The 115,343-nt window shown below is 57.5% G+C and carries 101 protein-coding genes, 2 tRNA genes, 3 rRNA genes and 1 pseudogene (2 of these 107 cut by a window edge); 46 read left to right on the forward strand and 61 right to left on the reverse strand.

The genetic code is table 11. The annotated features are described in order from the left end of the window. Positions 1-835, reverse strand: the beginning of a protein-coding gene (ggt, locus tag ACQG0T_RS21660; protein WP_072134592.1) for a gamma-glutamyltransferase. The gene continues 911 nt to the left of window position 1, outside the view; only the first 835 of its 1,746 coding nucleotides appear in the window; its start codon is at positions 833-835; its stop codon lies off the left edge, out of view. Between the two features lie 122 nt (positions 836-957). On the opposite strand from ggt, the gene ACQG0T_RS21665 reads away from it, so the two are divergent. Continuing rightward, positions 958-1,329, forward strand: a complete 372-nt coding sequence (locus ACQG0T_RS21665) for a DUF2756 family protein (protein WP_017384131.1) — start codon at positions 958-960, stop codon at positions 1,327-1,329. Here the strand turns inward: ACQG0T_RS21665 and ugpQ are convergent. The 10 genes from ugpQ to livK form a co-directional block, all read right to left on the reverse strand. Continuing rightward, positions 1,319-2,059 (reverse strand): glycerophosphodiester phosphodiesterase, encoded by a 741-nt coding sequence (gene ugpQ / locus ACQG0T_RS21670; protein WP_047736907.1) that lies wholly within the window; start codon positions 2,057-2,059, stop codon positions 1,319-1,321. The genes ACQG0T_RS21665 and ugpQ overlap by 11 nt on opposite strands. Next, positions 2,056-3,126 carry a sn-glycerol-3-phosphate import ATP-binding protein UgpC gene (locus ACQG0T_RS21675; protein WP_047716452.1) on the reverse strand — a complete coding sequence of 357 codons (1,071 nt, stop codon included), beginning with the start codon at positions 3,124-3,126 and terminating at the stop codon, positions 2,056-2,058. The genes ugpQ and ACQG0T_RS21675 overlap by 4 nt, the downstream gene beginning before the upstream one ends. A gap of 1 nt (position 3,127) precedes the next feature. Then, a complete protein-coding gene (gene ugpE / locus ACQG0T_RS21680) occupies positions 3,128-3,973 on the reverse strand; it encodes a sn-glycerol-3-phosphate ABC transporter permease UgpE (RefSeq protein ID WP_015571468.1) in 846 nt (281 codons plus the stop codon). Next, complete coding sequence (gene ugpA / locus ACQG0T_RS21685) at positions 3,970-4,857, reverse strand: sn-glycerol-3-phosphate ABC transporter permease UgpA (RefSeq protein WP_003861551.1); 888 nt, start codon at positions 4,855-4,857, stop codon at positions 3,970-3,972. Before ugpA ends, ugpE begins: the two co-directional genes overlap by 4 nt. A 102-nt stretch (positions 4,858-4,959) precedes the next feature. Further along, positions 4,960-6,276 (reverse strand): sn-glycerol-3-phosphate ABC transporter substrate-binding protein UgpB, encoded by a 1,317-nt coding sequence (gene ugpB / locus ACQG0T_RS21690; RefSeq protein WP_045348717.1) that lies wholly within the window; start codon positions 6,274-6,276, stop codon positions 4,960-4,962. A gap of 247 nt (positions 6,277-6,523) precedes the next feature. Further along, complete coding sequence (livF, locus tag ACQG0T_RS21695; protein WP_015571469.1) at positions 6,524-7,237, reverse strand: high-affinity branched-chain amino acid ABC transporter ATP-binding protein LivF; 714 nt, start codon at positions 7,235-7,237, stop codon at positions 6,524-6,526. A gap of 1 nt (position 7,238) precedes the next feature. Beyond that, positions 7,239-8,003, reverse strand: a complete 765-nt coding sequence (gene livG / locus ACQG0T_RS21700; RefSeq protein WP_003861544.1) for a high-affinity branched-chain amino acid ABC transporter ATP-binding protein LivG — start codon at positions 8,001-8,003, stop codon at positions 7,239-7,241. After that, positions 8,000-9,277 carry a high-affinity branched-chain amino acid ABC transporter permease LivM gene (locus tag ACQG0T_RS21705; RefSeq protein ID WP_003861542.1) on the reverse strand — a complete coding sequence of 426 codons (1,278 nt, stop codon included), beginning with the start codon at positions 9,275-9,277 and terminating at the stop codon, positions 8,000-8,002. Before ACQG0T_RS21705 ends, livG begins: the two co-directional genes overlap by 4 nt. Then, a complete protein-coding gene (gene livH / locus ACQG0T_RS21710) occupies positions 9,274-10,200 on the reverse strand; it encodes a high-affinity branched-chain amino acid ABC transporter permease LivH (protein ID WP_003861540.1) in 927 nt (308 codons plus the stop codon). Before livH ends, ACQG0T_RS21705 begins: the two co-directional genes overlap by 4 nt. A 46-nt stretch (positions 10,201-10,246) precedes the next feature. Beyond that, positions 10,247-11,356 carry a high-affinity branched-chain amino acid ABC transporter substrate-binding protein LivK gene (livK, locus tag ACQG0T_RS21715; protein ID WP_023295547.1) on the reverse strand — a complete coding sequence of 370 codons (1,110 nt, stop codon included), beginning with the start codon at positions 11,354-11,356 and terminating at the stop codon, positions 10,247-10,249. A gap of 424 nt (positions 11,357-11,780) precedes the next feature. Here livK and panM point away from each other — a divergent pair, with 424 nt between their 5' ends. Next, positions 11,781-12,164: an aspartate 1-decarboxylase autocleavage activator PanM gene (gene panM / locus ACQG0T_RS21720; protein WP_015571473.1), complete on the forward strand. Its 384-nt coding sequence runs from the start codon at positions 11,781-11,783 to the stop codon at positions 12,162-12,164. A 162-nt stretch (positions 12,165-12,326) separates the two neighbouring features. Here the strand turns inward: panM and livJ are convergent, their stop codons facing one another. The 6 genes from livJ to ftsY form a co-directional block, all read right to left on the reverse strand. Next, complete coding sequence (gene livJ / locus ACQG0T_RS21725; protein ID WP_015571474.1) at positions 12,327-13,427, reverse strand: branched chain amino acid ABC transporter substrate-binding protein LivJ; 1,101 nt, start codon at positions 13,425-13,427, stop codon at positions 12,327-12,329. 197 nt (positions 13,428-13,624) lie between these two features. Then, positions 13,625-14,890 carry a 4-aminobutyrate--2-oxoglutarate transaminase gene (locus ACQG0T_RS21730; RefSeq protein WP_047062431.1) on the reverse strand — a complete coding sequence of 422 codons (1,266 nt, stop codon included), beginning with the start codon at positions 14,888-14,890 and terminating at the stop codon, positions 13,625-13,627. A gap of 136 nt (positions 14,891-15,026) precedes the next feature. Beyond that, positions 15,027-15,884, reverse strand: coding sequence for an RNA polymerase sigma factor RpoH (rpoH, locus tag ACQG0T_RS21735; RefSeq protein WP_000159624.1), 858 nt, complete (start codon positions 15,882-15,884; stop codon positions 15,027-15,029). A 250-nt stretch (positions 15,885-16,134) separates the two neighbouring features. Then, entirely contained in the window at positions 16,135-17,190 is a 1,056-nt protein-coding gene (gene ftsX / locus ACQG0T_RS21740) for a permease-like cell division protein FtsX (RefSeq protein WP_017384126.1), read from the reverse strand. Then, the gene (ftsE, locus tag ACQG0T_RS21745) at positions 17,183-17,848 is read right to left on the reverse strand and encodes a cell division ATP-binding protein FtsE (protein WP_006812284.1); all 666 of its coding nucleotides are present in this window, start codon (positions 17,846-17,848) and stop codon (positions 17,183-17,185) included. Before ftsE ends, ftsX begins: the two co-directional genes overlap by 8 nt. 2 nt (positions 17,849-17,850) lie before the next feature. Further along, positions 17,851-19,311 (reverse strand): signal recognition particle-docking protein FtsY, encoded by a 1,461-nt coding sequence (ftsY, locus tag ACQG0T_RS21750; protein ID WP_058686432.1) that lies wholly within the window; start codon positions 19,309-19,311, stop codon positions 17,851-17,853. A gap of 127 nt (positions 19,312-19,438) precedes the next feature. Between ftsY and rsmD the strand changes: the two genes are divergently transcribed. Together rsmD and ACQG0T_RS21760 are read left to right on the forward strand one after the other, a co-directional pair. Beyond that, positions 19,439-20,041 carry a 16S rRNA (guanine(966)-N(2))-methyltransferase gene (gene rsmD, locus ACQG0T_RS21755; RefSeq protein ID WP_015571477.1) on the forward strand — a complete coding sequence of 201 codons (603 nt, stop codon included), beginning with the start codon at positions 19,439-19,441 and terminating at the stop codon, positions 20,039-20,041. Next, positions 20,025-20,306 (forward strand): DUF1145 family protein, encoded by a 282-nt coding sequence (locus ACQG0T_RS21760; protein ID WP_426723871.1) that lies wholly within the window; start codon positions 20,025-20,027, stop codon positions 20,304-20,306. Before rsmD ends, ACQG0T_RS21760 begins: the two co-directional genes overlap by 17 nt. An 83-nt stretch (positions 20,307-20,389) precedes the next feature. Here the strand turns inward: ACQG0T_RS21760 and ACQG0T_RS21765 are convergent, their stop codons facing one another. Then, complete coding sequence (locus ACQG0T_RS21765) at positions 20,390-20,749, reverse strand: DUF2500 domain-containing protein (RefSeq protein WP_017384123.1); 360 nt, start codon at positions 20,747-20,749, stop codon at positions 20,390-20,392. A 129-nt stretch (positions 20,750-20,878) separates the two neighbouring features. Between ACQG0T_RS21765 and ACQG0T_RS21770 the strand changes: the two genes are divergently transcribed. Further along, entirely contained in the window at positions 20,879-21,505 is a 627-nt protein-coding gene (locus ACQG0T_RS21770; protein ID WP_003861515.1) for a lysoplasmalogenase, read from the forward strand. Between the two features lie 76 nt (positions 21,506-21,581). After that, complete coding sequence (zntA, locus tag ACQG0T_RS21775; RefSeq protein WP_063624171.1) at positions 21,582-23,753, forward strand: Zn(II)/Cd(II)/Pb(II) translocating P-type ATPase ZntA; 2,172 nt, start codon at positions 21,582-21,584, stop codon at positions 23,751-23,753. Between the two features lie 99 nt (positions 23,754-23,852). Here the strand turns inward: zntA and ACQG0T_RS21780 are convergent, their stop codons facing one another. The 4 genes from ACQG0T_RS21780 to tusA all read right to left on the reverse strand — a co-directional run bounded on the left by ACQG0T_RS21780 (position 23,853) and on the right by tusA (position 27,119). Then, positions 23,853-25,139, reverse strand: coding sequence for a TRAP transporter large permease (locus ACQG0T_RS21780; protein ID WP_015571481.1), 1,287 nt, complete (start codon positions 25,137-25,139; stop codon positions 23,853-23,855). Between the two features lie 10 nt (positions 25,140-25,149). Beyond that, a complete protein-coding gene (locus tag ACQG0T_RS21785) occupies positions 25,150-25,659 on the reverse strand; it encodes a TRAP transporter small permease (RefSeq protein ID WP_015571482.1) in 510 nt (169 codons plus the stop codon). Positions 25,660-25,671: 12 nt separating this feature from the next. Continuing rightward, positions 25,672-26,643, reverse strand: a complete 972-nt coding sequence (locus ACQG0T_RS21790; RefSeq protein ID WP_045333892.1) for a TRAP transporter substrate-binding protein — start codon at positions 26,641-26,643, stop codon at positions 25,672-25,674. 233 nt (positions 26,644-26,876) lie between these two features. Then, the gene (gene tusA, locus ACQG0T_RS21795) at positions 26,877-27,119 is read right to left on the reverse strand and encodes a sulfurtransferase TusA (RefSeq protein WP_000130627.1); all 243 of its coding nucleotides are present in this window, start codon (positions 27,117-27,119) and stop codon (positions 26,877-26,879) included. 169 nt (positions 27,120-27,288) lie between these two features. Here tusA and ACQG0T_RS21800 point away from each other — a divergent pair, with 169 nt between their 5' ends. The 20 genes from ACQG0T_RS21800 to acpT all read left to right on the forward strand — a co-directional run bounded on the left by ACQG0T_RS21800 (position 27,289) and on the right by acpT (position 43,940). Continuing rightward, on the forward strand, positions 27,289-27,954 hold the full coding sequence (locus tag ACQG0T_RS21800) for a 7-cyano-7-deazaguanine/7-aminomethyl-7-deazaguanine transporter (RefSeq protein ID WP_252051777.1): 666 nt from the start codon (positions 27,289-27,291) through the stop codon (positions 27,952-27,954). Positions 27,955-28,026: 72 nt separating this feature from the next. Continuing rightward, the gene (locus ACQG0T_RS21805) at positions 28,027-28,584 is read left to right on the forward strand and encodes a DcrB family lipoprotein (RefSeq protein WP_003861272.1); all 558 of its coding nucleotides are present in this window, start codon (positions 28,027-28,029) and stop codon (positions 28,582-28,584) included. Between the two features lie 135 nt (positions 28,585-28,719). Continuing rightward, positions 28,720-29,769 carry an AI-2E family transporter gene (locus ACQG0T_RS21810; protein ID WP_271040480.1) on the forward strand — a complete coding sequence of 350 codons (1,050 nt, stop codon included), beginning with the start codon at positions 28,720-28,722 and terminating at the stop codon, positions 29,767-29,769. 125 nt (positions 29,770-29,894) lie between these two features. Continuing rightward, entirely contained in the window at positions 29,895-30,617 is a 723-nt protein-coding gene (locus ACQG0T_RS21815) for a beta-ketoacyl synthase chain length factor (protein ID WP_045328565.1), read from the forward strand. Then, a complete protein-coding gene (locus tag ACQG0T_RS21820) occupies positions 30,614-31,429 on the forward strand; it encodes a lysophospholipid acyltransferase family protein (protein WP_252051773.1) in 816 nt (271 codons plus the stop codon). The genes ACQG0T_RS21815 and ACQG0T_RS21820 overlap by 4 nt, the downstream gene beginning before the upstream one ends. Beyond that, complete coding sequence (locus ACQG0T_RS21825; protein WP_003861263.1) at positions 31,410-31,667, forward strand: phosphopantetheine-binding protein; 258 nt, start codon at positions 31,410-31,412, stop codon at positions 31,665-31,667. The genes ACQG0T_RS21820 and ACQG0T_RS21825 overlap by 20 nt, the downstream gene beginning before the upstream one ends. Positions 31,668-31,678: 11 nt before the next feature. Continuing rightward, complete coding sequence (locus tag ACQG0T_RS21830) at positions 31,679-31,930, forward strand: acyl carrier protein (protein ID WP_003861262.1); 252 nt, start codon at positions 31,679-31,681, stop codon at positions 31,928-31,930. Beyond that, on the forward strand, positions 31,902-32,501 hold the full coding sequence (locus ACQG0T_RS21835) for a hypothetical protein (RefSeq protein ID WP_023304569.1): 600 nt from the start codon (positions 31,902-31,904) through the stop codon (positions 32,499-32,501). The genes ACQG0T_RS21830 and ACQG0T_RS21835 overlap by 29 nt, the downstream gene beginning before the upstream one ends. Further along, positions 32,494-33,840 (forward strand): AMP-binding protein, encoded by a 1,347-nt coding sequence (locus tag ACQG0T_RS21840; protein WP_271040481.1) that lies wholly within the window; start codon positions 32,494-32,496, stop codon positions 33,838-33,840. Before ACQG0T_RS21835 ends, ACQG0T_RS21840 begins: the two co-directional genes overlap by 8 nt. Further along, a complete protein-coding gene (locus tag ACQG0T_RS21845) occupies positions 33,827-34,177 on the forward strand; it encodes a hydroxymyristoyl-ACP dehydratase (protein ID WP_017693835.1) in 351 nt (116 codons plus the stop codon). Before ACQG0T_RS21840 ends, ACQG0T_RS21845 begins: the two co-directional genes overlap by 14 nt. After that, positions 34,168-35,859 carry a glycosyltransferase family 2 protein gene (locus ACQG0T_RS21850; RefSeq protein ID WP_271040482.1) on the forward strand — a complete coding sequence of 564 codons (1,692 nt, stop codon included), beginning with the start codon at positions 34,168-34,170 and terminating at the stop codon, positions 35,857-35,859. Before ACQG0T_RS21845 ends, ACQG0T_RS21850 begins: the two co-directional genes overlap by 10 nt. Positions 35,860-35,862: 3 nt before the next feature. Continuing rightward, complete coding sequence (locus ACQG0T_RS21855; protein ID WP_006812302.1) at positions 35,863-36,285, forward strand: acyl-CoA thioesterase; 423 nt, start codon at positions 35,863-35,865, stop codon at positions 36,283-36,285. Next, the gene (locus ACQG0T_RS21860) at positions 36,282-36,887 is read left to right on the forward strand and encodes an outer membrane lipoprotein carrier protein LolA (protein ID WP_063859736.1); all 606 of its coding nucleotides are present in this window, start codon (positions 36,282-36,284) and stop codon (positions 36,885-36,887) included. Before ACQG0T_RS21855 ends, ACQG0T_RS21860 begins: the two co-directional genes overlap by 4 nt. After that, on the forward strand, positions 36,856-39,177 hold the full coding sequence (locus ACQG0T_RS21865; RefSeq protein WP_252012451.1) for an MMPL family transporter: 2,322 nt from the start codon (positions 36,856-36,858) through the stop codon (positions 39,175-39,177). The genes ACQG0T_RS21860 and ACQG0T_RS21865 overlap by 32 nt, the downstream gene beginning before the upstream one ends. After that, complete coding sequence (locus ACQG0T_RS21870; protein WP_252012450.1) at positions 39,174-39,752, forward strand: DUF3261 domain-containing protein; 579 nt, start codon at positions 39,174-39,176, stop codon at positions 39,750-39,752. The genes ACQG0T_RS21865 and ACQG0T_RS21870 overlap by 4 nt, the downstream gene beginning before the upstream one ends. Before the next feature lies 1 nt (position 39,753). After that, positions 39,754-40,920, forward strand: a complete 1,167-nt coding sequence (locus ACQG0T_RS21875; protein WP_017384110.1) for a beta-ketoacyl-[acyl-carrier-protein] synthase family protein — start codon at positions 39,754-39,756, stop codon at positions 40,918-40,920. Then, positions 40,917-41,393: a 3-hydroxy-fatty acyl-ACP dehydratase gene (locus tag ACQG0T_RS21880; RefSeq protein WP_252012449.1), complete on the forward strand. Its 477-nt coding sequence runs from the start codon at positions 40,917-40,919 to the stop codon at positions 41,391-41,393. The genes ACQG0T_RS21875 and ACQG0T_RS21880 overlap by 4 nt, the downstream gene beginning before the upstream one ends. Beyond that, positions 41,387-42,118, forward strand: a complete 732-nt coding sequence (locus ACQG0T_RS21885) for a 3-ketoacyl-ACP reductase FabG2 (protein WP_126297159.1) — start codon at positions 41,387-41,389, stop codon at positions 42,116-42,118. Before ACQG0T_RS21880 ends, ACQG0T_RS21885 begins: the two co-directional genes overlap by 7 nt. Then, positions 42,115-43,344 (forward strand): beta-ketoacyl-ACP synthase, encoded by a 1,230-nt coding sequence (locus ACQG0T_RS21890; RefSeq protein WP_271040483.1) that lies wholly within the window; start codon positions 42,115-42,117, stop codon positions 43,342-43,344. The genes ACQG0T_RS21885 and ACQG0T_RS21890 overlap by 4 nt, the downstream gene beginning before the upstream one ends. 2 nt (positions 43,345-43,346) lie before the next feature. After that, positions 43,347-43,940 carry a 4'-phosphopantetheinyl transferase AcpT gene (gene acpT, locus ACQG0T_RS21895; RefSeq protein ID WP_015571496.1) on the forward strand — a complete coding sequence of 198 codons (594 nt, stop codon included), beginning with the start codon at positions 43,347-43,349 and terminating at the stop codon, positions 43,938-43,940. Here acpT and arnF read toward each other — a convergent pair. The 8 genes from arnF to ACQG0T_RS21935 form a co-directional block, all read right to left on the reverse strand. Then, positions 43,912-44,295: a 4-amino-4-deoxy-L-arabinose-phosphoundecaprenol flippase subunit ArnF gene (gene arnF / locus ACQG0T_RS21900; protein WP_017693827.1), complete on the reverse strand. Its 384-nt coding sequence runs from the start codon at positions 44,293-44,295 to the stop codon at positions 43,912-43,914. The two genes, acpT and arnF, sit on opposite strands and share 29 nt — an antisense overlap. Beyond that, the gene (gene arnE / locus ACQG0T_RS21905) at positions 44,292-44,615 is read right to left on the reverse strand and encodes a 4-amino-4-deoxy-L-arabinose-phosphoundecaprenol flippase subunit ArnE (protein WP_015571497.1); all 324 of its coding nucleotides are present in this window, start codon (positions 44,613-44,615) and stop codon (positions 44,292-44,294) included. Before arnE ends, arnF begins: the two co-directional genes overlap by 4 nt. Continuing rightward, positions 44,615-46,258, reverse strand: coding sequence for a lipid IV(A) 4-amino-4-deoxy-L-arabinosyltransferase (gene arnT, locus ACQG0T_RS21910; RefSeq protein WP_252012447.1), 1,644 nt, complete (start codon positions 46,256-46,258; stop codon positions 44,615-44,617). Before arnT ends, arnE begins: the two co-directional genes overlap by 1 nt. Next, a complete protein-coding gene (gene arnD, locus ACQG0T_RS21915; protein WP_032104187.1) occupies positions 46,255-47,157 on the reverse strand; it encodes a 4-deoxy-4-formamido-L-arabinose-phosphoundecaprenol deformylase in 903 nt (300 codons plus the stop codon). The genes arnT and arnD overlap by 4 nt, the downstream gene beginning before the upstream one ends. Beyond that, a complete protein-coding gene (arnA, locus tag ACQG0T_RS21920; protein WP_015571500.1) occupies positions 47,154-49,136 on the reverse strand; it encodes a bifunctional UDP-4-amino-4-deoxy-L-arabinose formyltransferase/UDP-glucuronic acid oxidase ArnA in 1,983 nt (660 codons plus the stop codon). The genes arnD and arnA overlap by 4 nt, the downstream gene beginning before the upstream one ends. Further along, positions 49,133-50,116 (reverse strand): undecaprenyl-phosphate 4-deoxy-4-formamido-L-arabinose transferase, encoded by a 984-nt coding sequence (gene arnC / locus ACQG0T_RS21925; protein WP_017693824.1) that lies wholly within the window; start codon positions 50,114-50,116, stop codon positions 49,133-49,135. Before arnC ends, arnA begins: the two co-directional genes overlap by 4 nt. Position 50,117: 1 nt before the next feature. After that, a complete protein-coding gene (arnB, locus tag ACQG0T_RS21930; protein ID WP_271040484.1) occupies positions 50,118-51,257 on the reverse strand; it encodes a UDP-4-amino-4-deoxy-L-arabinose aminotransferase in 1,140 nt (379 codons plus the stop codon). Between the two features lie 324 nt (positions 51,258-51,581). Continuing rightward, a complete protein-coding gene (locus ACQG0T_RS21935; RefSeq protein WP_017384099.1) occupies positions 51,582-52,088 on the reverse strand; it encodes a phenolic acid decarboxylase in 507 nt (168 codons plus the stop codon). Positions 52,089-52,187: 99 nt separating this feature from the next. On the opposite strand from ACQG0T_RS21935, the gene ACQG0T_RS21940 reads away from it, so the two are divergent. The 3 genes from ACQG0T_RS21940 to ACQG0T_RS21950 all read left to right on the forward strand — a co-directional run bounded on the left by ACQG0T_RS21940 (position 52,188) and on the right by ACQG0T_RS21950 (position 54,665). Continuing rightward, the gene (locus tag ACQG0T_RS21940; RefSeq protein WP_023304577.1) at positions 52,188-53,069 is read left to right on the forward strand and encodes a LysR family transcriptional regulator; all 882 of its coding nucleotides are present in this window, start codon (positions 52,188-52,190) and stop codon (positions 53,067-53,069) included. A gap of 32 nt (positions 53,070-53,101) precedes the next feature. Beyond that, a complete protein-coding gene (locus ACQG0T_RS21945) occupies positions 53,102-53,896 on the forward strand; it encodes an SDR family NAD(P)-dependent oxidoreductase (protein ID WP_017384097.1) in 795 nt (264 codons plus the stop codon). Between the two features lie 106 nt (positions 53,897-54,002). After that, on the forward strand, positions 54,003-54,665 hold the full coding sequence (locus tag ACQG0T_RS21950) for an HAD family hydrolase (RefSeq protein WP_003861228.1): 663 nt from the start codon (positions 54,003-54,005) through the stop codon (positions 54,663-54,665). A gap of 60 nt (positions 54,666-54,725) precedes the next feature. On the opposite strand, the gene ACQG0T_RS21955 is transcribed toward ACQG0T_RS21950, so the two are convergent. Continuing rightward, positions 54,726-55,751, reverse strand: a complete 1,026-nt coding sequence (locus ACQG0T_RS21955; RefSeq protein WP_015571505.1) for a TerC/Alx family metal homeostasis membrane protein — start codon at positions 55,749-55,751, stop codon at positions 54,726-54,728. 87 nt (positions 55,752-55,838) lie between these two features. Then, positions 55,839-57,038 carry an NAD(P)/FAD-dependent oxidoreductase gene (locus ACQG0T_RS21960; RefSeq protein WP_063405297.1) on the reverse strand — a complete coding sequence of 400 codons (1,200 nt, stop codon included), beginning with the start codon at positions 57,036-57,038 and terminating at the stop codon, positions 55,839-55,841. Between the two features lie 228 nt (positions 57,039-57,266). On the opposite strand from ACQG0T_RS21960, the gene pitA reads away from it, so the two are divergent. After that, positions 57,267-58,766: an inorganic phosphate transporter PitA gene (pitA, locus tag ACQG0T_RS21965; protein ID WP_003861225.1), complete on the forward strand. Its 1,500-nt coding sequence runs from the start codon at positions 57,267-57,269 to the stop codon at positions 58,764-58,766. Positions 58,767-58,820: 54 nt separating this feature from the next. On the opposite strand, the gene uspB is transcribed toward pitA, so the two are convergent. Further along, a complete protein-coding gene (gene uspB / locus ACQG0T_RS21970) occupies positions 58,821-59,156 on the reverse strand; it encodes a universal stress protein UspB (protein WP_003861224.1) in 336 nt (111 codons plus the stop codon). A gap of 283 nt (positions 59,157-59,439) precedes the next feature. On the opposite strand from uspB, the gene uspA reads away from it, so the two are divergent. Further along, entirely contained in the window at positions 59,440-59,877 is a 438-nt protein-coding gene (gene uspA / locus ACQG0T_RS21975; protein WP_003861223.1) for a universal stress protein UspA, read from the forward strand. A 91-nt stretch (positions 59,878-59,968) separates the two neighbouring features. Here uspA and rsmJ read toward each other — a convergent pair whose 3' ends face one another. Both rsmJ and prlC read right to left on the reverse strand, forming a co-directional pair. Further along, positions 59,969-60,721, reverse strand: coding sequence for a 16S rRNA (guanine(1516)-N(2))-methyltransferase RsmJ (gene rsmJ / locus ACQG0T_RS21980; RefSeq protein WP_032104623.1), 753 nt, complete (start codon positions 60,719-60,721; stop codon positions 59,969-59,971). Between the two features lie 7 nt (positions 60,722-60,728). Beyond that, a complete protein-coding gene (gene prlC / locus ACQG0T_RS21985; RefSeq protein WP_023295568.1) occupies positions 60,729-62,771 on the reverse strand; it encodes an oligopeptidase A in 2,043 nt (680 codons plus the stop codon). Between the two features lie 177 nt (positions 62,772-62,948). On the opposite strand from prlC, the gene ACQG0T_RS21990 reads away from it, so the two are divergent. From ACQG0T_RS21990 to ACQG0T_RS22005, 4 genes are all read left to right on the forward strand, one after another. Further along, positions 62,949-63,791, forward strand: a complete 843-nt coding sequence (locus tag ACQG0T_RS21990; protein WP_023295569.1) for a 23S rRNA (adenine(2030)-N(6))-methyltransferase RlmJ — start codon at positions 62,949-62,951, stop codon at positions 63,789-63,791. 70 nt (positions 63,792-63,861) lie between these two features. After that, entirely contained in the window at positions 63,862-65,214 is a 1,353-nt protein-coding gene (gorA, locus tag ACQG0T_RS21995) for a glutathione-disulfide reductase (RefSeq protein WP_039269542.1), read from the forward strand. A 171-nt stretch (positions 65,215-65,385) separates the two neighbouring features. Then, entirely contained in the window at positions 65,386-65,673 is a 288-nt protein-coding gene (locus ACQG0T_RS22000) for a hypothetical protein (RefSeq protein WP_064489874.1), read from the forward strand. Between the two features lie 241 nt (positions 65,674-65,914). Continuing rightward, positions 65,915-67,564, forward strand: a complete 1,650-nt coding sequence (locus ACQG0T_RS22005) for an alpha,alpha-trehalase (protein WP_015571511.1) — start codon at positions 65,915-65,917, stop codon at positions 67,562-67,564. Between the two features lie 57 nt (positions 67,565-67,621). Here the strand turns inward: ACQG0T_RS22005 and ACQG0T_RS22010 are convergent, their stop codons facing one another. After that, positions 67,622-69,208, reverse strand: coding sequence for an STY4199 family HEPN domain-containing protein (locus ACQG0T_RS22010; protein ID WP_271040485.1), 1,587 nt, complete (start codon positions 69,206-69,208; stop codon positions 67,622-67,624). 146 nt (positions 69,209-69,354) lie between these two features. On the opposite strand from ACQG0T_RS22010, the gene ACQG0T_RS22015 reads away from it, so the two are divergent. Both ACQG0T_RS22015 and ACQG0T_RS22020 read left to right on the forward strand, forming a co-directional pair. Further along, positions 69,355-69,888, forward strand: coding sequence for a GNAT family N-acetyltransferase (locus tag ACQG0T_RS22015; protein ID WP_017693814.1), 534 nt, complete (start codon positions 69,355-69,357; stop codon positions 69,886-69,888). Between the two features lie 77 nt (positions 69,889-69,965). After that, on the forward strand, positions 69,966-70,304 hold the full coding sequence (locus ACQG0T_RS22020) for a lysozyme (RefSeq protein ID WP_039269540.1): 339 nt from the start codon (positions 69,966-69,968) through the stop codon (positions 70,302-70,304). Here ACQG0T_RS22020 and ACQG0T_RS22025 read toward each other — a convergent pair. After that, positions 70,283-70,885 (reverse strand): response regulator transcription factor, encoded by a 603-nt coding sequence (locus ACQG0T_RS22025; RefSeq protein ID WP_032104620.1) that lies wholly within the window; start codon positions 70,883-70,885, stop codon positions 70,283-70,285. The genes ACQG0T_RS22020 and ACQG0T_RS22025 overlap by 22 nt on opposite strands. Before the next feature lie 174 nt (positions 70,886-71,059). After that, complete coding sequence (locus ACQG0T_RS22030; protein WP_017693813.1) at positions 71,060-71,818, reverse strand: SDR family NAD(P)-dependent oxidoreductase; 759 nt, start codon at positions 71,816-71,818, stop codon at positions 71,060-71,062. A gap of 119 nt (positions 71,819-71,937) precedes the next feature. Between ACQG0T_RS22030 and ACQG0T_RS22035 the strand changes: the two genes are divergently transcribed. The 3 genes from ACQG0T_RS22035 to ACQG0T_RS22045 all read left to right on the forward strand — a co-directional run bounded on the left by ACQG0T_RS22035 (position 71,938) and on the right by ACQG0T_RS22045 (position 75,496). Beyond that, positions 71,938-72,837: a LysR family transcriptional regulator gene (locus tag ACQG0T_RS22035; protein WP_017384184.1), complete on the forward strand. Its 900-nt coding sequence runs from the start codon at positions 71,938-71,940 to the stop codon at positions 72,835-72,837. Between the two features lie 50 nt (positions 72,838-72,887). Further along, positions 72,888-73,913, forward strand: coding sequence for an inner membrane protein YhjD (yhjD, locus tag ACQG0T_RS22040; RefSeq protein WP_023295574.1), 1,026 nt, complete (start codon positions 72,888-72,890; stop codon positions 73,911-73,913). Between the two features lie 260 nt (positions 73,914-74,173). Then, the gene (locus ACQG0T_RS22045) at positions 74,174-75,496 is read left to right on the forward strand and encodes an MFS transporter (RefSeq protein WP_015571519.1); all 1,323 of its coding nucleotides are present in this window, start codon (positions 74,174-74,176) and stop codon (positions 75,494-75,496) included. A gap of 510 nt (positions 75,497-76,006) precedes the next feature. On the opposite strand, the gene ACQG0T_RS22050 is transcribed toward ACQG0T_RS22045, so the two are convergent. Together ACQG0T_RS22050 and pdeH are read right to left on the reverse strand one after the other, a co-directional pair. After that, entirely contained in the window at positions 76,007-78,049 is a 2,043-nt protein-coding gene (locus ACQG0T_RS22050) for an AsmA family protein (RefSeq protein WP_023295575.1), read from the reverse strand. A 65-nt stretch (positions 78,050-78,114) separates the two neighbouring features. Beyond that, complete coding sequence (pdeH, locus tag ACQG0T_RS22055; protein WP_015571521.1) at positions 78,115-78,888, reverse strand: cyclic-guanylate-specific phosphodiesterase; 774 nt, start codon at positions 78,886-78,888, stop codon at positions 78,115-78,117. A gap of 230 nt (positions 78,889-79,118) precedes the next feature. On the opposite strand from pdeH, the gene ACQG0T_RS22060 reads away from it, so the two are divergent. Then, positions 79,119-80,048 carry a sugar kinase gene (locus tag ACQG0T_RS22060; protein WP_039269534.1) on the forward strand — a complete coding sequence of 310 codons (930 nt, stop codon included), beginning with the start codon at positions 79,119-79,121 and terminating at the stop codon, positions 80,046-80,048. Positions 80,049-80,110: 62 nt separating this feature from the next. On the opposite strand, the gene ACQG0T_RS22065 is transcribed toward ACQG0T_RS22060, so the two are convergent. The 9 genes from ACQG0T_RS22065 to bcsR form a co-directional block, all read right to left on the reverse strand. Then, positions 80,111-81,601 (reverse strand): M16 family metallopeptidase, encoded by a 1,491-nt coding sequence (locus ACQG0T_RS22065; RefSeq protein WP_023295577.1) that lies wholly within the window; start codon positions 81,599-81,601, stop codon positions 80,111-80,113. Between the two features lie 222 nt (positions 81,602-81,823). Then, on the reverse strand, positions 81,824-83,110 hold the full coding sequence (dctA, locus tag ACQG0T_RS22070; RefSeq protein ID WP_015571524.1) for a C4-dicarboxylate transporter DctC: 1,287 nt from the start codon (positions 83,108-83,110) through the stop codon (positions 81,824-81,826). A 159-nt stretch (positions 83,111-83,269) separates the two neighbouring features. Beyond that, on the reverse strand, positions 83,270-85,276 hold the full coding sequence (hmsP, locus tag ACQG0T_RS22075) for a biofilm formation regulator HmsP (RefSeq protein WP_045338529.1): 2,007 nt from the start codon (positions 85,274-85,276) through the stop codon (positions 83,270-83,272). Between the two features lie 120 nt (positions 85,277-85,396). Continuing rightward, on the reverse strand, positions 85,397-88,879 hold the full coding sequence (gene bcsC / locus ACQG0T_RS22080) for a cellulose synthase complex outer membrane protein BcsC (RefSeq protein WP_271040486.1): 3,483 nt from the start codon (positions 88,877-88,879) through the stop codon (positions 85,397-85,399). Then, positions 88,861-89,967 carry a cellulose synthase complex periplasmic endoglucanase BcsZ gene (gene bcsZ, locus ACQG0T_RS22085; RefSeq protein WP_017384189.1) on the reverse strand — a complete coding sequence of 369 codons (1,107 nt, stop codon included), beginning with the start codon at positions 89,965-89,967 and terminating at the stop codon, positions 88,861-88,863. The genes bcsC and bcsZ overlap by 19 nt, the downstream gene beginning before the upstream one ends. A 6-nt stretch (positions 89,968-89,973) precedes the next feature. Beyond that, positions 89,974-92,397, reverse strand: a complete 2,424-nt coding sequence (gene bcsB / locus ACQG0T_RS22090) for a cellulose biosynthesis cyclic di-GMP-binding regulatory protein BcsB (RefSeq protein WP_071788666.1) — start codon at positions 92,395-92,397, stop codon at positions 89,974-89,976. Positions 92,398-92,407: 10 nt separating this feature from the next. Further along, positions 92,408-95,023 (reverse strand): UDP-forming cellulose synthase catalytic subunit, encoded by a 2,616-nt coding sequence (gene bcsA / locus ACQG0T_RS22095; protein ID WP_023295581.1) that lies wholly within the window; start codon positions 95,021-95,023, stop codon positions 92,408-92,410. After that, complete coding sequence (bcsQ, locus tag ACQG0T_RS22100) at positions 95,020-95,772, reverse strand: cellulose biosynthesis protein BcsQ (RefSeq protein ID WP_003861177.1); 753 nt, start codon at positions 95,770-95,772, stop codon at positions 95,020-95,022. The genes bcsA and bcsQ overlap by 4 nt, the downstream gene beginning before the upstream one ends. An 11-nt stretch (positions 95,773-95,783) precedes the next feature. Next, positions 95,784-95,972: a cellulose biosynthesis protein BcsR gene (bcsR, locus tag ACQG0T_RS22105; RefSeq protein ID WP_003861175.1), complete on the reverse strand. Its 189-nt coding sequence runs from the start codon at positions 95,970-95,972 to the stop codon at positions 95,784-95,786. A gap of 174 nt (positions 95,973-96,146) precedes the next feature. On the opposite strand from bcsR, the gene bcsE reads away from it, so the two are divergent. From bcsE to bcsG, 3 genes and pseudogenes are all read left to right on the forward strand, one after another. Beyond that, entirely contained in the window at positions 96,147-97,709 is a 1,563-nt protein-coding gene (gene bcsE, locus ACQG0T_RS22110) for a cellulose biosynthesis c-di-GMP-binding protein BcsE (RefSeq protein WP_023295582.1), read from the forward strand. Further along, a complete protein-coding gene (gene bcsF / locus ACQG0T_RS22115) occupies positions 97,706-97,900 on the forward strand; it encodes a cellulose biosynthesis protein BcsF (protein WP_006808586.1) in 195 nt (64 codons plus the stop codon). Before bcsE ends, bcsF begins: the two co-directional genes overlap by 4 nt. Continuing rightward, positions 97,893-99,572, forward strand: a pseudogene (bcsG, locus tag ACQG0T_RS22120) (cellulose biosynthesis protein BcsG). The gene bcsF and the pseudogene bcsG overlap by 8 nt, the downstream one beginning before the upstream one ends. A gap of 35 nt (positions 99,573-99,607) precedes the next feature. Here the strand turns inward: bcsG and birA are convergent. From birA to pepQ, 11 genes are all read right to left on the reverse strand, one after another. After that, the gene (gene birA, locus ACQG0T_RS22125; protein WP_023295584.1) at positions 99,608-100,570 is read right to left on the reverse strand and encodes a bifunctional biotin--[acetyl-CoA-carboxylase] ligase/biotin operon repressor BirA; all 963 of its coding nucleotides are present in this window, start codon (positions 100,568-100,570) and stop codon (positions 99,608-99,610) included. Next, positions 100,567-101,595 carry a UDP-N-acetylmuramate dehydrogenase gene (gene murB / locus ACQG0T_RS22130; RefSeq protein ID WP_023295585.1) on the reverse strand — a complete coding sequence of 343 codons (1,029 nt, stop codon included), beginning with the start codon at positions 101,593-101,595 and terminating at the stop codon, positions 100,567-100,569. The genes birA and murB overlap by 4 nt, the downstream gene beginning before the upstream one ends. Positions 101,596-101,729: 134 nt before the next feature. Then, positions 101,730-101,845, reverse strand: a 5S ribosomal RNA gene (gene rrf, locus ACQG0T_RS22135). A 69-nt stretch (positions 101,846-101,914) separates the two neighbouring features. Then, positions 101,915-104,819: ribosomal RNA gene (locus ACQG0T_RS22140) — 23S ribosomal RNA — on the reverse strand. A gap of 180 nt (positions 104,820-104,999) precedes the next feature. Beyond that, positions 105,000-105,075, reverse strand: a tRNA-Ala gene (locus ACQG0T_RS22145). Between the two features lie 36 nt (positions 105,076-105,111). Next, positions 105,112-105,188: transfer RNA gene (locus ACQG0T_RS22150), tRNA-Ile, on the reverse strand. A gap of 70 nt (positions 105,189-105,258) precedes the next feature. Further along, positions 105,259-106,800 (reverse strand): 16S ribosomal RNA (locus ACQG0T_RS22155). Together the 16S, 23S and 5S rRNA genes with 2 tRNA genes alongside form the textbook arrangement of a ribosomal RNA operon. Before the next feature lie 355 nt (positions 106,801-107,155). Further along, positions 107,156-107,701, reverse strand: coding sequence for a menaquinone-dependent protoporphyrinogen IX dehydrogenase (gene hemG, locus ACQG0T_RS22160; RefSeq protein WP_023295586.1), 546 nt, complete (start codon positions 107,699-107,701; stop codon positions 107,156-107,158). 10 nt (positions 107,702-107,711) lie between these two features. Beyond that, positions 107,712-109,163 carry a Trk system potassium transporter TrkH gene (gene trkH / locus ACQG0T_RS22165; protein ID WP_426723872.1) on the reverse strand — a complete coding sequence of 484 codons (1,452 nt, stop codon included), beginning with the start codon at positions 109,161-109,163 and terminating at the stop codon, positions 107,712-107,714. A gap of 41 nt (positions 109,164-109,204) precedes the next feature. Then, on the reverse strand, positions 109,205-109,819 hold the full coding sequence (locus ACQG0T_RS22170; RefSeq protein WP_023295587.1) for an IMPACT family protein: 615 nt from the start codon (positions 109,817-109,819) through the stop codon (positions 109,205-109,207). Then, positions 109,819-111,150 carry a Xaa-Pro dipeptidase gene (gene pepQ, locus ACQG0T_RS22175; RefSeq protein WP_017382602.1) on the reverse strand — a complete coding sequence of 444 codons (1,332 nt, stop codon included), beginning with the start codon at positions 111,148-111,150 and terminating at the stop codon, positions 109,819-109,821. Before pepQ ends, ACQG0T_RS22170 begins: the two co-directional genes overlap by 1 nt. Positions 111,151-111,340: 190 nt before the next feature. Here pepQ and fadB point away from each other — a divergent pair, with 190 nt between their 5' ends. After that, entirely contained in the window at positions 111,341-113,530 is a 2,190-nt protein-coding gene (gene fadB, locus ACQG0T_RS22180; RefSeq protein ID WP_023295588.1) for a fatty acid oxidation complex subunit alpha FadB, read from the forward strand. A 9-nt stretch (positions 113,531-113,539) separates the two neighbouring features. Next, positions 113,540-114,703: an acetyl-CoA C-acyltransferase FadA gene (gene fadA / locus ACQG0T_RS22185; protein ID WP_023295589.1), complete on the forward strand. Its 1,164-nt coding sequence runs from the start codon at positions 113,540-113,542 to the stop codon at positions 114,701-114,703. A gap of 145 nt (positions 114,704-114,848) precedes the next feature. Here fadA and glyS read toward each other — a convergent pair whose 3' ends face one another. Further along, positions 114,849-115,343, reverse strand: the 3' portion of a protein-coding gene (gene glyS, locus ACQG0T_RS22190) for a glycine--tRNA ligase subunit beta (protein ID WP_015572740.1). The gene runs 1,575 nt beyond the window's last position; 495 of the gene's 2,070 nt are visible here — the last part of the coding sequence; its start codon lies off the right edge, out of view — the gene reads right to left on this strand; it ends in the stop codon at positions 114,849-114,851.

The following is a 115,343-nucleotide window of genomic DNA, read 5'->3' on the forward strand; positions in this document are numbered from 1 at the left end:
TCGGCTCGCGCTCCACCGCCTTATATTCCGCCAGATCCGCTTTGGTGATCAGCCCGCCGTTCTTCTGCATCTCATCGGCAATCTGATCGGCAATCGGCCCCTTATAGAAGGCGTCCGGACCGTTTTCGGCAATCAGTTCGAGACTTTTTGCGAGGTTCTTCTGCACTAGCTTATCGCCCTTTTTCAGCGGCTCGCCGTCTTTCCAGAAGATAGCCTTGCTGTTCTCATGATTGGGAATAACTTCGCTGCCGTAGGTTTTGAGGTCGTCCGCCAGCGCGTCGTTGACGACGAAGCCGTCGCGCGCCAGCTTGATGGCAGGCTGCACCACTTTATTCAGCGGCAGCGTGCCGTATTTTTCCAGCGCCAGCGAGAAGCCCGCAACGGTGCCCGGCGTGCCGGAGGCAAGGTGCGAGGTCAGAGATTTTTTACTGTCCGGATTGCCCTGATCGTCGAGGAACATATCGCGGGAGGCCTGGTTCGGCGCCATCTCACGGAAGTCGATGGCCGTGGTTTTACCGTCTTTGGTGCGCAGCATCATAAACCCGCCGCCGCCCAGGTTCCCCGCCTGTGGATGCGTCACCGCCAGCGCATATCCCACCGCGACCGCCGCATCCACCGCGTTACCGCCCTGCTTAAGAATATCGACGCCCACCTGCGTTGCCAGCGCGTCAACCGAGGCCACCATGCCGTGCGTCGCCCGCACGGGGTGAAAAACATCCTCCTCCACGCCGTAAGAGACCGGAGGAGCGGCGGGCGGGTTGGCCGCCACGGTAAATGTGCCGCCTGCCATCAGCGCAGCGATGGCGACCCAGCGCAAAAAGGTTGGTTTCATCATTATTGTTCTCCAGGTGAAGGGGCCCATATTCCCCGCTTAAGCCTGGTTCACAACTCTTAAAAAATCATCGTTATGCCGGAATCAGGGTAAACTTAAGAGAAGCCTCAAAGGAGGAGATAACCATGAAACGATTACTGATCCTGACCGCGCTGCTTCCGTTCGCCGCGCTCGCACAGCCAATCAACACCCTGAACAACCCGAACCAGCCGGGCTACGTCATTCCGAGCCAGCAGCGTATGCAGACGGAGATGATGAGCCAGCAACAGCAGCAGAAAGGGATGCTCAATCAGCAGTTAAAAACGCAGACCCAGGTGCAGCAGCAGCACCTGCAAAACCAGATGAATACCAACACCCAGCGCGTGCAGCAGGGCCAGATGCGGGAGCAGCCGCTGCCAAACTCAAACGGTGGGATGTTAGGGGGCGGGGTGTCGCAAAGCAGCGGTCAGCAGCACATGCTGCCGACCCAGCAGAACGGCAGTATGCTTAATAAATAAAGTTCGGCCCGATCTGGTCAATCGCATCGGTACAGATGCTGTCCACGCCCCAGCGCAGCAGCTCGGCTGCACGCTGGGGTTTATTGACGGTATACACCAGGATATGCAGACCGGCCTCCTTCAACAGCGTCACGCGCACTTCATCCAGCAGCTTATGGTTGAGGTGGATCGACACGCAGCCTAAGCCAGTCGTCAGCGCGCGCCAGTCTTCTCGCCACTCATCCAGCAGCAGCCCGCGCGGCAACTCCGGTACGGCAGCCTGTGCGGCTTCCAGCGCGTCGATGTCAAACGACGACAACAGCGGCGGGGTCATCCCTTCCCACAGCTCGCGCGCGGCGAGGGCAATCACTTTACCCGTCAGCGGCCCGGTGCCGGTGGTCGGTTTGATTTCGATGTTGGCCATCATGCCGTGTTGACGACAGCGGTCCGCCACTTCCGCCAGCAGCGGCAGCGGTTCGCCTTTAAATTCGCCGCTGTACCAGCTGCCGGCGTCCACCTTCAGCAGGTCACGCCACGGCAGTTCACCTGCCACGCCCCAGCCGTTGCTGGTGCGTTCGAGGTTGTCGTCGTGCAGCAGGAAAATTTCGCCGTCCTTCGACAGCTTGGCGTCGAATTCGATCATCGTGTGGCCGTAGCGCGCGCCAACGTCAATTGCCGCCAGGGTGTTTTCCGGCGCCAGTTTACCGCCGCCCCGGTGGGCGACGATGTGGGGGTAAGGCCAGTTGCTCATACTCGTTGTCCTGTTTCACCGTCAAATAAGTGCAGGTGATTTTCCGGCATATGCAGCCACAGCGTGCTGCCTGCCATCGGGCGCTCCTGATGCGGCAGGCGCACCACCAGCTTTTGCTCGCCCCAGCGCCCGTGCGCCAGGTTGTCTGCTCCCAGCATCTCCAGCGTATCCATCACCAGCGGCACGCCGCCGTCCGCCTGAGACGTCAAACCAATATGCTCCGGGCGGATACCGAGCGTCATCTTACGCCCGGCGTAGCCACGATAGTACCAGTTGATCGGCAACGCCATCCCGCTTTCCAGCTCGAAGTGGGTTCCCGCCGCATTGATCCGCCCGTCCAGCAGGTTCATCGCCGGGCTGCCGATAAAGCTCGCCACAAAACGGCTGGCCGGTTTTTCGTAGACCTCCACCGGGGTGCCAATCTGCTCGGCGATGCCTTTGTTCATCACCATCACGCGCTGGGCGAGGGTCATGGCTTCAACCTGATCGTGAGTCACATAGAGGGACGTGGTTTTCAGGCGGCGATGCAGCTGCTGTAGCTCAAGGCGCATCTGCACGCGCAGTTTGGCGTCGAGGTTTGACAGCGGTTCGTCGAACAGGAATACCGCCGGGTCGCGCACGATGGCGCGCCCCATCGCCACGCGCTGACGCTGGCCGCCGGAGAGCTCGCGCGGGCGGCGCTTAAGCAGGCCGTCAAGTTCCAGAATGCGCGCGGCTTCTTTTACGCGCTCGTCGATATGACCTTTGCCCATACCGCGAATTTTCAGCCCCCAGGCCATGTTCTCTTCCACGCTCATGTGCGGATAGAGGGCATAGTTCTGGAACACCATCGCGATGCCGCGATCTTTGGGCTCCATCTCGGTGACGCGCTGGCGGTCAATCCAGATATCCCCGGACGTTACGCGCTCCAGCCCGGCCACCATACGCAGCAGGGTGGATTTTCCGCAGCCGGACGGGCCGACCATCACGATAAATTCCCCGTCCGCCACGTCGAGCGTCAGCGGCTGAATGACCTGGGTTTTACCGTCCCAGCTTTTGGTAACTGCCTGTAATTTTAAACCTGCCATCTTATTTCTCGCTATCGACCAGGCCGCGGACAAACGCGCGCTGCATGGCTAAAACAATGACTACGGGTGGGATAAGGGTGAGCAGCATCGCCGCCATCACCTGGTTCCAGAGGGTGGTGCCTTCGCCGGTGGCGATCATGCCTTTGATGCCTGCCACGGCGGTGCCGAGGTTGACGTCCTGAACGATCAGCAACGGCCACAGATACTGGTTCCAGCCGTAGATAAAGGTGATCACAAACAGCGCCGCGAGGTTGGTTTTCGACAGCGGCAGCACGATGTCGCGGAAGAAGCGCATCGGCGAGGCCCCGTCGATGCGCGCGGCTTCAATCAGCTCGTCCGGCAGAGTCATAAAGAACTGGCGGAACAGGAAGGTGGCGGTCGCCGAGGCCATCAGCGGCAGGGTTAAGCCCGCGTAGCTATCGAGCATCTTCAGGTTGGCGATCACTTCCACCGTCGGGAAGATACGCACCTCTACCGGCAGCATCAGGGTGATGAAAATCATCCAGAAAAACAGGTTACGCAGCGGAAAGCGGAACCAGACGATGGCGAACGCTGAGAGCATCGACACCGTAATTTTGCCGACGGTGATGCCAAACGCCATGATGAAGCTGTTGAGCATCATCAGCCAGAACGGCGCGCTGTTGGCGCCCACGCCCTGGGTCCAGATGGTCTTCATGTTCTCGAAAAGATGCCCGCCTGGGATCAGCGTCATCGGCGTGTCGAACACCGCTTTGGTGTCCAGCGTGGCGGCGACGAAGGCCACGTACAGTGGGAACAGGATGACGATAATCCCTAAAATCAGCATGGTATGGCTGAAAATCGTCAGCCCGCGACGGTTCTCAATCATTGGTAGCGCACCTTACTTTCGACATAGCGGAACTGCACCACCGTGAGGATGATGACGAGGAACATCAGCACCACCGACTGCGCGGCAGAAGCGGAGAGATCCAACCCCGCAAAGCCTTCGCGGTAGATCTTGTAGATCAGCGTCGTTGTCGCCTGCACCGGACCGCCTGCGGTCGCCGCGTCGATCACCGGGAAGGTATCGAAGAAGGCGTACACGAGGTTAACCACCAGCAGGAAGAAACTCACCGGGGCGATCAGCGGCAGCGACAGGCGGAAGAAGCGGCGCACCGGCCCTGCGCCGTCGATGGCGGCGGCCTCCACCAGCGAACGCGGGATAGACTGTAGCGCGGCAAAGAAAAACAGGAAGTTATAGCTGATCTGCTTCCACACCGAGGCGAACACCACCAGGAACATCGCCTGACCGCTGTTCTGAGCGTGGTTCCAGTCGTAGCCAAACTCGCCCAGGAAGTGGGTAATCAGCCCGCGCCCTGGGTTAAACAGGAAGATCCACAGCACGGCGGCCACGGCAGGAGCCACGGCGTAGGGCAGCAGCATCAGGGTCTGATACAGACGGCTGCCGCGCACCACGTAATCCACCAGCGCGGCGAAAAACAGCGACGCGACAAGACCGCTCACGGTGACCAGCGCACTGAATTTGATCGTCGTCCAGAAGGAGTCCAGGTAGTAGCTGTCGTGGAACAGCGCGGTAAAGTTGTCCAGCCCGACAAACTGGCTGGAAAGCCCGAACGGATCCACGCTTTGTACCGAGTACCACAGCGCTTCGCCCGCAGGCCAGATAAAGAAGATAACGGTGATGACCAGCTGCGGTGCGACCAACAGGTACGGCAGCCAGCGGGAACGGAACACCGGACGGGATGAGGACATTGAGATTAGGTTCCTGAACAATGCCGGGTGGCGGCTACGCCTTACCCGGCCTACATGGGGCACGTCGTAGGCCCGGTAAGCGCAGCGCCACCGGGCATTTTTTTACGATTTGGTCGACTGCTCAAAGCGGCGCAGCAGCTGATTCCCGCGCTCTACCGCAGCGTCCAGCGCCTGCTGTGGCGTTTTCTTACCGGTCCACACGCTTTCCAGCTCTTCATCCACGATGGTGCGGATCTGCGGCATGTTGCCCAGACGCAGGCCTTTGGTGAACGGCAACGGCGGCTTGTTCAGCATCTGGCGCGTCGCGATGTCCGCCCCTGGGTTTTTGCTATAGAAGCCCTGCTCGCGGGTCAGGTCGTACGCGGCTTTGGTGATCGGCAGATAGCCGGTCTTCTGGTGCCACTCGGCGGCGTTTTCCGGCTTCGCCAGGAAGTCGAGGAACTCGGCCACGCCTTTGTAGGTGCCGTTGTCTTTACCCTGCATCACCCACAGGCTCGCCCCGCCGATGATGGCGTTTTGCGGCGCGCCCTTCACGTCAGCGTCGTACGGCATCATGCCCACGCCGTAGTTGAATTTGGCATAGTGACGTATATCCGCCAGCGAGCCGGACGAGGCGGTGGTAATGGCACAGTCGCCGTTGTAGAACTTCTCGGTGGATTCGTCTTTACGCCCGAAGTAGCTGAAGTCGCCCTTCTTGTTGAGATCGGCAAGCAGCGCGATGTGCTTCACCTGCTCCGGCTTGTTGAACTCCAGCACCGCGTCGGTACCGTCGAAGCCGTTATTTTGGGTGGCAACCGGCAGCCCGTGCCAGGCGCTGAAGTTTTCAATCTGGATCCAGCCCTGCCAGCCGCTGGCGTAGCCGCACTTCATCCCCGCCGCTTTCAGCTTCGCGGTGTACTCAGCCAGCTCCTGCCAGGTTTTTGGCGGCTGCTCCGGATCTAAACCGGCTTTTTTGAAGGCGTCTTTGTTGTAATACAGCACCGGCGTGGAGCTGTTAAACGGCTGGGACAGCAGGTGGCCGGTTCTGGAATCGGTGTAGTAACCCGCTACGGTCGGTACGAACTGGGATTCGTCAAAGTTAATGCCCGCCTCTTTGAACACCTCGTACACCGGCTTGATGGCTTTGGAGGCCATCATTGTCGCGGTGCCCACTTCATAAACCTGTAACAGCGCAGGCGCGTTACCGGTACGGAAGGCGGCGATGCCCGCGCTCAGGCTCTGCTCGTAGTTGCCTTTGTACACCGGCACAATTTTGTAATCCGGGTGGGTGTCGTTGAAACGCTGCGCCAGGGAGTCAACCTCTTTACCCAACTCCCCTTCCATGGAATGCCAGAACGGAATGGTGGTCACAGCCATTGCGTTCGTCGCAAAAGCCAGACCCAGTGCCAGACCCAAAGCTGTGTGTCGTAACGATGTCATTGTCATCTCTCTTATTGTGCCGGATGCGCGATATCACGCGTTTTATGCTCGCGAGGTAACATGACATGCTCGAATGACAGAAAAATAACTGTTTGTTTACAGATAAGTGACAGCCAGGCGTCAGGGGGATGATGGTTGTGTGAAGGGGTTTAGTGGTTAAAAAAGCCGGGTGGCGGCTACGCCTTACCCGGCCTGGTCGATCCCTGTAGGCCCGGTAAGCGCAGCGCCACCGGGCAACACAGACGGCTTAGCCTCCGAGGTACGCGCTCCGCACCGCCTCGTTCGCCAGCAGCGCGTCACCGGTATCGGAGAGCACCACGCGCCCGTTCTCCAGCACGTAGCCACGGTCGGCGAGCTTCAGCGCCTGGTTGGCGTTCTGCTCGACGAGGAAGATGGTCATCCCCTCTTTACGCAACTGCTCGATGGTGTCGAAGATCTGCTGGATAATAATCGGCGCCAGACCGAGCGACGGTTCGTCCAGCAGCAGCAGGCGCGGCTGGCTCATCAGCGCGCGGCCAATCGCCAGCATCTGCTGCTCGCCGCCGGACATGGTGCCCGCTCGCTGAATACGACGCTCCCACAGGCGCGGGAAGAGTTCGTACACCCACTTGATGCGGGTCTGGAATTCATCCCGATGGGCGAAGAAACCGCCCATCGCCAGGTTCTCTTCCACCGTCATGCGGGAGAATACGCGGCGCCCTTCCGGGACAATCGCCACCGCTTCACGCATGATCTTAGCCGTCTGCCAGTCGGTAATATCTTTGCCGTCAAACACAATCCGCCCGCTGGTGGCGCGCGGGTCGCCGCACAGGGTGCCGAGCAGCGTGGTTTTACCCGCGCCGTTGGCGCCAATCAGGGTGACGATTTCGCCCTGATTGATGTGCAGGCTGACGTCGTGCAGCGCCTGGATCTTGCCGTAGTGCGCGTTGACCTTGTCGAACGTTAACATCGCTTTTTCCATCTTATGCCTCACCAAGGTATGCGCGGATCACGTCCGGGTTGTTGCGGATCTCTTCCGGCGTGCCGTTTGCCAGCGGCGTGCCCTGGTTTACCACGTAGATACGGTCCGAAATGCCCATCACCAGCTTCATGTCATGCTCAATCAGCAGGATGGTGGTGTCGTGATGGTCGCGCAGCTCGGCAATCAGCTCGTCCAGCTCTTTGGTCTCTTTCGGATTGAGACCTGCCGCTGGTTCGTCGAGCATCAGGATCTCCGGCTGGGTCACCATGCAGCGCACGATCTCAAGGCGACGCTGATCCCCGTAAGCGAGGTTGCTCGCCTGACGGTTAGCGTGCTGGAGCAGGCCGATACGGTCGAGCCAGGTCGCGGCGCGGTCGAGCGCCTCCTCCTGCGTGCGGCGAAAGGCCGGGGTTTTCAGCAGGCCGGAGAAGAGGCCGGTTTTCAGCTGCTGATGCTGTGCCACCAGCAGGTTCTCAATCACCGTCATCTCGCGGAACAGACGCACGTGCTGGAAGGTACGCACCACGCCCATGCGGGCAATCTGCTGGCCCGGCAGCCCTTCAAGGTGCTGGTCGCGCAGCATGATGGTGCCGCCCGTCGGCTTGTAGAAGCCGGTCAAACAGTTAAAGACCGTGGTTTTTCCCGCGCCGTTCGGGCCAATCAGGGAGACAATCTCTTTCTTGTGCAGATCCAGATTCACATTGTTGACCGCCAGCAGGCCGCCAAAACGCATCATCAGGCCGTTAACGGATAATAAAGGCTTCATGCCTGCTCTCCTTTCGCCTGTGTGCGTTTCAACTTCAGCTGTGGACGGGTCATCGGCAGCAGACCCTGCGGACGCCAGATCATCATCAGCACCATCAAACCACCCAGCATTAACATGCTGTATTCGTTAAAGTCGCGCATCAGCTCGCGGGAGACCACCAGCAGGATAGCCGCGAGGATCACGGCGAACTGCGAGCCCATTCCACCGAGCACCACAATCGCCAGCACAAAGGCGGATTCGGCAAAGGTGAACGATTCCGGGCTGACGAAGCCCTGACGTGCGGCAAACAGCGTCCCGGCGAAACCGGCAAACGCGGCGCTGATGGTAAATGCGGTCAGCTTGATGCGGGTCGGGTTCAGGCCCAGGGAGCGGCAGGCGATCTCATCTTCGCGCAGCGCTTCCCACGCGCGGCCCAGCGGCATGCGCAGCAGACGGTTGATCACGAACAGGGTAATCACCACCAGCAGCAGCGCCACCAGATAGAGCCAGATCACGCGGTCGGACGGATCGTACTTGATGCCAAAGAAATTGCTGAAGGTATCCCAGCCGCCTTCACGGGCGGTACGGCTGAACTCCAGGCCGAAGAAGGTCGGTTTCGGGATCTGGCTGATGCCGTTCGGACCGCCGGTCACTTCGGTATTGTTGAGCAGCAGAATACGGACGATTTCGCCGAAGCCTAAGGTCACAATCGCCAGATAGTCACCGCGCAGGCGCAGCACCGGGAAGCCGAGCAGGAAGCCCGCCGCGGCAGAGACCAGCCCCGCCAGCGGCAGACAGGTCCAGAAGCCGAGGCCGTAATAGTGGTTCAGCAGCGCGAAGGTGTACGCGCCGATGGCGTAGAACCCGCCGTAGCCCAGCACCAGCAGGCCAGACAGCCCCACCACCACGTTCAGACCGAGCCCCAGAATCACGTAGATCATGGTCAGGGTGGCAATATCCACCGTCCCGCGCGAGACCATAAACGGCCACGCCACGGCAGCCACCAGCAGCGCCACAAGGAACAGCTTCTGTTTCACCGTTGTACCGTCGATCGCCGGCAGGACGAATTTCGGCCCGGAGACGTTTTTCAGCGTCTTCTGGAACAGCGGACGCAACAGCTGGAACAGGAACACCACAGCGGTGCCGATAAACACCCACTGCCAGCGGATGTCGGGAGCGGTATCCACCACCAGCTTCGTGCCGTCCAGTCCTAACTGGACGCCCATAAAGACGCCCGCCAGGACGAAGAACATGGCGGCAGAGAGCAGCGCCATCGCAAAATGCATCGGTTTCATACTTTCTCTACCTCCGGACGGCCCAGAATACCGGTAGGCATGACCAGCAGAACCAGAATCAGCAGGGCAAACGACACCACATCTTTATATTCGGTGCTCAGGTACGCCGAGGAGAGCGCTTCGGCCACGCCCAGGATCAGGCCGCCGATCATCGCGCCCGGAATGCTGCCGATGCCGCCCAGTACCGCCGCGGTGAAGGCTTTCATCCCGGCCATAAAGCCGATGTACGGGTTGATTACGCCGTAGAACTGGCCGAGCAACACGCCAGCCACCGCCGCCATCGCTGCGCCGATCACGAAGGTCAGGGCAATCACGCGGTCGGTGTTAATCCCGAGCAGGCTCGCCATCTTCAGATCTTCCGCGCAGGCGCGGCAGGCGCGTCCCATGCGGGAGTAGCGGATGAACAGGGTCAGGGCCAGCATGGCAATAAAGGTCACAACCCAGATCACCAGCTGCATGGTGGTGACAGAGGCGGAGAAGTTTTCGCTGGCCCCCACAATCCACTGGCCGTTAAACAGGCTAGGCAGCGCCACGTCGCGTGAACCTTCGGTCAGGCTGACGTAGTTTTGCAGGAAAATGGACATACCGATGGCGGAGATCAGCGCGATCAGGCGTTTGGAGCTGCGCACCGGCCGGTAGGCCACCCGTTCAATACTCCAGCCGTAGGCGCTGGCGATCACAATCGCGCCGACAAACCCGGCGGCCACCAGCAGCCAGCTGCTGTCGATGCCCATCATCATCAGCGCGGCGATAATCATAAAGGAGACATAGCTACCGATCATGTACACCTCGCCGTGGGCGAAGTTGATCATGCCGATAATGCCGTAAACCATCGTGTAGCCGATGGCGATCAGCGCGTAGGTGCTACCCAGCGTGACGCCGTTAAACATCTGCTGCAAGAAGTAGAGAAACTGCTCGGACATAAGAAAACCTTTTTATATCCGCCCGGTGAGCCGGGCGGTGGGATGATTATTTGGCGACCGAGGAAGACCCGTCGGCGTGCCACTTAAAGACACCAAACTCAAATCCCTTCAGATCGCCTTTCTCATCCCAGTTCAGCGGCCCAATCACGGTGTTCGCCCCGTGTGCTTTTAAATCTTTCACCAGATCCAGCGGCTCTTTACTGCCGGTACGGTCCAGCGCGGTGGCCAGAGACTGCACGGCCGCGTAGGTGATCCAGACGTACGGACCGCTCGGATCTTTCTTCTGCGCCTTGAGCGCATCCACGATAGCCTTATTCGCCGGATCCTGGTCATAGCGTTTTGGCATCGTCACCAGCATGCCTTCGGCAGAATCGCCCGCGATGTTGGACAGGGAGGCATTACCGACGCCCTCTGGCCCCATAAACTGGGTTTTCAGGCCGGTGGCGCGCGCCTGGCGCAGCATCTGCCCCATTTCCGGGTAGTAGCCGCCGTAGTAAACGAAGTCGATATTCTCTTTTTGCAGGCGGGCGATCAGCGCGGAGAAGTCTTTCTCACCAGCGGTAATGCCGTCGAAGAAGACGATGTTTGCGCCGCCTTTTTTCAGGCCGTCCTGTACGGAACGCGCCAGGCCTTCGCCGTACTGCTGTTTATCATGAATGATGGCGATACGCTGCGGCTTAACGGTTTCGAGGATGTATTTGGCGGCGGTTGGCCCCTGAGAGGAGTCCAGACCGGCGGTACGCATGATGTGCTGGTAGCCGCGCTGGGTCAGTTCCGGGTTGGTGGCACCCGGGGTGATCATCAGAATGCCTTCGTCTTCGTAGATATCAGACGCAGGCTGCGTGGAGGAAGAACACAGGTGCCCGATGACGTACTGGATACCGTCGTTAACGATTTTGTTGGCGACCGCGACGGCCTGTTTAGGATCGCAGGCGTCGTCATACTCCACGCCTACCAGCTTGTCGCCTTTGATGCCGCCTTTGGCGTTGATATCTTTGATGGCCTGACGCGCGCCGTTGAACTCCATGTCACCCCACTGGGCAACAGGGCCGGACATCGCCCCCACTACCGCAACTTTAATGTCGTCTGCCATAGCGGCATGCGAGATCGACAGTGCGACCATCCCCGCGATTAACGTCTTCGCGTTCCTTTTCATCTCTGAATCCCCATTCGTGATGTCATGTTTATATTTTGTTTTATTATGGTTAAAAAGCATTCTGTACTTTTTATGAACAACGCTATTTTTACCAGTGCCTTTAATGGTTTAGCGCAGTTTTTTGTCAAAAACCAGACTAAAATCTCTATTTTTCAGGCGATTAAGCAAAGATAATATTCTGAAATCAGGCGGAGATAAACAAATAAAAGCGCGGTTTGCAGCATAAAATAACGGTACAAAGCGCCGAATAAATCACTGCCCTTCAGGTTAAAATTCTGCTTATTTTTCGATCCATGTGTTTTCAAACTGCCCATCGCGCTGCCAAAAAACTAATCACCTGGTAAATGGGAAGAAAAAGAGAAAGCGCCTGAGCAAATAAATTGAGTACACTGGCCCTACTCTTTTTGATTTGGACAAGCAGCTAATGAAACTGACTATCGTGCGTCTGGTGACCTTTAGCGACCAGGATCGTATCGACCTGGGCAAGATCTGGCCGGAATATTCCCCTTCATCGCTGGCCGTCGATGAAAACCACCGCATCTATGCCGCGCGTTTTAATGAACGTCTGCTGGCCGCCGTTCGCGTAACGCTGAGCGGCACGGAAGGGGCGCTGGATTCCCTGCGCGTGCGCGACGTGACCCGTCGTCGCGGGGTCGGGCAGTATTTGATTGAAGAGGTGATCCGCGAAAACCCGAGCGTAACCTCCTGGTGGATGGCCGACGTGGGCGTGGAGGATCGCGGCGTGATGGCGGCGTTTATGCAGGCGTTAGGGTTTACGGCGCAGGCGAACGGGTGGGAGAAGCGCTAAAAGAAAGCCGGGTGGCGGCTGCGAGGTGCTTATTGTAGGCCCGGTAAGCGAAGCGCCACCGGGCAAAAGAGGGCTGAGCGGCCTGATGCCCTCACCCCGGCCCTCTCCCACGGGGAGAGGGAGAAAACATTAAAAAAGGCAACTTGCGTTGCCTTTTTGCGTTTATTTTGCGTCTGTCGCCGTGCCGTTGGCATGCCAGTCAAACACGCCGAACTCGAAGCCCTTCAAATCGCCCTTCTCATCCCAGGACAGCGGCCCCATCACGGTTTCCACCGAGTTCGCTTTCAGCCAGGTGGCAATCTCCGCCGGATCGGCTGACTGGTTCAGGCCCGCTTGCAGAGACTGCAACGCTGCGTAGGTGGTCCAGACGAACGCACCACTTGGATCCTGTTTCTTCGCCTTGATGGCATCGACAACAGGTTTGTTCGCAGGCACCTGGTCGTAGTTCTTCGGTTTGGTCACCAGCAGCCCTTCAGCGGATTCACCCGCGATATTAGACAGGGAAACGTTCGCGACACCTTCTGGCCCCATGAACTGCGTCTTCAGACCCGCCGCACGCGCCTGGCGCAGGATCTGCCCCATTTCCGGGTGGTAGCCGCCGTAGTAAACGAAATCGATATTTTCTTTCTTCAGACGCGCGACCAGGGTCGAGAAGTCTTTCTCACCGGCGGTAATACCGTCAAAGAACACCACGTTGGCGTTCGCTTTTTTCAGGTTATCCTGCACCGCACGGGCCAGGCCTTCGCCGTACTGCTGTTTGTCATGAACAATCGCGATGCGCTGCGGCTTCACTTTTTCCACGATGTATTTCGCGGCGGTTGGCCCCTGATCGGAGTCCAGACCGGTGGTACGCAGGATCAGCTTATAGCCGCGCGCGGTCAGCTCTGGCGCCGTCGCGGCCGGCGTGATCATCAGAATGCCTTCGTCTTCGTAGATGTCAGACGCGGGCTGGGTGGAAGAGGAGCACAGGTGACCAATAACGTATTTGATCCCGTCGTTTACCACTTTGTTCGCCACCGCGACCGCCTGTTTCGGGTCACAGGCATCGTCATATTTTACGATTTGCAGCTTTTCGCCCTTGATGCCGCCCTTAGCATTAATGTCTGCAACCGCCTGTTCCGCGCCGGTAAATTCCTGGTCGCCGTACTGTGCTACCGGACCGGACATCGCGCCCACCACAGCCACTTTAATATCGGCCTGGGCCATAGTGCTGAATGCCAACGCGATACATCCTGCCAGTAACGCTTTACCCTTCATGTTCATCCTGAGATTCCCCATTATTATGGTTATAACGATTGTTGTGATGTTGTTGTGTAGCGCTTTATTTCAGTTATAGGCGTGCTGTTCGCGCTTTTTCAGCATACTCTGCTAAAACATACCCCATTTTTATGATTTTGGAATAGCTAATTTGAAATGAAAATATGATAAGCCCGACCGTCATTTCAGCCGGGCTTTTGGCTTTATCGTGTCAGCGAGGCGGAAATAATATCCAGCGCTTTACGGAACTGCGCTTCGGGGATGGTGAGCGGGTAGAGGAAGCGAATAACGTTGCCGTAAACGCCGCAGCTCAGGAGCAGCAGCCCTTCGTTCAACGCGCGCTCCTGAACCTGACGGGTAAATTCCGGCGACGGCTGTCCGGTTTGCGGATCGGTAAATTCCACCGCCACCATCGAGCCCTGCCCACGGATATCGGCGATATACGGACAACCATCCTTCGCTTTATTCAGCACCTCGACCAGATGATGCCCGAGATGAGACGCGCGGGTGCAGAGATCGTCCTCGTCAATCACATCCAGCACCGCATGGGCCGCCGCAATCGCCAGCGGGTTACCCGCGTAGGTGCCGCCCAACCCACCCGGCGCGGGCGCATCCATCACCTCCGCCCGGCCAGAGACGGCAGAGAGCGGCATCCCGCCCGCCAGGCTTTTCGCCATGGTGATCAGATCGGGCTTCACGCAGTGATTTTCCATGGAGAACAGCTTGCCGGTACGCGCGAAGCCGGTTTGCACTTCGTCGGCAATCAGTAAAATCCCGTGGGTATCACACAGGGCACGCAGCGCCTGCATAAAATCAGCGGGCGCGACGTTGAACCCGCCCTCGCCCTGAACCGGTTCAATAATGATTGCCGCCACCTGTTCGGGCGCGATATCGGCTTTGAAGATGCGCTCCAGGCTTTTTAACGCTTCGGCGGTACTGATGCCGTGCAGGCTGTTGGGGAATTGCGCGTGGTACACCGAGCCGGGGAACGGGCCGAAGCCGAGCTTATAGGGCGCCACTTTGCCGGTCAGCGCCATGGTCATAAAGGTACGGCCGTGGAACGCGCCGCCGAAGGTGATAAGGCCGGGACGTCTGGTGTACGCGCGGGCGATTTTCACCGCGTTTTCGACCGCTTCCGCCCCCGTTGAGAAGAAGGCGGTTTTGGCTGGCCCCTCTATGGGTACGCGCTGGTTGATGCGCTCGGCAAGCGCCACATAGCCTTCATAGGGGACGATTTGATAAGCGGTATGGGTAAAGGCGTGAAGCTGTTTTTCGATGGCGGCGATAACTTTAGGATGGCGATGCCCGGTATTCAGCACGGCGATCCCGGCGGCAAAATCAATATACTCATTACCTTCCACGTCCCACACCGTGGCGTTTTCGGCTTTATCGGCATAGAAGTTACACATGACGCCGATACCGCGCGGCGTCGCCTGTAAACGCCGGTCGTTCAGTTCGTTATTTTTCACCCTGTCACCCTCTGAAAGTCGCCTGCTTAGCGCATCAGTAAGTGTTTGCCAGGGGGAAGAAATTCGCCAGAGCGGGCGCTAAAAAAACAAAACCCCCGAATTTGCATTCGAGGGTTCTCGGTGTACTTCGCGGAAATTACGCTTCGATAGCGGCGCGAAGTTTTTTCATGGCGTTTTTCTCAAGCTGACGCACACGTTCAGCGGAGACGCCGTAGCGGTCGGCCAGTTCCTGCAACGTGGACTTGTTATCTTCGTCCAGCCAGCGGGCACGAATGATATCCTGGCTACGCTCGTCGAGGCCTTCCATCGCGAAGGTCAGCTTGTTCGCCGCCTGGTCTTCCCAGTTATCCTCTTCAATGCCGTCAGCAAAGTTAGAGGTTTTATCCTGTAGATACAGAACCGGGGCCATCGGCTGGCTGTCGGACGCGTCATCGTCGGCAGACATATCAAACGTCATGTCCTGGGCGGCCATACGGGATTCCATCTCGCGGACGTCTTTGCTGGAAACGCCCAGCTCGCGCGCCACCATTTCCACTTCATCCTGATTGAACCAGCCCAGACGCTGCTTGGTTTTACGCAGGTTGAAGAACAGTTTGCGCTGCGCTTTCGTCGTGGCGACTTTCACAATACGCCAGTTACGCAGGACGTATTCGTGAATTTCCGCTTTGATCCAGTGCACGGCGAAGGAGACGAGTCGCACACCCACTTCCGGGTTAAAGCGACGTACCGCCTTCATCAGGCCAATGTTACCTTCCTGAATCAGGTCCGCCTGCGGCAGGCCGTAGCCCGCATAATTACGAGCAACGTGAACAACAAAGCGCAGGTGAGACAGGATCAGCGTTTTAGCTGCTTCCAGATCGCCCTGGTAATGCAGCTTTTCAGCAAGCTCCTTTTCTTCCTCAGCCGTTAACATCGGCCAGGTGTTCGCAGCCCGGATGTAAGATTCCAGGTTACCAACAGGGGCTAAAGCTAAAGTTTGCATTTCTTTGGTCATTCATTCCTCTCAATGTTTCTTCTGGTCCAGGTTGTCCCCGTCAGGCAACAACCATGCCAAAGCGTTTGAGCAACGAGATTAGCATTCACTCTTTTATCAGACAGTGATTTTATCCACAAGTTCCAGGTGCAACAGTGAATAAATTACGCACAAAATGTGACATGAAGATGATTACAGGGGAAGAGACAACAGGGACGCTTTCCCTGCAAGCGAACATCTCGGTGCAGGGAAAGATTATATCACGCTTTTATTAGTCGGGAGTAAAGTGGCGTAAATGTTGAACCGTTGCCAGCCATGCCGCCACCCAGCCGATCATGGAGCACACCAGCAGCAACAGCAGGCACTCATCGAACCCTAAGCCACTGATATCAAACTTAGTTCCGAAAACCTGCGCCACTTCAGTCACGGCAGACGACAGCCGCATCACCAAAATTTCTGACAATATCAATGAAAGAAATGCACCAGAAAAACCTAATAACGCGCCGCCGTAAAGGAACGGGCGGAGGATGAAACCATCCGTTGCGCCAATCAGTTTCTGCACGTTGATGGTATCGCGACGGGCGAAGATGCTCAGGCGCACGCTATTACCGATGACGAGGAACACCGCCGCCACCATCAGCACGCCGATCATCGCCGACACGCGTCCTACCAGCCCGGTCAGGGCGGCAAGACGGGCAAACCAGCTGTCGTCCATGCGCACTTCATCAATCCCGTTAATGCGGGTAATGCGGTCGCGCAGGGTGTTGAGCGAATCCGTGCCCTGGAAATCGAGTTTCGGGATCACCACCGCCACGGCGGGCAGCGGGTTCTCTTCAAGCATATCCAGCGCGCCGCCGAATCCGGACCAGTTGCGGAACTCACCCAGCGCTTCATCGCGGGAAAGATAGTTCACCTTCTCCACGCCCTGCTCGGCCTGAATCTGCCCCACCACCTGAGCCGCCGCGTTATCGTCGAGGGCTTTATCCAGATAAACGGTGATCTGCGGCGACGGATAGTACTGTGACGCCGCCTGGTTTACGTTTTTGTAAACCATGTAGCAGACGCTGGGCAGCGTCAGGGAGATGGCAATCACCATCACCGTCAGGAACGTCGCCAGCGGTTTGCTTTTCAGATCCTGCAACGCGCCCTGGAAGGCGTACCGCACCTGCTCGTTAAAGACGTTGGTTTTGCGGGAGTTCGGTTTCGGTGCCGCTTTGGCACGCTTAGGCGCATTGCGATTGCCGTCCCCGCCGCCCTGAGGCTTGCGGAAACGGTCAAACCGGTTGCTGAACTGCCGAATCTGGTTCATTGCATCACGCTTATTCACCGTGGCCTCCGTGCAAATGCCCGTCGCTCAGGGTCAGCATGCGGTACGAACGGCGGGAGATCAGCCCCATGTCGTGCGTCGCCATCAGTACCGTGACCCCCACGCGGTTAAATTCCTCAAACAGACGCAGGATCCCTTCAGAGAGGGCATCGTCCAGGTTACCGGTCGGTTCATCCGCCAGCAAAACGGCAGGCTTGTTCACTACCGCGCGGGCGATACCCACGCGCTGCTGCTCACCGCCGGAGAGCTGGATCGGGAAGTTCTTCGCTTTGTCCAGCAGCCCGACCTTATCCAGCGCCGCCGAAACGCGACGGCGGATATCATCGTAACTGGCGCCAGCAATAATCAGCGGGATCGCGACGTTATCGAAAACCGTGCGATCCATCAGCAGGTGGTGATCCTGGAAAATCATGCCAATCTGACGACGCAGGAACGGCACTTCACGGTTCTTAAGACGGCTAATTTCATGGCCGCTGAACCAGATTTTCCCGGCGCTTGGCCGCTCGATCCCACAGATCAGCTTGAGCAGGGTACTTTTCCCCGCGCCGGAATGGCCGGTCAGGAATGCCATCTCGCCTGGCTGGAGGTGGAATGTCACCCCCTGTAGCGCTTGTCTCCCGCCGAGATAGGCCTTGCTGACGTGTTCAAAGCGAATCATTGTTAGTCCTCTCGGGCAAATAGTGCCTCAATAAAGTCGTCCGCTTTAAACGGACGTAAATCCTCAATACGCTCGCCCACACCGATGTAACGGATAGGAATGCCGAACTGGTCGGCCACGGAGAAGATCACCCCGCCTTTCGCGGTACCGTCCAGCTTGGTCAGCGCGATCCCGGTCAGTCCTACCGCTTCATGGAACAGTTTCGCCTGGCTGATGGCGTTCTGTCCGGTGCTGGCGTCGATAGTCAGCATAATTTCATGCGGTGCATCTTCGTCCAGCTTCTTCATGACGCGAACGATTTTCTTCAGCTCTTCCATCAGGTGCGATTTGTTCTGCAAACGCCCTGCGGTATCCGCAATCAGCACGTCCACGTTACGCGACTTCGCCGCCTGGATGGCATCGAAAATCACGGACGCGGAATCCGCGCCGGTGTGCTGAGCAATAACCGGAATATTGTTGCGCTGGCCCCACACCTGAAGCTGTTCCACCGCTGCCGCACGGAAGGTATCGCCCGCCGCCAGCATCACCGATTTGCCCTGCTGCTCAAACTGGCGCGCCAGCTTGCCGATGGTGGTGGTTTTGCCCACGCCGTTGACGCCAACCATCAGGATAACAAACGGCATTTTGCCTTCAATATTAAGCGGTTCGTCAACTTTTGCGAGAATTTCACCCATCTCGTCTTTCAGCAGGCCGTACAGCGCCTCGGCGTCACGCAGCTGTTTGCGGCTCGCCCCTTCGGTCAGGTTGGCGATGATCTTCCGGGTGGTTTCCACGCCCACGTCCGCAATCAGCAGCTGCTCTTCCAGCTCCTCAAACAGATCGTCGTCGATCTTTTTGCCGCGGAACAGACTGATAAATCCGGAACCTAAGTTTTCTTTGGTTTTGAGCAGGCTGCGCTTCAGGCGCGCGAAGAAACCTTCTTTGGTCGGTTTTTCCTGCTCCTGAACGATCTCTTCTTCGGCCTGCCCTTCCACCGGCACGACGATGACCGCTTCTTCAGCCGCTTCCGCCGCCAGCGCCTGGGCTTCCAGCTCTTCGTCGGTCAGCTCTGGCTCAAGGGCCGCTTCTTCTTCCACCGCCTCAACAATTTCAACGGTTTCCGCTTCGGCCTGCCACTCTTCGGCAGAAACCTCTTCAGCTTTCACCTCTTCCGGCAGCGGCAGTTCTTCGTGTTCGATAGCGGCCTGCGGCGCTTCGTTAAGGGTTTCAACGATAACCGGCTCTGGTTTTTCGCTCTCCTGAACCTGTTCAGTAACCTCAACCACCTCTTCGGCAAAGGATTCAATCTCTTCTTTGCTGTGGGCTGGCTCTTCCGCTTCGACAACCGCAGCGGTTTCGACAGGCGTTTCAGGCTGTGACGGCTCTTCTACAACCTGCTGTTCTTCGGTTTTCTGTTCTGTTTCTTGCTCTTTTTCACCGAAACCCAACCAGGAAAAGAAGCCACGTTTTTTTTGTTTTGCCATCTGCGACTACACTCCTCGCGGCGCTATATACAGGGAAGCTAAAAAAATGATGAAATAGTCTAACACTTTACTTAATTGACATCACCGCCCGCAATCGCAGGGCAATGGTTAACAGAGCTTTCCTGAGATGAAGAAACCCACCCGCGCCCCGGCCGGTCAAATTCGCATTATCGGCGGTCAGTGGCGAGGCCGGAAATTACCGGTGCCGGACAGCCCCGGTTTACGCCCCACCACGGACCGCGTTCGCGAGACGCTGTTTAACTGGCTCGCCCCGTCTATGGTAGACGCCAACTGCCTGGACTGCTTCGCCGGAAGCGGTGCATTGGGGCTGGAAGCGCTGTCGCGTTATGCCGCCAGCGCCACGCTGCTGGAGATGGAGCGCGGCGTCGCGCAGACATTGCAGCAAAATCTGGCTACGCTGAAGGCAACCAACGCGAAAGTGGTGAATACCAACACGCTGAGCTTCCTCGCCCAACAGGGGACGCCGTTCAACGTGGTGTTTGTTGACCCGCCGTTCCGTAAAGGGCTGCTGGAAGAGACATTATCGTTGCTGGAAAAAAATGGCTGGCTGGCAGACGACGCGCTGATTTACGTTGAAAGCGAAGTGGAAAATGGCCTGCCGCCCGTTCCCGTTCACTGGGATCTGCACCGCGAGAAGGTCGCCGGCCAGGTGGCTTATCGTCTGTATCACCGTCAGGCACAAGGAGGATCCGATGCCAGTACTGATTAACGTAGGGCGCGTGCTGATGCTGGGCGTCTGGGCATTTTTGATTTTGAATCTGGTGTACCCGTTCCCGCGTCCGCTGAATATCTTTATTAACGTGGCGCTGATTTTTACCGCGTTCATGCATGCCTTGCAGATGGTGATGCTGAAAAACGGTCTGCCGAAAGATGGCCCACCGATGACCGGCTGGCAGCAGCTGCGGGTGTTTATTTTCGGCGTGTTTGAGCTGCTGGTGTGGATGAAGAAGTTTAAGGCGCAGGTGAAGAAGTAGGCCCCTCACCCTAACCCTCTCCCTAGGGGAGAGGGGACGATTACACCCTCTCCCCTAGGGAGAGGGCCGGGGTGAGGGGAAAATTACAGCTCCGGTTCAAATCCTTCAAACCGCGACCCTTTGTAACTCAGCGTGCCTTTCTCCCCCACCGTCAGCTGGTGGTACTGCTGCGCCTCCAGGCGGAAGGTCATCTCCAGCCCGCCGGTTTCCGGCTTAAAGCTCGCTTCATAGCGCATCGTTGTGCCCGCTGGCGTCACCTGCTGCTGGCGGGAGCGGCGGTCGTTAAGCGGCTTCTCACGCTTGTTCGTCACCACCACGCGCTTTTGCATCAGCGGCGCGGCGTCATTGTCGGCCTTCTCACGGCGCTGCTGCACGAAGCGAAACGAGGCGGCAATGACGATAATCGCCACCACGATAATGAAAAACAGCGGCATCTTGCTCATTGAAAAATCCCATCAGATTATGCGGAATTCAGGATACCTCGCCTGCCCCGGCATTGCCAAACGCCCGCTCGCGTCACTACACTGGATCAGGAACTGATCATTCAGCCTCAACAGTTACAGGGAGTTAATATGCTTTGGTCATTTATCGCTGTCTGTTTTTCCGCATGGCTTTACGTCGATGCGTCTTACCGTGGCCCAGCCTGGCAGCGCTGGTTGTTTAAACCCGTCACGCTATTACTCCTGCTGTTGCTTGCCTGGCAGGCCCCGATGTTTAACGCCGTTAGCTATCTTGTCCTCGCGGGGCTGTGTGCTTCCCTGATTGGCGATGCCTTAACCCTGCTGCCACGCCAGCGCCTGCTGTACGCCGTGGGGGCATTCTTCCTGTCGCATCTGCTCTATACCATCTACTTTGCCAGCCAGATGACGCTCTCCTTCTTCTGGCCGCTGCCGCTGGTGCTGCTGGTGATTGGCGCCCTGCTGATCGCGGTGATCTGGTCGCGTCTGGAAGAGATGCGTCTCCCGGTCTGTACGTTTATCGCCATGACGCTGGTGATGGTGTGGCTGGCGGGCGAGCTGTGGTTCTTCCGTCCGACCGCTCCGGCAATGTCTGCGTTCTTCGGTGCCGCACTGTTGCTGTTGGGTAATATCGTCTGGCTGGGCAGCCACTATCGCCGCCGCTTCCGTGCGGATAATGCGATTTCCGCCGCCTGTTACTTTGCCGGACACTTCCTGATTGTGCGTTCGCTGTATATCTAAATAACGCTTGACTCTGGAGTCGACTCCAGAGTGTATGCTGCGGTTAATGAGAAAATTATCATTACCGGAGACTGCCATGTCGACTCCAGAAATACCTAAAAAAGTTCCCCAATTCTCGGCACTTAAGCTCAGCCCGGTTCCGCCAAAAGAGGACTGCTGCTGCGAGGGCGCGTGCGAAACCCGGACCGAAGCGCTGCCTGAAAACGGCAATCACTACAGCTGGGTGGTCAACGGCATGGACTGCGCGGCCTGCGCCCGCAAAGTGGAAAATGCAGTGAAGCAGGTGCCGGGTGTGAACCACGTTCAGGTGCTGTTCGCTACCGAAAAGCTGCTGGTCAGCGCCGAAAACGACGTCAGCAGACAGGTTGAAGCCGCCGTCAGCAAAGCGGGTTATACCCTGCGCAGCGAAACGGCGCCCGCAGAAAAAACGTCCCCGCTAAAAGAAAATCTGCCCCTTATGACCCTCATCATCATGATGGCCCTGAGCTGGGGGCTGGAGCAAATCAACCACCCGCTCGGCAGCCTGGCGTTTATCGCCACCACGCTGGTTGGCCTGTTCCCGATTGCGCGTCAGGCGCTGCGTCTGATGAGAAGCGGCAGCTGGTTTGCCATCGAAACGCTGATGAGCGTGGCGGCTATCGGGGCGCTATTTATTGGCGCGACGGCGGAAGCGGCGATGGTGCTGCTGCTGTTCTTAATTGGCGAACGCCTTGAGGGCTGGGCGGCGAGCCGGGCGCGTAAAGGGGTGAGCGCGCTGATGGCGCTGAAGCCGGAAACCGCCACTCGCGTGATAAACGGTACTCGTGAAACGGTCGCCATCAACACCCTGCGCCCGGGCGACGTGATTGAAGTGCCCGCAGGCGGACGTCTGCCAGCCGATGGGACCCTCATTACCGCCACCGCGAGCTTTGACGAAAGCGCCCTGACCGGGGAATCCATCCCGGTAGCGCGCGCGGCAGGTGAAAAGGTGCCTGCGGGCGCCACCAGCGTCGACCGACTGGTGCTGCTGACGGTCCTTTCCGAACCGGGCGACAGCGCCATCGACCGCATCCTCAGGCTGATAGAAGAAGCCGAGGAGCGCCGCGCGCCGGTAGAACGCTTTATCGATCGCTTCAGCCGGATTTACACCCCCGCCATCATGCTGGTGGCGCTGCTGGTCACCGTCGTCCCGCCGCTGTTCTTCGGCGCGCCGTGGGAGGGCTGGATTTACAAAGGGCTGACGCTGCTGCTGATCGGCTGTCCGTGTGCGCTGGTGATCTCCACCCCGGCGGCGATTACCTCAGGGCTGGCGGCGGCGGCACGTCGCGGGGCGCTGATTAAGGGCGGCGCGGCGCTGGAACAGCTGAGCCAGGTTCAGCACATCGCCTTCGATAAAACCGGCACGCTGACCGTCGGCAAGCCGCAGGTGACCGGCGTGTATCCGCAGGACATCAGTGAAGACGCCCTGCTGACGCTGGCCGCTGCCGTGGAGCAGGGCTCCACCCACCCGCTGGCGCAGGCGATTGTGCGTGAAGCGAAGGGGCGCGGGCTGACCATCCCTCCGGCAACCGCCCAGCGAGCGCTGGTCGGGTCAGGGATTGAGGCTGTGGTCGAAGGCAAAAAAGTGCTAATCGCCGCGGCAGGCGCGTTCCCTAATCCACAGGTTGAGGCATTAGAGCAGGCCGGGCAGACGGTCGTTGCCGTGATGCAGGACGGTGTACCGATGGGCATGCTGGCGCTGCGCGACACCCTGCGTGACGATGCGAAAGACGCCGTCGACGCGCTGCACAGGCTGGGGGTACAGGGCGTGATCCTGACCGGTGATAACCCGCGCGCGGCGGCGGCGATTGCCGGCGAGCTGGGGCTGGAGTTTAAGGCCGGATTGTTGCCTGCGGATAAAGTCAGCGCGGTAACCGAGCTGAACGGTCATGCCCCGCTGGCGATGGTCGGGGACGGGATAAACGACGCCCCGGCAATGAAGGCTTCCACCATCGGCATTGCGATGGGCAGCGGCACCGACGTGGCGCTGGAGACCGCCGACGCGGCGCTGACGCACAACCGCCTGACCGGGCTGGCGCAGATGATAGATCTTGCGCGGGCGACGCGGGCTAATATTCGGCAGAACATCGGCATTGCGCTGGGTCTGAAGGGGATTTTCCTGGTCACCACGCTGCTCGGCATGACCGGACTGTGGCTGGCGGTACTGGCGGATACGGGGGCGACGGTGCTGGTTACGGCGAACGCGTTGCGGCTGTTGCGCCGTCGGTAAAAATGCCCGGTGGCGGCTACGCCTTACCGGGCCTACAACATCTCTGAACCGTAACCGTAGGCCGGGTAAGGCGTAGCCGCCACCCGGCATAAAACGGCGTCACTGCATCCCTAGCACCCCCGGCAACCACAATGATATCGCCGGGATGTATGTCACCATCCCCAGCACTACCAGCAACATACCGTAAAACGGCAGCATCGCCCGCACCACGTGCTCGATCTTCTGCTTACTCACCGCGCTCGCCACGAACAGCACCGACCCGACCGGCGGCGTGATCAGCCCAATCCCCAGGTTCACCATCATGATCATTCCGAAATGCACCGGATCGATCCCCAGCGAGTTGGTCACCGGCAGCAGTACCGGGGTCAGGATCAGGATGATCGGCGCCATGTCCATTAGCGTGCCAATCAACAGCAGCATGATATTGAGGTACATGAGGATCACGTATTTGTTATCGGAGAGCGACGTGAAGAATTCGGTGATGCGCATCGGCAGCTGCATGTAGGTCATTACCGCGCCAAACGCCGCGGCAAAGCCAATCAAAATCATCACGATGGTGACGGTTTTCACCGTGCGACACATCAGCTTCGGCAGTTCATTCCACTTGTAATCGCGGTAAATGAACATGGTGACGAAGAACGCCCACAGGCAGGCCACGGCGGCAGATTCGGTCGCCGTGAATATCCCGGACAAGATCCCGCCGAGGATAATCACCACCGTCATCAGCCCCCACAGGGCATCGAGCATGATTTTCAGCGCCTGCCTGAACGGGATTTTGTCCCCCTTCGGATAGCCGCGCTTGCGGGCGAAGCACAGGCAGAGCACCATCAGGCTCACGCCCAGCAGCAGGCCCGGCAGCACGCCCGCGATAAACAGCGTGGCGATGGAAACCGTTCCCCCTGCCGCCAGGGAATAAATCACCGAGTTGTGGCTGGGCGGGATCAGGATCGCCTGCACCGACCCGCTGGCCGTCACCGCCGCCGCGTATTCGCGCGGATAGCCCTTCTTCTCCATCTCCGGGATCATCACGCTGCCGATAGACGCCGTATCCGCCACCGACGAGCCGGAAATCGCGCCGAAGAACGTTGATGCCACGATGTTCACCAGCGACAGCCCGCCGCGAATAAAGCCGACAAAAACGTACGCGAAGTTGACCAGCCGTCGGGCAATGCCCCCTTCCGCCATGATCGCCCCGGCAAGAATGAAGAACGGGATCGCCAGCAGGGTAAATTTATTCACCCCGCTGGTGATCTGGATCATCAGCGCCTCCAGCGGCAGGTCAATCCACAGCGCGCCCGCCACGGCGCTTAAGCCGACGGCGAAGGCCACCGGCATCCCCAGCGCCAGCAAAATGGCGAGGGTGAATAACAAAACAAACGCATCCATTGTTCACCCCTTAACTGTGATTGCCGATCAGCACGACCGGACGGTTTTCCTGCGAGCCAAACAGCAGGCGTTCAAGCACAAACAGGATCAAAATGGCCGACCCGACAGGTAGCGGCAGATAGCTTTCGCCGGAGGTCAGAAGCGGAAACTCCGCCACCGGCTGCTCCCACAGCTCGACGCACAGCCAGTAGCTGTACCAGCACATCAGGCCTGAAATCAGCAGCATCAGCAGATCCACCATCCGCGCGCACACTCTTTGCAGCGACGCGGGCAGGCGGTCGGTGAGCATGTTGACCGCAATATGCGACCCGGCGCGGTAGCTCACCGCCGCGCCGATAAAGGTAAACGTCACCATGCAGATAATGGCGATCGGCTCCGGCCAGGATTCGCCGCGATTGAGCACGTAGCGTGAAAAAATGCCGATGGGGATGACAATCGTCATCACCAACAGCGAAATACCCGCCACCGCCATGGCGAACAGATACAGACGGTCCATCCACTTCAGGTAGAGTTCGGACATACGTACTCCGGTTTACTGGACGTCAGCGATGGCTTTCATCAGATCCTGATGCTTATCGCCATACTGCGCGCGCACCGGCTCTGTCGCCTTGATAAACACCGTTTTATCGATGTCGTGGAACTGCACGCCGCCGGCCTTCATTTTCGCCAGCGCCTGGTCGTTATAGGCCTGCCAGAGCTTGCGCTGCTCGAACTGCGCTTCGCGGGCCAGCGTCAGGACTTTTTGCTGCTCGTCGGCGCTGAGCTTGTCCCATTTCACTTTTGAGTACAGGAGCATTTCCGGGGTGATAAAGTGGCCGCTCAGCGTGTAGTTTTTGGCGACCGGCATATAGTTGTGGGCGATAAAGGTTGGCGGGTTGTTCTCCGCGCCGTCGATCACCCCGGTCTGCATGCCGCTGTAAACCTCGCTGACGCCCATCGCCACCGAGTTCGCCCCCATCGCTTTCAGCGTGGCCAGCGCCACCGGGCTGCCCTGCACACGGATTTTCTTCCCTTTCAGATCGTCCGGTTTGACGATCGGCTCTTTGGTGATCAGGTTACGGGTGCCGGAATCCATCCAGCCAAGGAAGACCAGACGCGATTTCGGGTTGGCGGTGAGTTTGTCGCCAATCTGCTTGCCGATATCCCCGTCGATCACCTTGTGCATGTGGTCTTCATCGCGGAATACGTAGGGCAGCGTAAACACTTCGATATCCGGCAGAATGGCAGCCACCGGCGCCATGGAGACGCGGATCATGTCGATCGCCCCCATCTGCGCCTGCTCAATCATCTGCTTTTCATCCCCCAGCACGCCGCCGGGGAAGACCTTAATCTCCAGCTTGCCATCGGTTTGTTGTTTGAGTTTTTCACCCATGTGCTGAACCGCCACCACGTTCGGGTAGCCTTCGGGATGCACATCGGCGGCTTTGATGGTCTGGGCAGAAACGGAGCAGGCAAAAGCAGACAGGCACAGCGCGGCCAGTAACGGCTTGAGGGTCGTTTTCATTGAGTCAACTCCAGGGTAGTGAGATAAGCGTTAAAACGATGTTTTAGTTTTTGACGCTTAAAAATTAGACTACGGCTGGAAAAGGGAGGGTGAAGCGCCTCACAAAAGCGCGAAATTTTGAAACGATGGTTCGAAATTGTGATGAGTACTTGTCGGGTGGCGGCTGCGCCTTACCCGACCTACTACACCCGTAGGCCCGTGCAAGCGAAGCGCCGCCGGGCGTCAGGCCGCACTTACCCCTTACGAATCAAATACCGGTACGGCAAGGTCTCGGTTTGCTGCGCCACCAGTTCATGTTCCATAAAGGTACAAAAGCCGGGGATATCACGGGTGGTAGCCGGGTCGTCAGCGACGATCAGCAGCGTTTCGCCACTCTGCATGTTACGGACGGTTTTACGCACCATCATTACCGGCTCCGGGCAGCGGAGGCCCTGAGCATCAAGCGTGTGGTCTGGGCTGGAAAACAGGTCGGTCATTTTCTTCTCGTTCAGGTAAAAACGGCTGTAGTTTACGCCCCGCTATCGCCAATGCAAACCAGGTTAACGATTGCGTGAAAATTAGCCATTGCAAAGTGTCGTCAAAGCAGTATCATGCGGCGGCTTTATTGGGTTCCCTCACCCCAAATATTAATCAAAAAGGTACAATATGAACTCCTTTACACAATCGCAGCGCGTCAAGGCGTTGTTCTGGCTTTCGCTATTTCATCTGCTGGTGATCATCTCCAGTAACTATCTGGTACAGCTCCCCATCTCCATTTTTGGTTTCCATACCACCTGGGGCGCGTTCAGTTTCCCGTTTATTTTCCTTGCGACGGATTTAACCGTGCGTATTTTTGGCGCACCGCTGGCGCGGCGGATTATTTTTGCGGTGATGATCCCGGCACTGTTTGTCTCCTACGCCATCTCCTCGCTGTTTTACATGGGCAGCTGGCAGGGCTTCGAAGCGCTGACGCACTTCAACCTGTTCGTCGCACGTATTGCCACCGCCAGCTTTATGGCTTATGCCCTGGGGCAGATCCTCGATGTCCACGTGTTTAACCGCCTGCGTCAAAACCATCGCTGGTGGATGGCACCAACGGCCTCCACGCTGTTCGGTAACGTGAGCGATACGCTGGCCTTCTTCTTCATCGCCTTCTGGCGCAGCCCGGACGCCTTCATGGCAGAACACTGGATGGAAATCGCTCTGGTGGACTACGCCTTTAAGATGCTTATCAGCCTGGTCTTCTTCCTGCCGATGTACGGCGTACTGTTGAATATGCTGCTGAAAAGGCTGGCAGATAAATCTGAAATCTCCGCATTGCAGGCAGGTTAAGGGTTCGCTTTATCAGTTGTGATAAGATGAACGAATGAGCCGTTATGGCCGTTTATCGAAAGGAAGAAGTCAATGCGCAATCTGGTTAAATATGTCGGGATTGGCCTGCTGGTTGTTGGCCTTGCAGCCTGTGATAACAGCGACACCAAAACGCCTGCTCAGGGCGCGTCAGCAGAAAGCAACGCCACCGGTCAGCCGGTGAGCCTGATGGATGGCAAACTCAGTTTCTCTCTGCCCGCGGACATGACCGACCAGAGCGGTAAGCTGGGCACCCAGGCGAACAACATGCACGTCTATTCCGATGCCACCGGCCAAAAAGCGGTGATTGTGATCGTCGGTGACGATACCAGCGAAGATCTGGGCGTGCTGGCCAAACGCCTGGAAGATCAGCAGCGCAGCCGCGACCCGCAGCTTCAGGTGGTCACCAACAAGTCTGTTGAACTGAAAGGCCACACGCTGCAACAGCTGGACAGCATCATCTCTGCCAAAGGCCAGACCGCCTACTCCTCCGTGGTGCTCGGTAAGGTGGACAATAAACTGCTGACCATGCAGATCACCCTGCCGGCAGACAATCAGCAGAAAGCGCAGACCGCCGCTGAAAACATCATTAACACCCTCGTGATCCAGTAATCGTCCACCGGGATGCCGTGGCCTCCGTCGCTTGCGCCGGGGGCCATTTTTTTGCCACGACTTTCAGACTAACGCTCCAGACGAAGCCCATCCGGCGCACTACAATTAACACGCCCCCCGGAAAAAGGAATTCTTATGACTGCCAGCCCGCCCGACAAAGCCGGACTTCATATTTTATTAAAACTTGCCTGCCTGGTGGTTATCCTTGCGGGTATCCACGCGGCGGCGGATATCATTATTCAGCTTCTGCTGGCGCTGTTTTTCGCCATTGTGCTCAACCCGCTGGTGACATGGTTTTTACGCCGCGGCATCAGCCGCCCGGTCGCGATTACCATTGTGGTAATGGTGATGCTGGTTGTCCTGACGGCGCTGTTTGGCGTGCTCGCCGCCTCGCTGAGCGAATTTTCCACCATGCTGCCGCAGTACAATAAAGAGCTGACGCGCAAGCTGGTCGTTCTTCAGCGCATGTTGCCGTTCGTGAATCTGCATATCTCACCGGAACGGATGCTGCGCCGGATGGATTCCGAGAAGGTGATGACCTACGCCACCACGTTGATGACCGGGCTTTCCGGGGCAATGGCCAGCATTCTGCTGCTGGTGATGACGGTGGTGTTTATGCTGTTCGAAGTGCGCCACGTGCCGTATAAACTGCGTTTTGCCCTGAACAATCCTCAGATCCACATTGCCGGCTTGCACCGCGCGCTGAAGGGCGTATCCAAATATCTGGCGCTGAAAACGCTGTTAAGCCTTTGGACCGGCGTGATCGTCTGGCTGGGGCTGGTACTGCTGGACGTGCAGTTCGCGCTGATGTGGGGCGTGCTGGCGTTTTTACTGAACTACGTACCCAATATCGGCGCGGTGCTTTCCGCCGTTCCGCCGATGATCCAGGCGTTCCTGTTCAACGGTTTTTATGAGTGCATGCTGGTAGGGGCGCTGTTCCTCGTCGTGCATATGGTGCTGGGTAACATTCTCGAGCCGCGTATGATGGGCCACCGTCTGGGCATGTCGACAATGGTGGTGTTTTTATCATTACTGATCTGGGGATGGCTGTTGGGACCGGTGGGCATGCTGCTCTCCGTGCCGCTCACCAGCGTCTGTAAAATCTGGATGGAAACCACGAAAGGAGGCAGTAAACTCGCCATTCTTCTGGGTCCGGGTCGGCCAAAAAGCCGTTTGCCGGGATAACCGGGTGGAAAGGGTCAAAAGTGACGTTTATTCGCCAGCGCGACGACAACATTGTACGATGTGCGCAGCAAATCGCGCTGGCGAAGAAAAAGTCACAGAAACAGGTTTATCGCGGACGCGCGTAGATGAAATTTACACTTACCCTTATCGACTGGCAGGCAAGAGCGCCAGGACTCAGCGATGCCGACGAATGGCAGGCATGGTCACGCCGGTCTGACGCCATCGATCCCGCTGCACCGCTGGCGAAACTGACCGATCTGCCGATGATGACCGCCCGCCGCCTGAATTCAGGCAGCAGGCTGGCCGTCGATCTTGGCCTGATGATGCTGCGCAAACACCGCATCGACGCCGTCGTCTACAGCAGCCGTCATGGGGAGCTGGAGCGCAATTTCCGTATTCTCCAGGCCCTGGCGGCAGAACAGCCCGTTTCCCCCACCGATTTTGCCATGTCGGTACACAACTCGGCGGTCGGCAATCTCACTATCGCCGCGCGTCAGCCTGTTGTCTCTTCGTCGGTATCCGCCGGTATGGATACTTTCCAGCAGAGCTTATGCGACGTGCTGAGCCTGCTGCATGCGGGCTACTCCCGCGTGTTGCTGGTGGATTTCGACGGTCTGCTGCCTGATTTTTATCACGCCGGGCTGCCGCCGCAGATGCCGGTCTGGCCCTACGCGCTGGCGCTGGTGATTGAGGCGGGAAATACGCTCAGCTGCGAAACGCACGTCAACTGCGCGCCTGAAGAGCCCGCGCTGCCGCAAAGCCTCCAGTTCCTGCGCCATTACCTGCGGGACGAGCGCCAGTTTACCCTGCCGGGCGAGCGCCTGCTGTGGCAATGGACGCGCCAATGAGAGGGTTACGTTCCCGCCTCGATCGGGTATGGCGGATGCTTATGACCGGATTGTGCTTCGCCCTGTTCGGCCTCGGCGGGCTGACGCTGTCGCTGGTGTGGTTTAATCTGCTGCTGATTTTCCAGCGCGACCGCACTCAACGTCGCCGCCTGGCACGCCGCACTATTTCTGCCAGTTTTCGCCTGTTCCTCGCGGTGGTACGGGGTGCAGGGGTACTGGATTACCGTTTCAACAACCTGGACGTTCTGCGCGCCGAGCGGGGCTGTCTGGTGATTGCGAATCATCCCTCGCTGCTGGACTACGTTCTGCTGGCGTCGGTGATGAACGAAACCGACTGTCTGGTGAAAAGCGCGTTGCTGCGTAACCCATTCGTCAGCGGCGTGATCCGCGCGGCTGACTATCTGATTAACAGCGAAGCCGACACGCTGCTTGCCGCAAGCCAGCAGCGTCTGGCCCAGGGCGACACCCTGCTGATCTTCCCCGAAGGCACCCGCACCCGGGTGGGGGAAGCCATGACCCTGCAACGTGGGGCGGCGAATATCGCCGTTCGCTGCAACAGCGCCGTGCGCGTGGTGGTGATCCACTGTAGCGAACGGATGCTGGATAAACAGAGCAGCTGGTATAACGTGCCCCCCAATAAACCTGTTTTCACCGTGGATGTTCGCGAACGCATCAACATTCATGATTTTTATGATGCGAGTCAGCACGAACCCGCGCTGGCAGCAAGGCAGTTAAACCGGCATATGCAGCATCAGTTAACAACCGGTCTTCAATCTTTGTCAGGAACGAAAGATGCAAGCGCTCTATCTTGAAATTAAGAATCTCATTATCTCTACGCTGAATCTGGAAGAACTTACCCCAGAGGATATTGATACAGACGCCGCGCTCTTTGGCGACGGCCTCGGTCTGGACTCAATCGACGCCCTTGAGCTGGGGCTGGCGGTAAAAAATCAGTACGGCGTAGTGCTTTCTGCCGAAAGTGACGAGATGCGTCAGCACTTCTATTCCGTTGCCACGCTCGCGGCTTTTATCCATCAACAACGCGCCTGAGAATGACCGCTATGACAGAACAACAAACGATTTATCAGGAAGTCTCTGCGCTTCTTATTACGCTGTTTGAAATCGCCCCGGAGGATATTACCCCTGAGGCACGTCTTTACGAGGATCTGGACCTCGACAGCATTGATGCTGTCGATATGGTGGTGCACCTGCAAAAGAAAACGGGCCATAAAATCAAGCCTGAAACCTTCAAAGCGGTGCGCACGGTGCAGGACGTCGTGGACGTTGTGGAACAGCTTCAGCGCGACGCGTAACGTGCGTTCGATTCCAGTTCTTCCCGCCCTGACGGGGCTGATGCTGCTGGCATGGCCGTTTTTGATCGGCTTCGGGCTGGCGAATAATAGCCTGCACGGGATACTGCCCGTGATGGCGCTGGTGCTGCTGTTGCGCGTCTGCCAGGCCCGTCGGCAGGGCGGCCCCCTGCGTTATCTGTTCGTGAGCGTGGCGCTGGCCGGCATAGCGCTTTGCGCGGCGAGCTACGTCCTGCACGCGCACCAGTGGGTGCTGTTATATCCAGTGGTGGTGAATCTGGTGATGCTGGTGGTGTTTGGCGGTTCGCTGTGGACGGCAATGCCTGTCGTTGAACGGCTGGCGCGCCTGCGTGAACCGGATCTCTCCCCCGTCGGGGTACGTTACACGCGCCGGGTTACCCAGGTCTGGTGCGGCTTTTTTATTATCAACGGGGCGATCGCGCTGTTTACCGTATTACACGCCGATATCCGTCTGTGGACGCTGTGGAATGGGATGATTGCCTATCTCCTGATGGGCACGCTGATGGCTGGCGAGTGGGTGGTGCGACAACGGGCGATGAAAAACGATGCTTAACCCTCTTCCGCTTAGCCAGTGGCTCAGTGCGCCCCGCCCTGACGACACCCCTGTCGCCTGGCAGGACGACCGCCTCTGGACGCTTGGCGATCTGCGCCACGACGTCACCCAACTGGTCGACACCCTGCGTCGTGAAGATGGCGAGCGCTGGGCGCTGTGCATCGAAAATGGCTATCTGTTTATTGTCGCGCTGCTGGCGACGCTGCATGCGGGTAAAACGCCGGTCCTCCCCGGGCACAGACGGGCGGCGCAGCTTAACGAACAGCGGGCGCTGTTCAGCGGCGTCCTGAGCGACACCACGCTCGATTTTCAGGGGCGAGAGCTGCGGGTGGCTTCCGCGCAGCGGGCAGGCCATCCCTTTTCACCGCTGCCAGCCATCGGTGAGACGCGCACGATCGAGCTTTACACCTCCGGCTCGACCGGCACGCCGCAACGGGTAAGTAAGCCGGTGGTCAGCCTTGATCGTGAGGCTCGTCTGCTGGCGGCGCATTTTGGCGAGCGTCTGGCGGGCTGTCGCGTCGTGGCTTCCGTGGTGCTGCACCACCTGTATGGCCTGACGTTTCGTGTTGTCTTACCCATGGCGCTCGGCCTGCCGCTGCATGCCAGCCTGCTCAACTATGCCGAGCAGCTCTCTGCCCTTCCCGACGATAAACGCTACCTTTTCATCAGCAGTCCGGCGTTTCTCAAGCGGCTGGACGCGTCGCTGACGCCGCCCCCCGTCAACCTGCTCGTCTCCGCCGGCGGCGCGCTGCCCTGGCAGGAGGTCGCCGCGGTTCAGGCCTGGCTCAACGTCTGGCCGGATGAAATATACGGCAGCACGGAAACGGGCGTAATGGCCTGGCGCTACCGTCAGGAGGAAAGCACGCGCTGGCAGCCTTTCCCCGGCGTGGCGTTTCACGGCGATCGCGTGACGTCGCCGCTGATCCCCGAGGCGGAGGGAATCGTGCTGGATGATATCCTGCACTTCACGGCTGACGGGCAGTTCAGCCTCGTCGGGCGTCGTGGTCGGGTGGTCAAAATTGAAGATAAGCGCATTTCACTCGATGACATTGAGCACCGCCTGCTGGCGCTGGACGGCATCCGCGAGGCCGCCGCGCTGACGGTGACGCGCGGCGGGCGTCAGGGCATTGGCGTATTGCTGGTGCTGAATGAAGCGGTGCGTCAGCAACACGAACAGAGCAAAACAGCGCAGGAGCTCGCCTGGCGACGCGCCCTTCGCCCCTGGCTTGAACCGGTTGCCGTACCGCGCTACTGGCGGATCGTTGATGAAATCCCGGTCAACAGCATGAACAAGCGCGTGACTGCGCAGCTACAGGAGTTGTTTCATGAAGATCCCTGAAATCGGGCGCCTCCAGCCCGATCCACAGCATCTGGAGATAACCTTTTATCTTGATCCTGACCTGCTCTGGTTTAAGGGACATTTCGCCGTACAGCCGCTGCTGCCGGGCGTGGCGCAGCTCGACTGGGTGATGCATTACGCCGCCGCGCTGGCGTCGGGCTACCGTTTTCACAGTATTCAGAACGTGAAGTTCGCCGCCCCGCTGTTGCCGGAGAACACGGTCACGCTGCTCCTTGCCTGGCAGCCTGAACGCCAGTTGCTGACCTTTAGCTACCAGCGCCATGCGGGTAACGAGCGCCACACCGCCAGCAGCGGGAAGATTCGCTTATGTCAGTAACCTTCCGTCCCTGCGTGCTGATCCCCTGCTACAACCACGGGGCGATGATGGCTTCGGTGCTGGCGCGCCTGGCGCCTTTCGATCTGCCCTGTCTGGTGGTGGACGACGGCAGCGATGAAACCACGCGCCGCACGCTTGAAGCGCTGGCGGCGGATCGTCCGCAGATCACGCTGCTGCGGCTGGCCGAAAACAGCGGCAAAGGCGCGGCGGTGATGCAGGGGCTGAAAGCCTGCGCCGATCGCGGCTTCACCCACGCCGTTCAGGTGGACGCTGACGGCCAGCACGCTATCGAGGACATTCCCAAACTGCTGGCGCTGGCCGGGCGTCATCCCGATGCGCTCATTTCCGGGCAGCCCGTTTACGATGACTCGATCCCCCGTTCGCGCCTGTACGGGCGCTGGATAACGCACGTCTGGGTCTGGATTGAAACCCTCTCCCTGCAACTGAAAGACAGCATGTGCGGGTTTCGCGTTTACCCGATAGCCCCGGTTCTGCGCCTTGCAGCAACCACGCCGCTCGGCAGGCGAATGGATTTTGATACCGAAGTGATGGTGCGCCTCTACTGGCAGGGCAACACCAGCTATTTTCTGCCCACCCGCGTAACCTATCCGCCGGACGGGGTATCCCATTTCGATGCCCTGAAAGACAACGTGCGCATCTCGTTGATGCATACCCGTCTGTTTCTCGGCATGCTGCCGCGCATTCCTTCCCTGCTGATGCGTCGCCGCTCGCAGCACTGGGCGCAGCAGCAGGAGGTGAAAGGATTATGGGGCATGCGCCTGATGCTGCGCGTCTGGCAGCTGCTGGGGCGAAAGGCGTTTACCGCCCTGCTGTGGCCGGTTACCGCTGTCTACTGGCTGACCGCCCGCGCTGCGCGTCAGGCGTCGCAGCAGTGGCTGGCGCGGGTTAAAACGGTGGTGGCACAGCGGCAAATGCCGCAACCCGCGCGGCTTAACAGTTTTTTCCACTTCCTGCGCTTCGGTCATGCCATGCTGAATAAAGTGGCCAGCTGGCGCGGCGAAATGAAACTCCATCGCGATCTGGTCTTTGCGCCAGGCGCGCAGGAGGCGCTGGGGCTCGACGATCCTCAGGGCAAACTGCTGCTCGCGTCGCATCTTGGCGATGTGGAAGCCTGCCGGGCGCTGGCCCAGCGCGAAGGGGCGAAAACTATCAACGCGCTGGTCTTCAGCGACAACGCCAGACGCTTTAAGCAGGTGATGGAGGAGATGGCACCGCAGGCGGGCATTCACCTGATGCCGGTCACCGACATTGGCCCGGAGACTGCGATCCTCATTAAAGAGAAGCTGGATCGCGGCGAATGGGTGGCGATCGTGGGCGATCGCATCGCCGTCACCCCTCAGCGCGGCGGTAGCTGGCGGGTGATATGGAGCGAATTTATGGGCCAGCCCGCGCCGTTCCCGCAGGGGCCGTTTATCCTGGCGTCCATTTTGCGATGCCCGGTGGTGCTGATTTTTGCCCTCTGCCAGCAGGGAAAGCTGACCCTGCACTGCGAGCCGTTTGCCGACCCGCTGCTGCTGCCGCGCGGCGAACGCCAGCAGGCGCTACAGCAGACCGTCGACCGCTATGCGCAGCGGCTGGAGCATTACGCACTCTTGTCGCCGCTCGACTGGTTTAATTTTTTCGATTTCTGGCAGCTGCCAGAGGTCAACGAGAAGGAGTAAAGGGTGCTGACCGATCCCCGCTTTACGGCTGAAGTTGAAATCACCGTTCCGTTCCACGACGTCGATATGATGGGCGTGGTGTGGCACGGCAACTACTTCCGCTACTTTGAGATTGCCCGCGAAGCGCTGCTCAACCAGTTTGATTACGGCTATCGCCAGATGAAAGCGTCCGGCTACGTCTGGCCGGTGGTGGATACCCGGGTGAAATACCGCGACGCGGTGACCTTCGAGCAGCGCATTCGCGTCCGCGCCCACATTGAAGAGGTTGAAAACCGTCTGCGCATCGCCTATCAAATCTTCGACGCGCAAACCGGGAAACGCACCACCACCGGCTACACGATTCAGGTGGCGGTGGAAGAAGCAAGCCGGGAGATGTGCTTTGTCAGCCCGGCCATTCTGTTCGAACGCATGGGGATCGCGCCATGAAATGGATAACGCTACTCGCGCTGCTGGTAAGCCCGCTGGTGAACGCGATCACGCTGGATGAACTGCAACAGCGGTTTGCGGAGCAACCGGTGGTGCGCGCACACTTCGAACAGACCCGCACGATCAAGGATATGCCCCAGCCCCTGCGCTCGCAGGGGGAGATGCTGATCGCCCGTGACAATGGCCTGCTGTGGGATCAAAAAGCGCCGTTCCCGATGACGCTGCTGCTGGATGACAAACGGATGGTGCAGATCGTCAACGGTCAGTCGCCGCAGACCATTACCGCCGACACTAACCCGCAGATGTTCCAGTTCAACCATCTGCTGCGGGCGCTGTTCCAGGCCGACCGCAAGGTGCTAGAAGAGAACTTCCGCGTCGATTTCAAAGAGCTGGGCGAAGGCCGCTGGTCGCTGGTGCTGACGCCCGTCACCACGCCGCTGGACAAGATTTTCTCCACCCTTGATTTGAAGGGCGCGATCTATCTGGAATCCATTCGCCTGAACGATAAGCAGGGCGACACGACGGATATCGCCCTCTCCCGCCACCAACTGACGCCCGCCCGCCTGACCGATGCAGAACGCCAGCGCTTTGCCGCACCGTAACGCCCTGCGCCCGGCGCTGCTGTGGGCCGCGGTATGCCTGATCCTGCTGGGCGTGCTGCTGTCGCTGCTGCCCGGCGCGCGGCTGAACAGCAGCGTGCTCGCCATGCTGCCGAAACAGACGCTCGGCGCGATCCCTCCTGCTCTCAACGACGGATTTATGCAGCGCCTCGACCGCCAGCTCATCTGGCTGGTCAGCCCCGGCAAACAGCCGGACCCGCGCGTGGCGCAGCAGTGGTTAACCCTGCTGCAACGCAGCCAGGCGCTGAGTGTCGTAAAAGGTCCGCTGGATGCCGCCGGGCAACAGGCCTGGGGAGATTTCTTCTGGCAACACCGCAATGGCCTGGTCGATCCGGCCACCCGCGCCCGCCTGCAAAACGGCGGTCAAGCACAGGCCCAGTGGATCCTGTCCCAGCTCTACTCCGCCTTTTCCGGCGTGAGCGGCAAGGAGCTGCAAAACGATCCGCTGATGCTGATGCGCGGCGCGCAGCTCGCGCTGGCGAAAAACAGCCAGAAGATGCAGCTGATGGACGGCTGGCTGGTGACAAAAGATGCGGCCGGGAACTACTGGTATCTGCTGCACGGCGAGCTGGCGGGCTCATCGTTTGATATGCAGCAAACCCACCAGCTGGTGACCACCCTTAACGCGTTGCAGCAGACGCTGAAAAGCCAGTATCCACAGGCGCAGCTGCTCTCGCGCGGGACGGTGTTCTACGGCGATTACGCCAGCCAGCAGGCTAAAAACGATATTTCCACGCTTGGCGTCGCCACGGTGCTCGGGGTGATCCTGCTGATTGTGTCGGTGTTTCGCTCCGTGCGTCCGCTGCTGCTGAGCCTGCTCTCCATTGCCATCGGCGCGCTGGCGGGGACGGTCGTGACGCTGCTGCTGTTCGGTGAACTGCACCTGATGACGCTGGTGATGAGCATGAGCATCATCGGCATCTCGGCGGACTATACGATTTACTACCTCACGGAGCGGATGGTGCACGGCGCGGAACACTCGCCCTGGCAAAGCCTGGCGAAAGTACGTAACGCGCTGCTGCTGGCGCTGCTGACCACCGTCGTGGCGTATCTCTTCATGATGCTGGCCCCCTTCCCCGGCATTCGTCAGATGGCGGTGTTCGCCGCCGCAGGGTTGAGCGCCTCGTGCCTGACGGTAATGTTCTGGCATCCGTGGTTATGTCGGGGCATGCCGGTCCGCCCGGTCCCCCTGAGAGGGATGATGCAGCGCTGGCTGAACGCCTGGCGCGACAGTAAACCCCTCTCTGTCGGGCTGCCGGTAGCGCTGGCGCTGCTCTCCGCCATCGGGATCGCCAGCCTGCGGGTGGATGACGATATCGCCCGGCTTCAGGCGCTGCCGCAGGACATTCTGGCGCAGGAAAAAACCATCACCGCCCTGACCGGGCAAAATGTCGATCAGAAGTGGTTCGTGGTGTACGGCGCGTCGGCTCAGGAAACGCTGGAGCGGCTGGAGGCGTTTACCCCGGCGCTGGCGCAGGCGCAAAAAGCCGGTGAATTAACCCGCTGGCGCACCCTGCCGCTGAACTCGCTGGCGCGGCAGAACAGCGATCTGCATCTTCTGCGTAACGCCGCGCCGACGGTGATGAAAATGCTGCAAAGCACGGGGCTGAAGACCAGTGAACCGAACCTGAACGCCATGCCTGTCAGCGTGGAAGCGTGGCTCGCCAGCCCGGCCAGCGAGGGCTGGCGTTTGCTGTGGCTGACGCTGCCGGACGGCAAAAGCGGTGTGCTGGTCCCGGTCGATGGCGTCAGAAACAGCGCCGCGCTCGGCGAACTGGCCGCCCGCCATCCCGGGGTCGTCTGGGTTGACCGTAAGGCCAGCTTCGACAGCCTGTTTGCGCTCTACCGCTCGCTGCTGACGGGGCTGCTGGGCGTGGCGCTGGCGGTGATTGCCTGCGGCGCGATGCTACGCCTCGGCTGGCGAAAAGGGCTGGTGGCGCTGGTGCCGTCCGTGCTGTCGCTGGGCGGCGGGCTGGCGGCGCTGGCCGTGACGGGCCATCCGGTGAACCTGTTTTCCCTGCTGGCGCTGGTGCTGGTCCTCGGCATTGGCATTAACTACACGCTGTTTTTCAGCAACCCGCGCGGTACGCCGCTGACCTCCATGCTGGCGATTACCCTCGCCATGATGACCACCCTGCTGACGCTGGGGCTGCTGGTGTTCAGCACCACTCAGGCCATCAGCAGCTTTGGCATTGTGCTGGTGAGCGGTATCTTCACCGCGTTCCTGCTCGCCCCGCTGGCGATGCCGTCTAACAAAGAGAACTTACCATGACCCGTTTCATTCGCCTGGCGGCAGTGATGATGGCCCTGTTGCTGGCGGGGTGTAGCCATACGACGAACCGCGATGACGCGCGCCCTCAGGCCTGGCTCCAGCCCGGCACCCGCGTCACGCTGCCCCCGCCGGGCATCGCGCCTGCCATCCGCGCGCAGCAGTTGCTTACCGGCAGTTTTAAAGGCCAGACCCAGTCGCTGCTGGTGATGCTGAACGCCGACGGAGATAAAGTGACGCTTGCCGGCCTCTCTTCCGTCGGGATCCGCCTGTTCCTCGCCACCTACGACGACACCGGGATCCACACCGAGCAGTCGGTTGTGATGCCGCAGCTGCCGCCCGCCAGCCAGGTGCTGGCCGACGTGATGCTGAGCCACTGGCCGCTCAGCGCCTGGCAGCCACAGTTGCCGAAAGGCTGGACGCTGAACGATACTGACACCAGACGCGAACTGCGCAACCCCGAGGGCAAACTGGTCACGGAAATTGTCTACCTGAACCGTAACGGCAGGCGCGATCCGATTAGCATTGTGCAGCACGCTTTTCACTACCACATCACCATTCAATATCTGGGTGACTGAGATGATTTACCTTTCTGCCGTTGGCATGGTCAACGCGCTCGGCAACTCGGCTGATGAAATAGCGGCGAACCTGATCGCTGGTGTGGCCCCCGGGATGCGCCAGCGTGCGGGCTGGCTACAGGGCTTACCCGAGGCCGTGCTGGGGGGCGTGGAGGGTGAACTTCCCCCTGTCCCCGAGTCTTTTTCTGCGCATCGCAGCCGCAACAACCAGCTGCTGCTGGCGGCGCTGGCGCAAATCCGGCCCGCCGTCGATGCGGCCATTGCGCGCGTGGGGCGCGACCGCGTGGCGGTTGTGCTGGGCACCAGCACCTCCGGGCTGGACGAGGGTGATGAGTACGTGCGCCGCGCGCAGAACGGCGAGAGCAGCCCGCAGTGGCAATATCCGCAGCAGGAGCTGGGCGATCCGTCGCGCTTTCTCGCCCGCTGGCTTGCGCTGGACGGCCCGGCGTATACCATCTCAACCGCCTGCTCCTCCAGCGCGCGGGCGATCGTCAGCGGTCGTCGTCTGATTGACGCCGGGCTGGTGGACGTCGCCATCGTCGGCGGGGCCGACAGCCTGAGCCGCATGCCGGTCAACGGCTTCAACAGCCTGGAGTCCTTCTCCCCGACCCTGTGCGAACCGTTTGGCCGCCACCGTCGGGGGATCACCATTGGCGAAGCGGCGGCACTGATGGTGCTGACCCGCGAGCCGGGCGAGGTTGCGCTCCTGGGCGCGGGGGAATCCAGCGATGCGTACCATATTTCCGCCCCGCATCCGCAGGGCGAAGGGGCGATCCGCGCCATCAACCAGGCGCTGAACGAGGCGGGCATGACGGCGGCGGACGTCGGTTATATCAACCTGCACGGCACCGCCACGCCGCTGAACGATCGCATTGAGGCGCAGGTGATCCATGATCTCTTTGGCGACCGCGTGCCGTGCAGCTCCACGAAACATCTTACCGGCCACACGCTGGGCGCAGCGGGGATCACCGAGGCCGCCCTGAGCTGGCTGATCCTGACCCGAGACCTGCCGCTGCCGCCGCAGGATTTTTCCCGCTACGCGCCAGACGACACCCTGCCCGCCTTCGGCCTGCTGCACCAGAGCGCACCGCTGAATAAACCGGCGATCCTGTCAAACTCCTTCGCGTTTGGCGGCAACAACGCCAGCCTTCTGCTGGGGAGGGTATGATGCGCTACTTACCTCCCGGGGATTATCTTCCTCACGACACGCCGATGCTGCTGCTTGAGAGCGTGGAAAGCGTTACCGATGACCGCGCCGTTTGCAGCGTGACGGTGAACGATCGGGGCGTTCTGGCTCCGTTTCTGGACGCGGACGGCAACCTGCCTGGCTGGTTTGCGCTGGAGCTGATGGCCCAGACCGTGGGCGTCTGGTCTGAATGGCACCGGATGCAAAAAGGGCTGCCGCACTGTGCGCTGGGCATGGTGCTGGGCGCGCGCGAGCTGGTATGCGACGCAGGGCATTTTGCCGCAGGCAGCACGCTGACCATCACCATAGAACGTCTGATGCAGGATGAACGCTTTGGCAGCTTCGAGTGCGCCATTCATGCGGATAGTGTCTCCCTCGCCACGGGCCGCGTGAACACCTTCCAGCCGAGCGAGGACGAATTAACCACACTTTTCAACCAGGGAACACCATCATGAGATCCGTACTGGTCACCGGCGCCAGCAAAGGCATTGGCCGCGCTATCGCCCTTCAGCTTGCGGCGGACGGTTTCACCGTCGGCGTGCATTACCATCGTGATGAAGCGGGCGCGCAGGAGACGCTGGAAGCGATTGTCCAGGCAGGCGGCGCGGGCCGTTTGCTCACCTTCGACGTGGGCAACCGCGAGCAGTGCCGCACGGTGCTGGAACAGGAGATCGCTGACCACGGCGCGTGGTATGGCGTGGTCAGTAACGCCGGTATTACCCGCGACGGTGCTTTTCCGGCGCTCAGCGACGATGACTGGGACAGCGTGATCCACACCAATCTCGACAGTTTTTATAACGTCATTCATCCCTGCATTATGCCGATGATCGGCACCCGCAAGGGCGGGCGGATCATCACCCTGTCGTCGGTGTCAGGCATTATGGGCAACCGTGGGCAGGTGAACTACAGCGCGGCGAAAGCCGGGATCATCGGCGCCACCAAAGCGCTCGCCACCGAGCTGGCAAAACGCAAAATCACCGTCAACTGCATCGCGCCGGGGCTGATCGATACCGGCATGATCGAGATGGACGAAGCCGCGCTGCGCGCGGCGATGTCGATGATCCCGATGCAGCGTATGGGCCAGGCCGAGGAGGTCGCCGGACTGGCGAGTTACCTGATGTCGGATAAAGCAGGCTATGTGACGCGTCAGGTGATTTCGATTAACGGAGGCATGCTATGACCCGCCGGGTAGTGATTACGGGCATGGGCGGCGTCACCGCGTTCGGCGAGGACTGGCCGACCATCTCGCGCCGTCTGCGCGAGTATGAAAATGCGGTGCGTACCATGACGGAGTGGCAGGCGTATGACGGCCTGCAAACCCTGCTCGCCGCGCCGATTGAAGATTTCACTCTCCCCTCTCACTATACCCGTAAGCGCATTCGCGCCATGGGCCGCGTGTCGCTGCTCTCTACCCGCGCCACCGAGCTGGCGCTGGAGCAGGCGGGGCTGATCGACGACGCGGTGCTGACCAACGGTCAGACCGGCATCGCCTACGGCTCGTCGACCGGCAGCACCGGGCCGGTCAGCGAGTTTGCCTCTATGCTCACCGAAAAGCACACCCACAACATCACCGGCACCACCTACGTGCAGATGATGCCGCACACCACGGCGGTGAATACCGGGCTGTTCTTTGGCCTGCGCGGACGGGTGATCCCCACCTCGAGCGCCTGTACCTCTGGCAGCCAGGCGATTGGCTACGCCTGGGAAGCGATTCGTCACGGCTACCAGACGGTGATGGTGGCAGGCGGCGCGGAAGAGCTGTGCCCGTCGGAAGCGGCGGTTTTCGATACCCTGTTTGCCACCAGCCAGCGTAACGACGCGCCAAAAACCACGCCGTCGCCGTTTGACGTTCAGCGCGATGGCCTGGTGATTGGCGAAGGGGCGGGCACGCTGGTGCTGGAAGCGCTGGATCACGCCAGAGCGCGCGGAGCGACTATCTATGGCGAGATCGTGGGCTTTGCCACCAACTGCGATGCGGCGCACATCACCCAGCCCCAGCGTGAAACTATGCAGGTGTGTATGGCGCAGTCGCTGGCGATGGCGGGCCTTGGTCCTCAGGAGATTGGCTACATTTCTGCCCACGGCACGGCAACCGATCGCGGGGATATCGCCGAGAGTCAGGCGACCGCGGCCATTTTCGGCGACAGCGTGCCCATCTCATCCTTAAAGAGCTATTTCGGCCATACCCTGGGTGCCTGCGGCGCGCTGGAAGCCTTGCTGAGTCTGCACATGATGCGGGAGGGCTGGTTCACGCCGACGCTCAATTTAAGACAACCGGATGAGCAATGCGGCGCTTTAGATTATATTATGGGGGAAACCCGCCCGATTGATTGCGAATTTATTCAGAGCAATAACTTTGCCTTTGGCGGCATCAATACCTCGATAATCATTAAACGCTGGGCGTAACTATGTACCAGTTTGTACTGGGAAAGATCTCCACCCTTAGCGCGGACCCGCTGGCGTCAACGCTCGCAGACATGGCACCTCAGGGTGCACGACACGCTTCCTGGCTTGCAGGCCGGACGCTGCTCGCCAGAACCTTATCCCCCTCACCGCTTCCCGAGATAATTTACGGCGAGCAGGGAAAACCGGCCTTCGCTAACGGCCATCCTCTGTGGTTTAACCTGAGCCACAGCGGGGACGACATTGCCCTGCTGATGAGCGATGAAGGTGAAGTGGGCTGCGATATCGAAGTGATCCGCCCGCGGGAAAACTGGCAGGCGCTGGCGAATGCCGTTTTCAGCCTCACCGAACATGACGAGCTGGAACGTGAAGCGCCGGAAGAGCAGCTTTCCGCATTCTGGCGCATCTGGACGCGCAAAGAGGCGATCGTCAAACAGCGTGGCGGCAGCGCGTGGCAGATTGTCAGTATTGACAGCACCGCCCAGACCCTCCCGGTCAGTCAGCTACGCTTCGGCTCGCTGAGCCTGGCGGTCTGTACCCCTACGCCTTTCACCTTAACGGCGGAAGCGGTTACTTACTCCGGTATTTCTGCGGCATAAAAATGACCAGCACGCCGAGTATAATCAAGCCGACGCCCGCCAGCCCGCGCCAGGAAAAGTATTCTCCCCAGCCGGGCAGTAAAATTGCAGCACTCCACACCAGGATGTAACTGAGGCTCAGCAAGGCATACGCTTTGCTGAGCGCCATACGATGCAATGCCAGATACCAGCAGCCCATTGAGGCGCAATAGCCTGTCAGCCCCAGCATCAGCGCGCCCGTACCGGGGGCTATATGCCAGAGGGCTGCCCAGAAAGCGTCGCTCATCGGGGGCAGCGTCACCATCGCATGACGCAGCAGCAGCTGCGCCACGCTGACTAACACTACGCTGCATAACGCCCAACACGCACCGTTCACAGGCTTCCTCCCAGCAAAATAACCCCGACGATAATCAACCCGACGCCCAGCCAGTGACGTAGCGGGACAGGCTCATGCCAGACGATTTTTGCCGCCAGCGTTACCCAGACAAAGTTAAGGCTCAGCATGGGGTACGCCACCCCGACGGGCAGATGCTGCAATACCACCAGCCAGGCAACCATCCCGCCACCCAGCATCAGCAGGGCCAGCCCAAGCCACAGGGCGACCTGCTGACCGCCGCCTGCCCGGGTCGCCTGTTTCTGGCACAGTTGACCTGCGCAGCTCAACAGGCTTGCCAGCACCAGCCAGATCCAGGCCATCACTGCGGCAGATATTGCAGGTAAGCCAGACGCCCCTGAATCGTCAGGTTGTCCGGTTTTGGCAGCCCGGCGCGGGCCAGGTCGTCGTTTTTCGACAGCAGGATCACCAGCGACACCGGTCCTTGCTGACGATGCGCTTCAAGCCAGTGCGCGATATCATCTTTGCTCACAAAACGCCCCTTAGCGTCCGGATAATCCAGGCCGTATTTCAGCTCACCGCTCTGCCCATACAAAATGATGTCATTACGCTGAAGCTCCCACGCCAGCCCGGAGGCTATACCAACGTTGTTCGCCAGGACGAATTTACTCATCTGTAATGGCTCGCGAACGGAATCCACCAGCGACTGCGGCTGTTTAGAATCCACTACCCGGTCCGGGATCGCAAAACCCACCAGCAGGGCCAGTCCGGCAGGGCAAAGCGCCGCCAGCCACCAGCGCTGCGGATTTTTAAGGGTAAACCAGCCCACCGAGGCCCAGACCAGAAACGCCACCACGGCACAGAAGACTTTGTACAATTCGACCGGTGTCCAGACCGGATGTTTAGCAAGCCCCCATGGCGATACCACCAGCGCCGCCAGCATGCCAAGCACGCCAAACGCGATATTGATCCCACCGTTAATACGTAACGCTTTTTCGGCGACGGTGCAGGCGTAGCGCGCCATCAGGATCGCCAGCGGCGCTAAGCACGGCAGGATATAGGTCGGCAGCTTGCCTTTGGCGATGCTGAAGAACAGCAGCGGCATCACTATCCAGCCCAGCAGATAAAGCCCCGCCCTCTCGTTTTCTCTGTCTCGCCATCCCAGGCGTAGCGCGCCCGGCAGCATCGCCAGCCACGGCAGACTTCCCGCGATGAGGAACGGCAGATAGTACCAGAACGGCGCTTTATGCTGGGCATCGCTCCGGGCAAAGCGCTGGATATGCTCCACCCAGAAGAAGTAACGCCAGAAATCGGGTTCACGCTGAGCGATTGCCAGCCCCCAGGGCAGGACGATAAGTACGCAGCTGAGGATCGCCAGCCAGCCGAAAACCAGCACCTCCTTCCAGCGTCGTTGCGCAATCACCCACGGCAGCACGCCAATCACCGGTACCGCCAGCGCCAGGAAGCCTTTGGTCATGACGCCCATGCCGCAGGCCAGCCCCAGCAGAATGTAGCCCCCCGCTTTTCCGGCTATCGTTTTCGCCTGCGAAGCCAGCCAGAAGCTGCACATAGCCGCCACCAGCCAGAGGGTGATAATGGGATCCAGCACGGCGTAGGTGCCGATGCCATAGACCAGGAACAGGGTTAAGAAGATCAGGCCGGAGAAGATCGCCACCCGCTTATCCTGCCAGAGACGCCAGGCCAGCCAGATCACCAGCAGCGCCGTCAGCCCGGTGCAGAATATCGCCCCCGCGCGAACGGCAAAATTGGTGTGTCCAAATAGCCATTGCCCGATGCTGTTCACCCAGTAACCGGCAATGGGTTTTTCAAAGTAACGCAGCCCGAGGAAATGCGGGACGACCCAATCGCCGGAGGCCAGCATTTCGCGGCTGATTTCCGCATAGCGCGTTTCATCAGGCTGCCATAACAGGCGAAGGTTGACCGGAAGGAGGTAGTAAACGACAAACAGGGCGAGAAGCGTCAGGCCATAGCGGACTGTTTTCATAGTGCCGGGCTCACGGTTTGTTGATAGCCAAGCCAGCCTTCCCGGCCAGCCATTTCACGACGGACGATTTTTCCCAGGGGCAGCGTGCCAGGATCGTCCGGCAACAGCTGGCTTAACGGGCAGAACTGAATGCCCTCCTGCGCCGCCAGCGCAAGCAACGCGTCAAAATCCTGCTGATACGCAATGCCTTCCACTTCGGCATGGATGGTATAAACCGGTGTACCGGCATCGCGGTGCATCGCATCCAGAATGTAACGGTTAAACCTGTCGGCACTCACCTCGCGCCCGACCACTTCATCCCACGTCGGAAGAGTGACCGGAATCTGCACCGTGCCGGTTCGGTTTTCCCCCAGCAGCGGTAAAAACGGTCCGGTGCCCCGGCAATCGCTGTTGTAGCGAAAGGCAAAGTGTTCTTTGGCCTTCACCACGCGCTGGTCGGCCCGCCATCCCGCCACGGCGGAACAGCGCACAGGCTGGCCGGTAATGGCTTCCAGCTCCAGCACGCCGCGCTCAACCTCACGCGCCAGGCGGGGGATATCCCACACGCCCGCCCAGGCCTGCCAGGCATGGTGATCCCAGGCGTGCAGCCCCACTTCATGATGCTGCGCGGCCTTGCAGATGATCGCTTCATTTTCCGCGCCGATGCGCCTGCCGGGCCATGCGGTTCCGGCCAGCAGGATATCCCAGCCGTAGAGCGATGCCGCGCGCGAGCGCAGCATTTTGAACAGAAAGGCCGGTTTAACCAGGCGCCACAGGTGACGCCCCATGTTGTCTGGCCCGACGCTGAAGAAAATGCTGGCACGCACGTCGTGCTTGCTCAGCAACTCCAGCAGCCGCGGCACACCCTCGCGCGTGCCGCGAAAGGTGTCGACGTCAATGCGTAAACCGACCTTTTTCATGATGCCTGTTCCGACAGCTCCACGGTGCGCAGGAAGAAGTCGAGCGTTTCATCAATGGTCTGCTCCATCTTCACCGTCGGCGTCCAGTTCAGGCAGCGCTTCGCATTGCGGATGCTCGGCTTGCGGTGCTCAACGTCCTGATAACCCTTGCCGTAGTAGCTGCTGCTCTCCACTTCGCGGAAACCGGCAAACGGCGGGAACTGGCTGCGCAGCGGGTGACGTTCAAAGCTTGCCAGCAGCATTTCCGCCAGCTCGCGGATGCTCGCTTCGTTGTCCGGGTTACCGATGTTGATGATCTCTCCGTTACAGCGGCCGTCTTTGTTTTCGATGATGCGGAACAGCGCTTCAATACCGTCGCTGATATCGGTGAAGCAACGTTTCTGTTTGCCACCTTCAATCAGCTTAATGGGCGAACCTTCCACCAGGTTGAGGATCAGCTGGGTGATAGCGCGGGAGCTGCCGATACGCGCTGCGTTCAGGTTGTCCAGGCGCGGCCCCATCCAGTTAAACGGGCGGAACAGGGTAAAGCGTAGCCCCTCTTTCTCACCGTATGCCCAGATCACGCGGTCCAGCAGCTGTTTGGAGACGGAGTAGATCCAGCGCTGCTTGTTAATCGGCCCGACCACCAGACTGGAGGTGTCTTCATCGAAGTTATTGTCGGTACACATGCCGTACACTTCCGACGTCGACGGGAAGATGATGCGCTTATCGTATTTCACGCAGTCGCGGATAATCTTCAGGTTCTCTTCGAAATCGAGTTCGAACACGCGCAGCGGGTTACGGGTGTATTCAATCGGGGTGGCAATCGCCACCAGCGGCAGCACCACGTCACATTTTTTGATGTGGTACTCGATCCATTCGGAATGGATGCTGATGTCCCCTTCAACGAAGTGGAAACGGGGATTAGTGAGGAATCGACCGATCGCATCGGATCCGATATCGAGACCGTAGATCTCGTAATTGTCGTCTTCCAGCAGCCGTTCGGTCAGATGGTTACCGATAAACCCGTTCACGCCGAGGATTAAGACGCGCGTGCGGCGTTTGATCGCCACCACCGGCGCGCTGGTGATCAGCGCCCCCGCCACCAGCCCAAGAGACTGCGCCAGCTGCGCCCCCTGCACGTACAGCCCGTTATCCGTTTGTCCGGTGACGATCTCCAGCGCCTGCTCGCCGCAGCTCACAATCAGCGGAGAGACGGAGATGACGGTGCCCGGTTTTGCCGCCGGAATGTCCTCACGCACGCGGGATTTCCAGACGATAAATTTACTGACCCCGGCGAAGCTGTACGCGCCCGGCCACGGGTCGGTCACGGCGCGCACCAGGTTATGCAGCTGACGCGCCGGTTTCGCCCAGTCCAGTCGCCCGTCCTCCGGCGTGCGGCGACCAAAACTGCTTGCCTTGCTTTCGTCCTGCGCGGTTTCGGTAAAAGTCCCCTGACGGATCGTCGGCAGCGCGTCGCGAAGCAGGCTTTGCGCGGCGATGCAGAGCTTGTGGTGCAGCTCCAGCGCCGTTTCATCAGCGCCAATGCCCACTTTCAGCTGTGCCACGATACCGCCCGCATCGGCACGGCGTACCATTTTGTGCAGCGTTACGCCGGTTTCCGTTTCACCGTTAACCAGCGCCCAGTTCAGCGGCGCACGGCCACGGTAGGCAGGCAGCAGCGAGCCGTGCAGGTTAAATGCGCCTTTTGTCGCCACGCTCAGGATGTCGTCGCAAAGCAGATTGCGGTAGTAGAAAGAGAAAATCACGTCCGGCGCGAGTTTCTGAATGCGATCCACCCACAGCGGATGGTTCACATCGTCCGGGGCGTAAACCGGAATACCGTGTTCAGCCGCAATACGCGCCACCGAGCCGAAGAAGTGGTTTTCCCCGGCAACATCCGGATGGGTGAAGATGGCGGTAATGTCGAAGCCTGCGTCCAGCAAGGCTTGCGTGCCCGTGCAACCCATATCGTGATAGGCAAAGACGACGGTTTTCATGGGTGGTTTTCCTCTTGAGATGCCAGGTGCTCCTGACGGACAACACGTTGAATAAAATAGCGCGGACGCGCGCGAACATCGTTGTAAATACGGCCAATGTACTCACCCAGCAGACCCATACCGATGAACTGGGCGCCAATGAACGTGAACAGCACGGCAAACAGCATAAAGACCCCTTCCGCCGCCCACTGGGGACCAAAGACCAGCCGCAGAACGACCAGCAGAACGGAAAGCGCAAACCCGGCCAGCGCGATAACGCTGCCGAACACGCTCAACAGGCGCAGTGGCGTGGTGGTCAGGCAGGTGATCAGGTCGTACATCAGGTTGATGAGACGCATGAAGCTGTATTTTGACTCCCCGTGCTCGCGCTCGGCGTGCAGCACCGGGATCTCCGTCGCTTTACGGGCAAAGGTGTTCGCCAGAATCGGAATGAAGGTGCTGCGCTCGTGGCAGTGCAGCATGGCGTCGACGATGTGGCGGCGATAGGCGCGCAGCATGCAGCCGTAGTCGCCCATCGCTTTACCGGTGGTGCGCTGGATCAGACGGTTGATGGTGCGAGACGCCAGCTTACGGAACAGGCTGTCCTGGCGGTTTTGCCGCACGGTGCCGACCACGTCGTAGCCTTCGTCGGCTTTGGCGACCAGACGCGGGATCTCTTCCGGCGGGTTTTGCAGATCAGCATCCAGGGTAATCACCAGATCGCCCGTCACGTGGCTGAAACCGGCCATGATTGCCGAGTGCTGGCCGTAGTTACGGTTGAGCAGTACGGCAACAATGTGGCTGCCCTCCGCCTGCGCGGCGTCGGTCAGCATCCGCGCGGAATCGTCGCTGCTGCCGTCGTCCACCAGCAGAATTTCATAAGCTTTGCCGAGCGTCTCGCAGGCGGCAGTCGTGCGGCGGATCAGTTCCGGCAGGCTCTCCTGCTCGTTATAGACCGGGATCACCACGGAAACTTTTTGTACAGGCGGCGCACTGAACATATCAATGTCCTGCAAGCTGATGGAGCGCGGTAATGACGCGGGTTGTGTCGTCATGGGTCATGTCCGGGAAAAGAGGGAGAGAACAAAAACGCGCGCTGTTCCATTCGGTGTTCGGCAGCGACACATCAGGGAAACGCTCGCGGTAGTATTTTTGCGTATGTGCCGCACGGAAATGCAGGCCCGTACCGATGCCCTGCTCCTTCAGCGCGGCCATCAGGGCATCGCGCGAGAGGCCGCACCGGGCCTCATCCACGCGAATTATAAACAGGTGCCAGGCGTGCAGATGCGGCCATGACGGAATGCACAGCGGCTGGAAAGGGGTATCCGAGAGTTCAAGCAGGTAGCGGTCGGCAATGTCGCGACGGCGCCTGTTGGCTTCGCCCAGCTTGCCGAGCTGCACCAGCGCCAGCGCGGCGTTGATATCCGCGAGGTTGTATTTAAAACCCGGGGTGATGACCTCGGCCTGCGGCGCGCGGCCATGGGTCTGGCGGTCATAGGCATCAACGCCCAGACCGTGGAACTTCAGGCTACGGATGTTTTGCGCCAGCTGCTCGTCATCCGTCACCACCAGCCCACCTTCGGCGCAGGTCATGTTTTTGATGGCGTGGAAGGAGAATATTGCGGTGCCCCGCCAGCCTACATGACGGCTGTGGTAGTACGTTCCGGCGGCATGGGCCGCGTCTTCAATGACAGGAATACCGTGACGTTCACCGACGGCGCGGATGGCGTCAATATCGCACGGCGCGCCCGCATAATGAACCGGCACAATGGCTTTGGTGCGAGGCGTAACGGCGGCGTCGACCGCTTCAGGCGTCACCATCAGCGTGTCTCTGTCGACGTCGATCATCACCGGTATGGCACCCAGCAGCACGATCATATTCAGCGTCGATACCCAGGTCAGGGAGGGCGTAATCACCTCATCGCCGGGACCAATCCCCATCGCCATCAGGGTGACGTGCATCCCCGCCGTGGCAGAGGAGACGGCAATCGCATGACGGTTTCCCGTCAGCGTACAGAACGCCTCTTCAAGCATCTGATTTTTCGGCCCGGTGGTGATCCAGCCGGAGGTTACTACCTCCTGGACCGCGGCGATTTCCTCCGCGCCCATTGAGGGCCGGGAAAAAGGCAAAAAATCACGCATTATTAATTTCCTTGAGTTATGCATGGCAACTTTTTGATATTAACCAAATGCCGATGCGTTTATTTCAACGAACCATAAACTCATCTCAAGGTAACGTTCATTTCTTAGGGAAAAATTAAGATGGTGATAAAAAGGAGGAATGAATTGATATAAATTTATTATTAAACAATAGGTTAAGTAATTATGAATTATTTATTATGTGATTCCGCTCACCGTATTAAAGTCAATTATCTAAACCAAACATCAACAAATAAAAAAATCCCCGACCATTTCCAATAAATATGAAATGAGTCGGGAACTTTTCTTTTTAGTTAATTGTCGCGCTTATTTTAAATTATCAGGAAAGTTTTTTGGCAACTCGCTGGCCGCGCACGCAATAACGCTGTCGTCATTCGCACCGCAGTCGCGCACGAAGGTGATGGTGGCAAATTCATCAATCACTTCGGTTGGATACGCTGGCCCGGCATCACGGTAGCTATTCATCAGTGGAATGTGATCGTTCTGGAAGCAGACGGTTTTTTCCGGATTATTCATGACCCAGCGCGGGAAGAAGATGGTGCCGTGGAACAGGCTGTCTCCCAGGTTCACGATCAGGCTCACGTCGGTACCGGTTGGCTCCGTCCAGGAAATTTTATAGATGCTCTCCCCAACACGGACAATGTAGGCCTGCTGATCTTTCACCCAACGGTTGCCCACCAGACCACTGTGAATACGGTAGTCCAGGGTGTTTTCGTTTTTAACGTAAATTTCGTAGTTCCAGCCATTATCGTAGGTATATACCAGATGTTTACCGACGAAGCCGCTTAAATCATGTTTATCGAAGGTGCTCATAAGATGTCTCCTTTGTTTTGATGAGACGATCGTACCCCTTCAAAAAATGAATGAATAACGCTATGTTTGAATCAAATTCATCCAAAATTTAGATTAATTATGCACAAGACGACGCTCGAACAATGGGCCTTGCTGGAGAGAGTCATCGAGGCGGGCAGCTTCGCTAAGGCGGCGGAAGAGACCCACCGCAGCCAGTCCTCGGTCAGCTATAACCTGTCGCTTTTGCAGGAACGGCTGGGCGTGGCGCTCCTGATGACAGAGGGACGGCGTGCCGTGCTGACACCGGCGGGTGAGCTGTTGCTGAATCAGGTTAAACCGCTGCTGAAAGCCTTCGCCTATGTTGAAACGCGCGCTGCGACCCTGCGCAGCGGGATGCGAACCCGTATCGACCTGATGGTAGACAGTATTTTTCCGCGCAGCCGGCTGTTCGCGATTTTGCGCCAGTTTCAGCAGCTGTACCCGCAAACGCAGGTGCGGCTTACCGAGGTGCTGGAAAACAGCCGCGCGGATGCGCTCAATGATGAAGCCGACGTGATGGTCTTAACCCGCCGCCAGGACATTACCGGCCTGGGGGAATGGCTGATGAATATCGATTTTGTTGCCGTCGCGCATCACGCTCACCCGCTGTTTGCGCTGGATACACCGCTTAACGACGAGATGCTACGACCGTGGCCGCGCATTCAGATCGCAGACAGCCAGCCCACCGCTCACTCTACCGGGGAGTCGTGGACCTTCTCCACCATCGATGCCGCGATCGAAGCGGTGATGTATCAGGTTGGATACGGCTGGTTACCGGAAGAACGCATTCAGACCCCGCTCCAGCAGGGCATCCTTAAAACGCTGCCGCTCAGCCACGGCGTACGTCGCGCCACGCCGCTGCACCTCATCGTCAAACGCTCCCTCAGCCCGCTGGACGAGCAGGTTGAGACGCTGTTGCGCCTTTTTAAACAGGAGCCGTCATCGTCAACTGCTACGCTTTAAGTTTTGAACCATAAGATGACAAGGAGCGAATGATGAAAATTGATTTAACGGGGAAAGTAGCGCTGGTGACCGCGTCCACCGGCGGTATTGGGTTTGCCATCGCCCGCGGGCTGGCGGAGAGCGGTGCGGAAGTGATCGTGAACGGGCGCAGCGTCGACTCGGTGAACAAAGGCATTCAGGCGCTACAGCAGGTGGTGCCTGGCGTACAGGTCCGTGCCGCCATCGCCGATCTGAGCTCGCAGGAGGGCGTTGACGAACTGCTCAGGGTCGCCTCGCACGTCGATATTCTGGTGAATAACGCCGGGATCTATGGCCAGCAGGATTTTTATTCCACCGACGACGAGACCTGGGAACGCTACTGGCAGACCAACGTGATGTCCGGCGTGCGCCTCTCTCGTGCCCTGCTGCCCGGCATGGTACAAAAGGGCTGGGGTCGGGTAGTGTTTATCTCGTCGGAATCGGCATGCAATATTCCTGCGGATATGATCCACTATGGCGTGACAAAAACCGCCCAGCTCTCGCTGGCGCGCGGTCTGGCGAAGTTCGTGGCAGGCAGTGGCGTGACGGTGAACAGCGTGCTGCCGGGCCCGACAATGTCGGACGGTTTTGCCGCGATGATGAAAGACGAGATCGAAAGAACCGGTAAATCGCTGGAACAGCTGGCGAAAGAGTTCGTGATGGCGAATCGCCCCAGCTCGGTGATCCAGCGCGCCGCCACGGTGGAAGAAGTGGCAAATATGGTGGTATATGTCTGTTCCATGCAGGCCTCCGCGACTTCCGGCGCGGCGCTGCGCGTTGACGGCGGCGTGGTGGATGACATTGTTTGACCCGTCAGGCCACAGGTTCAGGAAAAAATGCGACCTGATATAAGGACTGTGAAGGTAAAGCAGGTAAACTAGTGAACAGAATGTGTATTTCAGCTAAGACGTATTTATGACCAATATGATTGCCGACGAAGCCGTGGCGAAGTCCAGCGTGCTCTCTGTCTTTGACTTTGATGGTACGTTGACGCACCACGACAGTTTTATCCCGTTCCTGCGCTTTGCCTTTGGCAAGCGCTACTTTGCTGGCCGACTGGTGCGCATGGCCCTGCCTACGCTGCACTGTGTGCGCCGCAAGCTGACGCGAGATGAGCTGAAAGAGGTGTTGATCAAAACCTTCCTGACGGGGGTGGATGAGCACTGGTTACGTCAGCAGGCGGAAGCCTTCTGTGAAAAATACTGGAACAAGCTGATGCGCCCGGAAGGTGTGCTGGCCGTCGCCAACGAGGTCAATTCCGGTGCGGAAGTGACGATTTGCTCTGCTTCCCCGGCGCTGGTATTGCAGCCGTGGGCCGATAAGCTCGGCATTAAGCTGATTGGCACGCAGCTGGAAGTGAAAGACGGCAAGCTGACCGGGCGGATCACCGGCCACAACTGCCGTTGTGCCCAGAAGGTGGCGAGGCTGGAGAAGGTGTATGGGGATTTGAACGCGTATCACCTGCGCGCCTGGGGCGACACGCGTGGCGACCACGAGTTGCTGGCGGCGGCGCAGGATCCGCACTGGCGGCATTTTCATCATCCGAGCAAGCGCCGAAATTCACCAATTAAGGGTTAGGTGCGGCCCGGTGCCCTCACCCCGGCCCTCTCCCACAGGGAGAGGGAGAAAAGCGGTACATCAGGCCTCACGTTTTCCCGGGAACATCACGCTCGCAATAATCCCCAGCGCCAGTACCCCCAGCACCACAAACAGGCTTGCCGTGGCGCCGATGTTATAACCGTGATGCCAGAAGTGGTCGGTCGCATTCAGCCCCAGCTTGAACGCCACGAAGAACAGCAGTAACACTACCGCTTTCTCCAGATGCACCAGATACTGCTTCAGCGCTTCCAGCACGAAGTAGAGGGTACGCAGGCCGAGGATCGCGAACATCATGGCGCTGTAGATGATCAGCGGCTCACGGCTGACGGCAATGATTGCGGGTACGGAATCGAAGGCGAACATCACGTCGGACAGCTCCACCACCGCGACGCAGAGCAGCAGCGGCGTCGCGTAGCGCTTCGCCTTCTTCACGCGGCCTACCATCACATCCTTGTTTTCAGGTTTCTCCAGTTCGGCATCCACCTCTTTCTGGGTCAGGATAAACGCATGGCTGCTGATTTTTGGCCACACCGGGTAGAAGCGTTTCACCAGGCGGTACGCCAGATGGTTGGAGTAATCTTCTACTTCATCGCTCTCTTCATTGCGTTTCAGCATCATCACCGCCGTCCAGCCGACGACCAGCGCAAAAATGACCTCAACATACGGTCCCAGGCTGAGCAGGCTGGTGCCAATGGCAACAAAAATACCACGGAACACAATCGCCCCGAGCACGCCCCAGTAGAGCACGCGGTGACGATATCTATCCGGCACGCCGAACCAGGCGAAGATCGCCATCATCACAAACAGGTTGTCGACGGAGAGCACCTCTTCCAGCGCATAGCCGGTCAGGAACAGACTGGCCATCTCCGCGCCGTGGTGCACGTATAAGAATCCGGCGAAGGCCATCGCCATCATGACCCAGAAGATGGACCACATGACCGCGCTTTTCAGCGAGATCGGTTTATCGTGACGGTGCATGAAGAGGTCGATAAACATCGCCCCAACGGCCATCACCACGAAGACAACAACGGTTTCCGTCGGGAAACCGAGATGAGCAGCAGACATAGACAACCCTTTTAAGAAGACAAAACACCATGCACACAATAAAAAGCGTGGACCCGATAAGGACGCAGCACGCTAAAAAAATAAATATTAACCGTTCTTTTCAGCGAGTGCCTGCGCGCATGCCCAGGCACTGGCCCACGCCCACTGGAAGTTATACCCGCCGAGCCAGCCGGTCACGTCCATCACTTCACCAATGAAATAAAGGCCCGGCACGTTGCGGGCTTCCATCGTGCGGGATGATAGTTCGTTTGTATCCACGCCGCCCAGCGTCACTTCCGCCGTGCGGTAACCTTCGGTGCCGTTTGGCTGTACGCGCCAGTTCGTCAGCGTCTCCACCAGCGTTTCCTGCTCGCGGCTGTTGAGCTGCTTGAGCGCGACATCCGGAATTTGCCCTAACACCTGCAAGCACTCCACGAGACGCTTCGGCAGCTGCATCGCCAGGGTATTTTTCAGGCTTTGATTCGGGTGCGCGGCGCGTTGCTCGTTGAGGAAGGCGTCCAGATCGCAGTCCGGCACCAGGTTTACGGAGACAAACTCCCCCGGCTGCCAGTAGCTGGAGATCTGCAATACCGCCGGGCCCGAGAGTCCGCGATGGGTAAAGAGCAGATTTTCGCGGAACACCGTGCCGTCTTCGGCCGTAATGACCGACGGCACAGACACGCCGGAGAGCGTCTGAAGCTGTTCCAGCAGGGGCTTATGCAGCGTGAACGGTACCAGCCCGGCGCGGGTGGGCAGTACCTTCAGGCCAAACTGCTCGGCAATTTTATAGCCGAACGGTGAGGCGCCCAGACCCGGCATCGAGAGGCCGCCGCTGGCGATCACCAGGTTATCGGCGCTGACGGTTTCACCGTTGAGTTGCAGCGTGTAGCCCTGCTCGTCACGGGCGACGTCCAGCACTTCGGTGCGCAGGCGCATAACTACGCCGCCTTTCTCGCACTCGGCCACCAGCATATCGACAATTTGCTGCGCGGAGTCGTCGCAGAACAGCTGCCCCAGCGTCTTCTCATGCCACGCGATACCGTGTTTACCCACCAGCTCGATAAAATCCCAATGGGTGTAGCGCGCCAGCGCAGATTTGCAAAAATGACGGTTCTGGCTCAAATAGGCCGCAGGCTCGACATAAAGATTAGTAAAGTTGCATCGCCCGCCGCCAGACATCAGGATCTTGCGGCCAGGCTTTTTTCCGTTATCCAGCAGCAGCACGCGACGACCCGCTTGTCCGGCCATCGCCGCACAAAACATACCCGCCGCACCGGCGCCAATTACTACGGCATCAAACCTTTCCACGTCAAAATCCTCTTCGTTAACTGCCGCGGATTGTAAAGTTTCCTCAGTGGTCGCACCAGCGTAAAAAGATATTACAAAGCCATTTCATTGATATTTAAAGATTATCCTTTCAGGCACATTTCTCAAATCAGGTGGTATGTCAAAAAAAGTCTATATTTCACTTTGCCCGTTGCGCATTTGTCCTGGATAATGCGCCGCGTTCATGTCCTCAAAATGGCGTAACGTCCTATGCTACATTTGTTTGCCGGCCTGGATTTACATACCGGGCTTTTATTATTGCTTGCTCTGGTTTTTGTGCTGTTTTACGAAGCGATCAACGGCTTCCACGACACTGCAAACGCAGTAGCAACGGTTATCTACACTCGCGCAATGCGATCGCAGCTTGCGGTCGTGATGGCGGCGGTATTTAACTTTTTTGGTGTCCTCCTGGGCGGACTGAGCGTTGCGTATGCCATTGTGCATATGCTGCCAACGGATCTGCTGCTTAACGTGAGTTCCGGTCATGGCCTGGCCATGGTGTTCTCAATGCTGCTTGCTGCGATTATCTGGAACCTCGGTACCTGGTATTTCGGCCTGCCGGCATCCAGCTCTCACACCCTCATCGGCGCGATTATCGGTATCGGGTTAACCAATGCCCTGATGACCGGGACCTCCGTCGTTGATGCGCTGAATATCCCGAAAGTTCTCGGTATTTTCGGCTCTCTGATCATCTCCCCTATCGTCGGTCTGGTGGTGGCGGGTGGCTTGATTTTCATCCTGCGTCGCTACTGGAGCAACACGAAAAAACGTGCGCGTATCCATCTGACGCCAGCAGAGCGTGAGAAGAAAGACGGCAAGAAAAAGCCGCCGTTCTGGACGCGTATCGCGCTGATCATTTCCGCTATCGGCGTCGCCTTCTCTCATGGCGCGAACGATGGTCAGAAAGGTATCGGCCTGGTGATGCTGGTTCTGATTGGCGTCGCACCGGCGGGCTTCGTGGTTAACATGAACGCCTCCGGTTACGAAATCACCCGTACCCGTGATGCGGTAAACAACGTTGAGACTTACTTCCAGCAGCATCCTGATTTGCTGAAGAAAGCGACCGGCGTGGACCAGCTGATTCCTTCTCCGGAGTCAGGCGCAACGACGGCACCGGGCGAGTTCCATTGCCATCCGGCAAACGCGATTAACGCGCTGGAACGTGCGAAAGGCATGCTGGCCGATATCGAAAGCTATGACAAACTGGCTGTTGAACAGCGTGGTCAACTGCGTCGCATCATGCTCTGTATCTCCGACGTGACCGATAAAGTCGCGAAGCTGCCAGAGGTTAATGCTGACGACCAACGTCTGCTGAAGAAACTGAAAGGCGATATGCTCAACACCATTGAGTACGCGCCAATCTGGATCATCATGGCGGTCGCACTGGCGCTGGGTATCGGTACGATGATTGGCTGGCGTCGTGTGGCGACCACCATCGGTGAGAAGATCGGTAAGAAAGGCATGACCTATGCGCAGGGTATGTCCGCGCAGATGACGGCAGCGGTATCTATCGGTCTGGCGAGCTACACCGGTATGCCAGTCTCAACCACCCACGTACTCTCTTCGTCCGTGGCAGGTACCATGATTGTTGACGGCGGCGGTTTGCAGCGTAAAACCGTGACCAACATCCTGATGGCCTGGGTGTTCACCCTCCCGGCGTCCATCCTGCTGTCTGGCGGTCTGTACTGGATTTCGCTGAAGCTGATTTAATTGGCTGAAGGCGACAAAAAAGCGGGTCAGGAAACTGGCCCGCTTTTTTTATGCTCAGTGCCAAATCATCAGCGCAATCATACTCACCACAACCAGGCCACACAGGGCGCTGGTCAAAATGAACTGACGACGCAGGCGCTCGCAGCGACGGATAAACTCTTCATCGTGGTGATCGCGGTAGCGTTGGTAGTAGATATACCCCACCAGACGCATCTGCTTGCTGGGCTGTCCGTGCGAGGTGAAGAACCCTCCACCGTCCACATACTGATAAAGCAACGGATCGCAACCACGAAGTACCACTAACAGCGCACGTAACGATGAGAAGTAGCGCGCCATATTCACTATGCAAACCACGCATAACGCCCAAAACAATGCGACGGTGCTAATCATACATCCTCCCCGGCGTCCGCCCACGAAGCAAGGCTCCTGAGCTACCGCACCCCAATGCCCTGACAGACAGTTCAGTGAAAGAATGACCAAAAGTCGATCCGGTTCGCGTTTTAATATCCGAACGGCTCATTAAATAGTGTAGGAGATCCGTTAATTTTTTTGCCACAAGGTTAATCGTTATCAACACCAAAGCTTGAAAAATATGTTTAACTGGGCCGTAATGAAAGCATCAGACGACGGCTTTCCCATTTAGTCATCGATAACTTAAGGAAGGAGTAACACTATGGCTTACAAACACATTCTCATCGCGGTAGACCTCTCCCCGGAGAGTAAAGTGCTGGTTGATAAAGCAGTATCCATGGCACGTCCCTACAACGCGAAAGTTTCGCTGATTCACGTTGATGTGAATTACTCCGACCTCTACACCGGTCTGATCGACGTGAATCTCGGCGATATGCAGAAACGCATCTCCGAAGAGACTCACCACGCGCTGAGCGAGCTTTCTACCAACGCGGGCTATCCAATCACTGAAACCTTAAGCGGTAGTGGCGATCTGGGCCAGGTGCTGGTTGATGCGATTAAGAAATACGATATGGACCTGGTGGTATGCGGTCATCACCAGGACTTCTGGAGCAAGCTGATGTCTTCCGCGCGCCAGCTGATTAACACCGTACACGTGGATATGCTGATTGTTCCACTGCGTGACGAAGAAGACGAGTAAGTGCAAAAAAGCCCGGTGGCGCTAACGCTTACCGGGCCTACAAGCGGCACTGAATGTAGGCCGGGTAAGGCGAAGCCGCCACCCGGCTTTTTTATTCTGGCGTTCCCGAATAAATATCAAACCGATGCCCTTTCGTGGTCACCGCGTTAGTGGTCGCAACGTCCGCCAGCGGCGGCGCATAGTCCGGCCGCTTCACCACCACCCGCTTCGTCGCCAGCTGACGAGCCGGCTCCAGCAGGCCATCGGCATCTAAATCTGGCCCCACCAGAGACTGAAACACCCGCATCTCTTTCTTAACCAGCGCGCTTTTCTGCTTATGCGGGAACATGGGGTCGAGATAGACTACCTGCGGGCGCGGGGTGATATCGGTCAGCGCCGTCAGGCTGGAGGCATGAATAAGTTGCAAACGTTCCTGCAACCACGGGCCGATTTCCGGGTCCGCGTAGCCCCGCGTCAGCCCGTCGTCGAGCAGCGCGGCGACAACCGGATTACGCTCCAGCATCCGCACCCGACAGCCGACAGACGCCAGCACAAAGGCATCGCGCCCCAGCCCCGCCGTGGCATCCACCACGTCCGGCAGATAGCTGCCTTTAATGCCGACCGCTTTGGACACCGCTTCACCGCGACCGCCGCCAAACTTACGCCGGTGCGCCATCGCGCCGCCGACAAAATCGACAAAAATCCCGCCAAGCTTTGGCTCATCGAGCTTGCGCAGCTCCAGATGTTCCGGCGTCATCACCAGCGCCATCAGGTTGTCTTCATCATGTTCCAGCCCCCAGCGGGCCGCCAGAACAGATAAGGCGCCGTCCCCGGCGCCTGTTTCATCTACTAAGCAGATCTTCACGTAGCAATCAGCCTTTGATTCCGTAATGCTCCAGCATCGCATCCAGCTGCGGCTCGCGGCCACGGAAGCGTTTGAACAGCTCCATAGGCTCTTCTGAACCGCCGCGCGTCAGGATGTTATCAAGGAACGACTGACCGGTTTCGCGGTTGAAAATCCCCTCTTCTTCGAAGCGCGAGAAGGCATCTGCCGCCAGCACGTCGGCCCACAGGTAGCTGTAGTAGCCTGCGGCGTACCCGCCTGCGAAGATATGGCTGAACGCGTGCGGGAAGCGTCCCCAGGTCGGGCCTGGAATAACCGCGACCTGCTTTTTAATCTCAGCCAGGGTTTCGAGGATTTTCGCCCCCTGCTCCGGGCTGAACTCGGCGTGCAGGCGGAAGTCGAACAGGCCGAACTCCAGCTGACGCAGGATGAACATCGCCGCCTGGTAGTTTTTCGCCGCCAGCATTTTATCCAGCAGTTCTTTCGGCAGCGGTTCGCCCGTTTCGTAATGGCCGGAGATAAATGCCAGCGCGTCCGGCTCCCAGCACCAGTTTTCCATAAACTGGCTTGGCAGCTCGACCGCATCCCATGGCACACCGCTGATACCGGCGACGCCAGCGGTTTCGATGCGGGTCAGCATGTGGTGCAGGCCGTGACCGAACTCGTGGAACAGGGTGATCACTTCATCGTGGGTAAACAGCGCAGGTTTGCCGCTCACCGGGCGGTTGAAGTTACAGGTCAGGTAGGCGACCGGTTTTTGCAGGGAACCATCCGCTTTACGCATCTGGCCCACGCAGTCGTCCATCCACGCCCCGCCACGTTTGTTTTCTCGCGCGTAAAGATCCAGATAGAAGCTGCCGCGCAGCTCGTTTTTCTCGTCATACAGCTCGAAGAAGCGCACGTCCGGATGCCAGACGTCGATGTCGGTACGCTCTTTCGCGGTAATGCCGTAGATGCGTTTCACCACCTCGAACAGGCCGTTAACGGCTTTGTTTTCCGGGAAGTACGGACGCAGCTGTTCGTCGCTGATGCTGTAGAGGTGCTGTTTCTGTTTTTCGCTGTAGTACGCGATATCCCACGGCTGAAGCTCGTCCACGCCGAACTCCGCTTTCGCAAAGGCGCGCAGCTGAGCCAGTTCTTTTTCACCCTGAGGACGGGCGCGTTTCGCCAGATCGGTCAGGAAGTCGAGCACCTGCTGTGGGTTCTCAGCCATTTTGGTGGCGAGGGATTTATCCGCGTAGCTGTCGAAGCCCAGCAGCTGTGCCAGTTCGTGGCGCAGGGCGAGGATCTCCGCCATCACCGGGCTGTTATCCCACTTACCGGCATTCGGCCCCTGATCGGAGGCGCGGGTGCTGTAGGCGCGGTACATCTCTTCGCGCAGGGCCTGGTTGTCGCAGTAGGTCATCACCGGCAGATAGCTTGGGATATCCAGCGTTAACAGGAAGCCTTCCAGCTCTTTCGCTTCGGCCTGGGCTTTTGCCGCCGCCAGCGCGCTTTCCGGCATACCCGCCAGTTCAGATTCATCGGTAATCAGCTTCGTCCAGCCCATGGTGGCGTCGAGGACGTTGTTGCTGTACTGGTTGCCCAGCTCGGACAGGCGCGCGGCGATTTCGCCGTAGCGAACCTGTTTTTCTTTTGGCAGGCCAATCCCGGACAGTTCGAAATCACGCAGGGCGTTATCGACCGATTTTTTCTGCGCCGTGTTCAGTTCGGCATAGTGGTCGCCGTCGCGCAGGTCGCGGTAGGCTTTGTAGAGCCCCTCATGCTGACCGACCCAGGTGCTGTACTCAGAGAGCAGCGGCAGGGTCTGTTCGTAGGCCTCACGCAGCTCCGGGCTGTTTTTCACCGAGTTCAGGTGACTCACCGGGGAGAAGATACGCCCCAGCACGTCGTCCACTTCGGCCAGCGGCTGACACAGATTTTCCCAGGTGTACGGCGCGCCCTGCGCGACCACGTTTTCTACCGCCGCACGGCAGTTGTTCAGCGACTGGGTAACGGCCGGAACCACATGCTCAGGGAGGATTTTAGAAAACGGTGGCAACGAAAAAGGCGTCAGTAATGGATTGGTCATAAACGCTGTCCTGTTGAAAGAGATGAATGAAGCGCGCATCCGGCGCTGTGCATATTGTTCAGTAATGGGGTTAAGTGTAGAGGATTTCAATAGCCGCGCTTACCGGGCCTGCGGGTAATCTGTGCCGTTCTGCTGTAAACTGTGGCAAATCGTCAATTCAGCGGAATATCATTACCCATGCTCAGTTATCGCCACAGCTTCCACGCAGGCAACCACGCCGACGTCCTCAAACATACCGTTCAGAGCCTGATCATCGAATCGCTTAAAGAAAAGGATAAACCGTTCCTTTATCTGGACACCCACGCGGGCGCGGGCCGTTATCAGCTGAGCGGCGAGCATGCCGAGCGTACCGGTGAATATCTGGAAGGGATTGCGCGTATCTGGCAGCAGGACGATCTGCCTGCCGAGCTGGAGCCGTACATTGGCGTGGTGAATCACTTCAACCGCAACGGCCAACTGCGTTACTACCCGGGTTCACCACTGATTGCCCGCCAGCTGCTGCGTGAGCAGGACAGCCTTCAGCTGACAGAGCTGCACCCGAGCGACTTCCCGCTGCTGCGTTCTGAGTTTCAGAAAGATAACCGCGCCCGCATGGACAAAGCCGATGGCTACCAGCAGCTGAAAGCCAAACTGCCGCCGGTTTCCCGTCGCGGCCTGGTGCTGATCGACCCGCCGTACGAAATCAAAACCGACTATCAGGCGGTGGTGACCGGCATTAACGAAGGTTACAAACGCTTTGCGACCGGCACCTATGCCCTGTGGTATCCGGTAGTGCTGCGCGCGCAAATTAAACGCATGATCAAAGACCTCGAAGCGACCGGCATTCGTAAAATCCTGCAAATTGAGCTGGCGGTGCGCCCTGACAGCGACCAGCGCGGCATGACCGCGTCCGGCATGATCGTCATTAACCCGCCGTGGAAGCTCGAAGCACAGATGAACAACGTGCTGCCGTGGCTGCACAAAACGCTGGTGCCAGCCGGTACGGGTCACGCCACCGTGAGCTGGATCGTGCCGGAGTAATCGCAGCCATCGGTGGAAACTATTGATTTCAGGTATACAATCGCGGCAATTCACGATTAAGGACAACGCTATGACTAAGCATTATGACTACATCGCAATCGGCGGCGGCAGCGGCGGCATCGCCTCCATCAACCGTGCGGCCATGTACGGCCAGAAGTGTGCGCTGATTGAAGCCAAAGAACTCGGCGGCACCTGCGTGAACGTGGGTTGTGTACCGAAGAAAGTGATGTGGCATGCCGCGCAAATCCGTGAAGCTATCCATATGTATGGTCCGGACTACGGCTTTGACACCACCATCAACCACTTCGACTGGGATAAACTGATCGCCAGCCGTACCGCCTACATCGACCGTATTCACACCTCGTACGATAACGTGCTGGGCAAGAATAACGTCGACGTGATCCGCGGCTTCGCCCGTTTCGTGGATGCGAAGACGATCGAAGTGAACGGCGAGACGATCACCGCCGATCACATCCTGATCGCCACCGGCGGCCGTCCGAGCCACCCGAACATTCCGGGCGCGGAATACGGTATCGACTCCGACGGTTTCTTCGAGCTGCCTGCTCTGCCAGAACGCGTTGCCATTGTGGGCGCAGGTTACATCGCGGTTGAGCTGGCCGGCGTGATTAACGGCCTGGGAGCGGAAGCGCACCTGTTCGTGCGTAAACACGCGCCGCTGCGCAGCTTTGACCCGCTGATCGTCGACACGCTGGTCGAGGTGATGAACGCCGAAGGCCCAACCCTGCACACCAACGCCGTGCCAAAAGCGGTGGTGAAAAATGCGGACGGTAGCCTGACTCTGGAGCTGGAAGATGGTCGCAGCCAGACCGTTGATTGCCTGATCTGGGCGATTGGTCGTGAACCGGCCACCGACAACTTCAACCTGGCCGCAACCGGGGTGGAAACCAATGAAAAAGGCTACATTGTCGTTGATAAGTTCCAGAACACCAGCGTACCGGGCATTTATGCCGTCGGTGATAACACCGGCGCCGTAGAGCTGACGCCGGTTGCCGTGGCGGCGGGGCGTCGTCTTTCCGAGCGTCTGTTTAATAACAAGCCGGACGAACATCTGGACTACAGCAACATCCCGACCGTGGTCTTCAGCCACCCGCCAATCGGTACCGTCGGCTTAACCGAGCCGCAGGCGCGTGAGCAGTACGGCGATGACCAGGTGAAAGTGTATAAATCGGCGTTTACCGCGATGTATACCGCGGTCACCTCGCACCGTCAGCCATGCCGCATGAAGCTGGTCTGCGTGGGCCCGGAGGAGAAGATCGTCGGCATCCACGGCATTGGTTTCGGCATGGACGAGATCCTGCAAGGCTTCGCGGTGGCACTGAAGATGGGCGCAACGAAGAAAGACTTCGATAACACCGTGGCGATCCACCCGACTGCGGCGGAAGAGTTTGTGACTATGCGCTGATCCGTCTGATCCGCAACAAAACCGGCCAGCTGGCCGGTTTTTTTATGCCCTGGGCAGGTAAACCCAACGGCTGTACAAACGGTAACAAAATAACCCGCTTCCCGCGGTGGAATTAACTAATCTTAGAAAGCGCTACGCGTTCGCCTGTTACTACGGAAAAAGATTAGAGATATGAAAATGCACGTAAAGATCACCGCAAAACTGATGGCCAAAATGCACCTTGTTCTCGCGCTGGTATGGGCGATACTGACGATTCCTACCCTGCTGTGGTGGAAAAACAGCATTCTGTGGGTGTCGTTAATGAGCATTTACGCCATCGTGATTTCCCATCTGGCTGCGTACAGCGCCGCCCATGCGGAAAAAGCGGCCAGCAAGGCGATGGATAAAAGCGAAGGCGCCAGCCAGAAAGCCAATCAAACCACCAACAGCCTTCAGGGCGATGCACGTCAGGCACACTAATCCGTGCGTATATGCAGAATACCGAATGCTCTGAATTTTATTCCTGCTCTGTTTCCAAAGATTCTGATTTAATAATTTCATAATCAAAGGGATATCTGATTTTCAGCGTGTTTAAATCCATTTTGAAAGCGTGATCTACCGCACACTTCGCACCGCATTAACCGAAGCGAATGTCTACGCTTTAAAGATAGCCGGGAAAAACCCGTATTGGTTACGACAAAAACCGGAGGTCCTGAACACCATGTTCAACCAGAAACTACAGACTGCCGAGGATATCGAGTTCGAGATTGCAGAAGAGCTGCGCTACGAAACCGATCCCTGTGAGTTAAAACTGGATGAGATGATCGAGGCAGAGCCGGAACCGGAAATGATTGAAGGACTGCCGGCGTCCGATGCCCTTACGCCCGCAGACCGCTACCTTGAACTGTTTGAACACGTCCAGTCGTCGCGGCTGTTTGCGGACAGCAAAACCTTTCCCGACTGCGCGCCGAAGATGGATCCGCTGGATATTTTGATCCGCTATCGCAAGGTGCGTCGTCACCGTGATTTTGACCTGGCGCGCTTTGTGGAGAATCACTTCTGGCTGCCGGAGGACTACAGCAAAGAGTACGTCTCTGACCCCGGCCTGTCCCTGAAAGAACATATTGATAATCTGTGGCCGGTGCTGACGCGCGAACCGCAGGATCACATCCCGTGGTCGTCGCTGCTGGCGCTGCCGCAGGCCTATATTGTGCCCGGCGGGCGATTCAGTGAGACCTACTACTGGGACTCTTACTTCTCCATGCTGGGGCTTGCTGAAAGCGGTCGTAACGATCTGCTGAAATGTATGGCCGATAACTTCGCCTGGCTGATTGAGCGCTACGGCCATATCCCGAACGGCAACCGTACCTACTATCTCAGCCGCTCACAGCCGCCCGTTTTTGCCCTGATGGTGGAGCTGTTTGAAGAGGACGGCGTGCGCGGGGCGAAGCGCTATCTTGAGCATCTTAAGATGGAGTACGCCTTCTGGATGGACGGGGCGGAATCGCTGCTGCTCAATCAGGCCTATCGCAGTGCGGTACGCATGCCGGATGGCTCATTGCTCAACCGCTACTGGGACGATCGCGACACGCCGCGAGATGAATCGTGGATTGAGGATGTGGAAACCGCCCGTCATTCCGGTCGTCCGCCGAACGAGGTGTATCGCGACCTGCGCGCCGGGGCAGCCTCAGGATGGGATTACTCATCCCGCTGGCTGCGCGATCCTGCGCGGCTGGCCAGCATCCGCACGACACAATTTATCCCCATTGATTTGAACGCATTCCTGTTCAAACTGGAGAGCGCTATCGCCAATATCTCCGCGTCGAAAGGGGATAAAGAGACGGCTGATCTGTTCCGCCAGAAAGCCAGCGACCGGCGCGCGGCGGTGAACCGCTATCTGTGGGACGAAGAGAACGGCTGTTATCGTGATTACGACTGGCGGCGTGAAGCCCTGGCGCTGTTCTCTGCGGCCAGCATTGTGCCGCTGTATGTGGGCATGGCGACGCATGAGCAGGCTGAACGGCTGTCCGATGCCGTTAAAGCCCGTCTGCTCACGCCGGGCGGTATTCTCGCCACCGAATATGAAACCGGGGAGCAGTGGGATAAGCCGAACGGCTGGGCGCCGCTCCAGTGGATGGCGATCCAGGGGTTCAAGCAGTACGGCAACGACTCGCTGGGAGATGAGATCGCCTGGAGCTGGCTGCACACGGTGAACCATTACTACAAAACCCATCATAAGCTGATTGAGAAGTACCACATCGCCAGCAGCACGCCACGCGAAGGTGGCGGGGGTGAGTATCCGTTGCAGGATGGCTTCGGCTGGACGAATGGCGTGGTGCGGCGGTTGATTGGGCTGTATGGGGAGCCCTGAGCCTCACCCCTCACCCTGCCCCTCTCCCCTGAGGGGCAGGGTGAGGGGGAAAAATAATCAGCGGATCACCTCATAAATGGCAGTCTGGATGGACTGCCATTTTTTTGTGCTGGCATCGGGCTGCGTCTTCGCGCGGCGCGTTGCCATATCGGCGTCGTGCTGCTGGCGTTTCACCACCGCGGGAACGGTACAGAATGCTTTCAGGTACTGCTTACGCATAGGCGTCAGCGATTCGCCGTTCGCCATCGCATGGCTAAGCGTATTAATAAAGCGTCGGCAGGGCTTTTGCTCTGTCATTTGCAGGCGGTAGCGCAACATTACTTCCAGTACATCGTCGTAGCCTGCCGACAACGCCTCCTCCGTCCATGACATTTTCCAGTCCATCCCGCCCTGCAAAAACAGGAGCGCCACGCGGGTGTCATTGCGATTGATGGCCGAGCGGAAATTATTCTCATCCCAGGTAACACCCATGCGGGTTAACGTCTCGCGTGAGGAAGGCGTTTCGCGCATCTCCTGCACCTGCGCGGGAGATACCGTACTGGCCACAGCCGGCTGCGGTTTACTGCTGGTCACCAGCCAGAATCCCCCCACGACAATCGCGATAACCATCACGCCAACCGCTCCCCACAGCACGCCGGAAATCAGCTGTTCGCGCTGCTCTGGCGTACTCGCGGTGCGCTGAGTCGGTTTTTCTATGCTGTCGCGCACTTCAAAAAGATCGCCGCCTGTGGTGCGGTCCATTTTTTGCGCCTTTTCCCAGAACGCGTGCAGCTCGCTTTCGTCCACCGCCATCAGCGCCGCCGGGTTAACGCGTGTCCGCCCTTCCTCAAACGCGCGCTGAACGGAGCGGGTGATCTGCGTGTAATAGCAGTCGAGCAGCTGGATTTGCGCCCCGCTTAACGGCTGCTGCACGGTGATGCTGTTGCGGATTTGTCGAATATCTTCGAGGAAGGTTTGCAGGGTTTTGCGGGGCTCTACCAGCAGCGTCAGCATGTCCGGAGCGTTAAACAGCGGCGCGTAGTAGCGGCTAAATTCTTTTTTATCCACCAGCAGCTGGGCCAGTTCGCTGAACAACATGCCGCTCAGAACATCATTAATCTCACCGTTTTTCAGCCAGCGACGCACGCGTTCAGCGTTAAACAAGGTCTTAAGATGATTATTCAGCCGCACCGGATCGGGCCACGCCTGCTGTATCAGTCCTTTAATCATCAGCTCAATGGCACGCACCTGTTTCTGCGCCTGAAGCTGGCTCTCCTTCTCTGGCACCCTCCCGGTTTCGTAGGTCAGGAGGGGCTGTTGCAGACGCAGATATTCAAGGGAGGTGACGAAGCGCATCGCCGCAATCAGCTGATTTTCGCTGACATCCTGCCCGCTTTCATACTGGGGAACACGCTGCTGAAGCAAGCGTAATTGCAGCGTAAAGGCCGTCATTTCCGCATCATTCAGATTCAGCTTCCTGACTACGGCGCCCCACCCGCCCAGCCCCAGGCGGGCGCTATCCAGTTGCTCCAGAAACCAGCGTGGATCTTTTCCTTCAGAAACATGTACATTCAACAGAAGTAAAATTTCAACAGACGCCTGACGGATCGCTGCCAGACAGTGTTCAAACTGTTCGCGGGTATGATGCGATGAGCTAATCATCATTGTTTTCCTTGAGAGACAATGAGTACCGCTAAAGCGGCATTAAAAGTCGTTTTTCTTCTTATTTATATGAGGTTAAACATACCTGACTTTCTGTTGAAATAAAGTGACAACCTTATAATCATTTGCAATGCCTCCGGAGGATCGTCATGCCCGCCTTAACCACCGCGCGTCTCACCTGCTCGCCGCTGCAAGAGCAAGACTGGCCCTTTTTTCTGTCGCTACAGCAAAATCCTGAGGTGATGCGTTTTGTCGCCCCTGCGCGTAGCGAGGCGGACATTCGGGAAGCCTTTGAGTCTCGTCTGTTGCCGTGGACGCCGGGCAGCTCGCACTGGCTCTGCCTTGTGGTGCGTGAGACGGCCAGCCAGACGCCGCTGGGCGTAACCGGCTATGTGCACCGGGAAGCAGATTGTGCTGAAGTCGGTTTTCTCTTTGCGCCCTCTGCGCAGGGGAAAGGTTACGGCTTTGAATCTCTGCGGGCTGTGTGTGATTTCGCGCTGACTCAGGGTAATATCCGTCGGCTCACCGCCACCGTGACGGCGGGAAATATCGCCTCAAGGCGACTGCTGGAAAAAACAGGTTTTCAACTGGAAGGTGAGTTGCGTGAGAGTTATTTCCTTTCAGGGCAATGGCATAACGACTGGCTATTCGGTTTACTGAAAAAGGAATTCCCGTTCAGTTAAACCTGATTAACAGCCATTTGGCGGATATTTCCCCGGCGGCGTTTCCTCTATAGTCGCGCCACTAAGAGGAAACGCTTATGACGGGTTATGCAATGCAGATATCTTCTGCTGCAATCGCATTAATTAAAAAACAACAGGGTCTTTCCCTGGAGAAATACCGTGACGAAACGGGTATATGGGTTATTGGTTATGGTCACGTGATTCGCCAGTGGGAAAAATTTAACAGTCTCATCACGCCGATTGAGGCGGAGAATTTGCTTTTTAATGATATTCAATTATGTGAGGCGCTGCTGCGGGAAATGAACAAACGCCCATTAACCCAACAGCAGCATGACGCCCTGATATTAACCCTCTTCAGCTTTGGGGAAGAGTCCCCTCTGCCTGAGAAGATCCTTCAGGCCGTCGCCCGGGTGTAGTACATCGCGGCCTGCGTCCGGTTTTTGACATCAAGACGCCGGAAAAGCGTCTCAAGATGGGCTTTTACCGTTGCCGCACTGATATTGAGATTACGACCAATCTCTTTATTGGACTCTCCGGCCGCCAGTAACTTCAATACCTCACGCTGGCGCTCGCTTAACACTGCCAGTTCATCCTGAGAGGAGTGCTGCTTCAGCCACTCGCCGGGAAAACAGACCATTCCACGCGATACGGAATCCAGCACTGCGGAAAAGCGTTCGGGATTCGCATTGCGGGGAACTATCGCCACCACGTTGCGCTGAAACATTTGCTCAACCCAACGTCGCTCTTTTTTCGTTAACACCAACACCACGCGCGACGCTGGAAAACGATCCATAATCTCTTCCAGTAAAGCCACACCATTATCACGAATTAAATACCCATCTATCATGACGATAGCGGAGGGTGACGCGGATAATTGCGCCCATAATTCATCAGTCTGACGAGCCCCTGTCATCTCTATTTTCGGAATTAACTTCTGCAAACTGTACATCGCTCCATGAATAAATAATGACTGCCTGTCAAACATGATTACTCGCATCGTTTTACTCCTCTGAGAATAGCGAAGGGGGATTCTACAGAGGCATTTTTTAAGAAAAAACTCAATGAATGGAGAGGTTACAAATCACCCAGCTCTCTTTATATCTTCCAGCATTTAGACATACCTGTTTTAAGGATTTCCTTAAGAGGGTTCCCTCCCCCTTAAGACTGAACATTACAGGAACATACCGCCTGAAACTTCAATACGTTGCGCATTCATCCAGCCCAGTTTGTCACTGAGCAACGCCGCAATGGCATCACCAATATCATCGGGCAGGCCCACGCGTCCCAGCGCCGTCTGCGAGGCCAGCAGCTGGTTAAGCTCCGCATTATCCCGCACGCGTCCGCCCCCAAAGTCGGTTTCAATCGCACCGGGCGCGATGATATTGACGGAAATTCCGCGCGCGCCAAGCTCTTTTGCCTGATAGCGGGTCAGCACCTCCATCGCCCCTTTCATTGCCGCGTAGGTGCCTGAACCGGGCTGAGTAAAACGGGCCAGTCCGCTGGAGACGTTCAGGATCCGCCCTCCGTCTTTTATGAGCGGCAGCAGCTGTTGCGTGAGGAAAAACGGCCCTTTGAAGTGAATGTTCAGCGCATCATCAAACTGCGCCTCCGTCGTCTCGGTATAGGGTGCGTATAACCCCGTGCCTGCGTTGTTCACTAAATAGTCAAAGGTGTCACGTTGCCAGACGTGTTTGAGGGTATCCTTCACCTGCTGAGCAAAGCGCGAAAAACTTGCCGTATCGCCGACGTTAAGCTGCAATGCTGCCGCTTTCCCGCCTGTTGCCTCGATTTCGCGCACAACATCCTGCGCCTCCTGCTGGCTGTTGTTCCAGGTCAGGATGATGCCTGTCCCTTCCGCGGCCAGCTTCAAAACGGCATTTTTACCCAGGCCGCGGCTACCGCCCGTCACTAAAGCAATACGTTCACTCATAATTCACCTCGTTTCGGCTGTGATGAAGATTGAGAAAGAGCTTATTAGATGATATAAAATCAATAAATAGTGCCTTCAGCGCTTCACTGTTTCACTCATAACAACAATGACCCACATCTATGGATAAAATACACGCAATGCAGCTTTTCCTTCGGGTCGCGGAACTGGAGAGTTTTTCCCGCGCGGCGGAGACGTTAAGCCTGCCGAAGGGCAGCGTATCGCGACAGATCCAGGCGCTGGAAAACGCGCTGGGTACGCAGCTGCTGCACCGCACTACCCGCCGCGTCAGCCTGACGCAGGATGGCATGGTTTATTACGAGCGCGCTAAAGATCTGCTGATGAATCTGGACGAACTGGACGGCATGTTCCTGCACGACCCTTCAACTATCAGCGGTCGGCTACGTGTGGATATGCCCGTTGCCATTGCGCGAAATGTAGTCATTCCGAAACTGCCTGCATTTTTGCAACAGTTTCCCGGTATTGAGCTGGAGCTGAGTAGCAGCGATCGTCTGGTCGATGTCATCCGCGAAGGATTTGACTGCGTGGTTCGCGTGGGAAACTTAAAGGACTCCGGGCTTATCGCCCGCCCCCTTGGGAAACTCTCGGTGATTAACTGCGCCAGCCCGGATTATCTGACGCGATTCGGCTACCCTGAGACGCTGGACGATTTGGCTTCGCATGCCCTCATCCACTACTCCGCCACGCTGGGCACGCGTCCGCAGGGTTTTGAGTATTACAACGGCAGCGCGACCCAGTGGGTAAAAACGGGAGGCGTATTGACGGTTAACAGCACTGAAACCTACCAGGCCGCCTGTATCGCCGGGCTTGGCATTATTCAGGTTCCGCGCGTCGGGGTACGTGATGCCCTGCGCACGAAAAAACTCGTTGAGATCCTGCCGCAATACCGGGCTGAACCGATGCCCGTCTCCCTCATTTATCCCCACCGCCGTAACCTCTCCCGCCGGGTGCATGTGTTTATGGAGTGGCTTACCGAACTCACAAAAGGTTACGTCGACTAGTCACAAGCTATAATTCAGTAACATCCAGCTCAACGAAAAGGAAAATGCGCGTGACGCCGGAAAATAACCCGCAACGACCGACTCAACATTTAGATTATGAACCCATCAAAAAGATGGATAACGAGCCTGAAGCGCCGAAAGAGCCTGGAACGGCCAGCAAAGCGCTGGGCACCGTGACCGGCATAGCCGAAAAAATTCAGCAGATACCCGCGATTGCTCACCTGATACGCGCCGCTGAGCGCTTTAACGACCGCATGGGAAATCAGTTTGGCGCGGCGATTACCTATTTCTCGTTCCTGTCGATGATCCCCATCCTGATGGTGTCATTTGCCGCCGCCGGTTTTGTGCTGGCGTCTCACCCGACGCTGTTGCAGGACATCTTCAATAAGATCCTGACCAACGTCAGCGACCAGACGCTCGCCGCAACGCTCAAAAGCACCATCAACACCGCCGTGCAGCAGCGTACCACCGTGGGTATCGTCGGGTTGCTGATTGCGCTCTATTCCGGGGTGAACTGGATGGGCAACCTGCGTGAGGCTATTCGCGCCCAGTCGCGTGACGTCTGGGAGCGTAGACCGCAGGATCAGGAGAAGATATGGGTGAAGTATCTGCGCGACTTTATTTCGCTGATTGGGCTGCTGGTGGCGCTGGTCATTACGCTCTCCATCACCTCGGTCGCCGGTTCCGCGCAGCAGATGATTATCTCCGCGCTGTACCTGGATTACATTGAATGGCTGAAACCGGCCTGGCGCGGCATTGGGCTGGCCATTTCTATCTTTGCTAACTACCTTCTGTTCTTCTGGATCTTCTGGCGTTTGCCCCGCCATCGTCCGCGCAAGAAGGCGCTAATGCGCGGGACATTGATTGCCGCCATTGGTTTTGAGGTGATCAAGATTGTGATGACCTATACGCTGCCGTCGCTGGTGAAGTCTCCCTCCGGCGCGGCCTTTGGTTCGGTGCTGGGGCTGATGGCTTTCTTCTATTTCTTCGCTCGCCTGACGCTGTTCTGCGCCGCGTGGATCGCCACGGCAGAGTATAAAGATGACCCGCGCATGCCGGGTAAAACCCACCGCTGATATCATGTCGGGCTGATATTTCAGCCCGATCCGCCATTTCAGCATATAAATCCAGGCCGTAACTTTTATTTAACGCAAAACCAGTTTTAATGACTGATATTTAAAAAGTGTGAAGCATTTCATAGAAGTGTTTTCGCTGGTCTGAAAATTATCCGCTTTTTGTTGCTTTTATGACCGCGTCACGCCTTTGTTACAGATTGAAATGTCGCTTTTGCTATGCCTAATATGGCCCTTCGTTCGTCCAAAAATAAGAAAATATTATGCAAGCAACAGCCACCACACTTAACGAAGGGGCGGAACACGTTCCGGTCAACTCGCGCAATAAAGTCGTCGTCGCATCGCTGATTGGCACCGCCATTGAGTTCTTCGACTTTTATATTTACGCCACCGCTGCGGTCATTGTCTTTCCGCATATTTTCTTCCCTCAGGGCGACCCGACGGCAGCCACGCTACAGTCTTTAGCCACCTTTGCTATCGCCTTCGTTGCGCGTCCGATTGGTTCAGCGGTCTTTGGGCATTTTGGCGATCGCGTCGGCCGTAAAGTGACGCTGGTTGCCTCGCTGCTGACGATGGGGATCTCCACCGTCGCCATCGGCCTGCTGCCGACCTATGAAACTATTGGCATTCTGGCGCCTGTGCTGCTGGCGCTGGCGCGCTTTGGGCAGGGTCTGGGGCTGGGCGGGGAATGGGGCGGCGCGGCACTGCTGGCGACCGAAAACGCCCCGGCGCGCAAACGAGCCCTGTATGGCTCTTTCCCGCAGCTGGGCGCACCGATTGGGTTCTTCTTCGCTAACGGCACCTTCCTGCTCCTCTCCTGGCTGCTGACTGATGAACAGTTCATGAACTGGGGCTGGCGTATTCCATTCGTCTTCTCTGCCGTGCTGGTGCTGATTGGCCTGTACGTTCGCGTGTCGCTGCACGAGACGCCGGTCTTCGCTAAAGTCGCCGCGGCGAAAAAGCAGGTTAAAGTTCCACTGGGGACGCTGCTGACCAAACACCTCCGCGTGACCGTGCTGGGCACGTTCATCATGCTGGCAACCTACACGCTGTTCTACATCATGACCGTTTACTCCATGACCTTCAGTACCGCCGCCGCGCCGGTCGGCCTGGGCCTGCCGCGTAACGAAGTGCTGTGGATGCTGATGATGGCGGTCATCGGATTTGGTGTGATGGTGCCCATCGCGGGCCTGCTGGCGGATAAATTTGGCCGTCGTTCAAGCATGATCGTCATCACCTCGCTGATTATTCTGTTCGCGCTGTTTGTCTTCCCGCCGCTGCTGGGTTCAGGTAGCCCTGCGCTGGTGATGGCGTATCTGCTGATTGGCCTGAGCCTGATGGGGCTGACTTTTGGCCCAATGGGCGCGCTGCTGCCGGAGCTGTTCCCGACTGAAGTGCGTTACACCGGCGCGTCGTTCTCCTATAACGTTTCGTCGATTCTGGGCGCCTCGGTGGCTCCGTATATCGCCACATGGCTTCAGGCGAACTATGGCCTGTTCTATGTGGGTGTCTATCTGGCGGCAATGGCAGCGCTGACGCTGATTGCGCTGCTGCTGACGCACGAGACGAAGCATCAGGCGCTGTAAGTGAATGCCGGGTGGCGGCTACGCCTTACCCGGCCTACGATTCAGCCCTCACCCACAGGGCTGAGGGCTCCCCACAAAATAATGCCTGCACAGACGGCCCCCTCTCCCTTGAGGGAGAGGGCTGGGGTGAGGGGGAACATACGGCTCAGGTGGTCATTCCGTTCACTTTATGTTCCTTGCTACTCTGTCACGACATGAGCGGTGAACGTGCCAGGGTGGCTCAGTCGCCACCACCCTGGCGACCCGGGCTTCCGGCGGAAAATCGCCGCTTCGCGGTGCCTTCGGCTTATTCCTTCCGGCTTATCGGGGACGGGCGGAGGTAACATCCCTGTAAAGCCCGCCCTCTCGGCGCATCCCTGCGCCTCGCCCCGGCCTACAGGAAACGCCTCAGCGATTTACAGCCGGACCGAGGCATCGCTGAAAGCCCTCAGTTATTCTGAGGCAACGTTATAGCTTTTGCTTTCAAATTACTGGAGCCCCCTCTCCCCACAGGGAGAGGGAGAAACGGGATTACTTCTTCATCTGCGACAAAATCGTCCGACACTGATTCGCTTCGCCTTCTGACGGCGAAATCAACGCCAGCAGCGCCGCCGCAGGGGTGACCAGCGTAGCGAGCGCGGCGGCGACCGCACCACGCGCAATCAACGGCCCGGCCTTCACGCCCGCCTGCGGATCTTTGAAGGTCCCGCGAACGTACAGCGGCGAGCGCAGGGTGATGATACGAATGCCTTTACTTTCCGGATCGATGGTTAAATCCAGCTGCTCGGACGCCATGCTGGCGGTACCGGTGACGTTGATAACCGCGTTTTCCGTGTCGAAAGCGAAGATCTGCGGACGCGCCACGCCGTTGACCAGATCCAGATTTGCCGCCGCGCAGTTAACGCGTACTTCGTCGTCACCGAAGATTTGCCCGATGATAAAGTTCCCGACGTTCAGCCCCAGGATCTCCATCAGGTTACGGCTCACCAGCCCGTCGTTCATCAGCAGCTTCAGGTTGCCGTTTCCGCTACCCAGCAGCGCCGCTACCGAGTTACCCGTGCCGCGAATATCCGCGTCGCCGTTCATCTCACCGAGGGTTTTCTGCATCAGCTCCACGTCCGGCATCAGCTCTTTCAGCTTCAGCCGACGCGCCTGGATCTCCGCCCTTCCCTGCATTGGCTTTTTATCCCCCTCCAGGTGGATATTCGATGAGATGGTTCCCCCGGCCATGCCAAACTTCAGCGGTTGCAGGCGCAGGTCGGCGTTTTTCAGGATGATATGGGTCGAGAGGTTGCTCAGCGGCAGCGTGCTGCCATGCTCAATTTTACGTCCTTTGAAGCGTACATCCGCATCCATCACGTCCCATTTGTCGGTTTCGAAGCGGTCATAGGGCAGCACTTTACCCGCAGGCTGAACGTCCTTTTTAACCTCTTTAGACTTCGTGCCTTTGCCCGAATCTACGCCAATCAGCGGACCAAGATCGGCCAGACGCAGCTGGCGGGATTCAACGTCCCCCTCCAGTTTCGGGCGCGGTTTACCGGTGGTGTAGGTCAGCGTGCCGTGGATATCGCTGTCGCCGATGCGCCCGTTAAAATTCCGGTAGTCAAAGACGGACGATTTTTCGGTGTTGATTTTGGCAACCAGGCGCCCGTCCGTTTCAAACGGCGGGGTATCCGGCAGCAGCACGCCGGTCAAATCGTACAGTTCACCCAGCGAATCCCCGGCAAACTTAAGCTGGAGGTCGACGCCGCCCATGTTCATCGGGTCGTTAACCGTGCCCACGAACGCCACGCGGGTGTTGCCCGAGCGGAAATCCGCCTGCACCGGGAACGGCGTGCCCTCACTCCTGAGCGCCAGCATGCCGCCGATTTTGCCTTTACCGGTCAGCGGCTGGCCGTTGTAGCGCCCTTTCGCCGTCAGGCCGAAGACGTAATCGCCCGCTTTGCTGTCATCGCCTTTGGCTTTACTGCCCGTCACTTCGCTAAACGGCAGCGGCTTGCCCAGCGGATCGACGAGGATCTCCACGTCAGCCTTACTCACCTTATCGTCAATGGCGATCCTCCCCCGATCGAACAGAATATTGTCGAGGCGGAAAGACCACGAAGAGGGCTGCGCATTCTGATCTTTATCGCCGCTGCTGGCGAGATCAAACGTCCAGTTATTGTTTTTCTCTGACAGGCGAATCAGCCGCGCGTCGGGCTGCTGAAGTTTGATCCACGGCAGATACACCGTTTTGGTTAACAGGGCTAACGGCGCCAGCGTGGCTTCCACGCGCGGCAGGTGGATCATGGTCACTTCGGGGATGTCCGGCGGGTTGCCGAGAATGATGTCGTCGGCGTGAACGTGCGGCCATGGCACCCAGCTTCGCCAGCCGGTTTCCTCTTTCTGGCGCTCCCACACGACACCCAAATCGCCACGTATTGCGAAGGGGCGGTTTAGCTCGGTTGAGACTTTCTGGTTGATGGTCGGTTTGAGCCGGTTCCAGTCAAACGTGGCGATAATGATGATTAAGACCACGATCAGCAACAAGAAAATCCCTGCTGTCCAGGAAATCACCCTGGTTGTTTTTGTCATTGTTGTCCCCTTTCCTGATGAACTTGCCTCTAAAACTATAGTTCAGACAAAGGGAAGCGGGCAGATCAGAGGGTGGTTATCACCTTTTCCAGGGTATCCATGGGGACAGGACGAGAGAGGAAATAACCCTGTGCCGCCGCTGCCGGGGAATTTTGCACGTCGCGCCACTCCTCCAGCGTCTCTACGCCTTCCACAATGACGCCCTGGCAATAGCGGTTCATCAGTTGCAGGAGCATCGTAAACAGGTTCCGTCCCTCCGGCGTCTGGCGCAGCATGATAAACAGATCGCGGGCCACTTTGATGTAGTCATAACGCACTTCGCTCAGGGCGGAGAAGTTGGCCATACCGGTACCGAAATCATCCAGCCACAGCGGGCCAAACTCACACATCGAGGCAAACGAGGAGTCCTGTGGCAGCTGAACATGTTCCACCAGCTCGAAGCGCATCCACGGCAAGGTGGCAATCAGCGCCTGCAACGTCGCGTTCTGACGTAACGCCATCAGGGTTGGGCCATCCACGTTCACCGACGCCAGAATACCGTGCTGCTCGAAGAACGCCTGCTTCGTCGCCAGCATTCTCAGCTGCTCTTCCAGCACGTCGATACGCTGACGCACGGCAACCTCCGCAAAATAGCGGTCCGGTGCAATACGCTGTGAAGGATTCGATGGATGAGTGACGACCGTTAACACCTCAATCGCCATTAACCGACCGTCGGTACGGTAGATGGGCTGATAGGTGTACGCTCGCTCACATTGCAGCCAGTAGCGATGCTCCTGCAAGTTCTCAATACTTGCCTCAGGCGTAGTGCTCAGCCGCTGGATAACCTGCTCTGACTTCATTTCGGATGTCCTGTTGTATGGGATAGCCTTTCTGGACTCGTCACTGAGTTATCGGCCCGCCAGGTGAGAACTTTATGTTCAATTCACCGGGAAAATGAAATTAAGATGACAGAAATATGCCGGAATACGCGCTGGCTCAAAAAAAATAATGGAACGTCGTTTTAATATAGTTGACCATAAAAAACACACAGCGCACACTACCCTTAATTACTTTGTTCAGGTTCACGACTATGTCTAAAAAAATTGCCGTGATTGGCGAATGCATGATTGAGCTGTCCCAGAAAGGCGCGGAAGTCAGCCGCGGTTTTGGTGGCGATACATTGAACACCTCCGTTTACATTGCCCGTCAGGTCGCCCCCGACGCGCTGAGCGTGAGCTACGTTACCGCGCTGGGAACGGACAGCTTCAGCCAGCAGATGCTGGAAGCCTGGCAGGGTGAAAACGTTGGGACCTCGCTGATCCAGCGAATGGAAAACCGCCTGCCGGGTTTGTACTACATCGAAACCGACAGCACCGGCGAGCGCACCTTCTATTACTGGCGTAATGAAGCGGCCGCCAAATTCTGGCTGGAAAGCGAGGCCGCCGCTGCCATTTGCGAAGAACTGGCGACCTTCGATTATCTCTACCTGAGCGGGATCAGCCTGGCGATCCTGAGCCAGGAGAGCCGTGAAAAGCTGCTGTCACTGCTGCGCGAATGCCGGGCCAATGGCGGTAAGGTGATTTTCGATAACAACTACCGTCCGCGTTTGTGGGCCAGCCGCGAAGAGACGCAGCAGGTCTACAAGCAGATGCTCGAATGCACCGATATCGCCTTCCTGACGCTGGATGATGAAGATGCTCTGTGGGGCGAAAAACCGGTTGATGAGGTCATTGCCCGGACGCAGGCTGCCGGGGTCAGCGAAGTGGTGATCAAGCGCGGGGCGGAGTCTTGCCTGGTGGCGGTTGCAGGTGAAGCCGTGACAGAGGTGCCGGCGGTGAAGCTGGCGAAAGAGAAGGTAATCGATACCACGGCGGCGGGAGATTCTTTCAGCGCGGGGTATCTGGCGGTACGTCTGACGGGGGGAACGCCGGAAGCGGCGGCGCAGCGCGGTCACTTGACGGCCAGCACGGTGATTCAGTATCGCGGAGCGATTATTCCGCGCGAGGCGATGCCTGCTTAAGGACTGTGCGGGCTGATGCCCGCACCCTAACCCTCTCCCTCAGGGCTGAGGGAACGCAGAGCTTACTGGCCCTGCGGAATATCGCTCGCATCCTGGTGTAAATCATCGGCTGCCGTTTGCGCTGGCTGCGGCGGCGTCGCCATGATGGCGCTCCAGGTGGCCTTCAACTCTTTCATGTCATATTCCGGCTCACCTTTCGGCTGCAACAGAATCAACGCCATATCCTGCGACAGCTGCTGACGCAGATCCTGATTCAGCATCTCCACGGTCAGACCGTTCAGGAAGTCCTGACGCAGTTTCTGATACTGCTCCGGCGCGATATCCACCACCTGATTCTGCAAGGAGCGAATGCGCTGGCTGATTAAGATATCGGTATCGGCGCGGGCATAGGTGGCGAACAGTTTCTGCAATTCGAGGGATTTCTGCGCCACCAGCGCGTTAAACTCCTCTTCAGACAGGCCCTCTTTCCGCACTTTAGCCAGCTCTTTCGCCACCACGCCGAGATTGGCATTCAGCTTATCGCCCGGCGATTCCACGTTAATGGCGCACTGGGCGCGCTGGAACAGCACTCGGCAGTCAAAGCCCAGGCCAATATCTTTCACGTTATTCTTGCTGAGCGTCTGCTGAACGTGCCAGAACAGCGCTTCACGCGCGAGATCCGCACGCCAGTAACGCAACAGCGCAGAAGACTCGCGGATCGGCTGCCAGGCCGTATCCCACATCATTGAAAGACGATCCTGACGCACGGTATCCGTCATGATGCTGACCGTCTCAGGACGCAGCGGGGACAAGGTAGGAACAGGGGCGGGCGTTTCACGCTTCCCTTTCAGATCGCCAAATGCTTTGTTGATCTGTTCTATCACCGCACGGCTGTCCACGTTGCCCACCACAATCAGGGTCATGGCATCCGGGGTGTACCACTGCTGGTAGAAAGATTTCACCTGCGCGGCATCAACCGGCTGTTTCAGCGGCTCTGCCGGGTCGTGGCCAAGCAGCGTTGACCCTTTCAGGCGGTAGCGCCACCAGCCTTCTTTGGTATCCGTCGGCCAGGTCGCCACCATGTCGCTGTTGCTCAACGCATAGTTAACGGTCTCAGGCGTAATCGCCAGTTTGCCGGTGGCATCCGAAAGATAGGTCAGTGCTTCTTTAAGCAGATCGTTACGGTTGTTGGGCAGGCTCAGGTTAAACATGGTGTAGTCATAGGAGACCACAGCCGGGGGCAGCGGGCGTTTCGGATCGATGGCCTGTTGCCATAAAGAACGCACCTGAACCGCCTGCAAACTGCCGCTCTGGGTGAGCGCCAGTCGAGGAATAAAGTGGCTTAAGCCGGTCTGCTGGGTGCTTTCAGTGAGGGAGCCGGTATTCACAGAAAGACGGATTTCAATGCGATCGCTCGGACGTTGCGGAGTGGATAATACCTGCCACTGGAAACCGTTCGCCAGTGTTCCCTGTTGCCAGGCCGGGTCTGGCTGGAGCGCATCTGCCTGCACATAACTGGCTGCTGCCATCATCAGCAAACCGCCGGTTAAGAGTCGAATTTTTGTGCCCTGCATGTGAACCCCTGATCAACATTCCTGGTTAAAGAGAGTGTCTCGCGACGTGAGCACTCAAAGATGACGATGAAAACCTTCCGATTAGACAGCGTGTTCGGCTAAACGTCACGGGCGGAAGTGAAATATACCCAAAAAAAATCTTGTCGAATTATGACAGGTATGAACAGTTATTATGCGCAGGTGCCCGCATCCCCACAAGGGAATACGGGCATTTATGAGGGATTAAGAGGATAAACCGGGGGTTTTGTCCTCAGATGTGCGGTTATTCAGCGTATCGTTAAGCTTCTTGTGATCCAGCTCTTTCACCCACTTCGCCACCACAATCGTCGCCACGCCATTGCCGACCAGGTTGGTTAACGCACGGGCTTCAGACATAAAGCGGTCAATACCGAGGATCAGGGCCAGGCCCGCCACCGGCAGATGGCCCACCGCCGAAATGGTGGCCGCCAGCACGATAAATCCGCTGCCCGTTACGCCCGCCGCCCCTTTTGAAGAGAGCAGAAGCACCACCAGCAGCGTAATCTGATGGAAGATATCCATGTGGCTGTTAGTGGCCTGGGCAATAAAGACCGCCGCCATCGTCAGGTATATCGAGGTGCCGTCCAGGTTAAAGGAGTAGCCCGTAGGAATAACCAGCCCCACCACTGACTTACGGCAGCCCAGCTTTTCCATTTTATCGAGCATACGCGGCAGCGCGGACTCCGAAGAGGATGTGCCGAGGACAATCAGCAGCTCTTCACGAATGTAACGGATAAATTTGAAGATGCTGAAGCCGGTCGCACGGGCGATGGAGCCGAGCACCACCACCACAAACAGAATACAGGTGATGTAGAAACAGACGATCAGCTGGCCAAGCTGTACCAGCGTGCCGACGCCATATTTCCCGATGGTGAAGGCCATCGCGCCAAAGGCGCCAATCGGGGCCAGACGCATGATCATGTTGATGATGCCGAAGATCACCTGCGAGAAGCTTTCAATGACGTTAAAAATCAGCTGGCCTTTGCTGCCAAGACGGTGCAGGGCAAAGCCAAAAAGCACGGCAAACAGCAGCACCTGGAGGATGTTTCCGCTGGCGAACGCGCCAATCACGCTGCTCGGGATCACGTCCAGCAGGAAGGCAACAATCCCCTGATCTTTCGCCTGTTCAGCGTAAACCGCCACCGCTTTCGCATCCAGCGTGGCCGGGTCGACGTTCATGCCCGCGCCAGGCTGTACCACGTTGACAATTATCAGGCCGATAATCAGCGCGATGGTACTGACAATCTCGAAGTACAGCAGGGCAACCGCCCCCGTACGCCCGACCGCCTTCATGCTTTCCATGCCAGCGATACCGGTCACCACGGTACAGAAAATGACCGGCGCGATGATCATTTTGATGAGCTTAACGAACGCGTCGCCAAGCGGTTTCATCTGCGCGCCCAGCTCCGGGTAGTAGTGACCGAGCAGAATACCGATGGCGATGGCTGTCAGGACCTGGAAGTAAAGACTTTTGAAGAGTGAGGTTTTCATAGGGTGTCCCTGGAAAGAAAAACTACAGGCTTTGTAAGGTTATGGTTAACCTGCGGCTTTAAAATAACACCCACATAACAGGACAGAAATAAACGGGGTTCAAATTTGAAACACAAATGTTAAGAACTTTGAGCTGGCTCGCACAAGCCAGCAACAAAATTACACTTTTGCGTTATTGCCAGCGTCAGCGAGATAGCGTTTCTCAAAGATATCCGTCGGTACGGCGCGGTCAAACAGGAAGCCCTGTCCGCTCTCCACGCCCGCCGCAGCCAGCCACTCACGCTGGGCGTCGGTTTCAATACCCTCGGCAATTACGTGCAGATTCAGGCTGTGCGCCATCTGAATAATGGCCTGTACCAGGCTGCAATCCTCCGGCAGCCCTTCCACAAAGGTTTTGTCGATTTTCAGGACGTCCACCGGCAACGTTTTCATGTGCTGGAGCTGACGCAGGCCGGAATACCCCATACCAAAATCGTCCAGCGCAATGCGGATCCCGGCATTACGCAGCGGTTTCAGAATGGCGACAGCATCGTCAGGATTGTCGATACAACGGCTCTCGGTGACTTCCAGGATCAACGTGTGGGGCTGAATGCGGTAGCGGTGGATCAACTCGAGCATCTCCGGCACCATGGTCGGGTGCATCAGCTGTAGCGCAGAGAGATTCACCGACAGCGGCAGCGTGATGCCCCGTTGTTGCCAGGCCGCAAGCTGGCGGCAGGACTCTTCCAGCACCCAGTAGCCGACGGTGACCATCAGGCCGCAGGACTCGATACGTTCGATCATCCCCTCAGGCAGCTCCCACGTGCCGTCCGGCTGTTGCATACGCAGCAACGCTTCGGCGCTGGTCACTTCACCCGAGCGCAAATTGACCTGCGGCTGTAGCCAGAGCGCAAACTGGCGATTGTCCATCGCCGTCAGAATGTCGCTCTCTTCCGTCAGGCGCTGCTGGGCTTTTTCCATCTGCTCCGGATCAAAGAACTGGATCTGGTTTTTGCCTTTCCGGCGCGCGGTGAACGCGGCCGAGAAGGCCCGACGATAAAGCTGCTCGGCGGTCAGCCCCCCGTAGTACATCGCAATACCGATGCTGGCGCTCGGGCGAAGCTGGATACCCTGAATGGGCAGCCGCTCATTAATGACAGTGAGTACTTGCTGACCTAGCGTAATGGCGTGCCACGGCTCTTTAACACCGTGCGCGATCACCACCAGGTCATAACCGCTGACCTGGGTGAGCACCATGCGCGGCGCCAGAACGGATTTCACCTTTTCCACCAGCGTCAGCAACAGCATCTCGCGCTGGCTTTCTTTCAGCACGCCCGCCGTGTCCTGCAAGGTTTCGCAGGCAATCACCATCAGCGCGGTGGTCTGCTGGCGGGCGACGGTCTGCTCCAGCAAGGCCATTAAAAACGCTTTGTTTGGCAGATCGGATACCGGAAAACGGGTGGCGTTGCTACTGAGCTCTTCCTGCTGACGCAGGACACGCTGCTGGTTGATATTGTAACTCCGGACCAGCATGCCAATTTCATCGTCGTGATGCAGGCGCGGCAAGGGAAGCTGATGCCCCATGTGCTCCTGTGGAGAGAGGTCGTTCAGCTCCCGGGCTATGCGGCGCAACGGATGCACAATTAACCGGTTGATACACCACGTCAGCGCCACGCTCAGCATTAGTGTCAAAAGTAAGTAAGTAGTCACTAACGTAGCAACCCAACTCATGACGAATTTATACATGCGGTACGAGTCGGCCTGTAGCACCAGGTAGGCCAGCGGCTGCGGGTTAGCCGGTCTTTCCAGGGAATAGAGAGGCAGGGAAATTTGCACCGGCAGTTCAAACAGGCGCATCACCATCATCGGGACGGGACGCTCCGGGATAAAACTCATCCGCAGCGCCTGGAACTGGTTCGGCAGCACGACATCCGCGCGGCTCACGATACCGGCGGGCTGAATGCGCTTCAGGATGGATTCCGCCTCGGGGATATCCCCTTTCAGGATCGAGGCTGACAGGGGTTCCCGCACCGAGCGGGCAATACTTTCCAGTTGCGAAGCCGTGTTATAGCGATTCTGCTGTACGGAGTGAAACAGCAAAATGACGCAGAAGATGAAGACAAACAGCATTGTGACGGCAGACACCATCGCCATCTGTTTGATCGTTAAGGAACGGCTGACACGCAAAATGACTCTCCACAAAACTCGAAGCGCAGGGCGCACCAGGGTGTAAACCTGGTGCGCCCGAGTATACCCGATAGCTGCACTTTTAAGAGAGACTTACAATTAGATTAAGAAAAAATCCGATCACCAGTCTGCATAAGGCACCAGCGGTTCCGGTGGTAAGTCCATATCACCCTGCCAGCCCGCGGCAGAATACCGAACGTAGAGCAGCGCATGGCTCGGGGTATAGTCTTTTGCTTCCTGAATATCGACGCCCAGTCCGACAAACCAGTTGGACGTCACGCGGCGTTCAACAATCGCCCTTGCGGTATAACCCGTCCCTGACGAGCTACTTCCGGTTTCCATTACACCTTTATCGGTATAACGGCCTGGCTCATTGTCCGGGATCAGTCCCTGTAACGGATAACGCATCACATCTTTTGTTTTTGAATGAGACCAGGAGACGGAGCCGCCCAGCTCCCATGACCAGTTCTCTGTGCGTTTACGCCAGTTCACCGGTAAGGCGAACGACACATACTCCTGGGGACTGTAGTAACCGCCCTGGCCCAGCGAATAGCCACTTAAATCCTTATCGTAATGCCAGAGCATGTTGGACACGCCCACCGTCAGGCGTTCGTTGTTCTGATTGATGAGCTTGTAGTAATAGCCGGTCATCCAGCGGACGCGCCAGTTATCTTCGACATTCTTCCCGGTGAGGCTGTCGGCACTCAGGCTTGACCAGATCCCGTTAGCTTCGCCTTTGTCGTAGCTCATGCTCACGCCGCCACCGGTGGCACGCACGCCGCCCCAGGTGGTGTCGGTATTGGGATCTTTTTGCCCGGCGAAGGCCAGCACCGAGCTGGAAATCGGACGGCGATGGGCGTTCAGGGTGTAGCCAATCGGCCCTAAATCGTTGCTGTAGCTCAGGCTACCCACCACATCGACCACGTCGAAGCCCATCGGCGTTGTACCGATATCCCACGCCCAGGTTTTGTTCTGCCAGCCGACGGCCACGCTGGCGCCGTTGGCCGACTGGTTTGTGCTACCGCGACATGGCGTTTCGGCGCAGGTACCCCATGTCGGATCGTAGGTTCCGTTATCGGTGGCAAAGGAACCGGCGTTCATATTGACCAGATCGCTACGGAAGAACATACGTCCATCCGACAGCGGCGCATCAACCTGGAGCATGGTGGTGTGCGCTTTCAGGTCGGAATAGCCTCCCGTGCCGCTGGAGCCCCAGTAGTCGTGTTGCAGCGTGACGTTCAGATCCTGCTGACGATAAAGATCGCCTGCATCGCTGCGCACGCCGCGCTTCAGCCAGTCATCTTTCTCATCGTTACGCGTGAGCCGAGTAAAGCTGTCGTTATCGGTCGGACGGGTCGTTGTGATGCCCGATGAGACCATCGCATCTTTCCAGGTGTCCAGCGCCTGCTGAGGCTGACCATTTTGTGCCTGGAAACGGGCGGCATCGCGCATCACCAGCGCACTTTCCATCGAAGGCGGCTGCGATTTGGCCTGCGGAAGAATGGCGTTGAAGGTCTTTTCTGCCGCGGCATGATCACCCAGGCCAGCCTGCGCCATGGCAAGCCGGCGCTGCATATTGATGGAGAGCGGTTCGCCGTTCTGTGCCGCGGGCAGTTTCGCCAGCGCCGCGCGCGCCGCGTCCTTGTTACCCTGGGCAAGATAGACCTCGGTCAGGCCGAGGATCGCGTCTTCATTCTGCGGTTCGCGTTGCAGGACGGTGTTGTAGGCGGTTTTCGCGGCCTCATGATCGCCACGCTGTTCAGCCCAGTCCACCAGCGTCAGGTCGATACGGGTGGACGGAGGCTGCTGGCGAAGCAACGTTTCCGCCTCCTGCTCTTTTCCACTGTCGCGCAGGCGGTTGGCGGTTTCCAGCACCTGGTTACTTTGCAGGCGGTCCGCCAGCGCCTGAATGTTGCCGTTCCACTTGTCGCGCGGCAGCGTGTTCAGATGCGCCAGCGCCGCCCGGTCCTGATCGTTACCGGACAGGTACAGCCCGCTGGCGTAAACCTGATCCGGATCGCCCGGTTTCTGGCTTGCCAGCTGACGCATCAGGTTATCCGCCTGGCTGCGCTGACCCGCGCTATACAGATCGCGTGACAGTCGGTAGGTGATCCACACGTCGCCCGGGGAAAGCGCAAGGCGTCGGCGCTGAATTTCTGCGGCCTGCGCATATTTCCCCTCGCTTTCCAGCTGTTCGGCCTGGGCTGACAGCTGCTCGTTCGTCAGGCTACGTTCAATATCATCAATGCTGCGGCGCTGGCTGGCAGAGAGCGACTGAATAAACTGCGTCGCCTTCTCCGGAGACTGCGCACGATAAATATTGGCGAGACCGCGTACCGCGTTGCTGTTGCCGCTGTCCATCCGCAACGCCTGGCGGTAATAGCGCTCGGCCGCGTCGTTATCTTTGCGCGCCGCCGCCGCATCACCGAGGCCCAGAACCGCGTAGCTGTCGGTATTGTCGATATTGCGCGCCTGCTGGTAATAGCGTTCGGCCTGGGCCGTATTGTTGGCTTTCAGGGCGTTATCCCCCTGCTGGATCAGCAGCCAGTATCGGTTGACCTTCAGCAGGCTGTCCCATTTGCCCCGGTTATCGCTCTGCGGATCGAGGGCGATCGCCTTTTCAAACTGCGCAACCGCACGCGCGCGATCGCCTTTCTGAGAATAGGCCTGCCCCAGCGCGCCTACGGCTTCACTGTCGGCGTGGTTGGCGCTGACTGCTTTTTGCAACTCCGTTACCGCTTTACTGCCCTGCCCGGCATCCACTGCGGCTAACCCTTCGGCTTTGGCGCGGAACGCCGGATCGGCAAGCTGTTTTTGCTGCGCTTCAAGCTGGGCGCGCGCCGCCGTCACGTTATCGCCATCGCTGAACACGCTCAGGTATTGTTGCAGCGCGGTAACGCTGGCGCTGCTGGCCGGTTGATCTTTGATCTGCTGGTACCACATGTCCGACGCCTGACTGCGGCCATTGTTCGATTTGGCCATCTCCTGTAACACCGCAAACCCTTCATCACGCCGTCCGCTCTGGAACAAAAGCTGTGCCAGCGAGGACTGTAGCGGGACGTTACCCGGACTGCTGGCGTTTATTTTCTTAAGCTGATTAATGGCCTGGTTGCGGCGGGCTGGCTCTTTCGCCACCACGTTCCAGTACTCCGTCGCGATGTCGCCACTGGGCGGCTTACCGTCAAACAGTTTGTCATACGCGGCAATGGCTTCCTGGGTGTGCCCGGTGGTGGCAAGCAGGCGAGCCTGCTGGAGGGCCTGGCGACCATCCGGCGTGGAGAGCAGCATGGTAGTACGGGAGGACTGATAGGCACTGGAATCGGGCGCCATTCCTTTCAGGCGATCCAGCTCTTTTTGCGCGCCCGCCGTATCGCCCTGTCGTAACAGGTAGCGGAAGCGCGCGGCAATCACGTCCGGGTTGTTGGGGTCGATCAGCTCAAGGCGATAGAGCGACTGGCGCACTAAATCCTCACGCTGGGTGGATTCCCCCAGACGGACCTGTTCCAGCAGCTGTCTCTGCTGCGGGGAGTTGGCGGCCTGGGCCAGGGGCATTAGCGCCAGGCCAAGCGATAAGGTGAGTAGATTCAGTGTGAACGTGCGCATTCCTGGCCCCAGTCCGGTAGTAATTCACCTTGCACGGTGAAACGAAAACGATGCTGATCCCACCCTTGTCCAAAGAGGGTCAGAACGTAGCTGTAATAAGCATTGTTATCGGGAAAACGATCGGCGACGTGCTGGCGTTGCACCGCTTGCGCGTCCCGGTTTTGTAAAAACGGAAGGAGGGAGGCAGAAAACCCTACCGGCCCATCTCCGGTGCGTTTCCCGGTCGCGACGTCCACTTTCTCCGGCGGCAAGCCTTGTTTGATTGTGGTGGTCGCCATGGGCTTGAAACGCGCCAGTAGCCGGGCTTTCTGCGGATCGTTATCGTTCATCATCCCTACCCACAGATAGACGCGAATCGCATCGTAGCTGCCGATCAGGGATGCATCCTGCGACAGCTGCCAGCCGCCCTTTTTCTGGTATTTCACCCAGTTCGGGGAAAATCCTTTAGGCGCGGTCTCCAGCAGCAGACGCAGGTTGGTTTCACGGAGCGTCGTCCACGGCGCGCCAAAACGGGTGAAATAGCTCGCAAGCTGCGGCGGCAGGTAGCTGGGGTTGAAGCGCCAGACGCTCTCTTCGGCAAAACCGACTTTACCCGGCAGCAGCATAGAACCCAGCCCCGGCACCTTCACCACTTCCTCACTGGCAATGCGCGTCAACAGCGCCTTACCCGTGCGCGTGTAATCGGGATTTTTCCACAGCCGCCCGGCTTCCAGCAGCGACCAGGCAATCCAGATATCGGCATCAGACGCGGAGTTAGGGTCGATAACCGCCCAGGTTTCGTCGTCCTTTTTCCCCCACAGCCAGGCCGGGAGATGTTGGGTTAAATCTCCCTCGGCAAGGTTATCGCGCGTCCATGCCAGCAGCAGATCGAACGCCTTGCGATCGTTTGCCGCGAGGGCAAAGAACAGTCCGTAGCTTTGCCCTTCGGAGGTGGTGATTTTGCGCGCGTCACTGGGATCAATGACGCGTCCACTTTCGCTCATATAATCCTGCTTGAACGTCTCCCAGGCAGGCCAGCGACAGGCGGCGTGAAGATTCGCCGCCGCCAGCATCAACGCTGCGACTACACACCCGCGAAAGATTTTCATCACCGCTTACTCATGGTCCGGGTTAAGACGACGACGGCTGATGATTCGCAGCAGACGCCACAGTACCCACGCCAGCAGTACAACGCTGAGCGCAGCCAGCACGGCCAGCAGCACCGGGTGGTTAGACAGGGCGTACCACAGGCGTTCGAACCACGGCAGATGACCGACGTAGTAGACATCCCCCACGCGCAGGCTGTTTACCCCCGACTCACGGATCACCGAGACGGAACCGAACATTGCCGCCCGTTTACCGCTGTCGTTCATGGCCGTGTTGAGTAGCTCATACCCGCGAGGGCTGTCCGCCAGCAGGGCGATAACGCTGCGCTGGTCGTTATACGGCGACTGGAAGCCGACAATCGCGGCCATCGGACCCGTTGAGCTTACGGTCGTCCTGATATTGGCCTGACGATCGCCGCTGTCCGGCATGATGCTCGGGAACTCGGTCTGACGCAGCGGCGTGTTAACCCATGACTGAGCCGCCTGCACCAGCAGATCGACGCGCTTCTCGTCTTTCAGCTTGTCCGGAATGTTGCCGATGACCATGATATCGGCATCTTTGTTCTGGATCTGGCTCCCGTCATCCGTCACCGTCACGTTGATAGCCGGCAAGCCGGTTTGCGCCCCGACGGTGCCCATGGTGTCCAGCAGCGTGGTAACCTGGCCTTCGTTGGCCGCTTTTGGCATCACGACAATCGATTCAGAGAGGTCTGCCATGCGGCTGAACGGGAAGCTGGCGTTAGCAAAGGCACGCAGATCCGGCATCGCAATAAAGTGGTAATACTTCGAGAAGTCGATCGTGGAATCATCGCCAATCACCACGTGGTTTTGCACCGGCTGGAAGGTAATACAGTTTTCCACCGATCCACCCGGCATGGGGTTCATATACTGGAAGTTAAACCGCAGCTGGTTCACCGCACCGAGCTTCAGCGCCGGGATCGACACATCGGTTTTGCCATCCAGCAGCCCCTGTAATACAGGCAGACGAAGCATCAACCGGTTTGTCTCCTGGCTGCTGGTCAGGCTGAACGATTGCAGGAACTGGTTGTTGAGGCTGATATCCATACGCGAGCTGTCTTTGGTCGCCGGCGCGGTGTAACGGTAGTTCAGATTGATATCAATGCCGTTGGTGCGCAGCAGATAGAGATCCGGCGGCAGGTTCAGCGACAGGCTGACAGGAGAAGGTTCAAGCCCGGTTGACTGCAATTGCTCTTCATAGGTTTTCAGTTCGCCAAAGGTGATGGCCCGGTCGGTACGTACCCAGTTCGGCGCATCATAAGGCTTACGTGCCAGCAGCGGTTTCACCTCGTCCACCACAACGCTGTTACCGCGGAACAGGATATTCCCCTGCGCAATGCCTTTCGCCGCCTGCACCAGATCTTTGTCATCACGGCCGAAGATCACCAACAGCTTCACGTACGGATTGTCCGGATGGCTGATCATCTCGATGGTGGGCGCTTTCACCTCCGGATGGTCACGCAGGAAAGCCGGACGTTTGGTGTTGGTGGCAAACACGATCGCGTTTTTGTCCGGCATTTTGTCGTACATGACCGGGAAACTTTGACCACGCCAGCCGGAGCGGGAACCAAACCAGGATGCCACGATAGAGGCCGCCAGCTGTTCGGTCACATCGGGAGAGCCGGCAAAGACCATCGGCAGGTTCAGCGGACGGTTATCCCGCGGGTCGAAGAACGGCACCGGGAAGGCGGAGAGATCGTTTTTCAACGCCAGCGGCTGATAGGTCATCTGAAGCGAAGAGTTACGCCCGACATCCAGCCACAGGGTGCTGCTGGCCGGGTTTTCACAGACATCGCGGTAGTGGCCGACAAACTCCAGACGCACGCGGTTAAAGTCGGTGATAAACAGCGGATTAATCGGCACCTGAGCCAGGGTTTTCTTACCCAGTTGCTCTTTGGTGACGGGCAGGACGTCCATCAGCTCGTCATTCAGATAGACCTTAAGCTGGGACTGCACCGGCAGCAGCGACGGCGATGGGGTGTATTCCAGGTTGAGCATCGCTTTCGACACGACTTCATCGCTGCGCATACCGAATTCGATACCGCCATTTGGGTTGATGCCGCGCAGAACCATGCTGCCCGGAGGAGGCGCGATCTGGGCAAACGTCAGCTTAACGTCACGCGACGGCGTATTTTCGGCAACCACCGGCGCACTGGCTCCCGGCACGCCAGGCATGACCTGCCCAACCACCGGGTTGTCGGCGGGCAGCGTATTCCCCGTCGTCGGCTGATTCGGGACGACGTTTTCCGTCTGCCCCGGCGCGGCCGTCCCAACCGGATCGGTCGCTTGCGCGACGACAGGCACCGTTGGCGCGGGCGTGGCCGCTGCGTTATCAGGCGCTGCGTTAGCCACTGTTGCAGGGAGCGCACTCATCCCCATTGCCACTGCACATAACCAGGAAAGTTTTGTTTTCATCGCGTTATCATCATTGTTGAGCCATAACCGGGTCCGCCTGCTTCGCTTCATCTCGCTCAGGTCGACGCGGAATGAACGACACGACCCAGGAAACCAGTGAAGTAAGTGACCGGAAAATTAATTTCACCGACGACGGGGCAAATTCTGCAAGGTGACGATAGCCACGGAACCCCAGCTTAAGAATATCCAGCAGGCTTTCCAGAGGCTTATCCTCAGGGAAGCTGTCCTGCCAGAGAGCCCACGTATCCGCGCGGGCAAACGTACACTGCACAAAATCAATGTGTTGCTTTTTGGTCAGCGGCATCAGTTGCAGACCCACTTCATTTCCTCTCACACGCACCACCTGCGTCGGGAAGACATACTCCTGCTGGCCGCGCTTAAGCAGTAGGTTGACCTTCTGCCCCTCCAGCACCTTCGCCTGACCGTTGATCTTGATACCCAGACCGCCATCCGAAAAGTCATGTACGGTACAGGAGAAGAGATGTCCATCGTCGCGGGCAATGGCCGCTGGCATGCTGATTTCGACGCGATGCGCGCGGCGAACCTGTTTGCTCTCCACCGATACCGCCACCGCGCCACCGAGGATAATCAGGTTATAAAACACCCACGCCATACTCACGAAGACCGTCAGAATTTCGTTTTCCGGGCCGTAGAAGTAGCGCCAGATCCCAACAATCACGCCCACAATATTCAGCAGCACCAGGAAGATATAGGGCCGGGAGATCACCCAGTCGACATACTCCTCTTCCACCAGCCCGCCCTTCGCGGTGACGTTGAATTTCCCTTTATGCGGGTTAATCAGCGCCACCATGGTTGGCGGCGCGATGTACCAGGCCAGCACCGTTTCGTAAATTTCACTCCAGAAGGAGTGGCGATATTTCCCCTGAATCTTCGAGTTCGTCAGGCTGGCGTGGATCATGTGCGGCAGAACGAACAGGGCAATCATCAGCGCAGGCGCATAGATGATGTAAGCGTGAAGGAGCAGGAACGCCAGCGGCGCAGTGAGGAAGATAAGCCGTGGAATACCGGACAGGAAGTGGAACATGGCGTTGACGTAGCACAGCCGTTGCGCCAGCTTCAGCCCTTTACCCATCAGCGGGTTATCGAGCCTGAAAATTTGCACCATGCCGCGGGCCCAGCGAATACGCTGGCCGATGTGCGCCGACAGGGATTCCGTGGCCAGCCCCGCCGCCTGAGGAATACGCATGTAGGCGGAGGTATAGCCAAGACGGTGCAGACGCAGCGAGGTGTGCGCATCTTCCGTGACCGTCTCGACGGCGATCCCGCCAATTTCATCCAGCGGTTTCCGGCGGATCACCGCACAGGAGCCGCAGAAAAACGTGGCGTCCCACATGTCGTTCCCGTCCTGCACGAGTCCATAGAACAGCGTGCCCTCGTTCGGGGTTTTACGAAAACGGCCGAGGTTACGTTCAAACGGGTCCGGCGAGAAGAAGTGGTGCGGCGTCTGCATCATCGCCAGCTCTTTCTCCTTCAGGAACCAGCCCATGGTCATTTGCAGGAACGAGCGCGTTGGCACGTGGTCGCAGTCGAAAATAGAGACGAACTCCCCTTTGGCATATTTCAGCGCATTGTTGATGTTACCGGCTTTCGCGTGTTCATGCGTGGTACGGGCGATGTACTCTACCCCCACTTCGTCCGCGAACTGGCGGAACTCGGCACGGCCACCGTCATCGAGGATCCAGATTTTGATTTTATCCTTCGGCCAGTCGATACCCAGCGCGGCGTAAATGGTGTTTTTTACCACCGACAGATCTTCGTTGTAGGTCGGCACGAAAAGGTCAACCGTAGGCCACTGGGTCGTGTCTTTTGGCAGCGGCACCGGCTGTCGATTCAGCGGCCAGATAACCTGGAAGTAACCCAGCACCAGCACGATCCAGGCGTAAGTCTCAGCAAACAGCAGCACTAAGCCGCACACCAGGCTGACCGGATCGTCCCAGTTCAGCGTTGAGGTATATCGCCACCAGATGTAGCGGCAGGAGACGGTCAGCGATAGTACAATCAGCATCAGGGCAGAAAAACGCCCTGGTATGCGCCGCACCAGCAGCGCCACGCCCCACAGCAGGATCAGGAAGGTGAACTGCGCCAGCGGGTTGAAGGGCTGGGTAATACAGACCAGCGCAAGAATCAGCGAGAACACCACAACCACGCCGAGAATAAAACGCCGCAAGCCCGGGTGTAGGTGCCCGAGCTCTTTGTGGTTATCTAAATGACCCGTTTTGTCGCCCACCCGGTCAGGTAGCCTGTCAAGCCACTGGTGGTAGTGTTCACGCAGGTTCTGCACGCGATCGAAGCTGCGCCAGCGGGACGTTTTTTTCTCCGCGCCCGTTGAGGTCGTTAGTAGCCAGATGGACTGAATAGCGTAGCGCGCGGGATCCAGCGGACGCGGCTTGTCAGGGTTGATATGCGGATAGAGTTCACCGTGGCGCGCACGAATGCGTTGCCAGCGGGGATGTTCGAGGGGGATGAACATCCACGCCAGAATCATCCACAAACAGCCCAGCGCAGCGCTCAGCGACGAGGCGCCGTGATGACGGTAATGGCGGTAGCGTTCACTTAAGCGCGAACTGACCGGCGGAATGAGCAGCCAGTTAGTCAGGCGGCTCATACTGAACTCCCGGCAGGCTCCGGCCGTTTAGCAAAGTGCAGCAGACACCAGTTTGCCAGCGTCAGGATCTCTTCCGCCGCCAGTGAATCGCTACGGTACTCCCCGAGAGGTTGTTTAGACGCGAGGCACTCCGCCATCGCTTCGTCACGATGGATCACCATCGGCAACAGGCGGCGCTGACTCTGGAGCCAGACCTGGTAGAGATCGTCCTGGATCTGGCTGCCAATGCGCAGATCGTTGATCAGAATATGGGCATTGGCAGGCATCGGCTGCTGATGCAGACGGATATGACAATTCGCATCTACGTTCGCGATGGAGAGCACATGGTCGCACTGCGCCAGCAGCTGGCGGGTCAGCGACGCGGCACCGTGCGGCAGGTCCAGCAGGATCCACTGATAGTGCCCGCTCTCTTTCAGGCTCTGCAATGCGGTGATGAAGCGAGAGAACAGGCGCTGGTACGCGGCTTCATTCCCGCGCTCGGTTTCGGTCAATTGACCAAAGGGAAGCAAATCGAGCTGGGAGGTATAACGCAAACCCGCATCCCGCCAGTCTTTATCGTCCAGAAGCGCGCGTCCCCAGCCGTTTGCATGCGTAAAGTCGACATTGAATGACATGCGCAGCAAATTATCGGAACAGGCATCAATGACCAGTACCGATTCACCTAATACCTGCAATGACCACGCCAGCGCCGCGGTAACGGAAGTTGTACCCACCCCACCACGGACGCCCTGTAATCCTAGTACAGCCATCAATGGCTTCCTTATTGTTGTTGGGCAAACTCAGCTAATAACGGCCAACGTTTAATAGCCGCCGCCAACTGTTCACGCTGGGAAATATCGGTGTAATCTATTTCAGGCAAAGAAAAAGCCTGCGTGAGTGCCAAAAAATCGTTCTGGAATGTGTAACCCAGACTTGAGTCGACTGGGGTTGCGGGTTCGTTATTTTGCATTCTTTTTTCATCCCTTTGAGTAAAATCATAAGATTCAGATGCAGCGAGGCGTCCTGCCCATTAAATTTCATTTACATGCTAAATCTGATGTTCTTTAATTTCAATGTTAGGTTTATTTCTACGCTTTCGCTAGTAAACTGAGAGACATAGAAATTCGACGAAAAGAGGGACACCGTGGACTCCATATTTTCTATTGGCATCCAGTCATTATGGGACGAATTGCGCCACATGCCAGTCGGAGGAGTCTGGTGGGTTAATACGGATCGTAATGAAGATGCCATCAGTCTGGTAAACCAGACGATAGCGGCGCAGGGGAAGGAATCCCGCGTGGCCGTCATTACGATGGGCGAAGAGCCGAAGTCAATCATCAGGCTCGACAGTGACCGTGGGCCCCAGACAGTACGATTATTTTCCATGCCTGCGGAGGCTGACAGTCTATACTTTTTACCCCGCGATATTCAGTGTTCTATTGTTCCTGAGCACTATTTACTGATTCTAAAATGCTCTAATGATGGCCTGCAAAATATACCGTCTGAAAAGCTGCTGAAATGGCTGGGAAGAATCAACAGATGGGCAAAAAATCAAAATTGCACCTTATTGGTTGTTAACCCAGGCAGTAATAATGACAAGCTTTTTTCACTTTTAATGAGTGAATACCGTTCCCTCTATGGCCTGGCCAGTATTCGTGTCCAGACCGACAGCCATCTTTACGACGTGGCTTTCTGGTGCAATGAAAAAGGGGTGAGCTCCCGACAACAACTTACCCTCAAACATGTCGGGGATGAGTGGCATCTTGCTCAACAAGAAGAAACAGTAGTTCAGCCACGCAGTGATGAAAAACGCGTTCTGAGCCATATTGCGGTACTGGAAGGTGCGCCTGCACTGTCTGAGCACTGGTCACTGTTCGATACCAATGAAGCCTTATTTGATGAGGCGCGCACCACGCAGGCGGCGACCATTATCTTCTCGTTGATCCAGAATAACCAAATCGAAACGCTGGCAAGGCACATACACACATTACGTCGCCAGCGCGGCAGTGCGTTAAAAATTGTGGTGCGTGAAAATAATACCAGCCTGCGCGCCACCGATGAGCGCTTATTACTGGGCTGCGGCGCGAATATGGTCATTCCGTGGAATGCTCCCCTGTCGCGCTGTCTGACGCTGATCGAAAGCATCCAGGGCCAGCAGTTTAATCGACATGTTCCGGAAGATATCAGCACCCTGCTTTCAATGACGCAGCCGATGAAACTGCGCGGCTACCAGAAATGGGACACCTTCTGCGATGCGGTGGGCAACATGATGAGCAATACGCTGTTACCGGCAGACGGAAAAGGGGTGATGGTTGCCCTGCGCCCCGTGCCGGGTATTCGCGTTGAGCAGGCGCTCACTCTGTGCCGCCCTAACCGTATCGGGGACATCATGACCATTGGCGATAACCGCCTGGTGCTGTTCCTCTCCTTCTGCCGGGTGAACGATCTGGATACTGCGCTTAACCATATCTTCCCGCTTCCTACCGCGGATATCTTCTCGAACCGTATGGTCTGGTTTGAAGATAACCTGATCGCGGCTGAGCTTGTCCAGATGCGTGCCCTGCCACCCGAAAAGTGGGCCAAACCGTTGCCTGTCACCAGCGGTGCCAAACCGGTACTCAATGCGAAACATGACGGGCATGTCTGGCGTCGGGTACCTGAGCCGCTACGCTTACTGGATGAGAACAAGGAGAGCGCGCCATTATGAATATCAGCGATATCATCCAACTGGTTGTTCTGTGCGCGCTGATTTTTTTGCCGCTTGGCTACTATGCACGCCATTCCCTGCGCCGTATTCGCGATACGGTCAGATTACTGTTCGTCAAACCTCGCTATATTAAACCCGCCGGAACACTGACTCGCGCTCCGAACGTCAAGGCAAACCGAAAACATGACTAATTCTACCTATACCTCTTCGGCGCCATCGCCACTCTGGCAATACTGGCGCGGCCTGTCCGGCTGGAATTTCTACTTTCTGGTGAAGTTTGGTCTGCTGTGGGCAGGCTATCTTAATTTCCACCCTCTGCTTAACCTGGTGTTTATGGCATTCCTGCTGATGCCAATCCCGAACTTCAGGCTGCACCGTATACGTCACTGGGTCGCTATCCCCATCGGTTTCGCCCTGTTCTGGCATGATACCTGGCTGCCCGGCCCTGAAAGCATCATGAGCTAGGGCTCCCAGGTCGCAGGTTTCAGTGCGGACTATATGCTCGATCTGGTTGAGCGCTTTATTAACTGGCAGATGATTGGCGCGGTATTTGTCCTGCTGGTTGCCTGGCTGTTCCTGTCTCAGTGGATCCGGGTGACGGTGTTTGTCGTCGCGATTATGATCTGGCTTAACGTCCTGACGCTGACGGGCCCGAGCTTCTCGCTGTGGCCAGCCGGTCAGCCGACGACAACCGTGACCACCACGGGCGGTTCCGCCGCCGCGACCGTTGCGACAGCAGGGGATACGCCTGTGGTTGGGGATATTCCTGCGCAGACTGCACCGCCGACATCCACTAACCTGAACGCGTGGCTCTCCAGTTTTTACGCTGCGGAAGATAAGCGTCAGACGAAATTCCCGGACGCGCTGCCTGCCGATGCTCAGCCGTTTGAGCTGCTGGTCATTAACATCTGTTCTCTGTCCTGGGCTGACGTTGACGCGGCTGGTTTGATGTCGCACCCGCTGTGGTCGCATTTCGATATTCAGTTTAAGGACTTCAACTCGGCCACGTCGTACAGCGGCCCGGCGGCTATCCGCCTGCTGCGCGCCAGCTGCGGACAGCCTTCGCATAAGAACCTCTACCAGCCGGCAGCTAACCAGTGTTATCTGTTTGATAACCTCGCAAAACTGGGCTTTACCCAGCACCTGATGATGGGCCATAACGGTCAGTTCGGTAACTTCCTGAAAGAAGTGCGTGAACAGGGTGGCATGCAGGCCCCGCTGATGGACCAGAAAGGGCTGCCGGTAACGTTGCTGGGCTTTGATGGCTCGCCGGTGTATGACGATACCGCCGTGCTTCAGCGCTGGTTAGATACCGTCGGCAAAGAGGAAGGGACACGTAGTGCGACGTTCTATAACACGCTGCCGCTGCACGACGGGAATCATTATCCCGGCGTGAGTAAAACGGCCGATTATAAGGCCCGTGCTCAGAAGTTCTTTGACGAGCTGAACGCGTTCTTCAACGAGCTGGAAAAATCAGGTCGCAAAGTGATGGTGGTGGTAGTACCAGAACACGGAGGGGCGCTGAAAGGCGACAGGATGCAGGTGTCTGGTCTGCGCGATATCCCAAGCCCGTCCATCACTAACGTTCCGGCCGGGATTAAGTTCTTTGGCATGAAGGCGCCGCATCAGGGAGCGCCCATTGAAATCACCCAGCCAAGCAGCTATCTGGCTATCTCGGAACTGGTTGCTCGCGCTGTAGACGGTAAGCTGTTTGTGGAAGATAGCGTGAACTGGGATCAACTCACCAGCGAGCTGCCGCAGACGGCGGAGGTATCGGAAAACGCCAATGCGGTGGTGATCCAGTATCAGAATAAGCCTTATGTCCGACTGAATGCCGGGGATTGGGTGCCGTATCCGCAGTGATGACCTGCTCCCCCCTCTCCCCTGTGGGGAGAGGGTTACTCCGCACTTCGTAACGAAATTTCACCGCCCACCCAGGGCTTAATCACGCCATCCTGTTCAAGAAGCAACGCGCCCTGCGCGTCAATGCCGCGTGATGTGCCGTAAATCTCTTTATCCCCAATCAGCAGCTTTACCGGTCGGTTAATAAAGTTATCCAGCTTTTCCCAGCGGGACAGGAATGGCGCTAACCCCTCTTGTTCAAAGAGCGTCAGCGAACTACGCAACTCATTGATCATGCGGACGGCAAGCGTATTGCGATCGATGGTGATCCCCGCTTCCTGCAAGTTGGTCCAGGCCTGGTTCACGACATCGTTCTGCACTTTTCGCATCACCATGTTCAGTCCCGCCCCAATGACGATCTGTGCGGCATCGCCTGTTTTTCCCGTCAGTTCGACCAGGATCCCCGCCAGCTTTCGATCGTTGAGATACAGATCGTTGGGCCATTTTACCCGCACCTGATCGGCACCCAGATCGTGCAGCACCTCTGCCATCACAATGCCGATCACCAGGCTCAGCCCGATGGCCGCAGCTGGCCCCTGTTCAAGCCGCCAGTACATGGAAAGGTAGAGGTTGGCGCCAAATGGTGAGAACCACTTACGCCCCCGGCGGCCACGTCCTGCCTGTTGGTACTCGGCAACGCAGGCATCACCGGATTTCAGCTCGCTCAGGCGATCCAGCAGATACTGGTTCGTCGAATCAATGACCGGCAATACCGCGACGTTACCGTGCCCAATCTGGCTGCGGATGACCTCTTCATTCAGTAACTGGATCGGTTCCGGCAGGCTGTAGCCTTTTCCCGGCACCGTAAACACATCCACGCCCCAGTCGCGGAGCGTTTGAATATGCTTATTGATCGCAGCACGGCTCATGCCCAGCTGTTCGCCCAGCTGCTCGCCAGAATGAAACTCGCCATCGGCAAGGATACCGATGAGAGTTAACGGGATAGTATTGTCCTTCACGCAATGGTCTCCACGGCATTCACTTCGCCCGTTCGGCCAATAAAGCGAACTTCAGGCTCCAGCCAGACGTTGAATTTTTCGCCCACGCGCTGGCGAACATGATGCGCCAGGTTGACGACATCCTCACTTGTCGCGTTGGACTGGTTGATCAGTACCAGCGCCTGCTGACGATGAACAGCAGCGCCACCAAGAGTCGTACCTTTTAATTCACACTGATCGATAAGCCAGCCTGCGGCCAGCTTCACGCTACCATCCGCCTGAGGATAATGCGGGGCCGTTGGCCAGCCGGCGAGAAACGCTTTTGCATTTTCGCTGCTGATCACCGGGTTTTTGAAGAAACTGCCCGCATTTCCGTTAACTTTCGGGTCCGGGAGCTTGGTCATTCGCATGTGGCAAACGGAATCAAATACCTCACGCGGTGTGACGGTAGCCGGGTCGAGACGGGTCAGATCGCCGTAAGTCAGAACGGGTTTCCAGGCTTTCGCCAGGTGCAGGCCAACGGCCACAATGACGAAACGATCCTGATAGTCGTGCTTGAAAATGCTGTCGCGATAGCCAAAGCGGCACTGCTCTGCGGTCAGGCGCTTCGCCGTTCCAGTCGCGAGTTCGATGCAGTCGACATATTCGCAGACGTGTTTCAGTTCGATGCCGTAGGCACCGATGTTTTGAATAGGAGATGATCCTGCACAGCCCGGGATCAGAGCCAGGTTTTCCAGCCCTGGCATCCCTTTTTCGAGGGTATATTGCACCAGATGGTGCCAGTTCTCGCCAGCACCCACGTGTAAATGCCAGCTGTCAGCGCTCTCTTTACGCTCAATCCCCATGATGCGATTGACGATTACCGTCCCCGCAAAATCATCGAGAAACAGGACATTACTTCCTTCGCCCAGAATAAGTACGGGTTCACCGTTTTCTGTTGCGTTTTGCCATGCATTCAGCAACTGCTGAGCACTCTCGGCACGTACAATTTGATTAGCATTCCGTTGAATACCAAAGGTATTCCAGGGCTTAAGGGAGTGATTCATAGACGCTATCCTGATGCAAAAACCGGGATAGTTTACCGTATATATGGGGGGATAGGTGATTTGTTTATGGAAAGGAAGCAGGTGCAGAAACGCAAAAAGGCCATCCTTCCGGATGGCCTCTTCACTTGTTTGATGCCTGGCAGTTCCCTACTCTCACATGGGGAGACCCCACACTACCATCGGCGCTACGGCGTTTCACTTCTGAGTTCGGCATGGGGTCAGGTGGGACCACCGCGCTAAAGCCGCCAGGCAAATTCTGTTAATCTGTATCAGGCTGAAAATCGTGTCTGTCTCTTCGCCAAAACACCTTCGGCGTTGTAAGGTTAAGCCTCACGGTTCATTAGTATCGGTTAGCTCAACGCATCGCTGCGCTTACACACCCGACCTATCAACGTCGTCGTCTTCAACGTTCCTTCAGGAGACTTAAAGTCTCAGGGAGAACTCATCTCGGGGCAAGTTTCGTGCTTAGATGCTTTCAGCACTTATCTCTTCCGCATTTAGCTACCGGGCAGTGCCATTGGCATGACAACCCGAACACCAGTGATGCGTCCACTCCGGTCCTCTCGTACTAGGAGCAGCCCCCCTCAATTCTCCAGCGCCCACGGCAGATAGGGACCGAACTGTCTCACGACGTTCTAAACCCAGCTCGCGTACCACTTTAAATGGCGAACAGCCATACCCTTGGGACCTACTTCAGCCCCAGGATGTGATGAGCCGACATCGAGGTGCCAAACACCGCCGTCGATATGAACTCTTGGGCGGTATCAGCCTGTTATCCCCGGAGTACCTTTTATCCGTTGAGCGATGGCCCTTCCATTCAGAACCACCGGATCACTATGACCTGCTTTCGCACCTGCTCGCGCCGTCACGCTCGCAGTCAAGCTGGCTTATGCCATTGCACTAACCTCCTGATGTCCGACCAGGATTAGCCAACCTTCGTGCTCCTCCGTTACTCTTTGGGAGGAGACCGCCCCAGTCAAACTACCCACCAGACACTGTCCGCAACCCGGGTAACGGGTCTACGTTAGAACACCAGCCATTAAAGGGTGGTATTTCAAGGTTGGCTCCACGCAGACTGGCGTCCACGCTTCAAAGCCTCCCACCTATCCTACACATCAAGGACCAGTGTTCAGTGTCAAGCTATAGTAAAGGTTCACGGGGTCTTTCCGTCTTGCCGCGGGTACACTGCATCTTCACAGCGAGTTCAATTTCACTGAGTCTCGGGTGGAGACAGCCTGGCCATCATTACGCCATTCGTGCAGGTCGGAACTTACCCGACAAGGAATTTCGCTACCTTAGGACCGTTATAGTTACGGCCGCCGTTTACCGGGGCTTCGATCAAGAGCTTCGCGTTGCCGCTAACCCCATCAATTAACCTTCCGGCACCGGGCAGGCGTCACACCGTATACGTCCACTTTCGTGTTTGCACAGTGCTGTGTTTTTAATAAACAGTTGCAGCCAGCTGGTATCTTCGACTGATTTCAGCTCCACCCGCAGGGGCTTCACCTACACATCAGCGTGCCTTCTCCCGAAGTTACGGCACCATTTTGCCTAGTTCCTTCACCCGAGTTCTCTCAAGCGCCTTGGTATTCTCTACCTGACCACCTGTGTCGGTTTGGGGTACGATTTCGTGTTACCTGATGCTTAGAGGCTTTTCCTGGAAGCAGGGCATTTATCACTTCAGCACCGTAGTGCCTCGTCATCACACCTCAGCGTTAATAAGGTACCGGATTTACCTGGAACCTCCGCCTACATGCTTAAACCGGGACAACCGTCGCCCGGCTGACATAGCCTTCTCCGTCCCCCCTTCGCAGTAACACCAAGTACAGGAATATTAACCTGTTTCCCATCGACTACGCCTTTCGGCCTCGCCTTAGGGGTCGACTCACCCTGCCCCGATTAACGTTGGACAGGAACCCTTGGTCTTCCGGCGAGCGGGCTTTTCACCCGCTTTATCGTTACTTATGTCAGCATTCGCACTTCTGATACCTCCAGCATGCCTCACAGCACACCTTCAACGGCTTACAGAACGCTCCCCTACCCAACAACACATAGTGTCGCTGCCGCAGCTTCGGTGCATGGTTTAGCCCCGTTACATCTTCCGCGCAGGCCGACTCGACCAGTGAGCTATTACGCTTTCTTTAAATGATGGCTGCTTCTAAGCCAACATCCTGGCTGTCTGTGCCTTCCCACATCGTTTCCCACTTAACCATGACTTTGGGACCTTAGCTGGCGGTCTGGGTTGTTTCCCTCTTCACGACGGACGTTAGCACCCGCCGTGTGTCTCCCGTGATAACATTCTTCGGTATTCGTAGTTTGCATCGGGTTGGTAAGCCGGGATGGCCCCCTAGCCGAAACAGTGCTCTACCCCCGAAGATGAGTTCACGAGGCGCTACCTAAATAGCTTTCGGGGAGAACCAGCTATCTCCCGGTTTGATTGGCCTTTCACCCCCAGCCACAGGTCATCCGCTAATTTTTCAACATTAGTCGGTTCGGTCCTCCAGTTAGTGTTACCCAACCTTCAACCTGCCCATGGCTAGATCACCGGGTTTCGGGTCTATACCCTGCAACTTAACGCCCAGTTAAGACTCGGTTTCCCTTCGGCTCCCCTATACGGTTAACCTTGCTACAGAATATAAGTCGCTGACCCATTATACAAAAGGTACGCAGTCACCCCATAAAGAGGCTCCCACTGCTTGTACGTACACGGTTTCAGGTTCTTTTTCACTCCCCTCGCCGGGGTTCTTTTCGCCTTTCCCTCACGGTACTGGTTCACTATCGGTCAGTCAGGAGTATTTAGCCTTGGAGGATGGTCCCCCCATATTCAGACAGGATACCACGTGTCCCGCCCTACTCTTCGAGTTCACAGCATGTGTGCTTTCGTGTACGGGACTATCACCCTGTACCGTCGGACTTTCCAGACCGTTCCACTAACACACAAGCTGATTCAGACTCCGGGCTGCTCCCCGTTCGCTCGCCGCTACTGGGGGAATCTCGGTTGATTTCTTTTCCTCGGGGTACTTAGATGTTTCAGTTCCCCCGGTTCGCCTCGTTAACCTATGTATTCAGTTAACGATAGTGCAACGGATTGCACTGGGTTTCCCCATTCGGACATCGCCGGGTCAAGGGTTCATATCACCTCGCCGGCGCTTTTCGCAGATTAGCACGTCCTTCATCGCCTCTGACTGCCAGGGCATCCACCGTGTACGCTTAGTCGCTTAACCTCACAACCCGAAGATGTTTCTTTCGATTCACCATCGACTTGCGAAAATTTGAGAGACTCGAACACACATGAGCTGTGTGTCGTTTCAATTTTCAGCTTGATCCAGATTTTTAAAGAGCAAAACTTCGCAGTGCACCTTTTCAGGTTCACTCTGAAGTTTTCTTGTGTTCGCAGTAAAAGATGGTGGAGCTATGCGGGATCGAACCGCAGACCTCCTGCGTGCAAGGCAGGCGCTCTCCCAGCTGAGCTATAGCCCCATCGTTTACAACCTCTTCAAATTTGCGAGGCAAATTTGGTAGGCCTGAGTGGACTTGAACCACCGACCTCACCCTTATCAGGGGTGCGCTCTAACCACCTGAGCTACAAGCCTGTAGAGGTTTTTTACTGCTGTTTTTCATCAGACAATCTGTGTGGACACTACAAAGGCAGGTTCTTTAAGGTAAGGAGGTGATCCAACCGCAGGTTCCCCTACGGTTACCTTGTTACGACTTCACCCCAGTCATGAATCACAAAGTGGTAAGCGCCCTCCCGAAGGTTAAGCTACCTACTTCTTTTGCAACCCACTCCCATGGTGTGACGGGCGGTGTGTACAAGGCCCGGGAACGTATTCACCGTGGCATTCTGATCCACGATTACTAGCGATTCCGACTTCATGGAGTCGAGTTGCAGACTCCAATCCGGACTACGACGCACTTTATGAGGTCCGCTTGCTCTCGCGAGGTCGCTTCTCTTTGTATGCGCCATTGTAGCACGTGTGTAGCCCTACTCGTAAGGGCCATGATGACTTGACGTCATCCCCACCTTCCTCCAGTTTATCACTGGCAGTCTCCTTTGAGTTCCCGGCCTAACCGCTGGCAACAAAGGATAAGGGTTGCGCTCGTTGCGGGACTTAACCCAACATTTCACAACACGAGCTGACGACAGCCATGCAGCACCTGTCTCAGAGTTCCCGAAGGCACCAAAGCATCTCTGCTAAGTTCTCTGGATGTCAAGAGTAGGTAAGGTTCTTCGCGTTGCATCGAATTAAACCACATGCTCCACCGCTTGTGCGGGCCCCCGTCAATTCATTTGAGTTTTAACCTTGCGGCCGTACTCCCCAGGCGGTCGACTTAACGCGTTAGCTCCGGAAGCCACGCCTCAAGGGCACAACCTCCAAGTCGACATCGTTTACGGCGTGGACTACCAGGGTATCTAATCCTGTTTGCTCCCCACGCTTTCGCACCTGAGCGTCAGTCTTTGTCCAGGGGGCCGCCTTCGCCACCGGTATTCCTCCAGATCTCTACGCATTTCACCGCTACACCTGGAATTCTACCCCCCTCTACAAGACTCTAGCCTGCCAGTTTCGAATGCAGTTCCCAGGTTGAGCCCGGGGATTTCACATCCGACTTGACAGACCGCCTGCGTGCGCTTTACGCCCAGTAATTCCGATTAACGCTTGCACCCTCCGTATTACCGCGGCTGCTGGCACGGAGTTAGCCGGTGCTTCTTCTGCGGGTAACGTCAATTGCTGAGGTTATTAACCTCAACACCTTCCTCCCCGCTGAAAGTACTTTACAACCCGAAGGCCTTCTTCATACACGCGGCATGGCTGCATCAGGCTTGCGCCCATTGTGCAATATTCCCCACTGCTGCCTCCCGTAGGAGTCTGGACCGTGTCTCAGTTCCAGTGTGGCTGGTCATCCTCTCAGACCAGCTAGGGATCGTCGCCTAGGTGAGCCGTTACCCCACCTACTAGCTAATCCCATCTGGGCACATCCGATGGCAAGAGGCCCGAAGGTCCCCCTCTTTGGTCTTGCGACGTTATGCGGTATTAGCTACCGTTTCCAGTAGTTATCCCCCTCCATCAGGCAGTTTCCCAGACATTACTCACCCGTCCGCCACTCGTCAGCGAAGCAGCAAGCTGCTTCCTGTTACCGTTCGACTTGCATGTGTTAGGCCTGCCGCCAGCGTTCAATCTGAGCCATGATCAAACTCTTCAATTTAAAAGTTTGATGCTCAATGAATTAAACTTCGTAATGAATTACGTGTTCACTCGTTGAGACTTGGTATTCATTTAGTGTCCGAGGACATTAAGAATCCATGTCACTTTGAGTGCCCACACAGATTGTCTGATAAATTGTTAAAGAGCAGTGCCGCTTCGTTTTCGCTGCGGCGCGGGGTGTGCATATTACGCTTTCCCGCTTCAGAGTCAAGCGTTTGTTTTGCTTTTCTCTGCTGACCCGGCGGCTTGCGTGCCGTTGTTCCGTGTCAGTGGAGGCGCATTATAGGGAGTTCTTCTGAAGTGACAAGCACTAAATACAAAAAACTTTCCGTTCGCTCACTTTTCAAACTCAACGCTTATTTATCCCACGCATCGTCCGTTAAACGCGCAATTTCACGGGCAAAACTGGCGACCTGGGCCCAGTCGGTATAAACCACTTCTTTACGCGTATCCGTTTCCCCGCCCGTCATTTTCATGATCAGGCGGATCATAAAGCGGTCATACCAGCGGTAACGCGGGTAACGCAGCGCGCCAGCAAAGACAGAACAGATATCGGGCTGCCATGGCGAACTTAGCAAAAACTTGCGCGTATAGCTGTTGGTCTGCGGCGTACGCTTCTCCGCTTTACGGGCAACCAGGTTGACCGAGTAAAACGCGCCAGGCAGTTGAGCGAGCTCCGCCGTATGCTTTTTCACAAAGCGATCCAGCGCCGGATGGAAATGGCCGTAACGAATTGAAGCGCCAATGACCACGCGGTCGTAATCCTGCCAGGCAATCTGCTCTGTGCGATTCAGGTTCACCACATCAGAATAAATGCCCAGCTCTTTGAGTTCGGAAGCCAGATATGAAGCAATCTCACGCGTTTGCCCGTCACGCGTTGAGAAAAGAATTAACGTTTTCACCAATGTCTCCTTACTCACGCCAGAATGTTGGGGTAAACAGCACCAGCAGCGTAAAGACCTCAAGACGCCCAAACAGCATATTGGCGATTAAGATCCACTTCGCCACCGGGTTCATACTGGCGAAGTTATCCGCCACGACGCCCAGCCCCGGCCCCAGGTTGTTTAACGTTGCCACCACAGAGGCGAAGGCAGAGAAATCATCCACGCCCGTGGCGATAATCGCCAGCATACTGACAATAAAGACCAGCGCATAAGCGGAGAAGAATCCCCACACCGCTTCGAGGATGCGCTCCGGCAGCGCGCGGTTCCCCAGCTTAATACTGTAAACCGCATTCGGGTGGACCAGACGTTTCAACTCACGGTTCCCCTGCTTGAACAGCAGCAGAATGCGGATCACCTTCAGACCGCCGCCCGTTGACCCGGCGCAACCGCCGATAAACGCAGAGCACAACAGCAGCACCGGCAGGAACAATGGCCAACGCGCAATACTGTCCGTGGTGAAACCAGCGGTTGTCGCCATCGATACCACCTGGAAGAAGGCCTGGTTCAGGGTCGTGACCGCCGAGTTATAAACATCGTGGAACCACAGTACCAGGGTACAGATAACCACCAGGGTCAGCTGGACGCCAATAAACATCCGGAATTCCGGGTCGCGCCAGTACACCTTCAGGCTCCGTCCGCTAAGCAACGAGAAGTGTAGACCGTAGTTACAGCCTGAAATCAGCAGAAAGATGGCAATGATGGTATTGATTGTCGGGCTGTCGAAGTAGCCGACGCTGGCATCGTGGGTGGAGAACCCACCGATAGCAATAGTCGCAAAGCTGTGTCCGATGGCATCAAACGCAGGCATCCCGGCAAACCACAGCGCCAGCGCGCAGGCCACCGTCAGCAGGACATAGATAAGCCACAGGGTTTTCGCCGTCTCCGCAATACGTGGGCGCATCTTGTTATCTTTCAGCGGGCCGGGCATCTCTGCCCGGTAGAGCTGCATCCCCCCGACGCCCAGAATGGGCAGGATAGCCACCGCCAGGACGATGATCCCCATACCGCCGAACCACTGGAGCATCTGCCGGTAAAAGAGAATCGCATGCGGGAGCGATTCCAGCCCCACCAGCGTGGTAGCCCCGGTGGTCGTTAATCCGGAGAACGATTCAAAAAACGCATCCGTGACGGTGAGATTCGGTTGTTCGGAGAAGATAAACGGCAGCGCACCCACGCTTCCCAGTACCGTCCAGAACAGGACCACAATCAGAAACCCCTCCCGGGATTTCAGTTCACCTTTCTCACGGCGGTTTGGCCACCACAGCAGGGAGCCAATCGTCAGCGCGACAAAAAAGGTTTGCGTAAATGCACGCCCCGCGCCGTCCCGGTAGATGAGCGCCACCAGTCCGGGAATGATCATTGTCCCGGAGAAAAGTATGACCAGCAATCCAACGATTCGGGTAATGGCACGAAAATGCATCTCTGCCGCTTCCTTAGGTATTCAAAATTGTGAGGTGGGGATTATTCTTCAATCGGCAGTAATTGCAATGAACCGCGACTAAAATCAGCGAGTTTTGCTGAAAAAGCAGCCAGTTCCGCCTGAGGAAGCGCCACGCGTAATTGCACCATTGCCTGATAATCACTGTGTGCGATGACACCGTTAAACTGTTTAAGCAGTGCTTCGATACCCGATAGCTGGGCGTAATCGCATAACAAAGTATATTCCGTAAGTGGCGTTTTGCGGGTTGTTATCAGCAGATTAAGCGCTTGCTGGACACCACCTCCGTAGGCTTTAACCAGCCCTCCGGTGCCTAACAAAATGCCCCCGTAGTAGCGGACAACAACGGCGGTGATTTCACCCACGCCGCTGCCCATCAACTGGGATAGCATCGGTTTTCCGGCCGTACCCGCCGGTTCACCGTCGTCAGAAAACCCGAGCTGCTGTGAGTCGTCTGGCGGCCCTGCGACCCACGCCACACAGTGATGGCGGGCATCGGGGTGCTGCGCGCGGACGGACTCGACGAACACCTTCGCCGCCTCCACGCCGTCGGTATGCGCCAGCAGCGTGATAAAGCGGCTTTTCTTGATTTCCTCAACAAAGGTGACCGGCTCGGCCGGTATCAGCCAGCTTTCCATCAGGCCAGCTTCAGATCTCGCGTCATGTTCTCAATGCTGTTCTCGTGAATAACCACGTTATCCTCGATACGAATGCCGCCATACGGCTTCAGCGCTTCAATTTTCTCCCAGTTGAAGTGCTTGCTGAATTGCCCTTCGCGCCACGGTGCCAGCAGGGATTCAATAAAGTAGATGCCCGGCTCGATGGTCAATACCATACGCGGCGCCAGAACGCGGGTGCAGCGCAGATAAGGATATTTAGACGGTGCCGCCAGGTGCGTACCGGTATCATCCTGCATAAAGCCCGCGACGTCATGAACCTGCAAACCCAGCGGGTGACCGATACCATGCGGCATAAATGGCCCGGTCAGATCGTTCTCAACCATCGCCTCTTCGCTCATGTCTTTGACAATCTGATGCTTACGCAGCAGTTTAGCGATGCGCTGATGGAACTGGATGTGATAATCCACGTAGCTGGTTCCGGCCTTCATGGTGCCAATCAGCGCCAGCTGTTCGTCGTTCACGTCTTTGATCAATTGCGCAAAATCGGTGTCCGCATTCGCCGCCCAGGTACGGGTCAGGTCTGCCGCATAACCATTGTACTCAGCCCCCGCGTCCAGCAGGAAGCTGCGCATCTCAGCCGGAACCTGATGATCCAGTTTGGTGTAGTGCAGAACCGAGGCATGTTCATTCAGCGCCACGATGTTGCTGTACGGCACGTCGGTATCGCGGTGGCCGGTCGCCGTCAGGTAGGCCTGATTAATATCGAACTCGCTCATACCGGACTGGAACGCTTCGTGCGCCGCACGGTGGCCATTCACCGCCGTTTTTTGCGCTTCACGCATGCAGTAAAGTTCGTAGTCGGTCTTGTAGGCGCGATAGTAGTGCAGATAATCCAGCACGCCTTTCGGGTTGAGTTTATCTGCCGGAATATCCAGACCCAGCGCACGCTCAGGAACCGGACCAATGTAGCCGATGTTGCCGCGCGCCGCTGGCAGCTGGCTGCCAATGCCGTCTGCTTTTGGCAGCGCAATCACGTCAATTTCTTCGGTCCAGAATGAGGTCGGCAGCGGCTCCACGTTGTGCCAGTAATCGACCGGCAGGTAGAACCACAGTTTCGGCTTGTTCACGCCATCCACCAGCAGCCAGCAATTTGGAACCTGCGTGACAGGCACCCAGGCTTTAAACTGCGGGTTAACCTTGAAGGGATAAGCATGGTCATCAAGAAAAGTATTCATCAGCTCGCCGGAGTGGATCAGCAGGGCATCCAGCTTGAAGCGGGCCAGTACATCGCGGGTACGTTCCTGTAGGGTAACGATATGATTTTTATAAAGCGAAGCCAGTGAGTCCATCATTCTTCCTTTCGTTTTTTTGACCTCAAGTCATCGCATCTTAGCACACCTCACTGCGGCTGCGTGATTTCCACCGACCGTGATCAGCGCAGCAATTTCTTAATGACTAATTTGCATTTTATTAACATAAATTCCACACTCCGTTTCATCTGGTATGACCAGATCCAATTGCTGGATTCAGGAGACCGACATGCTCTACAAAGGCGACACCCTGTACGTAGACTGGCTGGAAGATGGCATTGCCGAACTGGTGTTCGATGCCCCCGGCTCAGTGAACAAGCTTGATACCGCGACGGTGGCCAGTCTTGGCCAGGCGCTGGATGTACTTGAAAAGCAATCAGATTTGAAAGGGCTGCTGCTGCGCTCCAACAAAGCGGCCTTTATCGTTGGCGCGGATATCACCGAATTCCTGTCGCTGTTCCTGGTGCCCGAAGAACAGCTGAGCCAGTGGCTGCACTTTGCCAACAGCGTTTTTAATCGTCTGGAAGATCTGCCTGTCCCGACCCTTTCCGCCGTTAACGGCTACGCGCTGGGCGGTGGCTGCGAGTGCGTGCTGGCGACCGACTACCGTCTGGCGACGCCGGACCTGCGCATCGGCCTGCCGGAAACCAAGCTGGGCATCATGCCGGGCTTTGGCGGTTCCGTGCGTATGCCGCGCATGCTGGGTGCCGACAGCGCGCTGGAGATCATTGCCGCGGGTAAAGATGTCGGCGCAGAACAGGCGCAGAAAATCGGCCTGGTGGACGGCGTGGTTAAGCCTGAAAAACTGATTGAGGGTGCTATCGCCATCCTCCGTCAGGCGATTAATGGCGATCTCGACTGGAAAGCCAAACGCCAGCCGAAACTGGAGCCGTTGAAGCTCAGCAAAATTGAAGCCACCATGAGCTTCACCATCGCCAAAGGCATGGTGATGCAGACGGCGGGTAAACACTACCCGGCGCCGATCACAGCGGTGAAAACCATTGAAGCGGCAGCCCGTCTGGGCCGTGATGACGCTCTGAAGCTTGAAAACCAGAGCTTTGTCCCGCTGGCGCACACCAACGAAGCCCGCGCGCTGGTTGGTATCTTCCTTAACGATCAGTTCGTGAAAGGCAAAGCCAAACAACTCACCAAAAACGTTGAAACGCCAAAACACGCGGCGGTACTCGGCGCGGGCATTATGGGGGGCGGCATCGCCTATCAGTCTGCCTGGAAAGGCGTGCCGGTGGTGATGAAGGACATCAACGAGAAATCCCTGACGCTGGGCATGACCGAAGCGGCCAAGCTGCTGAATAAACAGCTTGAGCGCGGCAAAATTGATGGTCTGAAGCTTGCAGGCGTGATCTCCACCATCCAGCCAGTGCTGGAATACAGCGGTTTCGACCGTGTGGACGTGGTGGTTGAAGCGGTCGTCGAGAACCCGAAAGTGAAAAAAGCGGTGCTGGCCGAAACCGAAGACAAGGTGCGTCCGGAAACCGTGCTGGCCTCTAACACCTCCACCATTCCTATCAGCGAACTGGCGAGCGTGCTGAAGCGTCCGGAAAACTTCTGCGGGATGCACTTCTTTAACCCGGTGCACCGCATGCCGCTGGTCGAAGTGATCCGAGGGGAAAAAACCTCCGACGAAACCATCGCCAAAGTGGTGGCGTGGGCGAGCAAGATGGGCAAAACGCCGATCGTGGTTAACGACTGCCCGGGCTTCTTCGTTAACCGCGTGCTGTTCCCGTACTTCGCCGGTTTCAGCCAGCTGCTGCGCGACGGCGCAGACTTCCGCAAAATCGACAAAGTGATGGAAAAACAGTTCGGCTGGCCGATGGGCCCGGCGTATCTGCTGGACGTTGTCGGCATCGACACTGCCCATCACGCGCAGGCGGTGATGGCGGCGGGCTTCCCGCAGCGCATGCAGAAAGATTATCGCGACGCCATTGATGCCCTGTTCGACGCCAACCGCTTCGGGCAGAAAAACGGTCTGGGCTTCTGGCGCTATAAAGAAGACAGCAAAGGCAAACCGAAGAAAGAAGAAGATCCGGCGGTGGATGGCCTGCTGGCCGACGTCAGTCAGCCAAAACGCGACTTCACCGACGATGAGATCATCGCACGGATGATGATCCCAATGGTCAACGAAGTGGTGCGCTGCCTCGAAGAAGGCATTATCGCCAGCCCGGCAGAAGCGGATATGGCGCTGGTGTACGGCCTCGGCTTCCCTCCGTTCCACGGAGGCGCGTTCCGCTGGCTGGATACGCTCGGCAGCGCCCGCTATCTCGATATGGCTCAGCAGTACCAGCACCTCGGCCCGCTTTATGAGGTGCCGGAAGGGCTGCGTAACAAAGCGCGCCATAACGAACCCTACTACCCAGCAGTTGAGCCAGCCCGTCCGGTTGGCGAACTGAAAACGGCTTAAGGAGTCACAATGGAAAAGGTTGTCATTGTTGATGCGATTCGCACCCCGATGGGCCGTTCAAAAGGCGGTGCGTTCCGTAACGTGCGCGCGGAAGATCTCTCCGCGCACCTGATGCGTAGCCTGCTGGCGCGTAACCCGGCGCTGGACCCAGCAGCGCTGGACGATATCTACTGGGGCTGCGTGCAGCAGACGCTGGAGCAGGGCTTCAACATTGCCCGTAACGCGTCCCTGCTGGCGGAGATCCCGCATTCGGTTCCGGCCGTCACCGTCAACCGTCTTTGCGGTTCGTCGATGCAGGCGCTGCACGACGCGGCGCGGATGATCATGACCGGCGATGCGCAGGCCTGTCTGGTGGGCGGCGTGGAGCACATGGGCCACGTGCCAATGAGCCACGGGGTCGATTTCCATCCTGGCATGAGCCGCAACGTGGCGAAAGCCGCCGGTATGATGGGCCTGACCGCCGAGATGCTCTCCCGTCTGCACGGCATCAGCCGTGAGATGCAGGATGCGTTTGCCGCACGCTCGCATGCCCGCGCCTGGGCCGCCACGCAGTCTGGTGCCTTTAAGAATGAGATCATCCCAACCGGCGGTCACGACGCAGACGGCGTACTGAAGCAGTTCAGCTACGACGAAGTTATCCGCCCGGAAACCACGGTCGAAGCGCTTTCTACCCTGCGTCCGGCGTTTGATCCGGTCACCGGTACGGTAACGGCGGGCACCTCGTCTGCCCTGTCCGACGGTGCCGCCGCGATGCTGGTAATGAGCGAAAGCCGCGCCCGCGAATTAGGCCTGACGCCACGCGCCCGCGTGCGTTCGATGGCGGTCGTGGGCTGCGATCCTTCCATCATGGGCTACGGCCCGGTTCCGGCATCAAAACTGGCGCTGAAAAAAGCGGGGCTGAGCGCAAGTGATATCGACCTCTTTGAGATGAACGAAGCGTTCGCCGCGCAGATCCTGCCGTGCATTAAAGATCTGGGGCTGATAGATCAGATCGACGAGAAGATTAACCTCAACGGCGGCGCGATCGCCCTCGGTCACCCGCTGGGCTGTTCCGGGGCGCGTATCAGTACCACGCTGATTAACCTGATGGAACGCAAAGATGCCCAGTTCGGACTGGCAACGATGTGTATTGGGTTGGGTCAGGGTATCGCGACGGTGTTTGAGAGGGTGTAAATAAGGAAAAGTATCTCAAAGTAACGTAGGCCCGATAAGCATCGCGCCATCGGGCTTTTGCCGGGAGGCGCTACGCTTTCCCGGCCTACGAAGAGAAAAAGTTTAGTTGCCGTTCTTCCCGCCTGTCAGGGGCGGGTTTTTTACGTTATTGCAGCAGCGAAATATCCGCCACGCGCAGGAACAGCTCACGCAGTTTCTCAAGCATCGAGAGACGGTTAATCCGCAGCTCTTTATCTTCCACGTTCACCATCACCTTCTCGAAGAAGGCGTCGATGACGTCACGCAGCTCCGCCAGCTCCACCAGCGCTTCCTGGTAGCGACCTTCCGCGAAGTACGGCTCCAGCTTGTCGCGCAGCACCACCACCTGCATCGCCAGAGAAATCTCTTCCGGCTCTTTCAGGGTTGCAGCGTTGACGCGCTCGTTCAGCGTCTCGTCGGATTTCGCGAGGATGTTGGATACGCGCTTGTTGGCCGCGGCCAGCGCAGACGCCGCTTCCAGCGTACGGAAGTGGGATACCGCTTTCATACGCGCATCGAAATCTGCCGGACGGGTCGGACGACGCGCCAGCACCGCCTGAATGGTATCAACGGAGTAACCTTCGTCCTGATACCACGCGCGGAAACGACCGAGCATAAAGTC

Origin of the sequence: Enterobacter cloacae complex sp. 302F9 (assembly GCF_050030335.1) — a bacterium.
Lineage (GTDB): Bacteria > Pseudomonadota > Gammaproteobacteria > Enterobacterales > Enterobacteriaceae > Enterobacter > Enterobacter hormaechei_C.

Coding starts and splice junctions, on each gene's coding strand:
- arnE (WP_015571497.1), bottom strand. CDS start 44,615: ATGGCCTGGATCTGGCTGGTGCTGGCAAGCCTGTTGAGCTGCGCAGGT.
- gorA (WP_039269542.1), top strand. CDS start 63,862: ATGACTAAGCATTATGACTACATCGCAATCGGCGGCGGCAGCGGCGGC.
- ACQG0T_RS21875 (WP_017384110.1), top strand. CDS start 39,754: ATGATTTACCTTTCTGCCGTTGGCATGGTCAACGCGCTCGGCAACTCG.
- ACQG0T_RS22045 (WP_015571519.1), top strand. CDS start 74,174: ATGCAAGCAACAGCCACCACACTTAACGAAGGGGCGGAACACGTTCCG.
- ACQG0T_RS21800 (WP_252051777.1), top strand. CDS start 27,289: ATGAACTCCTTTACACAATCGCAGCGCGTCAAGGCGTTGTTCTGGCTT.
- bcsF (WP_006808586.1), top strand. CDS start 97,706: ATGAATATCAGCGATATCATCCAACTGGTTGTTCTGTGCGCGCTGATT.
- livF (WP_015571469.1), bottom strand. CDS start 7,237: ATGGAAAAAGCGATGTTAACGTTCGACAAGGTCAACGCGCACTACGGC.
- bcsZ (WP_017384189.1), bottom strand. CDS start 89,967: ATGAAAATCTTTCGCGGGTGTGTAGTCGCAGCGTTGATGCTGGCGGCG.
- ACQG0T_RS21945 (WP_017384097.1), top strand. CDS start 53,102: ATGAAAATTGATTTAACGGGGAAAGTAGCGCTGGTGACCGCGTCCACC.
- ACQG0T_RS21845 (WP_017693835.1), top strand. CDS start 33,827: ATGAAGATCCCTGAAATCGGGCGCCTCCAGCCCGATCCACAGCATCTG.
- tusA (WP_000130627.1), bottom strand. CDS start 27,119: ATGACCGACCTGTTTTCCAGCCCAGACCACACGCTTGATGCTCAGGGC.
- ACQG0T_RS22035 (WP_017384184.1), top strand. CDS start 71,938: ATGGATAAAATACACGCAATGCAGCTTTTCCTTCGGGTCGCGGAACTG.
- ACQG0T_RS21850 (WP_271040482.1), top strand. CDS start 34,168: ATGTCAGTAACCTTCCGTCCCTGCGTGCTGATCCCCTGCTACAACCAC.
- rpoH (WP_000159624.1), bottom strand. CDS start 15,884: ATGACCAAAGAAATGCAAACTTTAGCTTTAGCCCCTGTTGGTAACCTG.
- ACQG0T_RS21955 (WP_015571505.1), bottom strand. CDS start 55,751: ATGTCTGCTGCTCATCTCGGTTTCCCGACGGAAACCGTTGTTGTCTTC.
- ftsE (WP_006812284.1), bottom strand. CDS start 17,848: ATGATTCGCTTTGAACACGTCAGCAAGGCCTATCTCGGCGGGAGACAA.
- ACQG0T_RS21810 (WP_271040480.1), top strand. CDS start 28,720: ATGACTGCCAGCCCGCCCGACAAAGCCGGACTTCATATTTTATTAAAA.
- ACQG0T_RS22005 (WP_015571511.1), top strand. CDS start 65,915: ATGTTCAACCAGAAACTACAGACTGCCGAGGATATCGAGTTCGAGATT.
- ACQG0T_RS21830 (WP_003861262.1), top strand. CDS start 31,679: ATGACAGAACAACAAACGATTTATCAGGAAGTCTCTGCGCTTCTTATT.
- fadA (WP_023295589.1), top strand. CDS start 113,540: ATGGAAAAGGTTGTCATTGTTGATGCGATTCGCACCCCGATGGGCCGT.
- murB (WP_023295585.1), bottom strand. CDS start 101,595: ATGAATCACTCCCTTAAGCCCTGGAATACCTTTGGTATTCAACGGAAT.
- ACQG0T_RS21860 (WP_063859736.1), top strand. CDS start 36,282: ATGAAATGGATAACGCTACTCGCGCTGCTGGTAAGCCCGCTGGTGAAC.
- rsmD (WP_015571477.1), top strand. CDS start 19,439: ATGAAGAAACCCACCCGCGCCCCGGCCGGTCAAATTCGCATTATCGGC.
- ACQG0T_RS22000 (WP_064489874.1), top strand. CDS start 65,386: ATGAAAATGCACGTAAAGATCACCGCAAAACTGATGGCCAAAATGCAC.
- ACQG0T_RS21760 (WP_426723871.1), top strand. CDS start 20,025: ATGCCAGTACTGATTAACGTAGGGCGCGTGCTGATGCTGGGCGTCTGG.
- ACQG0T_RS22065 (WP_023295577.1), bottom strand. CDS start 81,601: ATGCAGGGCACAAAAATTCGACTCTTAACCGGCGGTTTGCTGATGATG.
- ACQG0T_RS21935 (WP_017384099.1), bottom strand. CDS start 52,088: ATGAGCACCTTCGATAAACATGATTTAAGCGGCTTCGTCGGTAAACAT.
- ACQG0T_RS21865 (WP_252012451.1), top strand. CDS start 36,856: ATGCAGAACGCCAGCGCTTTGCCGCACCGTAACGCCCTGCGCCCGGCG.
- ACQG0T_RS21705 (WP_003861542.1), bottom strand. CDS start 9,277: ATGAAACCGATGCATTTTGCGATGGCGCTGCTCTCTGCCGCCATGTTC.
- ACQG0T_RS21840 (WP_271040481.1), top strand. CDS start 32,494: ATGCTTAACCCTCTTCCGCTTAGCCAGTGGCTCAGTGCGCCCCGCCCT.
- arnA (WP_015571500.1), bottom strand. CDS start 49,136: ATGAAAACCGTCGTCTTTGCCTATCACGATATGGGTTGCACGGGCACG.
- pepQ (WP_017382602.1), bottom strand. CDS start 111,150: ATGGACTCACTGGCTTCGCTTTATAAAAATCATATCGTTACCCTACAG.
- arnB (WP_271040484.1), bottom strand. CDS start 51,257: ATGCGTGATTTTTTGCCTTTTTCCCGGCCCTCAATGGGCGCGGAGGAA.
- arnC (WP_017693824.1), bottom strand. CDS start 50,116: ATGTTCAGTGCGCCGCCTGTACAAAAAGTTTCCGTGGTGATCCCGGTC.
- livH (WP_003861540.1), bottom strand. CDS start 10,200: ATGTCCGAGCAGTTTCTCTACTTCTTGCAGCAGATGTTTAACGGCGTC.
- bcsA (WP_023295581.1), bottom strand. CDS start 95,023: ATGAGCCGCCTGACTAACTGGCTGCTCATTCCGCCGGTCAGTTCGCGC.
- ACQG0T_RS21890 (WP_271040483.1), top strand. CDS start 42,115: ATGACCCGCCGGGTAGTGATTACGGGCATGGGCGGCGTCACCGCGTTC.
- ACQG0T_RS21820 (WP_252051773.1), top strand. CDS start 30,614: ATGAGAGGGTTACGTTCCCGCCTCGATCGGGTATGGCGGATGCTTATG.
- prlC (WP_023295568.1), bottom strand. CDS start 62,771: ATGACCAATCCATTACTGACGCCTTTTTCGTTGCCACCGTTTTCTAAA.
- uspA (WP_003861223.1), top strand. CDS start 59,440: ATGGCTTACAAACACATTCTCATCGCGGTAGACCTCTCCCCGGAGAGT.
- ACQG0T_RS21990 (WP_023295569.1), top strand. CDS start 62,949: ATGCTCAGTTATCGCCACAGCTTCCACGCAGGCAACCACGCCGACGTC.
- ACQG0T_RS22170 (WP_023295587.1), bottom strand. CDS start 109,819: ATGGAAAGCTGGCTGATACCGGCCGAGCCGGTCACCTTTGTTGAGGAA.
- pitA (WP_003861225.1), top strand. CDS start 57,267: ATGCTACATTTGTTTGCCGGCCTGGATTTACATACCGGGCTTTTATTA.
- ACQG0T_RS21805 (WP_003861272.1), top strand. CDS start 28,027: ATGCGCAATCTGGTTAAATATGTCGGGATTGGCCTGCTGGTTGTTGGC.
- livK (WP_023295547.1), bottom strand. CDS start 11,356: ATGAAAAGGAACGCGAAGACGTTAATCGCGGGGATGGTCGCACTGTCG.
- ACQG0T_RS21790 (WP_045333892.1), bottom strand. CDS start 26,643: ATGAAAACGACCCTCAAGCCGTTACTGGCCGCGCTGTGCCTGTCTGCT.
- ACQG0T_RS21785 (WP_015571482.1), bottom strand. CDS start 25,659: ATGTCCGAACTCTACCTGAAGTGGATGGACCGTCTGTATCTGTTCGCC.
- ACQG0T_RS22060 (WP_039269534.1), top strand. CDS start 79,119: ATGTCTAAAAAAATTGCCGTGATTGGCGAATGCATGATTGAGCTGTCC.
- ACQG0T_RS21815 (WP_045328565.1), top strand. CDS start 29,895: ATGAAATTTACACTTACCCTTATCGACTGGCAGGCAAGAGCGCCAGGA.
- panM (WP_015571473.1), top strand. CDS start 11,781: ATGAAACTGACTATCGTGCGTCTGGTGACCTTTAGCGACCAGGATCGT.
- ACQG0T_RS21880 (WP_252012449.1), top strand. CDS start 40,917: ATGATGCGCTACTTACCTCCCGGGGATTATCTTCCTCACGACACGCCG.
- zntA (WP_063624171.1), top strand. CDS start 21,582: ATGTCGACTCCAGAAATACCTAAAAAAGTTCCCCAATTCTCGGCACTT.
- arnD (WP_032104187.1), bottom strand. CDS start 47,157: ATGAAAAAGGTCGGTTTACGCATTGACGTCGACACCTTTCGCGGCACG.
- ftsY (WP_058686432.1), bottom strand. CDS start 19,311: ATGGCAAAACAAAAAAAACGTGGCTTCTTTTCCTGGTTGGGTTTCGGT.
- ACQG0T_RS22050 (WP_023295575.1), bottom strand. CDS start 78,049: ATGACAAAAACAACCAGGGTGATTTCCTGGACAGCAGGGATTTTCTTG.
- ACQG0T_RS21675 (WP_047716452.1), bottom strand. CDS start 3,126: ATGGCAGGTTTAAAATTACAGGCAGTTACCAAAAGCTGGGACGGTAAA.
- uspB (WP_003861224.1), bottom strand. CDS start 59,156: ATGATTAGCACCGTCGCATTGTTTTGGGCGTTATGCGTGGTTTGCATA.
- bcsQ (WP_003861177.1), bottom strand. CDS start 95,772: ATGGCTGTACTAGGATTACAGGGCGTCCGTGGTGGGGTGGGTACAACT.
- ACQG0T_RS21765 (WP_017384123.1), bottom strand. CDS start 20,749: ATGAGCAAGATGCCGCTGTTTTTCATTATCGTGGTGGCGATTATCGTC.
- ugpE (WP_015571468.1), bottom strand. CDS start 3,973: ATGATTGAGAACCGTCGCGGGCTGACGATTTTCAGCCATACCATGCTG.
- ACQG0T_RS21780 (WP_015571481.1), bottom strand. CDS start 25,139: ATGGATGCGTTTGTTTTGTTATTCACCCTCGCCATTTTGCTGGCGCTG.
- acpT (WP_015571496.1), top strand. CDS start 43,347: ATGTACCAGTTTGTACTGGGAAAGATCTCCACCCTTAGCGCGGACCCG.
- ACQG0T_RS21870 (WP_252012450.1), top strand. CDS start 39,174: ATGACCCGTTTCATTCGCCTGGCGGCAGTGATGATGGCCCTGTTGCTG.
- ACQG0T_RS21770 (WP_003861515.1), top strand. CDS start 20,879: ATGCTTTGGTCATTTATCGCTGTCTGTTTTTCCGCATGGCTTTACGTC.
- bcsB (WP_071788666.1), bottom strand. CDS start 92,397: ATGAAAACAAAACTTTCCTGGTTATGTGCAGTGGCAATGGGGATGAGT.
- arnT (WP_252012447.1), bottom strand. CDS start 46,258: ATGAAAACAGTCCGCTATGGCCTGACGCTTCTCGCCCTGTTTGTCGTT.
- ACQG0T_RS21665 (WP_017384131.1), top strand. CDS start 958: ATGAAACGATTACTGATCCTGACCGCGCTGCTTCCGTTCGCCGCGCTC.
- ugpA (WP_003861551.1), bottom strand. CDS start 4,857: ATGTCCTCATCCCGTCCGGTGTTCCGTTCCCGCTGGCTGCCGTACCTG.
- ugpQ (WP_047736907.1), bottom strand. CDS start 2,059: ATGAGCAACTGGCCTTACCCCCACATCGTCGCCCACCGGGGCGGCGGT.
- ACQG0T_RS22010 (WP_271040485.1), bottom strand. CDS start 69,208: ATGATGATTAGCTCATCGCATCATACCCGCGAACAGTTTGAACACTGT.
- pdeH (WP_015571521.1), bottom strand. CDS start 78,888: ATGAAGTCAGAGCAGGTTATCCAGCGGCTGAGCACTACGCCTGAGGCA.
- ACQG0T_RS22030 (WP_017693813.1), bottom strand. CDS start 71,818: ATGAGTGAACGTATTGCTTTAGTGACGGGCGGTAGCCGCGGCCTGGGT.
- ACQG0T_RS22015 (WP_017693814.1), top strand. CDS start 69,355: ATGCCCGCCTTAACCACCGCGCGTCTCACCTGCTCGCCGCTGCAAGAG.
- livJ (WP_015571474.1), bottom strand. CDS start 13,427: ATGAACATGAAGGGTAAAGCGTTACTGGCAGGATGTATCGCGTTGGCA.
- dctA (WP_015571524.1), bottom strand. CDS start 83,110: ATGAAAACCTCACTCTTCAAAAGTCTTTACTTCCAGGTCCTGACAGCC.
- ugpB (WP_045348717.1), bottom strand. CDS start 6,276: ATGACATCGTTACGACACACAGCTTTGGGTCTGGCACTGGGTCTGGCT.
- bcsC (WP_271040486.1), bottom strand. CDS start 88,879: ATGCGCACGTTCACACTGAATCTACTCACCTTATCGCTTGGCCTGGCG.
- livG (WP_003861544.1), bottom strand. CDS start 8,003: ATGAAGCCTTTATTATCCGTTAACGGCCTGATGATGCGTTTTGGCGGC.
- bcsR (WP_003861175.1), bottom strand. CDS start 95,972: ATGCAAAATAACGAACCCGCAACCCCAGTCGACTCAAGTCTGGGTTAC.
- ACQG0T_RS22025 (WP_032104620.1), bottom strand. CDS start 70,885: ATGCGAGTAATCATGTTTGACAGGCAGTCATTATTTATTCATGGAGCG.
- ACQG0T_RS21950 (WP_003861228.1), top strand. CDS start 54,003: ATGACCAATATGATTGCCGACGAAGCCGTGGCGAAGTCCAGCGTGCTC.
- trkH (WP_426723872.1), bottom strand. CDS start 109,163: ATGCATTTTCGTGCCATTACCCGAATCGTTGGATTGCTGGTCATACTT.
- fadB (WP_023295588.1), top strand. CDS start 111,341: ATGCTCTACAAAGGCGACACCCTGTACGTAGACTGGCTGGAAGATGGC.
- ACQG0T_RS21825 (WP_003861263.1), top strand. CDS start 31,410: ATGCAAGCGCTCTATCTTGAAATTAAGAATCTCATTATCTCTACGCTG.
- ACQG0T_RS22020 (WP_039269540.1), top strand. CDS start 69,966: ATGACGGGTTATGCAATGCAGATATCTTCTGCTGCAATCGCATTAATT.
- ACQG0T_RS21940 (WP_023304577.1), top strand. CDS start 52,188: ATGCACAAGACGACGCTCGAACAATGGGCCTTGCTGGAGAGAGTCATC.